Here is a 112,790-nt window from a genome sequence, read left to right on the forward strand (position 1 = left end):
TTCCGCAACAAGCCGGGAGCGCCCCAGCTGCTGCCCATGCAGGGCGTGGGCGGTCCCGAGACCGAGCTGGGCACGTCCATTCCGCCCCAGATCTGGGCCGCCTACCAGGGCACCTCCTGAGCTCCTGAACCGCACCCACGACAGCGCGACGCCGCCGCGCCCGGCGGAGTCCGGGCCCGGCGGCGTCGCGCGTGCGGTGCCGGTCAGGCGTTGGCGACGACCGGGTAGCGCGGCTCGCCCTCGGCCATCTGCCGGAGCGCGTCCTTGCGGTCACGCTTGGAGAGCCGGTCGATGTAGAGGTAGCCGTAGAGGTGATCGGTCTCGTGCTGGAGGCAGCGCGCGAAGTAACCGGTGCCCTCGATCGCGACCGGGTTTCCCTGCGGGTCCTGGCCGCGCACCACGGCGTAGTCGGGGCGGGCCAGCGGGGCGTAGGCGCCGGGCACCGACAGGCAGCCCTCGTTGGAGTCGTCCAGGATCCGGCGCTCGGGCGGCAGCTCGTCCAGGACGGGGTTGCAGAGCACGCCGGTGTGCCGGACACCCTCGTCGTCCGGGCAGTCGTACACGAAGACCTTCAGGTCCACGCCGATCTGGTTCGCGGCCAGGCCCACGCCCTCGGCCGTCCGCAGGCTGGCGAACATGTCGTCGATGAGCTGTGCCAGCTCGTCACCGAACTCCGTGACGTCCTTGCACTCCTTGTGGAGCGCCGGATGGCCGACGACCGTGAGCGGCCGCGAGGTGCCGCGCTCGCGGTAGGCGGCCTCGCGCTGTGCCGCGTCCGTCGTGTCGTCGATGAACTCGTCCTCGCGCTGTTCACCGTCTCGGTCAAACACAGGCTGCTGAGCCATCTCCGCCGTACACCTTCCTGAAATCCCTGATGAGTCCCGTACAGAGTACGGGGACGCTCAGCAGACCTCTTCGAGGTCCCGCCACTCCCTGCTGTCCGGGCTGTCCGCGACCCAGCCGTCCAGCAGGCCGCGTACCAGGGCGGCGGGCGCCGCGATCCCGCACTCGCGCTCCGGGAGCCACAGCGAGCCGGAACCGGCCGTACGGTGCCCGAGCGGCCCGGGGTGGCCCGGCTCGCTGTGGTCGTGCGGATCCAGGTGCTCGCCGTCGCCCTCGTCGCTGGGCATCCGGCTCTCCGAGCACGTACGGCACAGCAGCCGCACCGACGACGACCAGTCCTCGGCGGCGAAGCCGGCGTCGGCCGCCAGCCGCTCCAGGGCGTCCCGGTCGGCCTCGGTGGCCGCCTCCAGCAGCACCACCCAGGTGGGGACGGGGGAGGGCGCCCACAGCTCGATCTCGTCGAACACCGGGTACGAGGGCCCGGCCGCGGTGATCCGCTCGCCGTTCGGGACGCCGTCGTGCAGCACCACCTCGCCCCAGCGCCGCCCGGAGGACGGCAGCGGGATGGACAGCACCTCGATCCGGGCCGGGTCCAGCCGGCGGCCCCAGACCACCTCGGCCTCGCCCTCGGGCGAGAGCCGGACGGCGGCGCTGCCCAGGGCCATCCCGGCCGGTTCGCCGGACGGCGCCCCCTCGCCGGGGACCCTGAGGCCGTACGCCTGCCAGGCCCGGCGGGCCAGCGGCCAGTCCTGGAGGGCGGTGGCGGCGATGCCGACATTCCACCAGTCGGGCGCCCCGGACTCGCGGTCCAGCAGCGCGACCGCGCGCAGCCCGGCGGCCCGTGCCTGCTCCCAGTCGTGCCGGAACTTGTGCAGCAGCGCGAGATTGAACCAGGACTCCGACAGCCACGGCTCCATATCGGCGGCGCGGGTCAGCAGTGCGCCCGCGTCGTCGTAACGGCCGTCGCCGATCAGCGTGAAAGCGCGGTCGGTCGCCTGCCGCCACGAGGCGGAGGGCCGGTGCCGTACCTTGCCGAAGATCCTCACGATTCCCGCCTGCTGTTGTTCTCGATGCCGCTGCGAAGGTGTCCCGAGCGGTGCCCGGGGCCGTCTTGGGGGCTCACTCGACAACCTGCCACAGATTGCCGCCGGGGTCAGCATGTAACTGCGCCCCTGTGCGGCTCCTTGCCCTCCGCCGCCCCCCTGAACCCCCTTGGGAGGGGCTTCCTTCGCATCCAACCATGCCCGTCTCGGCGGGCGCTCATTACCCATCGGTTCCACCATGTGAGACGGGCCGCCGCGCGCCACCCGGGGGTGCCCGGGGGCACGGCGCGGTCCGGGGCGCCCCGGACCTGCTGCTGAGCCGCTTCCCCGGCCTCGCGGTGCCGCCCGCGAGGGCCCGGGGCGACGGGTACGGCACCTGAGGGAGTGCGGCGCGGGCGCGGCCTCCCGGCGGGGTGCCGACCACCGTCCGGAGGGCGGTATTCCCGTTCCGCGTCGCGCGAACACCCGCGCTCCGCCCGCCTCCGGCCCCGCCGCACGCGCTCTCCGTCCCGTCTCACACCGTACGGCCGCCGCGCGCCAGGACGCGGGCGAGCGCCTCGACGACCCGAGGCTCGTACTCCCGCGCGGTGGCGCGCCGCAGCCGCTCCAGGGCGCGCGACGGGCCCCCGGGTCCGGCGGACTCCCCCGCCAGATCGTCGTAGGCGTTGACCGTACGGACGATGCGCGCCGTGACCGGCTGGTCCCGGAACGGGTCCGCCTGCCGTTCGACGATCACCGCGACCGCCTCCGGCACCCCGGTCTGCCGCACCACGGCGCCGCCCAGCAGCGCGATGCGGCGCTGTTCCGCGGGCGCCAGCGGCGCGGTGGCACCGGCCGGCACCGGGTCCAGGAGCGAGAGCTGCCCGATGTCGTGCATCAGGGCGGCGTATTCGAGCACGTCCAAGTCCACCGCGCCCAGGCCCAGTTCCCGCCCGACCGCCCGGCTGAGCCGGGCCACCCGGCCGGCGTGGCCCGGCCGGGTGTAGCCGGCGATCTCGGTGGCGCGGGCGAGCGAGGCGATGGTCTGGCGGTAGGTGGCCCGTACGGCGGCGTACCTGCGGAAGGCGAACTGGGTGAGCAGCAGCGGCAGACAGAACACCGGCAGCGCCCACAGCCCGGCGACAGCGGTGCCGAGCGAGATGACCACCCCGGTGGCGCAGATGGCGGAGCCGATGCCCCGCAGCGCCCGCAACTCGTCGCGCAGCAGCGGCCCGTACGGCCGGCCGGTACGGGCGTGGGTGAGCGCGGCGGCCAGCACCGCGTCGCAGAGCGCGGTGAGCGCGAGCACCGTGACCATGAAGAGCGGACAGGCGGGGCCGTCCGCCGGCCGGCCGGTCAAGGTGCCGCTGTTGTAGAGGGGTTGGAAGCAGGCGGCGGCGAAACCGGCGGTCAGGACGCGGCGTACGAGATCGTCGGCGGCCGCGCCCCGGCCGCCGGCCACCCGCGGGACGAGCCCGGCGAGGCAGGCCGCCGCGACCACCGCCACGGTCTGCGCCACCCCGTGCGTCGTCGGCCGGCCGCCGGCCGCCCCGAGCAGCGCGTACGCGAGCGCGCCGGCCGCCCCGAGCGGCGCGCTCGCCCGCTCGCCGGATCCCCGGCCGGGCGCGGCCGTCCGTACGGGCCCCCGGCGCAGCACCTCCCCCACCGCGATCAGCAGCCCGAAGGCCAGCGCGGCCCCGGGCTGCGCCAGGCCGTCGCGGAGCGTGCGGGCGAGCCCCCAGCAGACGAGCGCCGCGGCCGCCGTGTGGACACCGGCGACGACGGCGGCGCCGCGGCGGCCCGACGTACCGGGGCCGGTCCCGTGCCCCCCACCGGGGGCGTCCGCCGCCCGGCCGCCGCCACCGCGCCCACCCGGCGCCCGGCCGTCCGCGCGCCCGGCCGCCGTGCTCCGCTCCGCTTCCCGCTCACCTCGCGCACCCCGGCGGCGCGCATCCCGTACGGGCCGCCCGTCCCCCGGTGGCCACGCCCCGGCGGGCTCCCCCGGTCCGCCGCTCACCCGGCACCGTCCCGCCGGGCCCGTCCGGCGGGGCCGGGCCGCCCGCCGCGGCCCGCCGGTCCGGCCGCCGCGTGGCCCGTACGGCCCGACCGCCCGCCGGTGTCATCGCCCGGCCGGGTCCCCGTGCTCTCCGGCGCCGCCTCCGGCCGCCGAGGCGGGACGTTTCCCCTGCCGCCCGGCGCGGCGCCCGCCTGCGCCTGCGCCGCCGCGCAGACGGGCACCACGGCACCGCGCACCGCCGCGTCCCCGGCCACGCCCGCCCCGGCCTCCGCCGGCGGTACCGGGTCCGGGTGCCAGCCGTGCCGCTCCAGCGACGCGGCCAGCGCCCGGACCATCCGCGGGTCGAACTGCGCCCCGGCGCAGCTGCGCAGTTCCGCCAGCGCGGCCGCCACCGGGCGGGCCCGCCGGTAGCAGCGGGTGGAGGTCATCGCGTCGAAGGCGTCCGCCACCGCGACCACCCGGGCCAGCTCCGGGATCTGCGCTCCGGACAGGCCGTGCGGGTAGCCGCGGCCGTCCACCCGCTCGTGGTGGTGCAGGATCGCGGCGCGCGCCTCGCCGAGGAAGCCGATCCCGCGGACGATCTCGTGCCCGTACTCGGGATGCAGCTCGACGGCGCCGCGCTCCTGCGGCGTCAGCGGCCCGTCCTTGCGCAACAGCCGGGTGGGGACGCCGAGTTTGCCCACGTCGTGCAGGACGCCGGCGATGCGCAGCACCTCCAGCCGGTCCTCGGCCAGGCCCAGCTCCCGGCCGATCATCACCGAGGCGCGGCCGACCCGCTCACTGTGTCCGCGGGTGTAGCGGTCCTTGATGTCCACGGCCTGGACGAGGGCGCGGACGGTGGCCTGGTGGGCGGCGCGTTCGCGGTGGTACTGGGCGAAGACCCAGCAGGAGATGTGCATCGGCAGCAGCACCAGCAGCGCCGCGAGCGGCCCGTACGAACTGTGCCAGAGCACCGCCATCATCAGCCCGGCGAGTCCGTGGACCAGATGCGGCCCCAGAGAGCGGGGCAGCAGCCCGCGCCAGGCGGTGCGCGCCGGGTGCCGCTCGGCGGCGATCAGCACCCCGCCGTCCAGCACCGCGAGCACCGCGCTGAAGGTACCGGCGGCCGCCGCCGCGGGCAGCAGCAGGAGGGGGAACTGCGGCGCGGACAGCGGCTGGTGGCCGACGGCCCGGAAGACGTGGGCGGCCGCGCAGGTCGCCAGCGCGAGCTCGGCGGCGTGCCAGATCTTGCGGGCGGCGGCCGACCGCTCCTCGACCGGAGCGAGCAGCGCTCCCGGGACCGCCACCAGGGCGGCGAGCGGCGGGGGCAGCAGAAAGACCGCGGTCAGCAGGACGGGGAGGAACGAGCCTGCGGTGAACGGAAAATGACAGCCCGTCAGCTCACAGCGCCGGACCTGCCCGCACAGTCCGTACAGGGGGACCAGTACCAGAGCGGTGGTCCAGGGGGCTTCGGCGCCGAGCCGTATCGCGGGGGCCGCGCACAGCGCCGCGGCCAGGGCCGCGCCTGCGATGTACCCCCGCGCGGCCGCCGGAAGTTCCCGCATCGCGCCTCCTCCCCCGTGCCCACCGCTCGTCCCACGCGTCCGCATCCGTGACACGTGTGAGTTCGGTGAGAATAGAGGGGCTGAGGCGCCGGAGAAGGTACATCAGCGGATCGGGCGGGACGAATCACCTCGCCCCTCACCCCTTAGGGTGACGTGCCGCCTTATTCGGCGCGGGCGGCCTCGGGGCGTGCATCGCCCGAGTCGCCGCCGGCGCAGGGCGCGGTGGAGCCGGAGTCCGCGGCGCCCGCCGCCCGCTCCCGCTGCGCCTGTTCACGGGCGGCCTGGTCGAGCACGCCCGCCTCGGGCACCGCTTCGCCGGCCTGGATCAGTTCGATCCGGCCCATGACCTTGGAGCGCAGGTCGGAGGGGACGTCGTCATGGCCGCAGCACCGCTTGACGAGCTTCTTGACGGCCTGTTCCAGGCCGTACGTCGCCAGGCACGGCGAGCATTCGTCGATGTGCACCTGGAACTTCTCGCTCTCCCCCGCGGGCATCTCGCGGTCGAGATACTCGTAGAGGTGATCAAGGACCTCTGAACAGTCTTTGTCGTGCGGGTCTCCGCAGCTCATGATCCCGAGCCTTTCCGGTCGTGCGACCCCGACGCCTGCGCGGCCTGCGCGTTCGCAGCCCCCGCACCGGCCGGGACCAGCCCGCGCTCACGGGCGTAGTCCTCCAGCATGCCGCGCAGTTGGCGCCGGCCGCGGTGCAGACGGGACATCACCGTGCCGATAGGTGTCCCCATGATGTCCGCGATCTCCTTGTACGCAAAGCCCTCGACATCCGCGAGATAGACCGCGATACGGAACTCTTCGGGAATCGCCTGGAGCGCGGCCTTCACATCCGAGTCGGGCAGATGGTCGAGCGCCTGCGACTCGGCGGAGCGCAGACCCGTCGACATGTGCGACTCGGCGCGCGCCAGCTGCCAGTCCTCGATCTCCTCGGCGGCACTGCGCTGCGGCTCGCGCTGCTTCTTGCGGTAGGAGTTGATGAACGTGTTCGTGAGGATGCGGTAGAGCCACGCCTTGAGGTTCGTGCCCTCCCGGAACTGGTGGAAGGACGCGTACGCCTTCGCGTACGTCTCCTGCACCAGGTCCTCCGCGTCGGCCGGATTGCGCGTCATGCGCAGCGCGGCGGAGTACATCTGGTCCAGGAAGGTGAGCGCGTCCCGCTCGAAGCGCGCGTTGCGCTCGGCGTCGCTCTCCTTCCGGCTCGCATGACTCTCCTCAGCCGTGCCGTCGGTCCCTGCGTCGGTCCCAGTGACCGGACCCACCTCCTCCAACGCCGTGACGGATCCGGATGCGGATCCACTCGAATCGGAGAATAGACGACGATCTACTGCCCCCGCCGCTCCAGCCAGGGCGTGCTGCGGGACCTCCGTCGGTGACCACGGCAGGTCGGCGGCCCGTCGGGCCAGGCAAGCGGTTCCCATGCGGCGTACTCCCCATCCTCATGCTTCGCCGGACGTACTCGTTCCTACGCCTGGCACAACAGCCGGGCCCCGTGGCTCATTCCCGCTTCCGTACGGCCCGTGCGGCGCTTGCGGCCCCGGAGCCGGTGTGCCCCGCGCGGACCGTGCGGCTTGACACACCGCCTTGCGGGTTCGGCAATGGAGAGGTGATCGACAACGACTACGCACGGATGCTGTCCGATGTGGGGCCCGGCCTGCGGCGGCTGCGGCAGGAGCGGGGCGTGACGCTGGCCGCGCTCGCGGCGTCCACCGGTATCTCGGTGAGCACGCTCTCGCGGCTGGAGTCGGGCGGCCGCAAGGCCACCCTGGAGCTGCTGCTGCCGCTGGCACACGCCCATCAGGTGCCGCTGGACGAGCTGGTGGGGGCCCCGGAGGTGGGCGATCCGCGGGTGCGGGCGACGCCCCGGAACCACGACGGCCTGACCGTTCTGCCACTGACCCGCCAACCGGGTGCCCTCCAGGCGTTCAAGCTCGTCATGGAGCCGGTCACCGGCCCGCCGGAACCGCGTACGCACGAGGGCTACGAGTGGCTGTACGTCCTGTCCGGGCGGCTGCGGCTGCTGGTGGCCGACCGCGATGTGGAGCTGCGGGCCGGGGAGGCCGCGGAGTTCGACACCCGGCTGCCGCACTGGTTCGGGCCCGCCGGCCGGCAGCCGGTGGAACTGATCAGCCTCTTCGGCCGCCAGGGTGAACGGATGCATGTCCGCGCCGGGCCGCGCCACCGGGCCGGCTGAGCGCCCGCCGCGCCGCGGCGGCGCCCGCCGTCAGCCGAAGAGCCCGTCCAGCCAGCCGGCCACCGCGTCGGTGAGCGTGGCCATCGACGCCGCCTCGGTGACGCCCGCCGACTTCGGCACCGCGAATCCGTGGTCGCCGTACGCCACCTCGGTGAGCTCCGTCCCCGGCGGGAACTCCCCGGGACGGCCGAACGGGTCGCGGGCGCCCTGGACGACCAGCGTCGGCACCCCGGCGCCGGTCAGCTCGTCCGCCCGCGACTTCTCCGGCCTGCCCGGCGGATGCAGCGGGAAGGCGAGCGCCAGGACGGCGTGCGCGCCCAGCTCCCGCGCCGTCCGGCACGCCACCCGGGCGCCGGCGCTGCGGCCGCCCGCGACCACCGGCAGCCCCGGCTTCGCCAGCGCGGGCCACAGCGCGGTCCATCCGGTGTCCAGGGTCTTCGGCGCGGGCGCCACCTTCTTGCCGGCCACCCGCCACGGCTGCTCGACCAGTGCGACGGTGTAGCCGCGGGCCGGCAGCGCGGCGGCCAGGGCCCGCAGGTCCCGGGCCTCGATACCGCCGCCCGCGCCGTGGCTCACCGCCAGTACGGCCCGCGGCGCCCCGGCCCGGTGCCAGGTGATCCGGGCCGCACCGGCCGGTGTCTCCACCGTCTCGGTCCCGGACGCCGCCGGGCTCGGTGTGCTGCCTGTGTTCCCTGTGCTTCCCAGGTTTCCTGTGCTTCCTGGGTTCCCTGTGCTTCCTGCGCTCATGGCTCCCATCCTGCAACCTGCCCCGTACCGCGACGTGCCGGTACGGCGGCGTGGCCCGTACCGCGTCGTGCCGTGTGCCGGTCAGAACAGCGTGCCGACCTCCGGCCCGTCCAGCTCCTTGAGCAGCTCGGGCCCGTTGTTGCGGACGTTGCTGACGTCCGTCGGGACGGGATAGGCGCGCATCAGCCCGGCCGGCGGCGGCGCCAGCAGCGCGCGCAGCTCATCGGGGTCGCTGTGCGCCGGGTCGAGCCAGGCGTCCCAGCGGTCCGGCGGCAGCACCAGCGGCATCCGGGGGTGGATCTCGGACAGCGACCGCGGGCCGGGGCCGCCGGTGGACCCGGCCAGCGGCGTGGTCTCGGCCTCGGTGGTCAGGACGGTGCAGGTCGCCCACCACGCCTGCGGGTGGTCGCCGGGCAGCGTGCGGTCCCGCCAGAACTCGTACAGTCCGGCCATCGCCATCACGGAGCCGTCGGCGGGCGTCACGAAGTACGGCTGCTTGCGGCTCCGCTTCTTCTTGCCCTGCTCCTCCAGCTGCCGTTCGGCGGCGTCGGTGACCCACTCGAAATAGCCGTCACCGGGGAGCAGACAGCGGCGGGCCGCGAACGCCTGCCGGAAGGACGGCTTCTCGTGCACCGTCTCGGACCGCGCGTTGATCATCTTCGCCGCGCCGTCGGGCGACGCCGACCACGACGGGACCAGCCCCCACTTCAGCGCCCGTAGCTGGCGCACCGGACGGCCCGGCGGAAATTCCGCGGCCGCCGCGCCCTTCAGGGGACGTTCGAGCACCGCGTGCACGTTCTTCGTCGGGGCGATGTTCCAGTCGGGTGCCAGGGTCTCCGTCGGCTCCCACCGCTGCACCCCGAAAAGTCCCACCAGGTCCTCGGGGCTGCGACTCGCTGCATACCTACCGCACATGCATGCCACACTGCCATGCCACACGAAGGGGAGACATGGACACCGACCACATCACCGACGTATGGAGCCGAGTCTTCGGGACGCAGCCCGATCCGTCGTTCTGGCTGGTGATCGTCACCGCGGTGCTGGCGCTGGCCGCCGTCGTCCCGCACACCGCCTGGCGGCTGTCGCGCAACGCCGTCACCATCGCGCACGAGGGCGGGCACGGGCTGGTCGCGCTGCTCACCGGCCGCCGCCTGGACGGCATCCGGCTCCACTCGGACACCTCCGGACTGACCGTCTCCCGTGGCAGGCCGACCGGGCCCGGGATGATACTGACCGCCGCGGCCGGCTACACCGCACCGTCCCTGCTGGGCCTGGGGGGCGCCGCGCTGCTGGCCTCGGGGCACATCACGGCGCTGCTGTGGGGCGCCACCGCGCTGCTCCTCGCGATGCTGGTCATGATCCGCAACGCCTACGGCGTGCTCACCGTCGTGCTGGCCGGGGCCGCGTTCCTCCTCGTCTCCTGGCTCACGGCACCGGACGTCCAGGCGGCGTTCGCGTACGCCGTGGTGTGGTTCCTGCTGCTGGGCGGTGTCCGGCCGCCGTTCGAGCTGACGGGCAAACGGCGGCGCGGCGGCGCGGTGGACTCCGACCCGGACCAGCTGGCCCGCCTCACGAACGTCCCGGCGGCCGTCTGGCTCGGCCTCTTCCATGTGGTGACGCTCTGCTCCCTGATAGGCGGCGGGCGCTGGCTGCTCGGCGTCTGACCGGCGGCCGGTGTCCCGAACGGCGGCGTATGCGGTCCCGTACGTCCGCGCGCCCGGTAGCCCGTACGTATCCCGTATCTCCGCGCCCCCGGTGGGCGAGCGCACTATCAGTGCCATGTTTCGTACAGGTTGCACCGCTTTTGATCAAGATCGGGCCCCTTGCCCAGCCATTAAAGTGAGGGACATGACCGAGAGCCCCGCACTTCCCGCCCTGTGGCCCGCCCCCCTCGCACCCGGGGCGGTCGACGCCACCGTCACCGTGCCCGGCTCGAAATCGGTCACCAACCGCGGCCTGGTACTGGCCGCCCTCTCCTCCGAGCCCGGCTGGCTGCGCCGCCCGCTGCGCTCGCGCGACACCCTCCTGATGGCCGAGGCGCTGCGCACGCTGGGCGTCGGCATCGAGGAGACCGCCTCCTCCAGTTCCGCGGGCGCCACGGCGCAGGGCGGCGGCGGTGAGGCGTGGCGGGTGATTCCCGCGGGGCTGCACGGCCCGGCCACCATCGACGTCGGCAACGCCGGCACGGTCATGCGCTTCCTCCCGCCGGTCGCGGCGCTCGCCGACGGCCCGGTCCGGTTCGACGGCGACCCGCGGTCCTACGAGCGTCCGCTGGGCGGCGTCATCGACGCGCTGCGCGCCCTCGGGGCCCGGATCGACGACGACAGCCGCGGCGCGCTCCCCCTGACGGTGCACGGCGGCGGCGCTCTGGACGGCGGCCCGGTCGAGATCGACGCCTCCTCGTCCTCGCAGTTCGTCAGCGCCCTGCTGCTGTCCGCGCCGCGCTTCAACCAGGGCGTCGAGGTACGGCACACCGGTTCCGCGCTGCCGTCCCTGCCGCACATCCGGATGACCGTCGACATGCTGCGCAGCGTCGGCGCCCAGGTGGACGCCCCGGAGTCCGGCGGCGAGCCGAACGTCTGGCGGGTCACCCCCGGCGCGCTGCTGGGCCGCGATCTGGTCGTGGAGCCGGACCTCTCCAACGCCCAGCCGTTCCTGGCCGCGGCGCTGGTCACCGGCGGCCGGGTCACCATTCCCGACTGGCCCGCGCACACCACGCAGCCCGGCGACGCGCTGCGCGAGATCTTCACCACCATGGGCGGTTCCTGCGAGCTGACCGAGGACGGCCTGACCTTCACCGGCACCGGCCGGATCCACGGCATCGACGTCGACCTGAGCGAGGTCGGCGAGCTGACCCCGGGCATCGCCGCCGTCGCCGCCCTCGCGGACTCCCCCTCCACGCTGCGCGGCGTCGCCCATCTGCGGCTGCACGAGACCGACCGGCTGGCCGCGCTCACCAAGGAGCTGGGCGAGCTCGGCGGCGATGTCACCGAGACCGCGGACGGCCTGCACATCCGGCCGCGCCCGCTGCACGGCGGGATCTTCCACACCTACGACGACCACCGGCTGGCCACCGCCGCCGCGGTCATCGGCCTCGCCGTCCCCGGCGTGCAGGTGGAGAACGTCGCGACCACCGCCAAGACCCTGCCCGACTTCCCCGCGATGTGGACGGACATGCTCGATCCGGCCCCCGCCCGGAGCGTCTGAGAGTTACCGCCGCCATGCGCCGCTACGGCAAGAACCCCGACGAGGACGACATCCGTGTCCGCCCCAACCCCAAGGGCAACCGTCCCCGCACCTCCATCCGCCCCAAGCACGAGAACGCCGTCGAGGGCCTGGTCCTGACCGTCGACCGGGGCCGTCTGACCTGCCTGATCGAGGGCCGTACGGTCACCGCGATGAAGGCCCGCGAGCTGGGCCGCAAGAGCGCGGTGGTCGGCGACCGGGTCTCCGTGGTCGGCGATCTGACCGGCGCCAAGGACACCCTCGCGCGGATCATCCGGGTCGAGCCGCGCACCTCCACCCTGCGCCGTACGGCCGATGACGACGACCCCTTCGAGCGGGTCGTGGTCGCCAACGCCGACCAGCTCGCGATCGTCACCGCGCTCGCCGACCCCGAACCGCGCCCCCGCCTCATCGACCGCTGCCTGGTCGCCGCCTATGACGCGGGTCTCGAACCGCTGCTGGTGCTGACCAAGTCCGATCTGGCCCCCGCCGGCCCGCTGCTGGACTCCTACGGTGCGCTGGGCGTCCCGTACGTGGTCACCAACCGCGACGAACTGGCCGACGGCGGCGCCGCCGAGCGGGTCAGGGCCCATCTGACGGGCCGTATGACGGCCTTCGTCGGCCACTCCGGCGTCGGAAAGACGACCCTGGTCAACGCCCTGGTCCCGGACCGCAACCGGGCGACCGGCCACGTCAACGCGGTCACCGGCCGCGGCCGGCACACCACCACCTCCGCGCTGGCGCTCCCGCTGCCCGGCGACTCCGGCTGGGTCATCGACACCCCGGGCGTCCGGTCCTTCGGACTGCACCACGTCGATCCGTCGCGGGTCGTGCTCGCCTTCCCCGATCTGCTGCCGGGCACCGAGGGCTGCCCGCGCGCCTGTAGCCACGACGAACCGGACTGCGCGCTGGACCAGTGGGTGGCCGACGGTCACGCCGACCCGGCCCGCCTCTACTCACTGCGCCGTCTGCTCGCCACCCGGGAACGGCGCGAGGGCGACTGATCGCCGAAGTCTGCTGCCGTCCGTCCGAGGTAAATGCATAATCACACCAAGGCTGGCGAAGCAGTCACCGAGCTGACGGAGGCAATGGGACATGGCGTGGCTGCTGGTCGTGGTGGCGGGGATCCTGGAGACCGGCTTCGCGGTCTGTCTCAAGCTGTCCCACGGCTTCACCCGCCTGTGGCCGACCGTCGCCTTCGCGTCCTTCGCCCTCGCCAGCTTCGGCCTGCTGACGCTGGCGCTCCGGAAACTGGACGTCGGCCCGGCGTACGCGGTCTGGACCGGTATCGGCGCGGCCGGTACGGCGCTCTACGGCATGGTCTTCCTCGGCGATGTGGTCTCCACCCTCAAGATCGTCTCCATCAGCTTCGTCATCATCGGCGTCGTCGGACTCCAGCTGTCCGGATCGGCGCACTGAGCCCGCTGCGGCACCGCTGACCGGTCCGGGCCCGCGTGGCGCGGCCGGCCGTCACCGGCCCCGGCCGCCGCGGTGCGGTCCCGGCGCCCCGGCCGGCCGCCGCTGTTCGCCCGGCAGCCGGGCGAACGCACCGCGCACCAGCCGCGACACCGTCTCCGTCTCGGCCTCCCGCCGCCGCTGCGGCACCGCTCCCCCGGCGGTCTCCGCCACCCGGCCAGGGCCGGGCACCGCCTCCGGGCCGGCGGGCGGCCCCGCGAGCGCGACGGGACCCGCCGGGGCGAGCACGCACGAGAGCGTCAGCCGCGCGGCGGTCTCGCAGGCGGTGCCGAGGGCAGGCAGTTCCTCCGCGGGCCAGTCCGGCTCCAGCGCCGCCACCGCCTGCGCGCAGAATCCGCCGACCAGTTCGGCGGGGCCCGGCAGCGGTCCGTCGCCGGTGCCCGCGGCCCGCCGGGCGGGCGCGCCGGTCCGCGCGGCCCGGACGGGGGCCGGGCCCGCCGCCCCGTGCGGGGTGGGCAGCCGGTCGCTCCAGCAGCCGGTCAGGGCGGCCCGGACCAGCGGATTGGCGCGTGCGGTGCGCAGCGTCCAGGCGGCCGCGGCCGCCACCCGGCCCGCCGCGTCAGCCGACGGCCCGGTGACCGTCCGCCCCTCTCGGGCCAACGCCCGTGCGACGCCCGCCAGATAGTTGTCGGTCTCCCGGCGCACCAGGGCGCGGGCCAGCCCTTCCTTGCTGCCGAACTCGTTGTAGAGGGTCTGCCGGGAGACCCCGGCCGCGGCCGCGACCTCGGCCATCCGGATGGTGCCCCACGCCCGGGTGGTCAGCGCCGTATAGGCGGCGTCCAGCAGGGATTCACGCGCTGCGGGCATCCGTCGCCTCCTCCCCGGCCCGCCCATGTGGCCGGTGTGCGCACAGAATTGACGCGGTGCCGGGGACTGTCAAGAGCCTTCGCGGGGCGGTTCCGGGCGCGCGGGCCGGCGCGCTGTGCGTCCTGTGGCCGCCGTGCCGAACGGAGTCGTATGTGGCTCCTGCGTATAACCAGTCGATACTCTTCGCACATGCCCGACTATCACGATGATCTTCGTCTCGGCCATGTCCTCGCGGACGCCGCGGACGCCGCGACCATGGAGCGGTTCAAGGCGCTCGACCTCAAGGTCGAGACCAAGCCGGACATGACGCCGGTGAGCGAGGCGGACAAAACCGCCGAGGAGCTGATCCGTGGCCATCTCCAGCGGGCCAGGCCGCGCGATGCGGTGCTCGGCGAGGAGTTCGGGAGCGAGGGCTCCGGTCCGCGCCGCTGGATCATCGATCCGATCGACGGTACGAAGAACTACGTCCGCGGGGTGCCGGTCTGGGCCACGCTGATCGCCCTGATGGAACGCGGCGAGGGCGGCGACCGCCCGGTGGTCGGCATCGTCTCGGCGCCGGCGCTCAACCGCCGCTGGTGGGCCGCCGAGGGCCTGGGCGCCTTCACTGGCCGGAGCCTGAGCTCCGCCTCCCGGCTGCGCGTCTCGCAGGTCGGCCGCATCCAGGACGCGTCGTTCGCCTACTCCTCGCTGACCGGCTGGGAGGAGCGCGGCAAGCTGCCCAGCTTCCTCGATCTGACCCGGGACTGCTGGCGCACCCGGGGTTATGGCGACTTCTGGCCGTACATGATGATCGCCGAGGGGTCGGTGGACATCTGCGCGGAGCCGGAACTCTCGCTGTGGGACATGGCGGCCTGCGCCGTCGTCGTCCAGGAGGCCGGCGGCCGCTTCTCCGGTCTGGACGGCAAGCCGGGCCCGCACAGCGGGAACGCCGCGGCCTCCAACGGTCTGCTCCACGAGGATCTGCTGGCCTACGTCGGCGACGCCCGGCGCTGACCCCCGAAGGGGGCGGATGTCGGACGACTGTCCGGGCCCCCGCCCCCTTGTGACCACGGCACCCGCGTGTGACGATAAAACTGCCCCCGTTTGTGAACTTGTGAATTCGCTCGCAAGGCACTCACACCAAGGAGGTGGCTCCCCTCCATGCCCGTGTACGTCAAAGACGCCATGAGCACGGTCGTCCTCACCATCGGCCCCGCTCATACCCTCCGCCAGGCCGCCCAGCTGATGGCGGCCCGCCGCGTCGGCGCGGCCGTCATCCTCGACACCGACACCAGCGGTCTCGGCATCCTCACCGAGCGCGACATCCTCAACTCTCTCGGCGCCGGCGAGAACCCCGACCGGGAAACCGCCCAGACCCACACCACCCCGGACGTGGTCTTCGCCGCGCCGTACTGGACGCTGGACGACGCCGCGGACGCCATGGTGCGCGGCGGATTCCGCCATCTGATCGTGCTGGACGGGTACGAGCCGGTCGGCATCGTGTCGGTACGCGACATCATCCGCTGCCGGTCCGCCGTCACCGAGCGCGCCGGCGGCGTCTCCGCCTGACACCGGTCACGCTGGGCGGGCAGCACTCCGGGAGGCCGGGCGCACCGCACGGCCCGGCACACCGGAGGCCGGACGCACGAAGAGGCCGGAGCCCCCTGGCGTCCGGCCTCTTCGGTGGTACGGCAAGCGTCCGTCAGCCGCGCAGGGCCTGGACGGCGGCCTCCAGTCGCTTGCCGTAGTCCGTGTCCGCCTTGCGGAAGTTCTCGATCGCGCGCTGCGCGATGTCCTCACGGGAAACCTGGGAGATGGAGCCCGCCAGGTTGTTGATCAGGCGCTCCCGCTCATCCTCCGTCATCAGGCGGTAGAGGTTGCCCGCCTGCACGAAGTCGTTGTCCTCGGCGTGCGTGGGCGCCTCGTGCTCACCGGACGGGCCGGTCACCGCGACCGACTGCCACAGCGGCTGACCGGTCTCGACCGGGCCGCCGAAGCTGTTCGGCTCGTAGTTCTTCTGCCGGCCGTGGCGGCCGTCGTAGAGCGCGCCGTCCCGGCCGTAGTTGCGCGCCTCGGTGGCGTGCGGGCGGTTCACCGGCAGGTGGTCGGCGTTGATACCGACGCGGTAGCGGTGGGCGTCGGCGTACGCGAAGAGGCGGCCCTGGAGCATCTTGTCGGGGGACGGCCCGATGCCCGGCACGAAGTGGCTCGGGGAGAAGGCCGACTGCTCGACCTCGGCGAAGATGTTCTCCGGGTTGCGGTTGAGCTCCAGCTTGCCGAACTCGATCGGCGGGTAGTCGGCGTGCGGCCAGATCTTGGTCAGGTCGAACGGGTTGAAGCGGTAGGCGGCCGCCTCGGCCACGGGCATGACCTGCACCTGCACGGTCCAGGTCGGGAAGTCGCCGCGCTCGATGGCGGTGCGCAGGTCACGCTGGTGGCTGTCGGGGTCCTCACCGGCGACCTTGTCGGCCTCGGCCTGGGTGAGGTTCTTGATGCCCTGGTCGGTCTTGAAGTGGTACCTGACCCAGAAGGCTTCGCCCGCGGCGTTGACCCACTGGAAGGTGTGCGAGCCGTAGCCGTTCATGTGGCGGAACGAGGCGGGGATACCGCGGTCACCGAACAGCCAGGTCACCTGGTGGGTGGTCTCCGGCGAGAGGCCCCAGAAGTCCCAGACGTTGTCCGCCTCCTGCGAGCCGGTGTACGGGTCGCGCTTCTGGGTGTGGATGAAGTCCGGGAACTTGATGGCGTCCTTGATGAAGAAGATCGGGGTGTTGTTGCCGACGAGGTCGTAGTTGCCCTCCTCGGTGTAGAACTTCAGCGCGAAACCACGGGGGTCGCGCACCGCGTCCGCCGCGCCGAGGCTGCCCGCGACCGTCGAGAAGCGCAGGAACGTCTCGGTCTGCTTGCCGATCTCCGACAGGAACTTCGCCCGGGTGTACTTGGTCACATCCGCGGTCACCGTGAAGGTGCCGTACGCACCGGCGCCACGGGCGTGCACGATGCGCTCCGGAATGCGCTCGCGGTTGAAGTGCGCGAGCTTCTCGATCAGCAGCTGGTCCTGGATGAGGCCGGGTCCACCGATGCCGGCCGTCTCACTGTTCTGGTTGTCCGAGACCGGAGCCCCGGACTCCGTGGTCAGCGGTCCGGTGGTGCTCTCTACCGACACGTGCGCCTCCTGAAGTCTTTACGCCTGCCCTTGGCTTACGCCGATTCCGATCCTACATTGGACAATGTCTAAGTCAAGAAGAACCCGAAACTCATACCTGATCCGGGGACAAACCGGCCGCTGCTACCCTTGCTTTATCTGACTGATAGGTGAATGGCATGAGTGACCTGCTGGAACGGCTCCGCGGACGTGGCTGGCGGCTGACCGCGCAGCGGCGCGTCGTCGCCGAGGTCCTCGACGGGGACCACGTCCACTACACCGCCGACGAAGTGCACGCCCGCGCCACCGACCGCCTCCCGGAGATCTCCCGCGCCACCGTCTACAACACCCTCGGCGAGCTGGTCTCGCTCGGTGAGGTACTGGAGGTGAGCACCGACGGCCGCGCGAAGCGCTACGACCCGAACGCCCACCACGACCACCAGCACCTCATCTGCTCGCGGTGCGGCACGATCCGGGACGTCCATATCCAGAGCGACCCGCTCTCCGCCCTGCCCGAGCCCGAGCGCTACGGCTTCCAGGTCTCCGAGGTCACCGTGACCTACCGGGGCATCTGCCCCAGCTGCGCCACTCCCTGACCCTGCCGACGGCCCCTGTCCGGACCGCTCCGGCCACCCGCCACCCCGTAGGACACCGAGTCGGCGGCGGAACATGACGAAGGCCCGGATCCTCTGAGGAATCCGGGCCTTCGTTATGAGTAGCGGGGACAGGATTTGAACCTGCGACCTCTGGGTTATGAGCCCAGCGAGCTACCGAGCTGCTCCACCCCGCGTCGTTGTCTCTTTACTCTAACCCGGGGCCGACCAGCAGAGCAAATCCCTGCCGCGGCTCCGGGGCCGGGCCCTCGGACCCGGCCCCGGAGCACTACGCGCTGAGCTCCTCCTGGAGCGCCGCACGCAGCCGTGCCGCACGCTCTGCCACCTCCGGCGGCCCCAGCTCCACCGCCCGCGCGCACCAGCTCTGCGCCTCCGCGAGCGCGCCCCGGCGGGCGGCGAGCAGCGCCAGCCGCAGCGCCGCACGGCCGTGCCCGCCCTCGGCTGCGCGCTGCCACCACAGGGCGGCCTCGGGCAGGCTCCCCTCGCGGGCCAGCAGCAGCCCGAGGTTGAAGGCACCGTTCTGGCTGCCGGCCTCGGCCGCCGCGCGGTACCAGGTCGCGGCCTCGACCACATCGCCCCGAGCCGCCGCGAACATGCCAACCCGGACCTGAGCGCGCCGGTGTCCCTGCCGCGCGGCCCGCTCGTACCACTGCGTGCTCTCGGCGTCCGGTGTCCGCACACCGCCGGCCCGCCCGGCGCCGTCCGCCTCCGCGGACCTGCGGTCCAGGAGGTCGGCGAGCCGGAAGGCCGCCTCGGCGCTGCCGCCGCCGGCCGCACAGCGCAGATTCCGCTCCGCGTCCTGTGCGTCACCCTCGCGCAGCTGCACGATGGCGACCTGCAACGCCGCCTCGGTGTGCCCGGCCGCCGCCGCCCGCTCGTACCAGGTGTGCGCCATCCGCCCCTCGCCTCGTCCGGCGAACAGGATGCCGAGGTTGAAGGCGGCGTCCACGCTGCCCGCCTCGGCGGCCTTGGAGAACCACGGCTCGGCCCCGGAGGCGTCGCCGCGCTGCAACAGCAGGATGGCGAGCGCGTTGGCGGCCTCGCGGTGCCCGGCGTACGCGGCCCGGCGGTACCACTGTTCGCCGCGTCCGGCCCGGCGCTGCGCGGCACAGAGCAGCCCGAGGTTGTAGGCGCCGTTGACATCACCGGCATCGAGCGCGGCGCGGTACCAGCGCTCGGCGGTCTGGAGTTCGCCGCGGTCGGCGTGCAGCGCGCCCAGCGCGTTGGCGGCGTTGCCGTCGCCGTCCTGGGCCGCGCGCCGCCACCACTCCGCGGCGCTCTCCTCGTCGCCGGCGTCGCGCAGCAGGAAGCCCAGCGCGCAGGCGGCCCGCGCCTCGCCGTCCTTGGCGGCGGACAGGTACCAGCGGCCCGCCTCCTGGATGTCGCCGCGGTCCTCCAGCAGCGCGCCCAGCTGCAACGCGGCCCGCCGGTGGCCGCGCGCGGCGGCCTGGCGGTACCACTGCTCGGCCTCGGTCTGCCGCGTCAGCTCGCCGTACGCGGGCACCGTCCGGCGGTCCGTGTCACGGCCTTCCTCGATGAGCCGGGCCAGGCGGTACGCGGCCTCGCGGTGGCCGCGCTCGGCGGCCGTCCGGAACCAGCGCTCGGCGCCGGTGTCGCCACGGTGCTCCAACAGGTCGGCGAGGGCGTAGGCGCCCAGGCAGTGACCGGATTCCGCGGACTGGCTCAGCCAGTACTCGGCGGCCGGCTCGTCGCCGCGCTCGCGGTGGTGCCGGCCGAGGGCGTGCGCCGCGGCGGCGGATCCCGCGACGGCCGCGGTGCGCCACCAGCCGGCCGCCTCGTCCGTCTGGCCCCGCTGGTGCAGCAGGACGCCGAGATTGTTCGCGGCGGCGCGGTCCCCGGCGGCGGTGGCGGAACGCAGATGCGGCTCGGCGCCGTCCAGATCACCGCGCCGCAACAGCAGCGCGCCGAGCACGCTCATGGCTCCGGTGTCGCCCGCTTCGGCGGCCCGGCGGTGTCCCGTTTCGGTCACCGCGTCCGACGCTTCGGCGGCCTCCGCCGCCTCCATCGCGTCCATCGCCAGCTCGGATTCGCGCCCCTCGTCGGGCGCATGTACAAACCGGTCTGTCTCCAACAACCTTGCCTTGTCCCCCATAAGAGCCATCGTCGCACCACCCGTAACCCGCGTACACCTGGTATACCGCAGCCAGTGAGGTCACTTCAGCGGTTTGTCGACTTCCCGATACGACGACTTGTCAAACTCAAGCACACAGCTTTCCCACATCGGCGGTACGACCCGGCCGTATTTGGCAGGAAATCGCACGCATGACGAAGGCCCGGATCCTCTGAGGAATCCGGGCCTTCGTCGTGAGTAGCGGGGACAGGATTTGAACCTGCGACCTCTGGGTTATGAGCCCAGCGAGCTACCGAGCTGCTCCACCCCGCGTCGTTGTGTACTCAAGGTATCACGGCACCGAGGTGGCCCCTGACCACCTGCTGCCGGGCGGCCGCCGGGACGAACCCGGCGGCCGCTCGGCCTGCTGCGCCGTGCCGGGCCGGCTAGCCGCCCGACGTGCCGCCCTTCTGGGACGCCTTCGCGGCCCGGTCCAGCGCCGCCTTGAGCTTCTTCTGGGCCTCGCCGTAACCGGCCCAGTCGCCCGAGGTACGGGCCTTCTCGCCCTCTTCGTACGCCTTCTCGGCGTCGCCGAGAGCCTGCTGCACCGTCTGGCCGGCCGGCGGCGGCTGGGTCTTCTCGCCACCGCCCGGCGGCTTCTCCGTGCCGGTGCTCGGTGCCTTCTTGCCGAAGACGACGTCCAGCGCGTCCTTGAGGGTGTTCTCCAGGACGGGCTTGTTGTCGCCGTAGCTGACCAGCACCTTCTTCAGCAGCGGGTAGTTGGTGTTGGCGCCGCGCAGATAGACCGGTTCGACGTACAGGAGTCCGCCGTCCAGTGGCACGGTCAGCAGGTTGCCGTACTCGATCTCCGAGTCGCCGAGTTTCTTGAGGATGTTGAGCTCATTGGCGATGCTGGGATCGGAGTTGAACTTCGACTGCACCAGCTGTGGACCGGGCACGGGTGTCTGCGAGGGCAGTTTCAGGATTCTGATCTTGCCGTAGTCGCTGCTGGTCGCGTTGGCGTCGACGGCCATGAAGGCGCCGAGGTTGTCGCGTTTGTTGGGCGTGAAGGTCGTCGTCAGCGAGAAGGACTGGTCCTTCTGGTCCGGCATCTTCATGCTCAGGTAGTACGGCGGTACGGCGTTGCCCGACTTGGTCGTCGGGTCGTTCGGGATCTGCCAGCGCTCGGAGCCCGTGTAGAAGGTGCCCGGGTCCGTGACGTGGTAGGTGGTCAGCAGCTGGCGCTGCACCTTGAAGAGGTCCTGCGGGTACCGCAGGTGCTCCATCAGCGCCGGGCTGATGGCCTCCCGCTTCTCGACCGTGCCCGGGAAGGACTTCATCCAGGTCTTGAGGACCGGGTCCTTCGTGTCCCACTGGTAGAGCTTGACCGAGCCGTCGTAGGCGTCGACCGTCGCCTTGACGGAGTTGCGGATGTAGTTGACCTGGTTCTGCTGGGCCATCACGGCCCGCTGGCCGTTGGTGAGCGAATCGGCCGTGGTGTCCCCGAGCGTGGTGCGCGAGGCATACGGATAGCCGTTGCTCGTGGTGTAGGCGTCCACGATCCACTGGATGCGGCCGTCGACGACCGCCGGGTAGGCGTCACCGTCGATGGTCAGCCAGGGGGCGACGGACTCGACGCGCTCCTTGGGCGTGCGGTTGTACAGGATCCGCGAGCCGTCGCCGATCGCGCCGGAGTAGAGGATCTGCGGCTCCCCGAACGCCACCGCGTACGCGGCACGGTTGATCGGGTTGGCGAGATCCACCCCGCTCTTGCCCTGGTAGCTGTAGCTCTTCTCGCCGCTGTCGTCGGAGTAGTCCAGTTCCTTCTGCGGACCGCCGACGATGGAGTACTGCGTGGTCTTCTCGCCGTAGTACACCCGCTGCTCGTACGTGCCGAGCTGCCCCTTGGCCGGCAGGTCCGACTCGGTGTAGTCCGGGCCGCCGTCGTCGGCTGTCTCGGTGCCCTTCGCGGCCACCGCGCCGTAGCCGTGGGTGTACTTGAAGTGGTCGTTGATCCAGTTGCGCTCGGGGATACCGGCGATGTTCAGCTCGCGCAGACCGATGACGGTGTCCTGCTCGACGCCGTTCTTGTCCTTGTACCGGTCGACGTCGAGGGTGGAGGGGAACTGGTAGTACCCGCGCACCTGCTGCTGTTGCTGGAAGGCCGGCGAGACCACGTTCGGGTCGAGCAGCCGGATGCTGGCCGTGGTGTCGGCGTCGTCCCGCAGCCGCTGACTGTCCGCGTCGGTCTTGGGCTTGTAGTCGCCCTTGTACGGCGTGACATCGGAGTCCTGGATGTCGTACGCGTCCCGGGTCGCCTTGATGTTCTGCTTGATGTACGGCGCTTCCTTGGCCTGCTCGTTCGGCTGGACCTGGAACTTCTGCACGATCGCCGGGTACAGACCGCCGATGAGGACCGCGGAGAGCACCATCAGGCCGAAGCCGATCACCGGCAGCTGCCAGGTGCGGCGCCAGAGGGTGGCGAAGAAGAGCACCGCGCAGATCGCCGCGATGAAGAACAGGATCGTCTTCGCCGGGAGGTAGGCGTTGGCGTCCACATAGCGCAGCCCGGTCCAGTTGTCGGCCGACTTCAGGCCGCTGGACTTGACCGCGAGGCCGTACCGGTCGAGCCAGTACGCGATCGCCTTGAGCGAGACGAAGATGCCCAGCAGCACCGACAGGTGGCCGGTCGCGGCGGCGGTCGCCCGGGAGCCCGGACTCGTCAGCCGCAGTCCGCCGTAGAGGTAGTGCGTCAGCGCCGCGGCGACCAGACACAGCACCGCGCAGGCGAAACCGAAGCTCAGCAGGAAGCGGTACCAGGGCAGGTCGAAGGCGTAGAACGAGACGTCCTTGCCGAACTGCGGGTCCTTCTGGCCGAACGGCACGCCGTTGATCCACTGGAGCCAGGTGCGCCACTCACCGGAGGCGGAGGCCCCGGCGATCAGACCTATCACCGCGGTGACCGCGATCAGCGCCCACTTCTTGAACGGGGCGATGCCCATCCGGTAGCGGTCCAGGCTCTGCTGCTCCATGGACATCGCGCTGAGCGGCGGCCGCAGCCGGTGCGCCAGCCAGATGTTCACGCCGACGGCCACGGCCATCAGCACACCGAAGAAGGCGAAGAGTCCGATCTTGGTCCACAGGGTGGTGGTGAAGACCGAGGAGTAGTCGACCGAGCGGTACCAGAGCCAGTCGGTCCAGAACCCGGAGAACATCACAAAGAGCATGGCCAGCACCGCCAGCACGCCCAGTGTCATGAGCAGGGTCCGGACCCGCCGGGATGGCCGGCCGACCCTGATCCGTGGCCCGGTAGGGCCTCCGCCGCGGTCCGGCATCTGGAAAGCCAAGGTGCGCACCTCAGAAGTTCGCTGTCGTGTGGAGCAGGCCCGGCGATAGTAGGACCCACTGATGCAACTTACGATGGCTTTACTCGGTTCCCGATTTCCGGGGTCCACAAGGCACGATGTTGAACATGACCAACCTCCCCGTTGACGGCACCCCCCTCGCCGCCGGTCCGCTGACCCGTGCCGTACTCGAAATCGACGAGTACAGCGCCGGGCTCGGCTGGGATCAGCCCGCCCGCCTGTTCGCCCTCGTCGACACCGCCAAACTGCGTGTCCAGGAGCCCTCGCTCGCCGCCCAGCTCGGCATCGACGACGCCACCACCGCTTCTCTGACCCCCGTGGAGCAGGACGAGATCCCCACCGGGGCCCCGCTCGACGAATTCCTCGCCACCATCGCCTGGCCCGACGCCGTCGCCGGCTGCGCGCTGACCGTGGAGCGGCTGATGCTGCCGCCGTCCGCCGAGGACTCCGTGCCCGAGGGCATGGACGACGCCCAGCTCGCCAAGTGGGTCGCCAAGCATCCGGACCGCCAGGAGGTGCGGATGACGGTGGCCGTGCTGCGGGACGGCTCCCGCGAATCGGCGCTGCGGCTGCGCGAGAAGGACTCCACGTCCGAGGTGCTCACCGGCTCGGCGCTGGTGCCCGGCCTCGCGGACGCGCTGGCCGCGACCTTCGAATCCTGACCCCGCGGGCCGGGCCCCGTCGGCCCGGCCACGGCCGGAGCCCGCTACCGGCCTGCCGTGCTACAGCTCGGCAGGCCGGCCGTGTCGTCCGTGCGGATCTTCTCCAGCGCCTTGATCGCGTCGCCGATGGTGTTGACCTTGACGAGCGTCAGACCGGCCGGGGTGTCCTTGGCGGCGGTCGCGCAGTTGTCCTTCGGCGTCAGGAAGAACTCCGCGCCCTTGTCCCGGGCCCCGATCGTCTTCATCGAGATGCCGCCGATCGGGCCGACCTTGCCCTTGTCGTCGATCGTCCCCGTACCGGCCACGAACTTGCCGCCGGTCAGGTTTCCGCCCGGGGTGAGTTTGTCGACAATGCCGAGCGCGAACATCAGCCCGGCGCTGGGGCCGCCGACATCGGCGAGCTTGACGTCGATGGTGAACGGGAAGATGTGGTCGACCCGGGCCTGGATGCCCACGATGGCCCGGCCGTCCTCCGCCTTCGCCGTGGTCAGGGTGACCTGCTTCTCGCCGGTCTCGGGCCGCTGGCCCTTCTTCTCCGCGGCGGCCGCCACCTTGGCGGGGATGATCGTGAAGACGGTCTGCTCACCCGGTTTCCGCTGGGTGACGAACTTGGCGACGTCGGCGGTCTCCTTGACCTCCTTGCCGTCCACCGCCTTGATCACATCGCCCGCGTGCAGCCGCCCGTCGGCCGGTTTGTCCTTGACGACGGAGCCGACGACGGTCTGGGCGGCGACCGGGATGTGCAGCTGGTCGAGCGCGGCTACCTTGGCGCTCTCCTGCGACTGGCTGAACTCCTCGGCGTTCTCCTGGTCGGCCTGCTCCGCCGTCTGACCCTCGGGGTAGAGCGTCTTGTGCGGCACCACGGCGCTGTCGCGGTCCAGCCAGCCGTAGAGCGCCTGGAAGAGGTTCATGCTGTAGTCGGGGGCGGTGACACGGACCGTGGTCATGTTGAGGTGACCACTCGTCGGATAGGTCTTGCGCCCGGAGATCTGGAGCACCGGCTCACCCTCGTGATCACCGAGAGTGTTCACCGTCGGGCCCGGAGACATCTCGGCATACGGCACGGGGATCGACACCCCGACGCAGAGCAGCACGATCAGCATCAGGAACGAGGCAAGCAGCGTCACGGTGCGGCGGGGCATGGAACGACAGTACGGGACGGGTATGACAACCCGCCCGCGGGGCCGTCCGTACGGGGACCCCCCTGCGCACGTGGGAATCCGGCCGCGTACGCGTACCCGCCCGGGGGCGTCAGACCGTGTCGGAGGCCGGGTCCGGGGCGGGCGGTTCCTTTTCCATCGCGGCGCGGAACCGGGCGTACCCCGCGAGTTCCGCGACATCCCCGGACTTGCGGTTGCGCGTGACCCAGGTGCTCCACAGGGTGGCAGCCAGCGCGGCGAGAACCGGAATCAGCAGCCAGAGGAGCGCACCCATGGCGACCTCCCAACCCCTTGCACGACCGCAATCGACCAATAAGCAGATTTAACCATCCGACAGGTCCACGCTCATGCCGTCGGACGGGTTACGCAACCGGAGCGCATGGCACCGGTTCGGCACCGATTCGGCTCCGCTACCGGCCGCGACGGCCCCGGACGACACACAGACACCGGCACGCGCCTCGTCTTCCTGAAGACGGCGCCACTTACCAACCATCCCACCCGTCGCCCGTACCGGGAAGACGGCGCTACGCGCCGACCCACCCGCCCGTCACCCGACCACCGCCCCCAGAAGAACGGCGCTACGCGCCGACCCATTCTTCTGCACCGTCGGAGAACGTCTGGTGCTTCCAGATCGGTGCCTCGCGTTTGAGGTCGTCGATCAGCTTGCGGCAGGCTTCGAACGCCTCGGCGCGGTGCGGGCAGGAGACCGCGACGACGACGGCGAGATCGCCGATGGCCAGGTCTCCCACCCGGTGGACGGCGGCCAGCGCGCGGACGGGGAAGTCGGCGACGGTCTTCTCGGCGACGCGGCGCATCTCCGCCTCGGCGGTCGGGTGCGCGGAGTAGCCCAGGGCGTCGACGTCGGCGCCGCCGTCGTGTGAGCGGACCGTGCCGACGAACAATGCCGTGCCGCCCGCCGCGGGGTCCTGGACGGCCGCGAAGACCTCGTCCAGGGACAGCGGGGTGTCGCGGATCGCGAGCAGCCGGATCGGATCCGCCGCACCCTGCTCGCCTGGGTGGAAGTGGACGGGGACCGGAGGGGCGTGCGTGCCAGACATACCCCCATCGTGCCGTACCCGGGACGCGAGGGGGAACGGCCGCACCCCGGGCGTACGGGTCGCCGCGTGGCGGCTCGCACGGCCGGCCGGTCCGGGTCAGATGCGGCGGCGGGCCTTGCGGGCGCGCCGGACCAGGGCAGCGGTGCCCAGCAGGGCGACGGTGGCCCCGGCCGCACCGGCCGCGGTGGCGTCCTTGCGACCCAGCCGGCGGCCGGCGACGGTGTGCCGGCCCGCGACCTCCGCCAGCAGTTCGGCGAGGACCTCTTCGTTCGTCCACCGGGGCCGCCAGCCCGCCTCGTGGAGCCGGCTGCCGCTGACGACCCAGGGGTGCATCGTGTAGGCGAGGTCCCCGGCGGGGGACGGTGTCAGGCCGATGCGGTGCAGCCGGGCGGCGGCGCCCAAGGCGACCGAGGACGGCAGCTCCATACGTCTGATGCCCGAGAGCTCCTCGACCTCCTCCTGCTCCAGCCAGCCGTCGCAGCCCACCGCGAGCTCGCCCTCGACCTTCTCCAGGGCGGCGTATTCCAGGGCGCTGACCAGGTCCTCGACATGGCAGAACTGCCAGGCGGGGCGGGATCCGGCGACGACCAGGAGGCGGGGTGACTCGAAGTAGCGGGTCAGGGCGGTGTCCGTGCCGCCCACCAGGACGGTGGGGCGCAGGACGGTGACGTTCAGGCCGGGGTGTGCGCGGGGGGCGCGGTGCGCCAGGTGTTCGATCTCCAGGAGGTCGCCGACACCGGTGGCGTCGGCGGTGGCGCGCAGTTCGGCGTCCTCGGCCAGCGGCACGTCGTTGTCGGGCAGTGCCCCGTAGACCATGGCGGAGGTGCAGAGCACGACCCGGTGGACGCCGGCCGCCGCGGCGGCGGTGAGGACCGTCTGGGTGCCGCGCACGTTGTAGGCGGTGCGGGCGGTGTCGTCGGTCTCCAGGTCGAGGTCGAGCGCGAGGTGGACGACGACGTCCACGCCGCGCAGTTTGTCGGCGATGGCGGGATCCCGTACGTCCAGGACGTGCCAGTGCGCCTCGGCCTCGTCGCCGCGCCGCTCGTCGATGGCCACCACCCGCTTGACCTCGTCGGATGCGACGAGGGCACGGGTGAGCAGCGCGCCGACTCCGGATGCGGCTCCGGTGACGGCGACGACGGGCCGGCGCCGTGACCGGTCCGTGGTGCCGTCTGTCTGCTCGGTCTTGGCCGCGGTGTTTCGCGCAGCGCGAACGGTCGGATCTGGGGAACTCACCGGGCGTCTCCAGCGGTTGTCTTCAGTACGCACGTGTGTTGACACGTACGTACCAGGTGGCGTCCATCCTGCCGCAGGCATCGGGACAGCGAAGCACCGAGCCCCGGGGCGGTCCGGGTGTCTACGCTGGAGGTGATGTCGGGCAGTCGCCGTCGGCCCGAGCCGGCGGCCTTACGAGCCGAGGAAACCCGTGAGTGACACCCCGTTTGGATTCGGCCTTCCGCCGGAGGAGCCGGAGGACGGCGACAACGGCAAGAAGAAGGGCGGCCAGGGAGGTAGCCAGGGCCCCGCGGACCCCTTCGGGTTCGGCGGCGGGAGCGGCGGCGCGGACAATCCGTTCGCGGCGCTCTTCGGCGGCATGGGCGGCCCCGGTGGCCAGATGAACCCTGGCGACCTGGGCGCCGCCTTCCAGAAGCTCGGCCAGATGCTCTCGTACGAGGGCGGCCCGGTGAACTGGGACATGGCCAAGGACATTGCGCGGCAGACCGTCGCGCAGGGCGCCGAGGACGGCAGCAAGGACGCGAGCCTGTCGCCCGGTGAGCGCACCGCGGTCGAGGAGGCCGTGCGACTGGCGGACCTGTGGCTGGACGGTGTGACGTCGCTGCCGTCGGGGTCCGGCTCGGTGGTGGCGTGGAGCCGCGCCGAGTGGGTCGAGGAGACCCTGCCGGTCTGGCAGGACCTGGTGAATCCGCTCGCCGAGCGTGTCGGGGCGGCCATGGGCGATGTGCTGCCGGGCGAGATGCAGGCCATGGCGGGCCCGCTGCTCGGCATGATGCGCTCCATGGGCGGCGCGATGTTCGGCACGCAGATCGGCCAGGCGCTGGGCGTCCTGGCGAGCGAGGTCGTCGGCTCGACGGACGTCGGGCTGCCGCTGGGTCCGGCCGGCAAGGCCGCACTGCTGCCCGGGAACATCGCGTCCTTCGGGGCGGGCCTGGGCGTACCGGACGAGGAGGTGCGGCTGTATCTGGCGCTGCGCGAGGCCGCCCACCAGCGGCTCTTCGCCCATGTGCCGTGGCTGCGCTCCCATCTGTTCGGTGCCGTCGAGGGCTATGCGCGCGGTATCAAGGTCGATACGAGCAAGCTGGAGGATGTGGTCGGCCAGCTCGATCCGCAGCATCCCGAGGAGTTGCAGAACGCCCTTCAGCAGGGCATGTTCCAGCCCGAGGACACGCCGGAGCAGAAGGCGGCGCTGGCCCGTCTGGAGACCGCGCTGGCGCTCGTCGAGGGCTGGGTGGACGCAGTGGTGCACGCCGCCGCCAAGCCGCATCTGCCGGCGGCGGACGCGCTGCGGGAGACGCTGCGGCGGCGCCGGGCGAGCGGTGGCCCGGCCGAGCAGACGTTCTCGACGCTGATCGGTCTCCAGCTGCGTCCGCGGCGGCTGCGGGACGCCTCGCGGCTGTGGGCCTCCTTGGCCGACGCGCGGGGCATGGAGGGTCGCGACGCCCTGTGGGAGCACCCGGACATGCTGCCGACGGCGGCCGATCTGGACGACCCGGACGGCTTTGTGCACCACGAGCAGCTGGACTTCTCCGAGCTGGACAAGATGCTGGGCGAGGCCGCGAGCGGCGGCAAGCCGGATCTGACCAAGCCTGCGGGTTCCGCGGAGACCGATGGCCCGAAGGCGGCGCCCGCGAAGGACGCGCCGGCCGGCGGGTCCGAGGCGGCCGGCGGTGCGGCGGACGGCGCCGACGGCCCGGACGCTCCCGGCGAGGGCAAGGGCGACGGCGGCGCATGAGTCTGCGCGAGGACGCGGCGCGGGTGCTCAAGGAGTGGCCCGCGCCGTCGCCGGAACAGGAGCAGCTCCGGCTGTCCTATCTGGACCATCTCGCCGACCACCGGGACGCCATGTGGCGGCGCTGCGCGGACGGTCACCTCACGGCGAGCGCGGTGGTGATCGACCCGGCCCGCGGCCGGGTTCTGCTCACCTTGCACCGCAAGCTGAAGATGTGGCTCCAGATGGGCGGCCACTGTGAGCCGGGGGACGCCACACTGGCGGACGCGGCGCTGCGGGAGGCGTGCGAGGAGTCCGGGATCACCCGTGGGCTGACGCTGCTGCCCGGCGGGCCGGTGCGGCTGGACCGCCATCAGACGCCGTGCGCCTGGCATCTGGATGTGCAGTACGCGGCGCTGGCGCCCGCGGACGCGGTGGCCGCGATCAGCGACGAGTCGCTGGACCTGCGGTGGTTCGCGTACGACGAGGTGGCCGGCGTCGCCGATACGTCGGTGGTACGCCTGGTGGACCGTACCCGGGCGCTCCTTCAGCGGTCTGTTTGAGCGGTCTGCGCCCGCGCGGCTCCCGGGAGGCGCGCGGGCGGCTGCGTCGCAGGGCCCGTCCGCGGCAGCGGTGCCGCGGGGACGCGACGGATCCGGTGTGCCGGGGCCGTCATTCGGTGCGTGCGGCGGGCAGCTGCGGCAGCCGGTCGGCCGCGACGACTCCTTCGAGATAGCCGCGGGCCCGTTCCGTGCGCGGGTACGCCTCCAGCAGCTGCCAGAACTGCGGGCCGTGGCCGGGGACGAGGAGATGCGCGAGCTCGTGCAGCAGAACGTAGTCGATGACGTACTCGGGCATGCCCTGGAGACGGTGCGAGAGGCGGATGCTGCCCTCGGCGGGGGTGCACGATCCCCAGCGGGTGTTCTGGTTGGTGACCCAGCGCACCGTCGCGGGGCGGGCCCGGCCGTCCAGGAACTGGCCGGACAGCCGCTCGGCCCGTTCGGCCAGCTCGCTGTCGCCCAGCATGCGCTTGCTCTCCTGGGCGGCGAGCCGGTCCAGCATGACCGTCACCCAACGCTGCTCCTCGGCCTCGGACATACGGGCCGGAATCAGGACAACGGTGCGGTCGCCCTCGCGGTACGCGGAAACCGTTCTGCGCCGCCGTGAGCTACGGCGCACCTCGACCGCGCTCGTCCCTGACCCGCGGGCCTCCGGGCTCGGGACAGCCCGGCGTGTCGTGTCTGCGGCGCGGCGCAGGGGGGTCTCCCCGGCGCCGCGGGGGGAAGGGTCGGCGGGCACGCGCCCGACGTTACCTGCTGGCACTGCGGGAAGTCCTGCCCCGTCGACGGTTCGTGCCCTAAACACTCCATGACGGGGACGACTTATACGACTAACACCCATCGCCTGTGGACAACTTTCTCCGCCGGTCCGGCACTCGGCGCATGCTGAGATCCGTTCGACGGAGGAGACGGCGAAGGACGGGGGCGGATGTCATGCATCCGATGCTCAAGACCGCGCTGCGGCGCGGCTGGCGGGACAGGGAAACGGTGCGGTTCGGGGTGGCTCCGGCCCATGCGGTGGTGGTCGGACCGGTCGACACGGCGACCGGCAGTTTCCTCGGGATGATCGACGGCACCCGCAGCATGAGCCGGCTGGCCGCGGACGCCGCGGCGCTCGGCCTGCCCGCCGGGCATGCGCGGGGTGTGGTGGACCGGCTCGGCGCGGCCGGACTGCTGGACGCGCCGACCGCGGGCGGCCCGGCGGCCGAGGCCGTACGGGCGGACGGCCCGGCGTTCGAGCGGCTCCGGCCCGATCTGGCCTCGCTGTCGGTACAGCATCCGGAGGCCGCGGGCGCCCTGGGCCGGATAGGGGCACGCCGCGCGGTCCGCGTCCGGGTGCGCGGGACGGGACGGGTGGGGGCCTCGGTCGCGGCCCTGCTGTCGGCCGCGGGGATCGGCCGGGTGGACGTGCTGGACGGCGGGACGGTCGAACCGTGGGACGTCGTGCCGGGCGGGCTGCCCGTCGAGCGGGTCGGCGAGCGGCGCGACGCCTCCGCGCGGCAGTTGGTCCACCGCGCTTCCCCCTGGACGCGCAGACCGCGCCCGGTCGGCCCGGTGAGCGATGCCGGCGAACCAGGGCTCTCGCTCGTGGTGCTCACACCGCGCGACGGCCTCGGCGCCTATGCCCCCGATCCCGTGCTGTCCGAGCCGCTGCTGACTGCCGGCATCCCGCATCTGTACGCCGGTGTGGTCGAGGGCACGGGCGTGGTGGGACCGCTGGTGCTGCCCGGCAGCTCGGCCTGCGCCCGCTGCGACGAACTGCGGCGTACGGACGCGGAACCGGCCTGGCCGCGGCTGCTCGCGCAGTGGCGGTCGGGGCGCGGCTCCCCCGCGGTGCCGGCCTGCGATGCCGCGTTGGCCACGATGGTCGCGGGGCTCACCGCCGTCCAGGCTCTGGCGTTCCTGGACGGCGAACTGCCGCCCTGTACGGGGGCGCGGATGGAGCTGGCGCTGCCGTGTGCGAGCCTGCGGACAGTGCCGGTGACACCGCATCCGGAGTGCGGCTGCGGTGCGGCGGATTCCGATGCCGCGACTGCCTCGGATCCTCGGCCGCGACACGCCACAATGACGGAGGAACCCCGGCAGGGGGCAGTGTGAGTTGGAGGGGCGCATGTCTGGACTTCCGCGCGAGACGGTCACCCGCACCGCCGGGTCGGCCGCGCTGCCACCGGGGTTCGCCGGCCGTGCCCTTCAACGGCGCGCCGCGGCAGGGTTTTTCACGGGGTCCGGCGGGCCGGGCGGCGCCGGCCGCCGCGGTGCTGTGCCCCCGCTCCGCGCACACGGCGCTTCCGGCGCACTGGGAACCATGGAGGAGCGCGCACATGTCTGATCTGCCGCGTAAGGCAGTGGTCCGCACGGCCAAACTGGCCGCTCTTCCTCTGGGATTCGCCGGACGCACGGCGCTCGGGCTCGGGAAACGCATCGGCGGACGTTCGGCGGAGATCATCGCCAGCGAGTTGCAGCAGCGCACCGCGGAACAGCTCTTCGCGACTCTGGGGCAGCTCAAGGGCGGCGCGATGAAGTTCGGGCAGGCGCTGTCCGTCTTCGAGTCGGCGCTGCCCGAGGAGATCGCCGGGCCGTACCGCGCCGCGCTGACCAAGCTTCAGGAGGCGGCGCCGCCGATGCCGACGAGCACGGTGCACTCCGTGCTGGCGGTGCGCCTCGGCGAGGACTGGCGGGAGCTGTTCGAGGAGTTCGAGGACAAGCCGTCGGCGGCGGCCTCGATCGGGCAGGTGCACCGGGCGGTGTGGCACGACGGCCGTGCGGTGGCCGTCAAGGTGCAGTATCCGGGGGCCGGGAAGGCGCTGCTGTCCGACCTGGCACAGCTGAGCCGGTTCGCACGGCTGCTGGGGCCGCTGATCCCGGGCATGGACGTCAAACCGCTGATCTCCGAGTTGCGCGACCGGGTCTCGGAGGAGCTGGACTACGCCCTGGAGGCGGAGGCCCAGCAGGCGCACGCCGAGGAGTTCGCCGACGATCCTGATGTGCTGGTGCCGGCCGTGGTGCATCAGGGCGATCAGGTGCTGGTGACCGAGTGGATGGACGGGGTGCCGCTGTCCGAGGTGATCGCGAACGGCACCGAGGAGCAGCGGAACCGCGCCGGGCAGCTGTTGGCGCGGTTCCTCTTCTCCGGTCCCGCCCGGACGGGCCTGCTGCACGCCGATCCGCATCCGGGCAACTTCCGGCTGCTGACCGGCCATGCCCCGGACGGGCCCGCGCAGGAGTGGCGGCTGGGTGTGCTGGACTTCGGCACGGTCGACCGGCTGCCCGACGGGCTGCCGCCGACGATCGGCACATCGCTGCGGATGGCCTTGGCCGGCGAGGCGGACGCGGTCTACCGGCACCTGTGCGAGGAGGGCTTCGTCAAGGAGTCCATAGCGCTGGAACCGGACGCGGTGCTGGACTATCTGCTGCCGATCATCGAGCCCGCGGAGGTGGAGGAGTTCACCTTCACCCGGGGCTGGATGCGTCATCAGGCGACCCGGATCGGCGACCCGCGCTCCCCCGCACACCAGTTGGGCAAACAGCTCAATCTGCCGCCCTCGTATCTCCTGATACATCGTGTGACGTTGAGCACCATCGGGGTGCTGTGCCAGTTGGGGGCGACGGTGCGGCTGCGCGATGAGCTGACGGCGTGGATGCCGGGCTTCGTCGCCGAGGAGACGGCGGCACCGGAGGCCGTCGGGGACCTCTGCGAGGAGAGCACGGCCTGAGGGAGCCTGGCCGGCCCGAGCCGCTCGGGCCGGACGTGTTCCCCGGGCCGCCCGGCCGGGGCCGGACGAAGGGGGTGCGACCGCCGGGTCGGCGGGTGTGCCGCCTCGCCACCGGTTCGCGTCCGGACGGCCCTCGACTGCCGGGGCTCTCCCGCGCCGTCGTCGCAGGCAGAGCGGCGGCCGCCGCTCTCGACGGAGCAGGTCCAGGTCTGCTGCATGCCCTCGAAGACCGTGCCACAGGCGGGTGCGCACCGTGCTCTCGGCGATCGAGCCCGCCTGTTCCTACGTCTTCCGATCCGCCGTCCGGCGGTATCCCCGCCCGCCTGTGAATCGGGGTGCACCACACCACGGGGCCGCTCTGTCGGACGGCCCCGTGGTGGGCGGCTTCGGTGTGCCGCGTTACTGCATCACCGCTATGGCCAGCGCGCGGCGGGCGCGGAGCGACGCGCGTTCGGCGCGGCGCTGCATACGCCGCGCGGCGGCGAGCCGGTGTGCTCTGCGTTCCGATTCTGCTTCTTGAAGGCGTTCGTGCATATGCGCACGCGCCAGGTCTTCTGGCATGAGTTGCATTTCGAGGTTCCTGTTCTGGCGCGACTCGAGCGCGCCGGAGTTCGCGGGGGCGGGTGTACCGGTGAAAGAGGGGTTCATCGTGGGGTCCTGCTTCTTGGGATCCCGTGTGACGGGACGGTCGATCGTTCCTGCGCCGGGGGTGTTCATGCCGCGACCGGGTTCTTGCGCGGACGGCCACGCGGACGCTTGCGCGGTACGACGACGCCCTGGACGAAGAGCTCGCCACCCCAGACACCCCACGGCTCGCGGCGGTCCTTGGCCCCGGCGAGGCATGCCTCACGGACGGGACAGGTCTGGCACAGCGCCTTGGCGTACTCGACGTCGGCCGGGGACTCGGCGAAGAAGACCTCGGGGTCGTAGGTACGGCACGGGACAGCGGAGCCGAGACGGTCGATCTCGTTGTCGAGCTCGGTGAGGGGCAGCAAGGAGTTCTCCTGAGGAGTGGGCGGAGGGATCAGGTCGGTCACTACGGACGGGGCGTGCGTCTGGAGTTGCACTGTGGTGTGTTCCTCGTCTGTTCGGCCCGGCTGGTGGCCGGACGCTTGGGCAAAACAAAAGGGCCGCGGATCCCGGTGTGGGTTCCGCGGCCCTGGAAGGTGCCGACCTGATCATGCCGATCAGGCTGGATCTCTCCAGGGTTCGAGGCCGCGGGTGGCCCACATTGCGTGCTTCGTCTGGTACTGCTTCCGGGATTCGGCGCCATTGGCCGCTGCACGGGCAAAGGCATTCGCTTCTGCCGCCACTGCTGCTACCGCAGGTGCCTCGCTCGGTCGCGCGCTGCGCTCGTTGATCGCCAGGACGGCGAACGGCTCGGGACGCACGACCCCGGTACCGGACAGGCGGCCGGAGCCGGACAGACCGGTGTCAAGGAGGGAAGAGCCGAGAGTGCACGTGGCGACGACCGAGAGATCGGTCAATTTGTTGGTCTCGATAATGCTGATCACTTGGCTCGCCTCCTCTCGGCGTCTCGGTGGACCGGGAATCCCGTTCCAGACTTGTTCAAGTACAGCACGGATCGATCGGAACTCGGAAGGTCCGTCGTCTCCGTGCTCCCGCAGGCTATGGGGATGTACTCCGCACGCGCAAACTATTTTTCCGACGAGTTTTCCGCGGCGTCTTCGGAGCCGTCCTGCCGTGCCCCCGCGGGCTCCTCACCGGCGCAGAGTGCCAGGACATCGGTGCCGTACCGGTCGAGCTTACGGCGGCCCACGCCCGAGATGCCCGCGAGCTCCGACGCGGTCGTCGGCACCGTCTCGGCGATGGCCATCAGGGTCTTGTCGGTGAAGACACAGAACGCCGGCTGGCTCAGCCGGCCGGCCTGCTCGGCCCGCCAGTCCCGCAGCCGCTCGTAGAGCCCTTCGTCGAGGTCCGAGGGGCAGTCCTCGCAGCGCATCAGCTTCATCTCGCCCGCGTCCGTCAGCGTCTTGCCGCAGACCCGGCAGCGGGCCGGGCCGCGGCGCTTGCGGCGGCCCGCGCCCACGGCCTCGCCGCCGCGCTCGACACCGCCCGCCGCCGCGCCCGGGAGGCGGCGGGCGGCCGATACCCCGGAGCCGGGCCGCAGGCCGCTGAGGAAGCGGCTGGCGCGGCGGGAGGCCCGGCCGCCGGGCGAGCGCGCCAGCGACCAGGACAGGCCCAGATGCAGGCGTGCGCGGGTGACGCCGACGTAGAGGAGCCGGCGCTCCTCCTCGATCTGCTCGTCGGTCTTGGCGTAGGTGATCGGCATCATGCCTTCGGTGAGACCGACCAGGAAGACGGCGTCCCACTCCAGGCCCTTGGCGGCGTGCAGTGAGGCGAGCGTCACACCATCGACCGTGGGGGCGTGCTGGGCGTTGGCGCGCTCGTCCAGCTCGGCGACGAGGTCGGCGAGAGTGGCCTCCGGGCGGGCCTTGGCGAAGTCCTCGGCGAGCCGCACCAAGGCCGCCAGGGACTCCCAGCGGTCCCGGACGGAGCCGGAGCCGGCCGGCGGCTCGCCGGTCCAGCCCATGTCGCTCAGCACCGCCCGCACCTCGGAGGGCAGGTCGACGGCGTCGTCGAGCAGGGCGTCGTTGGCGCCGAAACGGGCGGCGCCGCGCAGCTTGATGCCGGCCTCGCGCACCTCGGGCCGCTCGAAGAACCGCTCGGCGCCGCGCAGCTGGTAGGGGACGCCGACGTCGGCCAGCGCCTGTTCGTAGACCTCGGACTGGGCATTGATGCGGAAGAGGACGGCGATCTCGCTGGCGGGGACGCCGGAGGCGATGAGGTCGCGAATGCGGCGGGCGGTGCCCTCGGCCTCGGCGGGCTCGTCGGCGTACTCGACGTACGCGGGCTCGGCGCCGGCCTCGCGCTGCGAGATCAGCTCCAGGCGGTGCTCGGCGGCGCGTCCCCTGGCCTGGGCGAGCAAGCCGTTGGCGAGGTGGACCACCTGGGGGGTGGAGCGGTAGTCGCGGACCAGCTTGACGACGGTCGCGTTCGGATGGCGGGTGCGGAAGTTGAGCAGGTGGTCGGGGGTGGCACCGGTGAAGCTGTAGATCGTCTGGCTGGCGTCGCCGACCACGCACAGGCTGTCGCGGTCCCCCAGCCACAGCTCCAGCAGCCGCTGCTGGAGCGGGCTGACGTCCTGGTACTCGTCGACGACGAAGTGCTGGTACTGCGCGCGGACCTGCTCGGCGATGTCGTGCCGGTCCTGGAGCACACCGACGGTCAGCAGCAGCACGTCCTCGAAGTCGATGGCGCCGCGGTCGCGCTTGAGCTGTTCGTAGGTGCTGTAGATCTGCCCGATCTCGGCCGGGTCGCGGGGCGCCTCGCGGCCGGCCTTGACGATCGCGGCCGGGTAGTCGGCGGGCACGGTCTGGGTGACCTTGGACCATTCGATCTCGCCGGTGACATCGCGCAGCTCGTTGCGGTCCAGCCGGATACGGCAGCGGGCGGCGGCCTCGGCGACGAGCTGGATCTTGCGCTCCAGCAGGCGCGGGACGTCACCGCCGACGGCCTTGGGCCAGAAGAACTGGAGCTGACGCAGCGCCGCGGAGTGGAAGGTCCTCGCCTGCACACCGCCCGCGCCGAGCAGGCGCAGCCGGCCGCGCATCTCGCCGGCCGCGCGGGCGGTGAAGGTGACGGCGAGCACACTGGAGGGCTGGAGAATCCCGGCGCGCACGCCGTACGCGATCCGGTGCGTGATCGCGCGGGTCTTGCCCGTGCCGGCACCGGCCAGCACACACACCGGACCGCGCAGCGCCGTGGCGACCTCGCGCTGCTCGGGGTCGAGCCCGTCGAGCACCGCGTCGGCCCCCTCCGGCGTCGCCGGAAACTGGGTCGCCGTGGAGAGCTGCGGGAAAAGAGTGGAGTCCGATGCTGCTGTCACCCCGCCATGCTGCCAGGTCCACCGAGACGCCCGGGAAAGTTGTCCACAGCGTCCGGATGCCGGTCGTACTTATCCCGCCCTCTGTGGAGGAGCCCCGGCCCGCGGCCGACGCGCACTGCTTTGCTGTGTCCAGGCGGTCAGGATCGCCGGATCCGGCAGCCGGAGCCGAGCGGACGGGAATCCGGGTTGGGCGGCCGGGGGCTGATGGGAAAGGGGGCAGCTGGGATGGCATGGCACAGGCTGAGGCCGGGGCCGATGGGCTCGGGGGACGCCGGAGCTGGCGGGCGCGGGCGGGTGCGACTCGGGCCCGTAGAGGCGGCCCGCACGGCTGGGGCCGACGGTGCCGGTGCCGGTGCCGGTGCCGGTAGGAAGGTGGCGGCGGTGGCACGGACACGGCCGGGGTGGGGGCATTCGGTGCGGTGGTTTGGGCAGAGCGGCTCGGGTCCAGTGGCTCGGGCGGCCCGGCCCGGGTGACATAGCTCATGTCAGCGGGGGGCGTGGGGGTGGGCGGGGGCGGGGGGGGGAGGGACCCCCGAAGAGGAGGCAGGCGGACCAGCCCCCACCCCAAGGAGACCCCACACGGCGCGGGAAGCCACGGCAAGGCCGGAAGGCCCCAAGGCCGGAGAAGTCAGATGCTCGGGTAGGGCCGGACGCCGGGGAAGGCCGCAGCAGGCCCAGGAGGGCAGAAGGCTCAACACGGCCCAGGAAGGCGGAAGGCCCGTACGGGAACGCCCAAGCGGAACGCCCGTGCGGGAAGACCCATGCGGAGGGCCCGTGCGGGAACGCCTAGGCGGAGGGCCCATGCGGAAGGTCCTCGCGGGAAGGCCCACGCAGAAGGCCCGTACAGCAGGCGCTCGCGGAAGGCCCGTGCGGAAGCCCAGCCACAGCCCGGGAGAGCGGAAGGCCCATCACCGTCAGGAAGGCCGGCGCGAGGCAAAGTGGGTCCCGGGCGGCGCCGAGGTGCGGGAATGGTCCGGGAAAGCGTGGGAATGGTCCGGGCTCGGCGAACGTTCTTTCCCATGCCGCCATGTCGGGTGCGGCGTCCGAGAGCCCTGGTCAGCCGGGTCCGATCGGGGCGTCGGGCGCAACGTCGGCGGTTTCGAACCGAGACTTATCGAAGGAGCACGGAACGCATGGCGGGCACTGTGACGATGTACAGCACCACCTGGTGCGGTTACTGCCGTCGGCTGAAGGGCCAGATGGAACGCGAAGGCATCCCGTACACGGAGATCAACATCGAGCATGACGAGGAGTCCGCGGTGTTCGTGGAGAAGGCGAACGGCGGGAATCAGACCGTCCCGACGCTGCTCTTCCCCGACGGCTCGACGCTGACCAATCCGTCCCTGGCGCAGGTCCGGCAGAAGTTCGCGGTCTGAGTGCCCCTGGGCTGAGCCTTGCCGTGCGGCCGTCGGCCGGATCCGGAGGACGGATCCGGCCGACGGCCGCGTGCGTTGCGGGCTCGTGCGCCCGGCACCCACAGCCGCCCGGCCCTCGGCCCCCCACGGTCACCCAACGCCCGACGCCTGCCGCCTGCCCCTACCGCCCTACGGCTTCGGCAGCGGCTTGCCGTACCAGAGCTCGATGAGCCGGGCCGCGATCGAGATGCCGTACGGCGGCAGTACCTCGCCGGATTCGAAGGCGGCACGCAGGTCCTCGCGGGAGAACCAGCGGGCCTCTTCGATCTCCTCGCCGTCCACGTGGACCTCGGCGGATGTGGCGCGCGCCATGAAGCCCAGCATCAGGCTGGACGGGAAGGGCCACGGCTGGCTGGCGACGTACTCGACGTCGCCGACGACCACGCCCGCCTCCTCGAAGACCTCGCGGGCCACCGACTGCTCGACGGACTCCCCCGGCTCGACGAAGCCCGCGAGGGTGGAGAAGCGGCCCTCGGGCCAGTGGACCTGCCGGCCCAGGAGCGCGCGGTCCTGTTCGTCGGTGACCAGCATGATCACGGCCGGGTCGGTCCGCGGGTAGTGTTCGGCGCCGCATGCCTGGCAGCGGCGGATGTGGCCGGCCGCCGCGATGACCGTGCGCTCTCCGCAGCGTGAGCAGAAGCGGTGCAGCCGCTGCCAGTTCTCCAGCGCGACGGCGTGGACGAGCAGACCGGCGTCGCGGGGCGCCAGCAGCAGGCCCGCCTCGCGCAGGCCCGCCGGGCGCGCGGACTGGTCCATGCGGCCGGGCAGCGAGTCCTTCTGGAGGGCGAAGTAACTGATGCCCTCCTCGTCCGTGCCGAGGTAGTAGCGGTGCGCCTCGGTCATCGGCGCCTCGAAGGACGGCGTCATGATCAGTTCGGTGCGCCCGTCCGGGGTGTCGTCGATCAGCGCCTGGCCGCCGGACACCACGAAGACGCGCGTCGTCGGGTGGCTCCAGGCCGCCGCGAGCCATGCCTCGTCGAGGCGGTGGTGGGCGGAGCGGTCGATTCCGCTCGGTGCGCTGAAGGTGAGCGGCCGGTCGGTGCTGTGGGCGGTCCAGATGGTCACTGCTGCTTCCAACTCCCCCTATGACGTGGGTGATTGCTGCGTACGGGCGTGAGAGTTCCGGCGGTACGAGCGCGGGTCAAGCGACGTGCCAGTTCTCCGCCAGGTCGCCCCACAGGTGGGCGGCGGTCTCGACGCCCTTCATCAGCAGGTCCAGCTCGACCTTTTCGTTCGGTGCGTGCCAGCCGTCCGACGGGACGGAGATGCCGAGGAAGAGCACCGGGACGCCCAGTACGTCCTGGAGGTCGGCGGCGGGTCCGGAGCCGCCTTCGCGGGTGAAGCGGATCTGCTGGCCGAAGGCTCTGCCCATGGCGCGTACGACGGACTGGAGCGCGGGGTGGTCGAGCGGGGTGAGGCAGGGGCGGGTGGCGCCCCAGAAGGTGATCTCGTGGCGGATGCCGGCCGGGAGCCGGGCCGCGACCCAGTCGCGTACGGATTTCTGGACGGTGTCGGTGTCCTGGCCCGCTACCAGGCGGAAGGAGAGTTTGAGCTGGGCGGTGGACGGCACGATGGTCTTGCCGCCGGGGCCCTGGTAGCCGCCGCCGATGCCGTTGACCTCGGCGGTAGGACGGGCCCAGAGGCGTTCCAGGGTGGTGCTGCCGGCTTCGCCGAGGGTGGCGTGCGAGTGTGCGGTGCGCAGCCACGCGGCCTCGTCGAAGGGCAGTTCGGCGAAGAGTTCGCGCTCGCGGTCGGTGAGCTCGATGACGCCGTCGTAGAAGCCGGGGATGGTGACGCGGCGGTCGGTGTCGTGCAGTGCGGCGGCCAGCCGGGCGGCTTCGGTGGCGGGGTTGGGGACCGCGCCGCCGAAGGAGCCGGAGTGGATGTCCTGGTCGGGGCCGTAGAGGTCGATCTGGCAGTCCGTGAGGCCGCGCATGCCGGTGCAGACCGTCGGGGTGTCCTCGGACCACATGCCGGTGTCGGAGACGATGACGGTGTCGCAGGCGAGGCGGTCGGCGTGCCGGGTGATCAGGGCGGGGAAGTTCGGTGAGCCGGACTCCTCCTCGCCCTCGATGAGCAGTTTGAGGTTGACCGCGGGGGCGGTGCGGCCGGTCGCGGCGAGGTGTGCGCGGACGCCCAGGGTGTGGAAGAACACCTGGCCCTTGTCGTCGGCGGCGCCGCGGGCGTAGAGCTTGCCGTCCACGGTCTGTGGTGCGAAGGGGTCGGTGTGCCAGCCGTCCTCGCGGGCGGCGGGCTGCACGTCGTGGTGGCCGTAGACCAGCACGGTGGGCGCGGACGGGTCGCCGGAGGGCCATTCGGCGAAGACCGCGGGCAGGCCGTCGGTCTCCCAGATCTCGGCGGTCGGGAAGCCCGTCGCGGTGAGCTTCGCGGCGAGCCATTCTGCGCTGCGGCGCACGTCGGCGGAGTGGTCCGGGTCGGCCGATACGGAGGGGATGCGCAGCCAGTCGGCGAGGTCTTCGAGGAAGGTGTCGCGGTGGCTGGTGATGTACGCGCGGACGGCGCTGTCCGGGGTGGTGCTCATACGGCCGAGCCTATCGGGCCGTCGGTGGGTGTCCCATCGGCGGTCTCGCCGAGCAGGATGCGCTCCAGTCCGGCGCGGCCCGGCAGCCGGGTGGGCCTGACCACTTCGCCGCTGCGGACGTACAGGAAGGCGGCGCCGACGGCCGATGGCGGCAGGCCGTGGCGTTCGGCCCAGGCGAGGCGGTAGATGGCGAGCTGGAGCGGGTCGGCGGTGCCGGTCCGGCCGGTTTTCCAGTCGATGATCTCGAAGTGGTCGCCGTCGGGGCCGTGGTCCTGGTAGACGGCGTCGATCCGGCCGCGGATGGTCCGGCCGGCGAGGGTGAGCTGGAACGGGGCTTCGACGCGGTGGGGGGTGCGGTGGGCGTACGGGGTGCGGGCGAATGCTTCCTTGAGGGCTTCCAGGTCGTGCTCGTCCTGGATGTCGGGGTGCCGGCCGGGTTCGGCGCCGGGGAGGTCGTCGGGGCCGAGCAGCGGCAGGGGGAGTTCTTCGTGGCGGGATTCGACCCAGGCGTGGAAGCGGGTGCCGAGGCGGGCGGCGTGCTGTGGGGGGCGTGGCATGGGGCGGGCGAGTTCGCGGGCGAGGCCGTCCGGGTCGGCGGCGAGGCGGAGCAGTTGGGTGGCGGTGAGCGAGGACGGGAGCGGGACGTCGCGGACGGTGGCGCGGGCCCGGCGCAGTTCGGCGGCGAGTGCGTCCAGGTCGCGGTCCCAGGACCCTACGGTGCGGCGTTCCTCGGGGAGGAGGGTGTGGGGGGTGGTGCCGGCGGGCTCGGTGGGGGTGGCTTCGGGGTCGTCGGCGGGTTCCGGGAACGGCTCGTCGTAGGGGTCGGTGTACGGGTCGGTGTACGGGTTGCCGGCGGGCTCGGTGTACGGCTCGTCGTACGGATCCGGTTCGTCGTACGGATGTGGTCCGTCGTGGGGGTACGGCTCGGCGTCCGGCGGACCGGGGTGCGGTTCTTCGCCGTACGGGGTTTCCGGGTCCGCCGCGTATATCGCCTCCGGGTCCCGGTCGTACGCCGTCTCCGGGTCCTCGTCCGGCGGTGGGGGCCATTCCGGGTCGTGGGCGGGCGGCGGGGCGGCGGCTGCGGGGGGCCGGGTGGCGTCCGTGGCGTCGGCGGGGTCCGGGGCTGTGGTGCCGTTGCGCGGCCGGGGTACGGCCGGGTGCTGCGGGGTCTCCTGGCGGGCCAGGTGCGCGCGGACCGTGGCGGCCGCGGTGCGGCGGCGGGCGGTGGCGGTGGGGTCCAGGGGGAGCGGCCAGGTCTGTGCTTCGGTGTCCTGGTGGCGGGCGGGGTTCTCCGCGCCGTCCTCGGGGGCGTCCGCCCAGACCTCGATCTCGCCGTGTCCCGCCTCACAGTGTGCGCGCAGCGCCTCCAGGAAGGCGGACGGGCCGCGCGGCCGCTTCTGGTCGGGGCCCCACCAGTGGCCGGAGCCGAGGAGCAGGGAGCGGGGGCGGGTGAAGGTGACGTAGCCCAGGCGGAGTTCCTCGGTCTGCTGGTGGTGTTTCATCGCCTCCTTGAAGGATTTCAGGCCGCGGCTGTCCCACTCCGTGACGTCCGGGAGGGTGGCGGCGTCGCCGCGCAGGGTATGCGGCAGGACCTTGGGCTGGGTGATCCAGGACTCGCGGGCCTGTTCGCTGGGGAACTGCTTGCCGACCAGGCCGGGCACCGCGACGACGTCCCACTCCAGGCCCTTGGACTTGTGCGCGGTCAGTACCTTGACGGTGTTGTCGCCGCCCGGGAGTGAGCTGTCGAGGCCCTTTTCGTACCGGACGGCGGTGCGCAGGAAGCCGAGGAAGGCCAGCAGGGTGGGCTCGCCGTCCAGGGCGGCACCGCCCTGTTTGGCGGCGAAGCCGGCGGCGGTGTCGAGGAAGGCGGAGAGCGTCTCGCGGCGGCGGGCCGCCAGGGCGTGCGGTGAGGCGGAGAGTTCGACCTCCAGGCCGGTGGTGGCCAGTACGCGGTGCAGTACGTCCATCAGCGGGTCGCTCAGTGAGCGCCGCAGGTCGCGCAGTTCCTCGGCGAGGGCGGCGAAACGGGACCGGGCCTCGGGGGAGAACGGCAGGCCGTCGTCGGGGGCGTCGGTCTCCAGGAAGGTGTCGAGGGCGTCGGCGAGGGAGATGGTCTCGGCCGGGTCGGTGCCTTCGACGGCTTCGGCGAGCCGCTGTTCCGGGTCCTGGGAGGGGCCGCCGTGGTGGACGAGGGCGCGGGCGCGGCGGCCGAGGAGTGCCAGGTCGCGGGGGCCGATCCGCCAGCGGGGGCCGATCAGCAGGCGGACCAGGGAGGCGTTGGCGGTCGGGTCCTGGAGGACTTCGCAGACGGCGACGAGGTCGGCGATCTCGGGCAGGTGGAGCAGTCCGGAGAGGCCGACGACCTCGACGGGGATGTCCCGTGCGACGAGCTCGCCCTGGATGCGGGCGAAGTCGCCGGCGGTGCGGCAGAGGACGGCGATCTCGCCGGGTGGGGTGCCGGTACGGACGAGGTGGGCGAGGGAGTCGGCGAGCCAGGTGAGTTCCTCGGCGTGGGTGGGCAGCAGGGCGCAGCGCACGGTGCCGTCGCGTTCGGCGCCGGGGGCGGGGCGCAGTGCCTCGACGCCGGCGTGCATCCGGCGCAGTGGTGCGGCGAGGTGGTTGGCGAGGTCGAGCAGCCGGCCGCCGCTGCGGCGGTTCTCGCTGAGTGCGAAGCGGCGGGCGGGGGTGCCGTCGGCGAAGGGGAAGTGGTCGGGGAAGTCGTCGAGGTTGGCGACGGAGGCGCCGCGCCAGCCGTAGATGGCCTGGCAGGGGTCGCCGACGGCGGTGACGGCGTGTCCGGTGCCGGTGCCGAAGAGGCCGGAGAGCAGCAGTCGTTGGGCGACGGAGGTGTCCTGGTACTCGTCGAGGAGGACGACGCGGAATTCGTCGCGCAGGATGCGGCCGACTTCGGGGCGGGTGGTGGCGAGGGTCGCGGAGAGGGCGATCTGGTCGCCGAAGTCGAGCAGATCGCGGTGGCGTTTGGCGGTGCGGTAGGAGGTGACGAGGTCGAGCAGGTCGAGGCGGCCGCGTGCGGTTTCGGGGACTTTGCGCAGGTCGGCGTTGGTGAGTGCGGTGCCGTCGAGGGTGCTGAGCAGTTCCTGGTCGTGGGCGCGGAGCAGGGCGGGCGCCACGAGGTGTTCGGCGAGCTCGCCGTCGAGGGCGAGGAGGTCTTCGACGAGGGCGGGCAGCGATTTGGTGAGTGCCGGGTAGGGGCCGGGGGCGGTGCGCAGTACCCGGGCGGCGAGCTGGAAGCGGGTGGCGTCGGCGAGCAGCCGGGCGCTGGGTTCCAGGCCGATGCGCAGGCCGTGGTCCTTCAGGAGCTGGCCGGCGAAGGCGTGGTAGGTGGAGATCCGGGGTTCGCCGGGGGGCTGCTCGGGGGTGTGGTGGTCCTCGGGGGGTGTGCCGGGGTCGGTGACGCCGGCGGCCAGCAGTGCCGTGCGGACCCGTTCGGCGAGTTCGCCGGCCGCCTTGTTGGTGAAGGTCAGGCCGAGGACCTGTTCGGGGGCGACCTGGCCGGTGCCGACCAGCCACACCACGCGGGCGGCCATCACCGTCGTCTTGCCCGATCCGGCTCCGGCCACGATGACCTGCGGGGCGGGCGGGGCGGTGATGCACGCCGTCTGCTCCGGGGTGAACGGGATGCCGAGCAGCTCTTTGAGCTGTTCGGGGTCGGTGATTCGAGCTGGCACATCCAAAACCGTAACGGGCGGCACTGACAATCGCGGTCCCGCCGGATCGCGTGCGTTCTCGCGGGGGGGGGCGGCACGGACCGCCTCGCTCCGCCCCGCGTCGGTCCGCCGGGGGCTCCTGGGACTCCAGCGGCTCCGGGGGCTCCGGGGGCTCCGACGGCTCCGGGGACTCACTCCACGATGTGCCGGCCCTCCGGCTGGGCGCTGCACGAGGCGCGGAAGGCGCAGTGTGTGCAGTGGGTGCCGGTGGTGGGCGTGAACCGTTCCTCCAGGACGCGGCCGGCCGCGGTGGCGAGTAGGTCGCCGATCCAGTCGCCGCCCGGTTCCGCCGGAGTGCCGGCCGCGTCCAGTGGCTGCTGGGTCTGGACGGTGGGCAGTGCGTCGCCGCCCTCCTTGCGGGGCGCGCCCAGGCGCAGGTGCACCAGTTCGGCGCCGCCCGCCTCCGGTGTGTGTCCTTCGAAGGCGTCGTCGACGGCGCCCTCGCGCACGGCGAGCTGGTAGACGGCGAGCTGGGAGTGGCGGGCGACCTCGGGCCCGGTGGGCTTCTGTTTGCCGGTCTTGAAGTCGACGACGTAGGCGCGGCCCTGTGCGTCCCGCTCGACGCGGTCCATGCTGCCGCGGATCCGGACCTCGTACGCGCCGGCTTCGAGGGTGACATCGAAGCCGTGCTCGGTGGCGACGGTGTCCCGGCCGTGGGTCTCGCGCTCCATGACGTGCCAGCGCAGGAAGCGTTCCAGGGCGGCGCGCGCGTTGTCCTTCTCCTGACGGGATTTCCAGGGGGCGTCGAAGGCCAGCCCGTCCCATACGGAGTCCAGCCGCCGCATCAGGGCGGCCAGATCGGCGGGGGTGCGGCCGGCGGCGACCTCGTCGGCGAGGACGTGCACCACGTTGCCGAATCCCTGGGCGGCGGTGGCCGGGGCGTCCGCCTTGACCTCGCGTCCCAGGAACCACTGGAGGGCGCAGGTGTTCGCCAGCTGGTCCAGGGCGCTGCCGGAGAGGGCCACGGGCCGGTCGCGGTCGCGCAGCGGGACGGTGCTGTGGGTCGGTTCGTGCAGGCCCCACCAGCGGTCCGGGTGTGCGGCGGGTACCAGGGGGTGGCCGTCGTCGTCGCGCAGCGCCGCCAGTTTGGCCAGCCGCCGGGCGGCGGCCTCGCGCAGCGCGGGGGTGGCGGCCGGGTCGACGGTCGTGGCCCGCAGCTCGGCGACGAGCGCGGCGACGGACAGCGGGCGGCGGGGGCGGGCGGTGACGTCCTGCGGGGCGGTGCCCAGTTCGGCCAGGAAGCGGGACGGCTGGTCACCGTCGTCGGCGGCGGCCTGCACCGCGGTGACCACCAGGCGTTCGCGGGCGCGGGTCGCGGCCACGTAGAACAGCCGCCGTTCCTCGGCGAGCAGGGCGCCCGGTGGCAGCGGCTCGGCCAGGCCGTCGCGGCCGATGCGGTCCGCCTCCAGGAGCGAGCCGCGGCGGCGCAGGTCGGGCCAGAGGCCCTCCTGGACCCCGGCGACCACCACGAGGTGCCATTCCAGGCCCTTGGCGCGGTGCGCGGTCATCAGGCGTACGGCGTCGGGGCGGACGGCGCGGCGGGTCAGCGTGTCCGCGGCGATGTCCTGGGAGTCCAGGTCCGCCAGGAAGTTGAGCGCGCCGCGGCCGCCGGTGCGCTTCTCGGCGCGGGCCGCGGTCTCGAAGAGGGCGACGACGGCGTCCAGGTCGCGGTCGGCGTTGCGGCCCGCGGCGCCGCCGCGCCGGGCCGCCCGTTCCAGCCGCTGCGGCCAGGGGGTGCCGTTCCACAGCTCCCACAGCGCCTGTTCGGCGGTGCCGCCGCCGGCCAGCAGTTCGTGCGCCTTGCGCAGCAGCAGGCCCAGCCGCTGGGCGCCGCGGGCGTACGCGGGATCGTGCGCCACCAGGCGCTGCGGTTCGGCGAGTGCCCGCGCGATCAGCTCGTCGGAGGGGCGGGGCAGCGGCTGTCCGGCGGCCCGCTCCTCCTCGCGCAGTGCGCGGCCGAGCCGCCGCAGGTCGGCGGAGTCCATCCCGCCCAGCGGTGAGGTCAGCAGCTCCATGGCGGCCTCGGCGCCGATCCAGTCGGGGGTGAGGGGGGCGGGAGCGGCGGCGGACGGCCCGGGGGACGGGGGCGCGGTGTCGGTTCCGGCCGCCGGCTCGGCGGCCTCGATGGTTTCAGGGGCCTCGGTGGCCTCGGTGGCTTCAGCGGTCCCGGCGGCACCGGCGGCTTCCGCCGCGGCAGTGGTCCCGGCGGCCTCGTCGGCCGTGCCGCCCCCGGTGGCCGTCAGCGCCTCGGCGGCTTCCGTGCTCCCGGTGGCCCCGGCTTCCCCACGGTCCTCGACGACGTCAACGACGTCAGCGGCTTCCGAGGCTTCCGAGGCTTCCGAGGCTTCCGAGGCTTCCGAGGCTTCCGAGGCCACAACGACCTCGCGGGCCCCGCTCGCCTCCCCGGCCTCCGCTCCCCCGGCTCCCGCCGGGATATCCCCCGCCGTACCCGTCGTACCCGTCGCCCCCGCCGTACCCGTCGTCCGCAGCGCCGCTCCCGCCGCCGCTCGGAGTGCCGTCAGGAGTGGCGCGACCGCCGGTTCGTGGCGCAGTGGCAGGTCGTCGCCGTCGATGTCGAGGGGTACCCCGGCGGAGGTGAGCGCACGGCGCACGGCGGGGATCGAGCGCCCTCCGGCGCGTACCAGGACGGCCATCTCGCGCCATGGCACACCGTCCTCCAGATGCGCGCGCCGCAGGATGTCCGCGATGTTGTCCAGTTCGGCGCCCGGTGCCGGGTACGTGTACACCTCGACCCGGCCACCGTCCCGTACGGGCGCCGGTTCGCGGTGGGCGCGTACCTTCTGCGCGGGCAGGCGGGTGAGCGGCATCCGGCGGGCCAGCAGCCGGGTGGCCGCCAGCAGGGCGGCGCCCGAGCGCCTGGAGGTGCCCAGTACCGCCACCGGGGCGGGGCTGCCGTCGCCGCGCGGGAACGTCTGCGGGAAGTCGAGGATGCCGTTGACGTCGGCGCCGCGGAAGGCGTAGATCGACTGGTCGGGATCGCCGAAGGCGACGAGGGTGCGGCCGGGCGTCCCGGGGGCACCCGGCGCTCCGTGGTGCCCGGCGAGCGCGCGCAGCAGCCGTACCTGGGCGGCGTCCGCGTCCTGGTACTCGTCGACGTAGACCGCGTCGTAGGTGCGGGCCAGTCCGGCGGCGATGTCGGTGCGCTCGGCGAGCAGTACCGCACGGTGGACCAGCTCGGCGTAGTCCAGTACGCCCTGGGCGTCCAGGACGTCCAGGTACTCGGCGAGGAAGGCGGCCGCGGCCTGCCAGTCGGGCCGTCCGGTGCGCCGGGCGAAGGCGTCGAGGGCGTCCGGGCCCAGGCCCAGTTCGCGGCTGCGGGCGAGTACCGCGCGGACCTCGTCGGCGAAGCCGCGGGTGGTCAGGCAGGCCCGGAGTTCGTCCGGCCAGGCCACCTGGGCGCGGCCGGCGCCCGCCAGTTCCGCCTGTCCTTCGAGGAGCTCGCGGACGACGAGGTCCTGCTCGGGGCCGGACAGCAGCCGCAGCGGTTCGGCGAAGAGTTCGGCGTCCTGGTGGGCGCGGAGCAGCGCGTAGCAGAAGGAGTGGAAGGTGGTCGCCTGCGGGACGGTGCTGCCGCCGAGGCGGGCGGCCAGCCGGTCGCGGAGTTCGACGGCGGCCTTGCGGCTGAAGGTGAGGACGAGGATCCGCTCGGGGTCGCCGCCGGTCCGCACCCGCCGCGCCACCGACTCCACGAGCGTCGTCGTCTTTCCGGTCCCCGGCCCGGCGAGCACCAGCAGCGGGCCGTGCCGGTGGTCAACCACACTCTGCTGGGCTGCGTCCAGGAGAGGAGGAGTCACCGGTCCCGGCGGGGTGCGGACCAGCCGGTACGCGCCGGGGGCGGCCCGCCGCGCCGCCCGGTGCGGCTGCGTCGGCGGGATGGCCGAGAAGGAGGAACTCACGTGGGTCGCCGGTCCTGGTGGAGGTGCTGTTCGTGGTGCTGCGCGTACTGATCGTGATGCGGTGCGTACTTGTCGTGGTGCGGTGCGTGGTGCCGCGTCGGGCGGGCGGTACGGCGGTGCGGGCCGTGGTGCCGCGCCGCGCGCCGGAGGCCGGGGCGACGGCGGCGGCAGTCCTCGACGGTACGCCAGGTGGCACCGGCACCGCAGCGCGTCCCACCACCGGACGGGCGGGCGTGGCCGGCCGCCCGGCGCCGGCGGGGGTACGGCCGCCCGCCCGGACCGTGGTGCGGCCCGCCGTGCGGTCAGCCGCGCCCGGGGCGGTGCGCGGCCTGGCCGCCACCGGCCGCACTGCCGTCATGGCTGCCGGCCTCGCCGCCGTCCCAGCGGGCCCGCCGCATGTCGAGCCGCGGTATGTGGCCCTCGGCGGCCCGCGACGCGTCGCGCAGCGGGGTGCCCTCGTCCCGGTAGTGCGCCAGTGCGCGCAGTTCGCTGCCGGGCAGCAGGGTGCCGTCCGCGCGCACCACCCGCCACCAGGGCACCGCGCCGCCGTAGAGCGCCATCACCCGCCCCACCTGCCGGGGGCCGCCCGTCGCCGCGGGCCCGTCGGCCGGTGCCTGGCCGGCGAGCCACTCCGCGACATCGCCGTAGGTCATGACCCGGCCGGGCGGGATCAGCTCGGCCACGCCGAGCACCCGCTCCGCGTAGTCGGGCAGTGTGACGTCGGCCGCGGCGGCCCCGGCGCCGCCGTCCCGGTCTTCCGCCGTGTGTCCGTTCCCACTCATTCGGCCCATCCTGCCGCACCCCACCGACAACGGGCCGCCGGCGGCCGGTCCCGCGGCCCCGGCGCGGCGGGCGGAGGTATGCGGGAGACCGTGCGCGGTGGTGATCGTTCCGCTTCCCGGGCCCCCGAAATGCACCCTGATGCCCCCCTCCGCCGCTCGGCCGTGCCACCATCTTCCGGACGGTGACTGGTGATACGAGATCAAGAAGAGACGGCCGAGCAGCAGGGTGCGGCGCCTCCACGGGAGGCGGGCACCCCTGACGTGCTGGCCGTCGACGCCGCCCCGGAACCGACCGCGCGCACCGAGCGGCCGCGACGGCGGCGGGCGGCGCACCAGGGGACGCACCATCGGAGGCCGGCCACGGCCTCCGCTACCGAAAAGGCGAGCACGATCGAGAAGGCCGAACGACCCGAGGCGCCCAAGAGGCCGGCGGAACCCGCGGAGCCCGAGCCGGGTGAGCGGCGGCAGGAGGAGCCGGAGTCCGAGCCCGCCGGACGGCGGCCCGCGGCGGGCGGTGCCCGGGAGGCCGCCGCCACGGCGGGCACCGGTGCCGGGGAGGCCGACGGGGCCGCCCCCGCGCGACGGACCGGTTCGCACCGTGCGGCGGACGGCTGCGCGGACGGCGCGTTCCCCGTCGAGGGGGTATCGGGTGACGAGCCCCTGCTGCCCGCCCGGGTGCACCGCCCGTCCGATCTGCTGCGGCTGCTGCTCGGCATCGCCGGGATCGCGCTGGTCCTGGCGCTGGCCAACTTCGCGCACGGCACCACCCAGGGGCTGAAGAACGACATCGGCTACGGCGCCGGGCAGGCGCCCCCGCTGCTGATCAACTTCGCGGGGCTGGCGTCCAGCGTCGCGGTGCTGGTCGTGCCGGTGGCCTTCGCCGTCGAGCGGCTGATCAAACGGGACGGGCTGCGCATCGCGGACGGTGTGCTCGCCGCCGTACTCGCCCACGGGGTGTCCCTGGCCACCGATCTGTGGGTCGCCCAGGCCGCCCCCGACTCCATCCGGGAGGCGCTCACCCAGCCGCTGGGGAACGGCGCGCTGACCGCACCGGTGCACAGCTATCTGGCGCCCGTCATCGCCTATATGACGGCGGTGGGCATGTCCCGGCGGCCGCGCTGGCGGGTCGCGATGTGGTTCGTGCTGCTGCTGGACGCGTTCGCGGTGCTCGTCGGGCGCTACACCACCCCGTTCGCGATCGCCACGACCGTGCTGATCGGCTGGACCGTCGCCTTCGGCACTCTCTACGCGGTCGGCTCCCCCAACGTCCGCCCCACCGGCCAGAATCTCCTGGCGGGGCTGCGCCGGGTCGGTTTCCGGCCGGTCGGCGCGATGCGCGCCGAGGACCTCACCAGCCCCGACCACCCCGAGGCCGACCGCGGTCGCCGCTACCTCGTCTCCCTGGAGGACGGCCCGCCCATCGACGTCACCGTCGTCGACCGCGAACAGCAGGCGCAGGGCTTCTTCTACCGGGTCTGGCGCCGCCTGTCGCTGCGCGGTATCAACCAGCGCCGCAGTCTACTGTCGCTGCGCCAGGCGCTGGAGCAGGAGGCGCTGCTGGCGTACGCGGCCATCGCGGCCGGGGCCAGTGCCCCGAAGCTGATCGCCACGTCCGAGCTCGGCCCCGACGCGGTGATGCTGGTCTACGAGCACGTCAGCGGCCGCACCCTGGACTCGCTGCCCGACGAGGAGATCACCGACGAGCTGATGCACAGCGCCTGGCGGCAGGTGAAGGCGCTCCAGTCGCGCCGGATCGCGCACCGCCGGCTGGTCGGTGACGCCCTGCTGGTGGACAGTGACGGCGGCGTCGTGCTGACCGATCTGAGCGGCGGTGAGATCGCGGCCGGGGACATGGTGCTGCGGATGGATGTCGCCCAGCTGCTGACGACCTGCGGGCTGCGGGTCGGCGCCGAGCGCGCGGTCGCCGCGGCCGTGGCGGTGCTGGGTCCGGACGCGGTCGCCGACAGTCTCCCGATGCTCCAGCCGATCGCGCTGAGCCGGACGACCCGGGCGACGCTGCGCCATCTGGCCCGCGAGCGCTCCAAACGGGAGCGGGAGGCGGTGCTGGCGGCGGCGGAGGCCGCCAAGGGGGCGCGGGAGGCGGCGCAGACCCAGGCCGCGACGAAGGACCGCAAGACGCTGCGGGCCGAGCGGAATGCCGAGAAGAGCGCCGAGAAGCGGGCGCTGGACGAGGCGTCGGAGGGTGCCCGTGAGGAGGATCTGCTCTCCCAGATCCGTCAGCAGGTGCTGCTGATCCGGCCGACGGCGGTGATTCAGCCGGCCCGTATCGAGCGGCTCAGTCCGCGCATCCTGCTCAGCTGGATCGCCGGTGCCTTCGCCGCGTATCTGCTGCTCTCCCAGCTCACCCACTTCGACCTCGGCAATGTGATCAGCGAGGCCCAGTGGGTCTGGGTGGCGGCCGCGATGTTCTTCTCGGCGCTCACCTACATCGCGGCGGCGATGAGTCTGCTGGGGTTCGTCACCGAGAAGGTGTCGTTCGTGCGGACGGTGCTGGCGCAGATCGCGGGCAACTTCGTGAAGCTGGTGGCGCCCGCGGCGATCGGCGGGGTGGCGCTCAACACCCGGTTCCTGCAACGCGCCGGGGTGCGGCCGGGTCTCGCGGTGGCGAGCGTCGGCGCGTCCCAGCTGTTCGGTCTGGGCAGCCACATCCTGCTGCTGCTGACCTTCGGCTATCTGACCGGGACCGAGCGCACTCCGCAGCTGTCGCCGTCCCGTACGGTCATCGCCGGTCTGCTGACGGTGGCCGTACTCGTGCTGGTCGTCACGGCGGTACCGGCGCTGCGCAAGTTCGTCTCGACGCGGGTGCGGTCGCTGTTCGCGGGGGTGGTCCCCCGGATGCTGGACATCCTCCAGCGGCCGCGGAAGCTGATCACCGGTATCGGCGGGATGCTCTTCCTGACGGCGGCGAACGTGCTGTGCCTGGACGCGTCGATCCGGGCGTTCGGCGGCGGCGACACGCTCAGCTACGCGAGCATCGCGGTCGCCTTCCTCGCGGGCAACGCGCTGGGGTCGGCCGCGCCCACCCCGGGCGGTGTGGGCGCCGTGGAGGGTGCCCTGATCGGTGCGCTGACGTTCGCGGGGCTCGCCAGCGACACCGCGTTCCCGGCGGTGCTGCTGTTCCGGCTGATGGTCTTCTGGCTGCCGGTGCTGCCGGGCTGGCTGGCCTTCACGTATCTGACCCGCAAGGGCGAGATCTGAGGCACCGGGCGGCCTGGCGCCCGGCGAACCCGGCAGACGGCGAAGGCGCCGGTCCGCGCAGTGCGGACCGGCGCCTTTCCCGTGCGCGGGCGGCGCTCCCGTACGGGCCGGGGCGCGCTCTCCCTTACGGGCCGGGGCTCAGTAGACGGGCTTCTCCGGCTCGACGGTGTGGACCCAGCTGATGACGCCGCCGCCGACGTGCACCGCGTCGGCGAAGCCCGCGGACTTCAGCACGGCGAGGACCTCGGCGGAGCGCACGCCGGTCTTGCAGTGCAGGACGATCTTCCGGTCCTGCGGGAGGTCCTGGAGGGCGGTGCCCATCAGGAACTCGTTCTTCGGGATCAGCTTGGCGCCGGGGATGGAGACGATCTCGTACTCGTTCGGCTCGCGGACGTCGATGATCTCGATCTTCTCGTCGGCGTCGATCCACTCCTTGAGCTGCCGGGGAGTGATCGTCGAGCCCAGCGCCGCTTCCTGGGCCTCCTCGGAGACGACGCCGCAGAAGGCTTCGTAGTCGATGAGTTCGGTGACGGTCGGGTGCTCGCCGCAGACCGCGCAGTCGGGGTCCTTGCGGACCTTGACCTGGCGGTAGGTCATCTCCAGCGCGTCGTAGATCATCAGGCGGCCGACCAGCGGGTCGCCGATACCGGCGAGCAGCTTGATCGCCTCATTGACCTGGATGGAGCCGATGGAGGCGCAGAGCACACCCAGGACGCCGCCCTCGGCGCAGGAGGGCACCATGCCGGGCGGCGGGGGCTCCGGGTAGAGGCAGCGGTAGCAGGGTCCGTGCTCGCTCCAGAACACCGACGCCTGGCCGTCGAAGCGGTAGATCGAACCCCAGACGTACGGCTTGCCCAGCAGCACGCAGGCGTCGTTGACCAGATAGCGGGTGGCGAAGTTGTCCGTGCCGTCCACGATCAGGTCGTACTGGGCGAAGATCTCCATGACGTTCGTGGAGTCCAGGCGGCCTTCGTGCAGGTTGACCGTGACGTACGGGTTGATGCCCAGCACCGTGTCCTTGGCGGACGCGGCCTTGGAGCGGCCGATGTCCGCCTGACTGTGGATGACCTGGCGCTGGAGGTTCGACTCGTCGACCTCGTCGAACTCCACGATGCCCAGGGTGCCGACGCCCGCCGCCGCGAGATACATCAGCGCGGGCGAACCCAGGCCGCCGGCGCCGACGCACAGCACCTTGGCGTTCTTCAGCCGCTTCTGCCCGTCCATCCCGACGTCCGGGATGATCAGGTGGCGGGAGTACCTGCGGACCTCGTCGACGGTGAGCTCAGCAGCTGGCTCGACCAAGGGTGGCAGCGACACAGAAGACCTCAACAAGGGGGTTGGTCGATCTCAGTACAGTTGTTCCTGCGGTAACACTGCCACGCCCTTCTTCATTCCGAGACACCCGTTCCGATGTGCGAGACGGAATCGTCCCAGTAACCGGGCAGCGACTCCCCGGCGTCGCCGTGACGGTCCCGGCGGCAGGTGCGGTGGGCGGTGTCCGCGCCCTCCCGGCGAGCGGTCCGCGGTGCCTCGTGCGGAGGCGCCCGCGGCACTCGTGGACGGGCCGGCGAAGCCGCTCCGGTGAGGGTGCGGCGGTCCACCCGGGCGTGGTTGACCAGCGGATACCGGGGGCGGCAGCCGGCGTGGGGGACGAGCCGGCCGGCGGCTGCGGGCTGGCCGGGGTGCGGGTGGGCACCGCGGCGCGGGACCGGCCGGACGCCGTCGCGGCGGGCCCGCGGAGCGGTGACGGTCACCCGGGTTCCGGACAGTGGTGTCCGGTCCGTGGGACCGCGGTCCGTCCCCCGGCCGGGGTGGTCAGATGCGGCATGCGGCTTCCATCCAGATATCGGCGAGGGACTCCTCCAGGCCGATCCGCGGGCGCCAGCCGAGGCGGTCGCGCGCGGTGCGCACATCCGCCTGCTGCCAGGTGCCGCAGCCGTCCGGGTAGGGGTAGGTGGTGGGCTGGGTGCCCATCGGGTGGTCGCCGGACGGGCCGGGGATGACCAACCGGGCGGGCGGGGAGTCGAGTTCGTGCAGCGAGCCGCCGAAGCCGGCGACCCGGGCGAGCACGGAGGCGGCCTCGCGCAGCCGTACGGCGCGGCCGGTGCCGATGTTGACGACGCCCTGGGCGGCGGAGAGCGAGGCGGCGTGCACGGCGCGCGCCACGTCCCGCACGTCGACGAAGTCGCGCTGTACGCCGAGCCCGCCGAGCTTGAGTTCACTGTCGCCGGACTGCATGGCGCGGCGCATCGCCTCGGCGAGCCGGCCGAGCGGTGAGCCGGCCGGGGTGCCGGGGCCGACCGGTGAGAAGACCCGCAGCACGACGGCGTCGAGGCCGGAGCCCAGGACGAGTTCGGTGGCGGCGAGTTTGCTCACACCGTACGGGCCGCCGGGGCGCGGCACCGCGTCCTCGGCGGTGGAGGAGCCGGGCTGCGAGGGGCCGTACTCCGACGCGCAGCCCAGGTGCACCAGGCGGGCGCCGCAGCCGCTGCGGCGCAGCGATTCGCAGATGGTGGCGACCGCGACGGTGTTGTGCCGGGTCAGCTCGCGGGCGCCGCCGCGGGTGGCGCCCGCGCAGTTGATGACGACGCCGGGGTGGACGGCGTCGAGGAAGCGGGTGAGCGCACCGGGGCTGCCGGTGGCCAGGTCGAAGCGGACGTCGGCGTCGTCGCCCCGTCCGAGGGCGGTGAGCTGGACGGCGGGGTCGGCGAGCAGGCGGTCGGCGACATAGCGGCCGAGGTAGCCGTTCGCGCCGATGAGCAGCGCCCTCATCGTGTGACCCCCCGGTCCCCGTGGTGGGTGATGCGGTGGACGTTCATGTCTCGTGCTCCTAAGGCGGATCGGTGGGAGTGCGTCGGCTCCGGTCGCGGCTGCGGCGTCCGCCCGGGAGGCGGGGGCCGTGTGGGGGGTGGGGGCCGCGGCGAAGAGGTCGGAGGGGCGGGAGCGGGGTGCCGCTTGGGAGGTGTGGGGTGGGCATGCCCGGGTGGGGGTGCCGGGCGGGGTCGCTGACCGAGGTGGGGGCCGGGGGGTATCCGGAGGGTCACGGCCGGTCCGCCTCCGCGATGACGGAGGACGTGGGCGAGGGCGCGCGGGCGCCGGTGAGCGCGCGCGGTCCGGGGATCCAGGGACGGCCGGGGCCGCCGGGGCTGCCGGTGCGGCTCGGGAGGCCGGGGCCGGCGGTCACGGCTGTCCCGGGCCGCGTACGACCGGGACAGCCGGGGCTGCCGGGGCGGTGGGTACGGGGACGGGCGCCGACGCAGGGCGTCGCACCGGTTCGGCGGCCACCGGGGCGGTCCCCGCGGTGTCCACCGCCATGTGCCACGTCGGCCATACCGGTCACCACCGCCACGCCCACCACGCCCATCGCGCACATCACGTCCACCGCGCTCGTCATCAGCGTCACCACCGTCATGTCCGTCTCCTTCGCCGTGCCCGCCCCGCCGCGCCGTTTCGCCCCACGCGCCGCCCGCCCCCGCCGGCACCACCCGCCGGGGCGCCCGGTCGCGCGGAACGGCACCGCCGGCGGCGGTGCGGGACGGAGCAGAGCGGCGCCGGGCAGATGCCACGAAATGCCGTGCCCGTCCGCCCGGCGGTACGCGGGACCACGGAGCGCAGGACGGCGGCGCGTACCGCGGCCGCGAACCGTGCGGCGGTGCGCCGGGCGGCGGTGAACAGGGCGCGCGACCGGGGCGCGGCGACCGGCCGGGCCCGGCGCTCCGGGATGCCGGGCCGCGTGGGCCTCCGCGTACCCGGGTGCGGGGCGGCGCGCGTGAAGGGGTGCCCGCGTGGCCGCGGTCCGTACGCGGTGACCGGGAACGGAGTGCCGAAGAAGCGTTTGGCCGACGGTGCGGGGAGGGCGGCGCCGGTCAGGGGGCGGCGCGCGAAGCCGGCCTTGGGCTTCCGGTCCGTGAGCCCGCGCGTGAGCCGGTCGCACCCTCCGCGCGCCGCACCCGCCGCAGCGGGCCGGTCAGCCTTGCCGAACAAGCCGATCCGCACGTCCGCACCCCCGTTCTCCCTCTCGGCGTCCCCGGCGCGGCGGCTCGCCGTCACCGGTAGAAAGAAGCTACGCAGAGGGGCCGGTGGCGCGATGGACGGTTGTCCGTCGCACCACCGGAAGGGGTGAACGCTCGTAACTTTTCACCCCGGAGGACGTTTCAACGCGCTATGTGGCGGACAGAGAGGGTCGTCGTGTCTCCTGGGCGGCGGCACGCAGTGCCCGCCGGTCCGCCGCGACCCGCGGATCCAGTACGGGCACGGCCGCCAGCAGCCCCTGGGTGTAGGGGTGCCGCGGGTGGTCGTACACGGTGTCGACCGGCCCCTCCTCCACGATGCGGCCCGCCCGCATCACCGCGACGCGGTCGCTGACCGCCCGTACGACGGCGAGGTCGTGCGCGATGAAGACCAAGGAGAGGCCCAGCTCCCGCCGGAGTTCGCCGAGCAGCGCGATCACCTGCGCCTGGGTGGTCACGTCCAGCGCGGAGACCGGTTCGTCGCAGATCAGCAGCCGGGGCGACGGGGCGAGCGCGCGGGCGATGCCGACCCGTTGCCGCTGGCCGCCGCTGAATTCGTGCGGATAGCGGTGGTACCAGTCCGGGTCCAGCCCGACCCGCTCCAGCAGTTCCCGTGCGCGGCGCCGGATTCCCGCGTCGTCCAGCTCACCGGCGGCGCGCAGCGGGTCGGCCACCGACTCGCCGATGGTGCGCCGCGGGTTGAGCGAGGAGACCGGGTCCTGGAAGACCATCTGCAACTCGCTGCGCAGGGGCCGCAGTTCGCGCTCTCCGAGGCGGCCGATGTCGCGGCCCCGGTAGCGCAGCGTGCCGGCGGTGGGGTCCAGGAGGCGTACCAGCATCCGGCCGACGGTCGTCTTGCCGCTGCCCGATTCGCCGACCAGGCCGACGGTCTCCCCGGCGCGTACGGTCAGCGAGACGTCCTGGACGGCGGTGGTCCGTCTCCCGCGCCGCCCGAACTCCCGGCGCAGGCCGGTGGCTTCGAGCAGCACCTCGCCGGGGGCGGGGCCTGAGACGGGGCGGGACGGGACCGCCGGCGCGGTGCGCGGCGCCGGGGGCGCGGCCGGCGCCCCCGCTCCGCCGCGTACCGCGTCGATCCGTGGCACCGCCGCCAGCAGATCCTTGGTGTAGGGCGCGCGCGGGGCGCCCAGCACCTCGCCGACCGGGCCGTGTTCGACGGCGCGGCCGGCCCGCATCACCAGGACGTCGTCCACGCCGCCGGCCACCACGCCGAGGTCGTGGGTGACCAGGATCAGTCCCATGCCCGTCTCGGCCCGCAGGTCGTGCAGCAGGTCGAGGATCTGGGCCTGGACCGTCACGTCCAGCGCGGTGGTCGGCTCGTCGGCGATCATCAGCCGCGGTGCGCAGGCCAGCGCCATCGCGATCAGTGCGCGCTGCCGCATCCCGCCGCTGAACTCGTGCGGCCGGGCGCGGGCGCGGCGGGCCGCGTCCGCGATGCCGACCCGGTCGAGCGCGGCGACGGCGCGGGCACGGGCGGTGCGCCGCGAGGCGTCCGGCCGGTGCACCCGGTAGACCTCGGCGATCTGGTCGCCGACGGCGTAGTACGGGTCCAGGGAGGACAGCGGGTCCTGGAAGATCATCGCGGCGGTCCCGCCGCGCAGCCCGCGCAGCCGCGGCTCCGGGGCGGTGAGCACGTCCAGGCCGTCGACGCGGACGGTGCCCTCGACCCGCGCGCCGGTGCCCCGGTGCAGGTCCAGCAGGGCAGCGGCGACGGTGGACTTGCCCGAGCCGGACTCCCCCACGATGCCCAGCGCGCGGCCGGGGGCGAGCGTGAAGGAGAGCCCGTCGACGGCCCGTACCCCGGTCTGCGGTGTGCCCGGGGCGTCGCCGGCCGGGAAGGTGACGGTGAGGTCGCGGACCTCGGCCAGTGCGGCGGTCATGTGAGGGCCACCCTTCGGTCGGCGAGTGCGTACAGGACGTCGGCGACGGCGTTGGCGAGGACGACGGCCGCGCCGACGCCGAGCACCGCCGCGACGACGACCGGCAGGTCCACCGTCCGCACCGACTGGACCAGCAGCTGGCCGAGGCCGGGCAGGCCGAAGAGGGTCTCGGTGAGCATCGCGCCGCCGAACATCGTGCCGAGGTCGACGGCGTTGAGCGCGATGACCGGCGGCAGCGCGCCGCGCAGTGCGTGCCGGCCGATGACCGACCGTTCCCGGACGCCGTACGCGCGGAAGGTGCGGATATGGTCCTCGGCCAGTGTCTCCAGGGTCGAGGAGCGGGTCAGCCGGGCGTACTTGGCGGATTCCAGCAGGGCCAGCGTGGTCCAGGGCAGGAGCAGGTTCCAGGCCCACTGTTCGGGGTCCTGGGACAGCGGTACGTAGGTCGGGAACGGCAGCCATTGCAGGGCGGCGCAGAAGATCATCAGCAGCAGCAGTCCGGTGATGAAGACCGGGGTGGCGGTGCCGGCGAGGGTGAGTACGGTCAGCACCCGTTCGGTGATGCCGCCGCGGCGCAGTGCGGAGAGCAGTCCGGTGCCGACGCCGAGCAGCAGCCACAGCACCATCGCGCCGAGCGCGAGGGAGGCGGTGACCGGCAGCCGGGCGGCGAGCAGTTCGGTGACCGGCTGGTCGTTGCGGTACGAGAGCCCGAAGCAGGGTGCCTGGCAGTGCAGTACGCCGGTTCCGGTGGAGTAGTCGCGGCCCGCCACGATGCCCTGGAGGAAGTGCAGGTACTGCGTCGGCAGGGGTTCGCCGAGGTTGAGCTGCTCGCGCACCTGGCGGATCTGTTCGGCGTTGCAGCGCGGTCCGCAGGCGAGGGTGGCGGGGTCGCCGGGGGCGACGTAGAAGAGGAGGTAGACGAGGACGGAGAGCAGGAAGAGGACGATGAGCGCGCCGCCCCCTCTGCGCAGGACGTAGCCGGTCATACGGCGGCCTCCCGGGTCGGCTGTTCCGGTCCGTCGGGCGGCGTCGGCGTGTCCGCCGCTGCCGTCGTGGCCGCCGTCGTGGCGGCCGTGCGCCGCGCGCCCCGGGAGCCGCCGCGGGTGCCGACCCGCAGCCGGGAGCGTTCGCGCGGATCGAGGGCGGTGCGGATCGCGTCCCCCAGCACGGTGAACGCCAGGACGGTCACGAAGAGGCAGCCGGCGGGGAGCAGGACGTACAGGGGGTCGGCCCGGAACCAGGTGGTGGCGGTGGACAGCATCTGGCCCCAGGACGAGGTGGGCGGTGTGACGCCGATGCCCAGGAACGACAGCGACGCCTCGACGACGATGTTGGACGGCACCAGGATCGCCGCGTAGGTGATCACCGGTGCGGCCAGTGCGGGCAGCAGTTCGCGCCGCGCGACCCGCCAGGGCGTGGCGCCGCCCAGCCGGGCCGCCGCCACATGGTCCAGTTTCTTCAGCGACAGCGTCTGGGCCCGCACGATCCGTGCGACGCCGCCCCAGTTGAGCAGTCCGATGACGAGGACCAGCAGCAGCGGGCGGGGGAAGCCGGCCGGTACGACGGCGGTCAGCGCGACGGCGAAGACCAGCATCGGCAGCGCCACCAGGACATCGGTGAGGCGGCTCAGGACGGTGTCGGCGAACCGGCTGCCGAAGCCGGCCGCCAGGCCCACCGTGACCCCGATCAGTACCTGGACGACGGTCGCGCCGAGGGCCACCAGCAGGGAGACCCGGGCCCCGTACAGCAGCCGGGCGAACAGGTCGCGGCCGGTGCCCGGTTCGACGCCCAGCCAGTGGTCGCCGCTGATCCCGCCGTACGGGCCGGCCGGCACGCCGCCGCGCGCCGAGTCGACGAGGTCGTCGTGGTAGGTGGTGGGGTCCTGGCCGGCCAGCGCGGACAGCAGGGGCGCACCGAGGGCCAGCAGGGCGAGCACCACCAGGACGGCGGCGGCCACGACGGCCGATGGGCGGGCCCGCAGCCGCCGCACCACCCCGGATTTCTGATATTCCGTCATCTGCGGTGTGCCCGGCCCTACTTGACCGAGACCTGGGAGATGTCGAGCACACCGTCCCAGTCGCTGATCACGATGTTCTTGACGTCCTTGCCGTAGAGCCGCTTGTAGACGGGGTGGAACAGCGGGACGGAGAGGGCCTGTGCGCCGATCTTCTTGTCCAGCGCGCCCCACCGCCGGGCGGCCGCGTCCAGGTCGGTCAGCTTGTTGATCTCGTCGATCTCCTGGTTGACCGCCTTGTCGTCGAGCTGCGCGTGGTTGAAGTTGTACGCGTCCTTGACGATCTGCCGGCCGTCGTAGACCGGTGCGAGGAACGGGCCGCCGGACGGCCAGTCGGCGCCCCAGCCGGCGATGAAGAGCCCCGGTTCGTCCTTGAGGCTGTGGATCTTGTTCTTGTAGTCGTTGTCCTCCAGGCCCGCCAGCTTGACGGTGATACCGGCCTTCTTGAGCGCCTCCTGGACAGCGGTGGCGACCTCCGGGCTGGTGGCGAAGTTCTTGGCGGTGGAATGGGTGAGGGTGAGGGTCAGCCCGTCCTCGTGGCCCGCCTCCTTCAGCAATTCCTTTGCCTTGTCCGGATTTCCGGTGCGGCCGGCCGGGAAGGGGTCGTCGGGCGTGTAGCCGAAGGATTTCTGGTTCGGCAGGAAGGTGGTGGCGGGCTCGGCGAGGGAGGAACCGCCGGCCGCGTTCACCACGCTCTGCCGGTTGATCGCGTAGGAGATCGCCTGCCGCACCTTCGGATCGTCGAAGGGCTTCACCTTCGGGTTGAAGGCGAGGTAATTGGTGTAGCCGAAGCGGCCGGTGCCGACCCGCTTCTGGAGTTCCTTGTCGCCCACGATCTGGGCGAGTTCGGCGGGTCCGAGGTTGGTGTCGGCGGTGACGGCGGCGGCGTCCGCGCCCGCTCCGGTGGAGAGCCGCTGGTTGATGACGGCCGGGTCTAGGCCGGAGGTCACCTCGATGGTGTCCGGATAGGCGTGCCGCTGCTTGTCCGTGCCCTCCGACCAGTGTTCGTTGCGCGCCAGCAGAATGCGCTCGCCGTCACCGGTGTTCTTGACGACTTTGTAAGGGCCCGAGGAGATGGGGTGTTCCTCGTATTTCGTGCCGGTGTCCTTGTTCCGCGGCACCGGCGCGAACTGCGTCTGTGTCGCCAGCAGCGGGAATTCCCCTTCGGGCTTCTTCAGATGGAAGACGAGGGTTTTCTCGTCCGGCGTCCCGATCGATTTCAGGCCGTCCTTGGACTTGTCCTTGTAGGGCCCCTGGTAGTGCTCGCCGCCGACCAGCCAGTCCCGCAGGTACGGGGCGCCGCCGGAGAGTTCGGCGGCGAAGGACCGCTCGATGCCGTATTTGATGTCGGCGCTGGTGATCGGCGAGCCGTCCTCGAACTTCAGGCCGTCCTTGAGGGTGTATGTCCACACGGTGGCGTTCTCGCTGGGCCGCCCAGTGTCGGTGGCGAGGTCCGGTACGGCCTTGGTGCCGGCCGCGCCGTTCTCGCGGTTGCGGGTGGTCAGCGTGCGGAAGACCAGCGTCGGTACCTTGCCGCCGCCCGAGGTGTACAGGCGCGCGGGGTCGAAGTTGGTCTGCGGTTCGGAGTTCAGGACGGTCAGCGTGCCGCCCTTCTTCGGCGCGTCCCCCGCGCCGCCCTGGGCTCCGCCGTCCTTGGGTCCGCAGGCGACGGCGCCGACGGCCAGCGCGGCGGTCGTGGCGGCCGCGGCGACGCGGCGCGCGGTGGCGGACGGCTGACGGGGGTGGGCGGGCTCGGCCATGGCGGTGTTCGCCTTTCGCAGCGGGGGGCACCCGCAAAAGGCGGCAGGGAGGCGCGACGGTGCGCGAGGCCGCCCCTGCGGACGCGTGGAGAGGTGCCTTACGCGGTGACGCGGGGGAAATGTCCCGGCCCGGGGACGCGATCGGCGCCGTGCCGTGCCACTCGCACGGCCGGGGCGCGTCTTCGGGGAACCGGGGTGGGGCCTCAGCGACAGTCGATGTCGGCCACGGACTGCACGGACACGCCGATCAGCGCCAGCTCGATGGCGGCGTGTGCGGAGACGTGACGGTGCGGCATGCGCAGAACACTGAACGAATATTCGGTCCCTGGCAAAGGTGTCTCGCGATGAGAGACACCTTGTCTCATCTCCGGTGGGTCACCGCTCGGTGGGGTACGGCCAGGAGTTGGGCCGGCAGGTCACGCCGTTCGTCGTCAGGAACTTCGTCTGCTGCATCATCACGGGAGCGAGCGCGCCCTCCTTGGTGCAGCCCTCGTGGTTGTGTCCGAGCCGGTGGCCGACCTCGTGGTTGATCAGCATCTGGCGGTAGGCGTGCAGCTCGTCGCGGCGGTAGGTCGTCGCGCCCTCCGCCCACCGGTACGCGTTGATCATGACGCGCTCGGTCGCCGCGGAATCGCAGGAGACGTTCTCCTCGGACGTGTCGAGCCCCGATTTGGCGCACCACACCGCGGTCGTCCCCGGGCTCGCCAGCGTGATCACGAAGTCGGCGTGGCCGGAGCCCACCCGCTGGAAGGTCCGGCGCCCGCCGTGTGCCCAACTCCGGTCGTCATTGAGGGTTTTGTGCACCGCGTCGGCGAACAGCGCGCCGTCCAGCGGCAGTCCGTCCTCGATGTCGACGCGATAGCGCAGCACCTGCCCGCGGCCGGGCGCCTTGGCGTCGCCGCCGGCCGGTTTGAACGTGCCACGGCCCGTCATGTTCTCGGCCAGCGGGAAGAGTTGGGCCATCTTCTCGTCGTACGTGGCGGGTTCCGCGTCCTTCGTCGGCCGGGCCTGTGACCGGCTGGCCTGGCCGTCGGTCCCGTCCACCCGGCCCTGCCCGCTGCTCGCCTGCGCCGCACCGCCGTCCGCGTGCTGGTCGGCGACCTGTCCGGCGACGACCACCGCTAGCACCGTCGTCACTGCCGCGGCCGCCACACCGGTGAGCGTCCGGCCCTTGGTGCCTTTCCGGCCGCCGGCGTCCGCCCCGGCGAGCAGTCCCGCCGCGTCCGCAGCGTCCGCCGCGTCCGTCACCGGCAGCCCACCGCCCGGCGCGTCGCCGCCACTGCCGCGGTCGGCGCCGGGGTCGGGGTCGCGGTCGTCGGCGAACGCCTCCACGTACTCACGACGCGGCCCCGGCACCCGACCGGACCCGGACCCGGACAGCGGGTCCTCGCCCGCCTCCGCCGTCGGCGAACTCCCGTCCGCCAAGGGCCCGTCGACCCGGTCCGTGAGGGCCCCGGCGGGACTCGGGCCGGCGCCGACTCCGAAGCCTTTCGCGCCCACGGAGCCCGGCACGCCCGGCGTACCGGGCCGGCCGCCGTACCCGCCGCCCGCCGGTTCGGGCGTGCGCGGGCGGGGCACGGCCGGCACGCCGTGCGCCGGCGTCGCCGGGGACGCGCCCCAGCCGCCGCCCGCCTCCCGCTGTTCGGGGTGGCCGCCGCGGACCGCGGTGCGCGGCGGGGGCGCCGTCACCCGCGGCCCGTCCGGCGTACCGTCGCCCGCCGGACCGCCGCGCCGTCGGCGCCCGGACCCGGGGGCGGGCCCCCCGCCGCCCGGCACGCCGTCACCGGGCCCGCCGGAAAGACCGGCCGTCCCGGGAGTCGGTGCTGCGCTCTCCGGCCGGCCTCGGCGGCTATGGCGTCCCACTGGGCCTGTCAGCTCCCGTCCGCGTCAGCGGATTCATCGTCGTCGAGCAGCTCGCGGAAGGCCCGCGCCACCGCCTCCGGATACTCCATCATCGCCACATGCCCCGCCTCCGGCAGCGTCAGCAGCCGCGAACCGCGGAACGCCGCGGCCGCCCGCCGTGCCATCCGGTAGGAGACCAGGCGGTCGCGTCCACCGTAGACGAGAAGGGTCGGCGCCAGCACCCGCTCCGCCTGACGCCACAGTCCGTGCTGTCCGCCGAGCGTGTACGCGTTCACCAGTCCGCGCGCGGAACGCCCGAACGCCTCCCAGGCATAAGGGAGTTCGAGCCGTTGCGCATATTCGTCGACGGCCGCGCCGAGCCCTTCGGGGGTGACCCGGCGGGGGTCGCCGTAGCAGAGCGCCAGCACCTCGCGGGCGCGCCGCTCGGGCGTCCAGTCCCGGGTCAGCCGGCCGAAGAGCCGCATGGCGCCCGGGACCGCGAGCAGCGCCGTCGGCACCGCCGTCAGCTGCGGCGGCAGTTCGGGCAGCGCGGGCGAGATCAGCGTCAGGGTGCGGACGAGGTCCGGGCGCACCGCCGCCACCCGGGTCGCCGCGGCGCCGCCCATCGAGTTGCCGAGCAGGTGCACCGGGCCGCGGCCGGCCGCGTCGAGGTGGCGGATGACCGCGCGGGCCTGCGCGGAGACGGAGTAGTTGCCGTCGTCCGGCGGCGGTGCGGCGCCGAAGCCGGGCAGGTCGAGCGCCTCGCCTGCCACCCGGTCGGCGAGCAGCGGCATCAGGGCGGACCAGTTCTGCGAGGAGCCGCCGAGGCCGTGGACGTACAGCGCGGGCGCGCGGTCCGGCGCTGCGCCGTCCGGTGCGGACGGGGTGCCGGGTGTCCGCACGGCCAGCGTCAGGCCCGGCAGGGTCACGGATCGCACCGTCTCCCCCGCACCCGCCCGGGGGCCGGGGCCGGCTGGCGGCACGGGGAGGGAGGCGGCCCGGGTGTCCGGCGACTCGGTCGAAGACATGACGTCGATGTTACGAGATGATCACGCCGTCGATCATGTGTTCGCCGTCACACACCGTATCGCGCGGCCGCAGCCGTTCTCCTAGGCTCGTAGTCAAGGGCAGCCGCCCCGGCCCCCGCTTCCGGCCGGCCACCCGCCGGCCGGGCCGGAGTGCGAGAGAGAGCGTGCGCGCGCGAGAACGCGAGAAACGCGAGAAAGGGAGCCACCATGCCCGTCGACCCGAGCGACCCGGACACCTTCGGCGAGGACGACGCCAACGACGCGACGGAGTTCGACGTGGAGGCCCCGGAAGCGGACGCCGCGGAACAGCACGCGGACCTCTCTCCGCGTCGTGACGACGCGCTGACCGGCACCGATCCGGACTCCGCGAACGAAGCGGACCGCGCGGAGCAGTCCCGCGTCGTGGAGCTCAACGAAGACGAATACCGATGACCTGGCCCGTTATGTCGGCTTCCCACAGCGATCCCGGGGAGATTTTCTCGCCTGGGACCACGCACAGCCGGGTTACCCAAAAGTACGATGGCGGGCGCGGCGCCCCGTCTTGCGGGCGCCGCGTACGGAACCACTTCTGGGAGGCAGCGTGAGCGCCATCGAGCAGACCGAGGCGGCACGCCCGCGAGGCACACGTCTGCCACGCCGAGCCCGGCGCAACCAGCTTCTGGGCGCCGCCCAGGAAGTGTTCGTCGCGCAGGGTTACCACGCGGCCGCGATGGACGACATCGCCGAGCGGGCGGGCGTCAGCAAGCCGGTGCTCTACCAGCACTTCCCGGGCAAGCTGGAGCTCTACCTCGCGCTGCTGGACCAGCACTGCGAGTCCCTGCTGCACTCGGTGCGCACCGCGCTGGCGTCGACGACCGAGAACAAGCTGCGGGTCGCGGCGACGATGGACGCCTACTTCGCGTACGTCGAGGACCCGGGCGGCGCCTTCCGGCTGGTTTTCGAGTCGGATCTCACCAACGAGCCGGCTGTCCGCGAGCGGGTGGACAAGGTGTCGCTGGAGTGCGCCGAGGCGATCAGCGCGGTGATCGCCGAGGACACCGGCCTGTCGCGGGACGAGTCGATGCTGCTGGCCGTGGGGCTGGGCGGGGTCTCCCAGGTCGTCGCGCGCTACTGGCTCTCCTCGGAGAGCGAGGTACCCCGCGAGACCGCGGTGCAGCTGCTGACCTCACTCGCCTGGAAGGGCATCGCCGGTTTCCCGCTGCACGGCACCGACGCCCACTGACCCGCACCGCCCGTACGGGGCGCCGACGGCGGCGCCGGGCGCACCCGGCGCGGCGTGTGTTCGCTGCTGGCGTTCTCCGCGGCGTCCTGTCCGTCCCCGTACCGGGCTAATGTGTGCTGCGTACGGCGCGGATGGCCGCGCACCCAACTGACCGTCGGAGGGACATAAGCCGTGGAGGTCAAGATCGGCGTGCAGCACGCGCCCCGCGAGATCGTTCTGGAGAGCGCACAGTCTGCTGAAGAGGTCGAGCGCGCGGTGGCTGACGCACTCGGCGGCAAGTCGCAGCTGCTGAGCCTGGTGGACGACCACGGTCGCAAGGTTCTGGTCCCGGCGGACCGGCTGGCCTATGTGGAGATCGGCGAGCAGGCCGTCCGCAAGGTCGGATTCGGCGCGCTCTGAGCGGGTGAGCAGGGGGCGCCGCACACGGCGCCCGCGAAAGCACGACACGGACGGCGGCCCGGAGAGAAGCTCTCTCCGGGCCGCCGTTCGCGCACGTCGGGGCCGTCCGGACCCGTCGCCGCCGTCCGCGTCTTCGCGTCCGCGGCGGGCCTGGCAGGCCATCCATGGTGAGAGGGTTGCTGACGGTGTCCCCTGGGTACGACCGCCTACGACCGGCTCGCTCGTCCGGCCGGCCTTGTGACGCGGGAGGGAACACCATGGTCTGGGAAGCGCTCGGCGCCGTGATCGTCGGATTCGTCATCGCCCTGGCCGCCGTGCGCTGGCTCGCCGACCGCTTCCCCGTGCGCACCCTGACGCTGGCCACCGGCCCGGTCGCCGCGCTCTTCGGGGCGCTGGTGACCCGCTCGATCCTGGGTCCCGCCCACAGCGTCCCGGTCCTGTTCGCCGCCCTGGCCATGGGCGTGGCGCTGCTGTCGGTGCTGATCCGTCCGCCGCACAGCCGGCTGCGCCGGTCCGCGACGGCCTGACGCGCGTCCGGACCGGCCGTACGGGACACCGGGCGGGCCGCCCGGACACCGGAGCGGGCGGGGCGTGACCCCGGGCCGCCGGACGTCCGGCGGCCCGCCGCTCCCGGTCGTTACGCCGCCAGCCCCAGCGCCGCCATCCGCTTGGTGTGCGCCTCGGTGATACGCGAGAACATCCGCCCGACCTCGGCCAGATCGAAGCCGTCGGCCACCCCGCCGACCAGCATCGTGGAGAGCGCGTCGCGGTCCGCGACCACCCGCTGCGCCTGCGAGAGCGCCTCGCCCATCAGCCGGCGCGCCCACAGCGCGAGCCGCCCGCCGACCCGGGGCTCGGCGTCGATCGCCGCGCGGACCTTCTCCACGGCGAAGGTGGCGTGCCCGGTGTCGTCCAGCACCGTCAGCACCAGACCGCGGGTGTCGGAGTCCAGCCGGGCCGCGACCTCGCGGTAGAAGTCACTGGCGATCGAGTCGCCGACATACGCCTTGACCAGGCCCTCCAGCCAGTCCGACGGCGCGGTCTGGCGGTGGAACTCGTCCAGCGCGGCGGCGAACGGCTCCATCGCCTCGTTCGGCTCCGCCTCGATCTGCGCGAGCCGGTCCCGCAGCCGCTCGAAGTGGTGGAATTCGGCCGAGGCCATCTTGGCCAGTTCGGCCTTGTCGTCCATCGTCGGCGCGAGCTTGGCGTCCTCCGCCAGGCGCTCGAAGGCGGACAGCTCGCCGTACGCGAGCGCGCCGAGCAGATCGATCACGGCGGCCCGGTACTGCGGATCGACGGATGCCCGCGCCCAGTCCTGGGCGGCGATCCCGGTGTGTTCTTGCACGTCAGCAGCGGCGTTGTCAGGCGTCTCCATGACCGGCACAATAGCCCGCCCGGCGGCCGGGGGAAGGCCGCGGCCACCGCCCCCGCCGCCCCGGCGCGAACGGCTCCCGGGCGCCGCACTCCGGCGGTGCACCGCACCGCGGCGGATCCCCGCCCCGTCTGCCGCACGTCCCGCTCGCTCATACAAGCCTTCGGGTGCCGCGGCGCATCCGGGGTACAGTGGTATGGACCCGCCGAGTATCGGTGGGTCGATCCACGAATGCGGATGCCCGGTCGGTGGCCCGATCGGCTCCTCAAACCGACCGCCCTCCCCCGCGGCGCGTACGAGACGTACGCACAGCAGGAGGGACACCGCTCGCGGCAGGAGTGCCTGAGCGATGGCAGTGGTCCCGCGCCATCCGGCCCGTATCGGGCCGGTTCCTGTACGAACCCGTACGACGGTGCGGTACGACCCCCTTCGCCGCCTCATGCCGCGTCTCACAGAAGAGGCAAGATTCTGTCTACGTTCCGAGAGCTCGGGATTTTCCCCGAGACCGCCGAGGCCCTTGAGGCCGTCGGCATCACGTCCCCCTTTCCCATCCAGGAGATGACCCTCCCCGTCGCGCTGTCCGGCAGTGACGTCATCGGCCAGGCCAAGACCGGCACCGGCAAGACCCTGGGCTTCGGCCTGCCGCTCCTGGAGCGCGTCACGGTCCCCGCGGACGTCGAGGCGGGCCGCGCGAAGCCCGCACAGCTGACCGAGGCGCCGCAGGCCCTCGTGGTCGTGCCGACCCGTGAGCTGTGCCAGCAGGTCACCAACGACCTGCTCACCGCGGGCAAGGTCCGCAACGTCCGGGTGCTCGCCATCTACGGCGGCCGCGCGTACGAACCGCAGGTCGAGGCGCTCAAGAAGGGCGTCGACGTCGTCGTCGGCACCCCCGGCCGGCTGCTGGACCTGGCAGGCCAGAAGAAGCTCAACCTCTCCGAGGTCAAGAGCCTGGTCCTGGACGAGGCCGACGAGATGCTCGACCTGGGCTTCCTGCCCGACGTCGAGCGGATCATCCAGCTGCTGCCCGCCAAGCGGCAGACGATGCTGTTCTCCGCGACCATGCCCGGCCAGGTCATCTCGCTGGCCCGCCGCTACATGTCGCAGCCCACGCACATCCGCGCCGCCGCGCCGGACGACGTCGGCCAGACCGTCGCCAACACCACCCAGCACATCTTCCGCGCGCACTCCATGGACAAGCCGGAGCTGGTCGCCCGCCTCCTCCAGGCCGAGGGCCGCGGTCTCGCGATGGTCTTCTGCCGGACGAAGCGGACCGCCGCCGACATCGCCGACCAGCTCGCCCAGCGCGGGTTCGCGTCCGGCGCGGTCCACGGTGACCTCGGCCAGGGCGCCCGCGAGCAGGCGCTGCGAGCCTTCCGCAACGGCAAGGTCGACGTGCTGGTCTGCACCGATGTCGCCGCCCGCGGTATCGACGTCGAGGGCGTGACGCACGTCATCAACTACCAGTCGCCCGAGGACGAGAAGACCTACCTGCACCGCATCGGCCGGACGGGCCGCGCGGGCGCCAAGGGCACCGCCGTCACGCTCGTCGACTGGGACGACATCCCGCGCTGGAAGCTGATCAACAAGGCGCTGGACCTGCCGTTCGACGAGCCGGAGGAGACGTACTCCACCTCCCCGCACCTCTACGAGCTGCTCAACATCCCGGCGGGCACCAAGGGCATACTGCCGCGTGCCGAGCGCACCCGGGCCGGACTGGCCGCCGAAGAGGTCGAGGACCTCGGCGAGACCGGCGGCCGGGGACGCGGTCCGCGCAAGGCCGCGGCCGTGGTGGCGGAGCGCCCCGAGCGCACCCGTACGCCGCGGCAGCGCCGGCGCACCCGTGGCGGTACGCCGCTGACGGACGCCGAGGCGACGGCCACCGACGCGAAGACCGCCGAGCCGAAGGCCGCCGGTGCGCCGGACACCGCCGAGGGCACCGACGGACCGCGCCAGCCGCGGCGCCGGCGGCGTACCCGTGGCGCGGCCCAGGGTGGTGCGGCCCCGGCCGCGGCGCCCGAGGCGGTGGAAGCCGTGGAGACGGTGACCGACGCGGCTGCGGTCGCGGTCGCGCCGGCCGCCGAGGACGCGGCAGCACCCGCCGCCAAGCCGCGCCGGCGCCGTACCCGTACCGCCCGGTCCGAGACCGTCGCCGAGGCCGCCGCTGACGCGGTCGGCACGGCCGAGGGCACCGCCGTCGCCGCCGAGGCCGCGGCCGTCACGGAGCCGGCCGAGGCGCCCGCCAAGCCGCGCCGGCGCACCCGGAGCACGGCGAAGGCCACCGCGGAGGGCGCGGCGGCGGAGGCCGTCGAGTCCGCCGTACCGGCCGACGAGGCGCCCGCCAAGCCGAAGCGCACCCGCAAGACCGCCGCCACCAAGGCCGCCGCGGAGACCGCGGTGGACACCGTCGAGGGCACCGAGGCGGCTGCCGTCGAGGCTCCCGTCAAGCCGAAGCGGACCCGCAAGACCGCCGCTGCCAAGGCCGCCGTGGAGGCCGTGGAGACGGCCGAGGGCGCCGAGGCGGCGCCGGCCAAGCCGAAGCGCACCCGCAAGGCCGCCGCGAAGCCGGTGGCGGACGCGGCCGCCGCCGAGGACGCCCCGGTCAAGCCCAAGCGGACCCGTAAGGCCGCCGCTGCCAAGCCGGCCGCGGCGGAGGCGGCGGTCCCGGAGGCCGCCGCCGAGGCCAAGCCGGTCCGGCGCCGCAGCCGCGCCAAGGCCGCCACGGCCGAGGTGACGCCCGAGAGCTGACCCCTGGTGGTTCAAGCACGGCCCGGCCCCCGCATCGTGCGGGGGCCGGGCCGTTTGCCGTGGGGCCGGTGGGGGCGGGCCGATCATGGCGGCAACCAGCACCGATAGCCTCGGTCCATGAGCAGGCCGCCCACTCTCACGCTGCCCCCGTGCGCCCGCGCGTACTCCCTCACCACCGAGCGCGGTGCGTTTGCCGTGCACGATGCCCGGCCCGTCGGTGTGCCGGTCGGCACCGCCCTGCTGGTGCCCGGCTTCACCGGGAGCAAGGAGGACTTCATCGCCCTTCTCGCACCGCTCGCCGCGGCCGGGTTCCGGGCGGTCGCGGTGGACGGGCGCGGACAGCACGACTCCCCCGGGCCGCGCGACGAATCGGCGTACGCCCAGGGCGAGTTGGCCCGCGATGTACTGGCCCAGGCCGCGGCGCTGACGGCGTCCGGCGGCGGGCCGGTACATCTCCTGGGGCATTCGCTGGGCGGTCTGGTCACCCGGGCCGCCGTGCTGCTCGACCCGGCGCCGTTCCGTTCCCTGACCGTGCTCAGTTCCGGGCCGGCCGCCATCGACGCGGCCCAGCGGGCCCGGGTACGGACGCTGATCGAGGCGCTCGGCAGACTGGACATGGAGTCGGTCTGGCGGGTGATGCGCGCACTGGATCCGCCGGAGGCGGCGGACGGGGCGACGCCGCCGGAGATCGGCGCGTTCCTGCACCGAAGGTGGCTGAACACCGTCCCCGAGCAGCTGATCGCGACCGGGCGGCAGATGACCGAGGAACCCGACCGGATCGCGGAACTGGCGGCCGTACCGCTGCCCAAGCATGTCGTCTCCGGGGCCGTCGACTACGCCTGGCCGGTGCCGCTGATGGACGCGATGGCCGAGCGGCTGGCCGCACGGCGCACGGTCATCGCGGACGCCGCGCACTCCCCCAACACCGAACGCCCTAAGGAGACCGCCGCGGCGCTGAGCGGCTTCTGGCGCGGCCTGCGGTAGGCGGGCGGGGGGATCCGGGCCGGTCCGGGGCGGGGCACCTGGGCCGAGTGGCCCCGTGGCGGCGGCTCCGCCAGGACAGTTCGGCCCCGCTCGGTGAGTATCGACAGGGGGCCGGGCCCGGCCCCGGCCCGGCCCGCTTCCCGGTGACGCGCAAAGGATTCAGGACCATGACGGAGAACCCGCAGCAGGCGGCGGACGGCATCGCCCTCACCCGCACCCTCGACGCACGCCGTGACCTGGTGTTCCAGGCGTGGACGACACCCTCGCACTTCGGCCACTGGTTCGGCGGGGAGCTGGATGTGCCCGTCGACCGGATGACGATGGACGTCCGGCCGGGCGGCGTCTGGAGCCTGGTGATGCGGACGCCGGACGGCGGCGAGATGCCGTTCTCCGGCGTCTACCGCGAGGTCGCCGCGCCCGAGCGGCTGGTGCTCACGCTCAAGGACGACACCGCGCCGGGCGAGGTGGCGGGCGAGACGGTACGGGTCACCTTCACCGATCTCGGGGGCCGTACGGAGATGGCCTTCCACCAGGGTGGCGGCAATCTCACCGCGGAGCAGTACCAGCAGGCGAAGGCGGGCTGGGAGAGTTTCTTCGACCGGCTCGCGGAGCTGCTCGCCAGGGCCTGATACCGCCGGGGTCCGGACCGGCCCTGTGGCGGTCCGGCCGCCGGGCCCGGACGGTCGGGCGACGGTTCGGCCGCCGGGGCCCGCGCCGCGTTCCGTCTCCGGTCCGCATGTGCGGGCGGTGCCTGAGGGCTGTCCCGTCCTACCTGGTGGATCAGCGCGCGGCGTCGGATGCGGTGCATCGCACGGCGGAGGAGCGTCCGCATACCGGGTGTATGTGGACGTTCCGACAACGCGGCGAGGTGCCGTAGCTGTCGTCGCGCGCCCGCCAGGTAGGACGGGACAGCCCTTAGTACTGCCCCTGTACGCGCTCCCAGAAGCCGTCCCGCAACGCCCGGCGCAGGTCCGCGCGGCCGCGCAGCGAGTGGCGCAGCAGCGCCTCCGCGGCGGTCAGCAGTTCCTGGTCGACGGTGCCGGGCAGATACGGGTGGCCGGGCAGCAGCTCGGCGACCCAGCCGCGGCCGCGCTCGGCCAGCCACTGGGCGGCGACCCGCGCGCCCACGAAGCGCACCTCCTCGCGGGAGGGCGCCGGGCCCTCGGCCGCCGCCGGGTCGCCGAACTCGGCGCCGGCCCGCCGGGAGACGTACGGCTTGCAGAAGTCCAGGTCGAAGGTGCGCTGGCTGTCGACCTCCCACAGCAGCGGCTCGGCCTGGTTGCGCCCGCCCGCGGCCTCGATGCCCCACAGGTGCACCCGCGCGCCGTACCCCTGGGCCGCCTCCACCGCGGAGACCAGGTCCTCGTCACCGCCGATGAGTACCGCGTCGCTGATCGCGCGGTGCCGGGCCAGCGACTCCAGGTCCGTGCGGATCAGGGAGTCGACGCCCTTCTGCTGGTTGTTGGCGTTCAGATTGCCGAGTCTGACCTTGACGTCCGGCAGCTCGGCGATCCGCTGCTGTTCCTGGGTGTGGATGCGGCGGCGCGCGCCGTCGTACCAGTAGACGCGGAGCAGCCGGCTGTCCGGGAAGATCGTTCGCGCCTTGTCGATGAAGGCTTCGATGATGCCCTCGGCGTCCAGGTCGAACGCCTTGCGGTCCTCCGTGCCGGTGACCAGGCGGCCCGCCGCGGCGTACACATAGCCGGCGTCCACGAAGGCCGCGTGGGTGGACGGGGTGGTGGCGACCTCCGCGAGCACTCGGGTGAGCAGCTCGTTGGTGCGCTCGATGCCGGCGACCAGCGCGGCGAGATCTGTGGGGCCCGTGGGCTCGACGTCGTTCATACCGGCTCCATTGTCCGGGCGGTGGCTCCGCGGGGACAACCGCGCCCGCCGCCCGCCGCCCGCCACGGCAAATATTTAGGCCATCAAAACTTTTCCTTAGCGTAGGGAATGATTGCACGGAGCATCTCGTTGTACCCCTTGGGAACGCCCGGCAGCGCGGCCGGGCCCGCCCCCGCCAAAGAGTTCTCCGCAGGAGGATCAGACGAAGGGAGAAGCCTTATGCGCTTCGAGATCATGCGCCTGGACGACGCCGACGGCACCGCCGTGGACAGCACCGTCGTGGACGCCGCCTCCGTCAACCGGATCGTGCAGCAGGCCGCAGCCGTCGGCCAGCGCATCTACATCCGCCCCGCCGACACCGCCGCCCGTTAACACCCACACCGCCGCCCGACGAGCCGCCAGGCCATGAGGAGAAGTGCCCCCGTACGAACACGTCGTACGGGGGCACTTCGCGGTTCCGGGCCGGGTCAGGACCCCTGGATCACCTGCGTGACACCGTTGATGATCTGCTGTACCGCCAGCGCGGAGAGCAGCATGCCCGCCAGCCGCGTCACCAGCACCACCCCGCCGTCCTTGATCACGCGGATGATCAGCAGCGAGAACCGCATCACCAGGTAGAGCACCACATGGATCGCGACGATCGCCGACCAGACCGACAGCTGCGCGGTGAAGCCGTGCGCGTGCTGCACCGCCAGGATCACCGACACGATCGCGCCCGGACCGGCCAGCAGGGGCATGCCGAGCGGCACCAGCGCCACGTTGACGTCCTTGGTCTGGGTGGGCTCCTCGGACTTCCCCGTCAGCAGGTCCAGCGCGATCAGCAGGAGCAGCAGACCGCCCGCGATCATCAGCGCCGGTGTCGTGATGTGCAGCCGCCCCAGGATCTGGGTGCCGAAGACGCCGAAGACGGCGATGACGCAGAAGGCGACGACCGCCGCCTGCCAGGCCATCCGGCGTTGCACCTTGGCCGGGCGGCCCGAGGTCAGGGCCAGGAAGATCGGGGTGATCCCGGGGGGATCCATGATCACAAATAGCGTGACAAAGAGGGTACTGAAGACAGCGACGTCAAACACGGTGATGGCCTTGCGCGAGGTGGTACGAGGGACACGAGAGACCCGGGGTCTCAAGCTGGACGGGTACCGCGGACGGCGTCCCGTAGGGGAAGGAAGTCAGCAGGGAAAAGGGCCGGAGGGAAGGAAGAGGGGGAGGGCGCGCGGTGTACGGGGCGGGGTCAGCGCGCGGGGCGGCAGTCGCACCGGACGGCGGAGGTGATCCGGTCGCGCGGGGCGACGGTCCGCGGCACGCCGCTCATCGCCGGCCGCCCGGAGGCCCGTCGGCGCGCGGCAGGGCCGCCGCGGCGGCCCGCCGGAGCCCGGTGCGGGGTCAGCCGCCCGCGCCGGGCACGGGGAAGGCGCCGGTCGCGCGGCGCACGATCTCGCCGTAGATCTCGGGGTCGGTGGTGTACTCGCCGAGCCGGCAGGTCTTGCGGCTGCCGTGGTAGTCGCTGGAGCCGGTGGGCAGCAGCCCGAGGTCGCCGGCCAGCCCGCGCAGCCGGGCGCGGGTCGGTCCGTCGTGGTCCATGTGGTCGACCTCGATGCCGTCGAGGCCGGCCGCGGCCAGTTCGGCGATCGCGCTCTCCGGTACGACGCTGCCGCGCTTGACGGCCAGCGGATGCGCGAAGACGGTGACCCCGCCCGCGGCCTTGACCAGCCGGATCGCGTCGAAGGGGTCGAGTTCGTGCTTGCCCACGTAGGCCCGGCCGTCGTTGGCGAGCCACTGCGGGGTGAAGGCGTCGGAGACGGACGGTACGACGCCCAGTTCGACGAGGGCGCTGGCGACATGCGGCCGTCCGACGGCGCCGTCCCCGGCGATCCGCGCCACCTGCTCCCAGGTGACCGGCACCCCGAGGTCGCGCAGCTTGCCGACCATGGCGCGGGCCCGCGGCACCCGGTCGTCCCGGACGAGCTCCCGCTCGCGGGCGAACTCCGGCTCCCGGGGGTCGAAGAGGTAGGCGAGCAGATGCAGGCTCACCCCCTCGATCCGGCAGGAGAGTTCGGCGCCGGTGACCAGCGTCAGCCCGGCGGGCAGCGCGGCACGCGCCTCGGCATGGCCGCCGACGGTGTCGTGGTCGGTCAGCGCGACGACGTCGAGACCGCAGGCCGCGGCGTTGCGTACCAGTTCGGCGGGGGTGTCCGTACCGTCGGACGCGGTGGAGTGGGTGTGCAGATCGATGCGCACGACGCGGACTCCAGACTGCTGCGGGACGGACGGGGAACGGGCGCACGGGGCACCTGAGGGGACTCCAGCAGGATACCGGCCGCCGCACCCGCCCCGGCCGGACGGCCGACCCGGGCAGCCGCCCGCGGGGGTGCTGTCTAGTTCAGGATGCGCGGCGAGAGTGCCCCGCACGGCAGCAGGTCCACCTCGGCGCCCGCCTCACGCAGGTCGGTGAGGACCAGTTCGTCGTACATCAGCAGCCCCGACTCCTCCGGCCAGGCGATCGCCCACAGCCACAGCCCGCGCGCCTCGCCCGCGAAGACCGCGCGGTCCGCGGGGGCGCCCTCGACATGCCACATCGGGGTCGGGCGGCCGGCGGCCAGCACCTTGGCGTGCGGCGGCTTGTCCATGCGCAGGCAGGAGCCGGGGTCGGGGCCGTCGATACCGGCGTAGCGGGCGCCGAGTCCGACGCCCAGTTCCTCGGCGATCAGCAGGAGTTCACCGGGACCGCCGAGCGGTCCGGGGCCCGAACAGGCCACCGCGGTCGCCCGGCCGCCGCTGCGGTCGTCGCCCGCGCAGGCCACACCCGTGAACAGCCAGCCGACCGGCAGCGGCCAGGGCATCCACACGGGGACCTGGGCGCGGTGCACGACGACACCGAGCGCCTCGACGCTCGGTGGGACGACCGGCTGGAGCGGGTGCACGGTGCCGTGCACGGCGCACTGCCAGGAGTCGGAGAAGAGACCGGGCGCCCGCACCCGGCCACCGCACTTCGGGCAACTGGGTTCGCCCCTCATAACGTCCCACGGTCCTCCTGGGCCGCCGCCGCGTCAAGGACGATCACCCGTCCGGTGTGCCCGGAATCACGCCCCAGCGGCGGCCCGTGGGGCGGCTCCCGCACCCCCCGGAGGTAGTTGTAGCTTGCATTCTTTAGATCGCCTAACTTATTGTGTGTAAACGACAACGATTCGCGGAGGTCAGGGACCCGCCGCGACCGGGGAATACGGAGAGGGGATGCGCGGCATGCGGAGCAGCGGCCACGGCGACGGCGCCGAAGACGATCCATTCGAGGGGGGCGGGGCATCGATCCTGCGCCAGCCGAAGGCCGTATGGGCCACGGCCGGCGCCTCGGTCGTGGCCTTCATGGGCATCGGCCTCGTCGACCCGATCCTCCCCTCGATCGCCAAGGGCCTGCACGCCTCGAACAGTCAGGTCTCCCTCCTCTTCACCTCCTACTTCCTGATCACCGCCGTCGCGATGCTGGTCACCGGCTTCGTCTCCAGCCGCATCGGCAGCCGCAAGACCCTGCTGGCCGGTCTGGCACTCGTGGTGGTGTTCGCGGCGCTCTCCGGTATGTCGGGGTCCGTCGGGCAGCTGGTCGGCTTCCGGGCCGGCTGGGGACTGGGCAACGCGCTCTTCGTCTCCACCTCGCTCGCCGTGATCGTGGGCGCGGCCAGTCCCGGCGGGCCCACGCGCGGCGGTGCGGCCGGGGGCAGGAGCCGGGCGGGCGGCAGCGCGGTGGCGATCCTGCTCTACGAGTCCGCGCTCGGCCTGGGCATGGCCTGCGGACCGCTGCTCGGCGCGGTCCTCGGCGACATGAAGTGGCGCTACCCGTTCTTCGGCACCGCCGTCCTGATGGCCGTCGGCTTCCTCGCCATCACGGCCTTCCTCAAGGAGCAGCCGAAGCCGGCCCGTAAGACCTCGCTGCTGGATCCGGTCAAGGCGCTCGGCCACGGCGGACTGGCCTCCGCCGCCGCCTCCGCGTTCTTCTACAACTACGCGTTCTTCACGGTGCTGGCCTTCACCCCGTTCGTGCTGAACATGTCGCCGTACCGGTCGGGCGGTGTCTTCTTCGCCTGGGGTGTGCTGCTCGCGGTGTTCTCGGTGATCGTCGCGCCCCGGCTACAGCACCGCTTCGGGTCGCTGAAGGTCCTGGGCGGCTCGCTGGTACTGCTCGCCGTCGACCTGGTCGTCCTCGGCTACGGCAACCACGCCACCGCCATCGTCTGCACGATCGTCTCCGGCGCCCTCATCGGCCTGAACAACACCGTCTACACGGAGCTGGCACTGGGCGTCTCGGACGCGCCGCGGCCGGTGGCCAGCGCGGGCTACAACTTCGTGCGGTGGTTCGCCGCGGCGGCCGCGCCGTTCCTCGCGCCGAAGATCGAGGAGTGGACCGATATCCACATCCCGTTCGTGGTCGCGGCCGTCGCGGCGGTGATCGGCGCCGTCATCGTCGCCGTCCGCCGCCGGGCGCTGACCCTGGAGGCCGAGGAACTGGCACCGCGGCACGCCACGGAGGACGGCGTCACGGTCTTCGCCAACTGAACACCCGGCGCCCGCCCGGCCGTCGCGTCCCGCCCGCTCCCGCGGCGGGCGGGCGGCCGGGCGGTCACGACGGTCGCCGGGGCCCCCGCCGCGCCCTGACGTTCAGTCGTCGAGCGGCACGCCCTTGCGCAGCGGATCGCGCAGGTCCGTTCCATTGCGCAGCCACCGCTCCTCCAGCGCCTCGGCGCCGTGCACCCGTTTCCAGGCGGCCTCGTTGGGCGTCATCGGCAGCAGCGGCAGGAAACGGACCGGCTCCAGCGGCTCGTCGAGCGCCAGATCCTCGACGAGACCGCCGGGCGCGGCGACCAGCACCGAGGTGAAGGCCGCCCCCGGCCAGAGCGGTTCGCCCACGTCCAGCGACGCCCCCGGTGCCACGACCACTCCCTCGACCTGCGGGGACGCGGCGAGCACGGCGAGCGGCCGGAGCACCTTGCCGGTGTCGACGCGGCCGCCCCGTACGGACAGCACCAGTTCGGCGCGCGGGCCGCGCAGCGGATCCGCCAGGACGGCGGTGGGGTCGGCCATGGGGTGGGCGGACATCCCGAGCGTGGCGTAACGGATGACCTCGTCGTCCACGAAGCGGAGCACCTCGATACGGTCGGTCCCGAGGAACGTGACGGCGGCGCGCGCGTCCGGTTCGCCCAGGGTCGTACGCAACCGGGCTTCGACCAGCTCAAGAACGTCAGACATGCCGCGAGCATAGGGCGCGTATCGAACGGGCAAAGCGGCGCCTCAGCGCTCCGGACGGCTGATAGCCTTGCCGTCTGGTAAGGGAGTGACGTCGTCCCCCAGCGGGGACCGGCCGGAGGAGGTGGGGCTGCGGTGGATCCAAGTCGACCTTGCAGTACCGATAGTTCTCCTGTCATCCCCTTCGCACAGCACCTCTGCTGAACCGAGGGCTTCCGTACCCAGTCGCTCAGCGGCGAAACCCGTGAAGTGCCTTTGCGCCGGATGTAGATGACGGAAGAGCGCCTTCGACTCTTTGTTCCGTGTTTTCTGCGAACTGCCGTCAGCACCACCGCACGGAGCGCCGCCCGCTTTGCGGACGTACGGCCGACGACGCCGCGTACGTCCACGTTCCGGGCAGCGCTGCGCCCCACGCTGACGGCCGGCCAGTGAAGGAGCCTGCCTTGTCGGTGATCCGCGACCTGCGCGCCGCCGTCCGCCCGTCCCGGCGCCGCGACGACGCCCCGTACGGCTGCGAGAAGCCCGTCCCGGTCTGCCCGAACAGCGCGATCGTCGACTGCGGTGTCTACCGCGAGGGCCGCCGGGTGAGCCGGCATCTCAGCCCGGCCGAGGCGATGGCGAGCGTCCGGGCCGACGGCGGTTTCGCCTGGATCGGGCTGCACGAGCCGTCCGAGGCCGAATTCGCCGGGATCGCCCAGGAGTTCGGGCTGCATCCGCTCGCCGTCGAGGACGCCGTGCACGCCCATCAGCGGCCCAAGCTGGAGCGGTACGACGACACCCTCTTCACGGTCTTCAAGACCGTCCACTACGTCGAGCACGCCGAACTGACCGCGACCAGCGAGGTCGTGGAGACCGGTGAGGTGATGTGCTTCACCGGCCGGAACTTCATCGTGACCGTGCGGCACGGCGGCCAGGGTTCCCTGCGCGCCCTGCGGCACCGCCTCCAGGACGACCCCGAGCTGCTGGCCAAGGGGCCCTCCGCCGTGCTGCACGCCATCGCCGACCAGGTGGTCGACGGCTATATCGCGGTGGCCGGCGCGGTCCAGGACGATATCGACGAGGTGGAGATCGACGTCTTCAGCTCGGGCTCCGACGGCCGGGGCTCCGCGAAGGGCGGCGACGCCGGGCGGATCTACCAACTCAAGCGTGAGGTACTGGAGTTCAAGCGTGCCGTGTCGCCGCTGCTGCGGCCGATGCAGCTGCTGAGCGAGCGTCCGATGCGGCTGGTGGACGCCGACATCCAGAAGTACTTCCGGGACGTGGCCGACCACCTGGCGCGCGTCAACGAACAGGTGCTGTCCTTCGACGACCTGCTCAACTCCATCCTCCAGGCCAACCTCGCGCAGGCGACCGTCGCGCAGAACGAGGACATGCGCAAGATCACGTCCTGGGCGGCGATCTTCGCCGTGCCGACGATGATCGCCGGGATCTACGGTATGAACTTCAAGTTCATGCCGGAGCTGGAGTGGAAGTACGGCTATCCGGCGGTGCTGCTGGTCACGGTCGCCATCTGCTGCGGTATACACCGCGGTTTCAAGCGCAACGGCTGGCTCTGACGCGACCGGCGGACGGGACCGGCGCGGAGCCGTCCGCACGGGCCGTCCGCACGGGCCCGACGTCCCGGGGCGGCCGGTCCGCCGCCCATTAGGCTGAGCCGTATGACGGAGACGGTGTCACAGGCGTTGCAGGACCGAGCGCTCATCGAGGAGGCCACCAAGAAGTCCGGCCTCATCTGGGTGCGGGGCGCGACGGGCCCGGCGCGGGCGCTGTGGCACCTCTGGCAGGACGGCGCGGTGGTGCTGGTCGGGGACGGCGCGGGCGAGCAGCCGCTGGCGGATCTGGGGCTCGCCGACGGCACGGCCGCCACGGTCACCGTACGGAGCAAGGACAAGGGCGGCCGGCTGGTGGCCTGGCGGGCGCGGGTCGTGGAGCTGGCGCCGGACGGTGCGGCGTGGCGGGCCGCGGTGGACGAGCTGAAGGGCAAGCGGCTCAACGCCCCGGACACGGAGACGCTCACGGAGCGCTGGGCGCGCGAGTGCCGGGTGCTGCGGCTGGAGCCCGTCGGACCGGCCGGGCAGCGGCCGGGCGCCATGCCCCAGGACTCGCACGCCGCGCCACCGCTGCCGTCGCCGGCCCTCACCCGCCGCCCCGTCCCGGCCGCGCTGCCGAAGCTGCTGCGCCGGGGCCGCAAGGGCTGAGGGGCCGCCCCGGCGGCCCGTTGCCGGGCCGGGTCAGCCGCTGCCGGCGATCTGCTTGCCGTAGTCGACGATCTGGTCCTGGGCCGGGGGCTGGAGATCGACGGGCTTGTCCCAGTCGCCGAGGCGGACCTCGCCCGCACCGCCCGCGCGCCGCAGCCGCAGCGGGTACGGCTCGCCCTCCAGGGACACGTCCAGGCTGCCGCCGCCCGCGCCGCCGGTGAGGCGGATGGTGCGGACGCCGTCGAGGGTGCCGCGGTCGCCGGTCGCCGGTGTGCCGTGCGGCCCGAGCAGACTGGCCAGCAGCATCTTCTTGTCCGTGAAGCCGCTGAAGCGCTTGTAGACCGGGTCCGTGGCGGGCACCTTGACGTATTTGCCGCCGAGTTTGGCGGCGGCGGTGCCGCCCGGCGGGGTGGCTTTCTCGCTCTTCTCGCCGGCCCAGAAGTCGGCGTCCGCCTTCAGATAGAGCGCCGCGCCGATCCGCAGCAGCTGGAACGCGGAGTCCTTGGTGGTCAGTTCGCCCCGGGCACCGTCCTTCGCCAGCCGCATGTCGAGCTGGTAGGTGCGGTCCTGGCTGACGACCTTGCCGGAGAGCCGGACCGTACCGGCCTGTTCGGCCGCCGCCCGCGCCTTGGACTCGATCGTCGCGGCCGGCAGTTTGCCCACGCCGTTGGTGCCCGCGTCCGGATCGTCCCCGGCGCAGCCCGCCAGCGCCGCGGCCAGCGCCGCGCACACCGCCCCCGCGAGCGCCGCCCGTCCCGTGCGACGGGAGCCGGTCAGGGGTCGGGGGCCCGTCCCCGAGGGGATTGCAGTCACGTCGGTTCTGCCTCCTGATGCGGATGACCTGGACAGCGGTACGGAGCGTACCCGGGCGGTGCGCGCTTTTCCGCGTCGCGCGTGGCGGCCACCGTACGGCCTCGCTCATCGGGGCGGAGCCGGGCCGGGCGCGTTAGCCTGAACCCGGATCGAGGCCCCATTCCGGGTAAATCGGGAAAAAGGGAGGCACTCTGTATGGCGGTGGCGACTCCCCGGGTCTTCGTCTCCCATCTCTCCGGCGTCGCCGTCTTCGACCCGAACGGCGACCAGGTCGGCCGGGTCCGCGACCTGGTCGCGATGTTGCGGGCCGGCCGGGGCGAGGGCGGCGCGCGGGCGGTGGGCGACCGGCCGCCGCGGCTGCTCGGGCTGGTCGTCGAGGTGGCCGGCCGGCGCCGGATCTTCCTGCCCATGACCCGGGTGACCGGTGTGGAGTCCGGCCAGGTCATCACCACCGGCGTGCTCAACATGCGGCGCTTCGAGCAGCGCGCGTCCGAGACCCTGGTCTTCGGCGAACTGCTCGACCGGCGGGTCCGGCTGATCGAGACCGGTGAGGAGGTCACCGTCCTCGACATCGGCATCACCCAGCTGCCGGCCCGCCGCGACTGGGAGATCGACAAGGTCTTCGTCCGCAAGGGCGGGAAAGGCGCGCTGCGCGACAGGTTTCTGCGCCGCGAGGCGCCTGCCGCGCAGGGTGGCGGCGGGCGGCGGACGGGCGAGGCGCTGACGGTGGAGTGGTCCGCGGTGACCGGATTCTCGCTGGAGGAGCACGGGCAGGGCGCGGAGAGCCTGCTGGCCACCTTCGAGCAGCTGCGCCCGGCCGATCTCGCGGGGGTACTGCACCACCTCTCCCCCAAACGGCGCGCCGAGGTCGCCGCGGCGCTCGCCGACGACCGGCTCGCCGACGTCCTGGAGGAGCTGCCGGACGACGACCAGGTCGAGATCATCGGCAAGCTCCAGGACGAGCGGGCCGCCGACGTCCTGGAGGCGATGGACCCGGACGACGCCGCCGATCTGCTCGCGGAGCTGCCGGAGGAGGCGAAGGAGCGGCTGCTGACCCTGATGCGGCCGGCGGAGGCCGCGGACATGCGGCGGCTGATGTCGTACGAGGAGCGCACGGCGGGCGGTCTGATGACGACCGAGCCGGTCGTGCTGCGGCCGGACGCGACCGTGGCGGACGCGCTGGCGCGGGTCCGGGACCCGGACCTCTCCGCCGCGCTGGCCGCCCAGGTCTACGTCTGCCGGCCGCCGGACCAGACCCCGACCGGCACGTTCCTGGGCCTGGTGCACTTCCAGCGGCTGCTGCGCGACCCGCCGTTCACCCTCGTCAGTTCGCTCGTCGACGCCGATCTGCCGGCCCTGGGGCCGGACACCGCGCTGACCGAGGTGGCCAGCTATCTGGCGACGTACAACATGGTCGCGGCGCCCGTCGTCGACGAGAGCGGATCGCTGCTGGGCGCGGTCACCGTCGACGATGTGCTGGACCATCTGCTGCCGGAGGACTGGCGGGAGACCGAGATGCACGGCGCGGCGGCGGCCGGCCGGGCCCCGCACTTCGAGGAGGGCTGACATGGGCGCCGGGGAGCGGACGGGCGGCCCCGAGCGGTCCCGGGCCCAGGGCGCCTCCGCGGTGCGGCGTGGCGGCCCGGAGCGGCCGCGGGTGCGCCTGGACCAGCCGCGGGTACCGCGCCGTACCTTCCTGCCCGAGTACGACCCGGAGGCGTTCGGGCGGCTGTCGGAGAAGATCGCCCGCTTCCTGGGGACCGGCCGGTTCATCGTCTGGATGACGGTCATCGTGATCGTGTGGATCGGCTGGAACGTGACCGTGCCGGGCCGGCTGCGGTTCGACGAGTACCCGTTCATCTTCCTGACGCTGGCGCTCTCGCTCCAGGCGTCGTACGCGGCGCCGCTGATCCTGCTGGCGCAGAACCGGCAGGCCGACCGCGACCGGGTCACCCACGAGCAGGACCGCAAGCAGAACGAGCGCTCCATCGCCGACACCGAGTACCTGACCCGGGAGATCGCGGCGCTGCGGCTGGGCCTGGGCGAGGTCGCCACCCGCGACTGGATCCGCTCCGAGCTCGAAGATCTGCTGAGGGATCTGGAACTGCGTCGGATGATCGACGCGGAGAGTGATGAACGCGACCGGTGAGAGTCCTTTCCGGAGGCCCCCACCGGCGCCGTACCATCAGGGCATGGCTACCGAATCACCCACAGGCCCCGCGCCGGCCGAGGAAGCGGTACGCGCCGCCCTCGCGACGGTGAACGACCCCGAGATCCACCGGCCCATCACCGACTTGGGGATGGTCAAATCGGTGGAGATCGCGGCGGACGGGGCGGTCGCGGTGACGGTCTATCTGACCGTTTCCGGATGCCCGATGCGGGAGACCATCACCGCCGGCGTGCGCACGGCCGTGGAGCGCGTCGCGGGCGTCACGGGCGTCACCGTCGAGCTGGAGGTGATGAGCGACGAGCAGCGGCGCGAGCTGGCGACGTCGCTGCGCGGCGGCACCGCCGAGCGCGAGGTGCCGTTCGCCCGGCCCGGTTCGCTGACCCGGGTCTACGCCGTCGCCTCCGGCAAGGGCGGCGTCGGCAAGTCGTCGGTCACGGTCAACCTCGCGGCGGCGATGGCGGCGGACGGTCTGAAGGTCGGCGTGGTGGACGCCGACATCTACGGCCACTCGGTGCCGCGCATGCTGGGCGCGGACGGCAAGCCCACCCAGGTCGAGAACATGATCATGCCGCCGTCGGCGCACGGCGTGAAGGTCATCTCCATCGGCATGTTCACCCCCGGCAACGCGCCCGTCGTCTGGCGCGGCCCGATGCTGCACCGCGCGCTCCAGCAGTTCCTGGCCGACGTCTACTGGGGCGACCTCGACGTCCTCCTCCTCGACCTGCCCCCGGGCACCGGCGATATCGCGATCTCGGTGGCCCAGCTGGTGCCGAACGCCGAGATCCTGGTGGTCACCACCCCGCAGCAGGCGGCCGCCGAGGTCGCCGAGCGGGCCGGTTCGATCGCCGTGCAGACCCACCAGAAGATCGTCGGCGTGGTGGAGAACATGGCCGGGCTGCCCTGCCCGCACTGCGACGAGATGGTCCATGTCTTCGGCACCGGCGGCGGCGAGCGGGTCGCCGAGGGGCTGACGAAGACGACCGGCACCCAGGTGCCGGTGCTCGGCTCGATCCCGATCGACGTCCGGCTGCGCGAGGGCGGCGACGAGGGCAAGCCGGTCGTGCTGAGCGATCCCGACTCCCCCGCCGGTTCGGCGATCCGCACCATCGCGGACAAGCTGAGCGGCCGCGCGCGCGGTCTGTCGGGCATGTCGCTGGGGATCACCCCGCGCAACAAGTTCTGAACGCCGGGGGCCGGGCGGCCGGCTCCCGTACGACGCGGAGGGGCGGGACCGGGGTACCGGTCCCGCCCCTCGTCCGTGCCCCGCCGCCGTTCAGCCCTCGTACGCCGCCAGGTCCTTGACTATCGAGAAGGCCAGGCCGTAGGCGCTCATCCCGCGCCCGTACGCGCCGATGTGCACGCCCTCGGGGTCCCCGTCCGCCGAGCCGGCCAGCACCCAGCCGTACTCGGACTCGCGGTAGCGGAACGCCGTCGGAGCGCCGTCCACCGGCAGTATCAGCTCGCTCCAGCCCTCGCCGTCGAGTTCGTCGGCCAGCTCCCAGGCGATCATCGTCTGCTGGTCGAGCCAGTCCTGACGCAGCGACCGGTCCATCTGGGAGGGCCAGGTGTGCGCGAGCAGCCCGGCCCCGGCGAGCCAGGCGGCCGTCGAGACCGAGGTGGCCTCCAGAAAGCCGGTGTCGTCCGTGCTGGGCCGTACGGGGCGGCTGGCGACCGTCACCACGACCGCGAACCGGTGGGTCTCCTTGGCGGTCTCCACCCGTATGGTGGGCTCCTCGCCATGGCCGGTGGCGCCGTGTTCGACGGTGCCGTCCGCGGCCGCGCCGACCCGCATCAGCCAGCGCGGCCCGGTGTACGCCTCATCGAGGCCGTACCACGGGAACGCGGCCAGCAGATAGCCGTCGACCTTCCGGCCGTCGTCGGCGGGCGCCGTTTCCGACTCTGCCCGACTCGTCGTCTCCATCTGCGCGGAGCCTCCTTGTTGCCCTGCGTCGTGGGCGGCCCGCCCCCCTCGGGCGACCTCACCCCGGACACCGGGAGCATAGCCATAGGGGTCGGCGCAGCCGGGCAACCGGCGGGATATCAGGTGGCGTCGGAGTCGAACGGCGGACGCTCGCCGGGCGCCAGGCCGCCGGTCTTCTTGACCAGGTCGGGGCCACCGGAGGCGGCCGGGGGCTCCTTCGACAGATTCAGGCGGGAGCCGCTCCCGGAGGCGGCGGACGAGACCGGCGCGGCCGGGTCGGACGGTGCGCTCTCCCGGCCGTGCACGACGTCCGTGAGCTCGGACATCTCCTGCTTGAAGTCGAATCCGTTACGGATCTCCTGGAGCTCCTTGAGGCCGTACTCGTCCTTCTCCAGGACGTGCTTGCGGACGAAGTTCTTGGGCTTGAGGTCCTCGAACTCGAAGTCCTTGAAGTCCGGCCCCAGCTCGCTGCGGATGTCCTCCTTGGCGCTGTCGGAGAACGCCCGCACCTTGCGGATGAAGCTCGTCACGTCCTGGATGACCTTGGGGAGCTTGTCCGGGCCGAAGATGAGCACCGCAAGGACGATGATCGCCACCAGTTCGAGGGGTCCTATGTCGAAGAACACCTTGCAGCTCCTTGGGGTATCACGGCCTTCGGTGGCCTTCCGGGCCAGGCCGGCTATCACGGTACCTGGCCCGGTGCGTCGGGCGGGAGTCACCCGCGCCAACACCGTGCAAACGATCAGCCGGTGGCGGACGAGCCAAGGGTGAGTTCGACGGTCTGTTCCTTGCCCCCGCGCTGGAGGGTCAGGGTCAGCGTGTCGCCCGGCCGGTGGCTGCGGACCTTGACGATCAGCTCCTCACCGCTGTGCACCGGCGCGCCGTCCACCTTGGTGATCACATCGCCCGCCCGGATCCCGGCCTTCGCGCCCGGACCGCCGGGGGTGACCGGCGGCGTGTCGTCCGTGCTCTGCGGGCCGACCCGCGCGCCGTCACCGTCGTACTCCATCTCCAGCGTGACGCCGATGACCGGATGCGTCGCCCGGCCGGTGTTGATCAGCTCCTCGGCCACCCGCTTGGCCTGGTTGATCGGTATGGCGAAGCCCAGGCCGATGCTGCCGCCCTGGCCCCCGCGGCTGCCATCGTCCAGACCGCCGCCGGTGTCGGCCGCGCGGATCGCGCTGTTGATGCCGATCACCCGCGCCTTGGCGTCCACCAGCGGGCCGCCGGAGTTGCCCGGATTGATGGGCGCGTCCGTCTGCAACGCGTCCACGTACGACACCTCGCCGCCGTCGCCCTTCTCACCGCCCGCGGTGATCGGGCGCTGCTTGGCGCTGATGATGCCGGCGGTGACGGTGTTGGCGAGGTCGTACGGCGCGCCGATCGCCACGACCGGGTCGCCGACCCGCACCGAGTCGGAGTTGCCGAGGGCGAGCGGGCGCAGTCCGGTGACGCCCTGGACCTGGACGACGGCGAGGTCGTAGCCGCCGTCCTTGCCGATGACCTTGGCCTTGGCGGTCTGGCCGTCGCTGAACGTCACCGATATCCGGCCGTCGGTGCCGGCCGGTTCGACGACGTGGTTGTTGGTGAGGATGTGCCCCTGCCGGTCGAGGACGAAGCCGGTGCCCGTGCCCTGTTCCGCGTTGCCGCGTACGTGGATGGTCACCACGCTCGGCAGCGCGGTCTGCGCGATCCCGGCGACGCTCTCGGGGTTGCGGCCCCCCTGCTCCCCGCCGGCCTGCGGGAGCTTGATGTCGTGGAAACCGCCGTTGCGCTCGACGTAGGCGCCGATACCGCCGCCGACGCCGCCCGCGAGCAGCGCCAGCGCCAGCGCGCCGACCGCCAGCGGTCCCCGCCGACCACGCCGGACGGCCGGCGGCGGCATACCCGGACCGCCGTGCAACGGCACGCTCCAGGGGTCGTACTGCTGCCAGGCGTCGCGCGGGGGGAGGGGCGCGGTGCCGGGTCCGGGGGCGTTCCCGTGGGCGTGCCCGGACAGGGGGACGGGTCCGGGGCCGTGGTCGAGTGCCGGTCCGTGCGGATGTCCTGCTGCCTGACCGTGGGCGTACGGGTGCCCGTAGCCGGACGTGCCGGACTGCGGCTGCGGCTGCGGCTGCGGCTGCGGCTGCGGCTGCGGCTGCGTGGCGAACGGGCCGGTGGCTGGGTGGTGGACGGGAGCCGGCTGGGGCTGGTGTGGTGACTGGGGCTGGGTCTGGGTCTGGGGCTGGGGCTGGGACTGCTCGGGCGGCAGGGGGTGGCCGCCACCGGTCCGCTCCCGCTCGACCGCCGCCCGCGCCCCGGCGGACCGGGGCCCGCCGTCACCGGGCCGCGGCACGAACCCGCCGTCGGGCACCCGCTCCGACCCCCCGACCGCCCCCGCCATGGCCTCCTGGCCGGTGGGCGGTGCGGCGGTGGGCGCCGATACCGCGGTGGGCGTTACGACGGTGGGCAGTACGGCAGTGGTCTGGTCGGGTGCGGACTTCCGCAGGTCCGGCCGGTGTGGTTCGGGCTGGTGCGGTTCGGGCTGGTGAGCTCCCGACTGGTGCGGTTCCGGCTGCGGGGAGCCGGAGCCGTCGGCCGGGCGGGGCCGCTCCACGCTGGCCGCCCCGGCCGGGTACGCGTCGGCCGCCCCGGCCGGGTGGCGGGGGTCGTCGACGGGCGCGGACTTCCGCAGGTCCGGCCGGTGTGGTTCGGGCTGGTGCGGTTCGGGCTGGTGCGATTCGAGCTGGTGAGCTCCCGACTGGTGCGGTTCCGGCTGCGGGGGGCCGGAGCCGTCGGCCGGGCGGGGCCGCTCCACGCTGGCCGCCCCGACCGAGTACGCATCAGCCGTCCCGGCCTGGTGGCGGGGGTCGTCGACGGGCTCGGACTTCCGCAGGTCCGGCCGGTGTGGTTCGGGCTGGTGCGGTTCGGGCTGGTGTGCTCCCGACTGGTGCGGTTCCGGCTGCGGGGAGCCGGAACCGTCGGCCGGGCGGAGCCGCTCCACACTGGCCGCCCCGGCCGGGTACGCCTCGGCCGCTCCGGCCTGGTGGCGGGGGTCGTCGACGGGCGCGGCCGGTGAACGGCCGTCGCCCGCCGTCCCGGGGGCGGCCATCGGCTGTGCGGGCGGTACGGATATCCCGGCGCCGCCCGGGTGGGGCGCGCCGGGCATCGGGGCCTGCGGCGGCAGGGCGCCCGGTGCGGCCGGGGCCGGCGCGCCGTACGCGGGCAGCGGCCCGGCGGGCGGCGGCGGTACGGCGCCCCGGGCTGCGGGCAGCACCGGACGCTGCACCGGCGGCGCGGGTGCCCACGGCCCGGGACCGCCGTACGGAGGCGTGCCGTACGGGTCCTCCGGATGGAGCGGCCGCTGCCGGGGTGCCGTGCCGTCTGCCTCGGCCGCGGCGGCCGCGCCCACCGGCATCTCGGCCCGGGTTTCGCCCACCGTCTCGTCCCGCGCACCGGCGGGCGCCTGGCCGGGCGTCACCGTCGACCCGGCGGGAGTACGGGCATCGTCGGTCGACGACACGGCGGGAGGTACCGCACGGCCGGCCGTCGGCATGGCGGGAGAAACAGCATGGTCAGCCGTCGGCACGGTGGGAGGAAGGGCACCGTCAGCCGTCGGCGCCCCGGCCCGCGTCTCCGTCGGCGGCTCGGTCGGCACCGTCGGCGCGGCGGCCGTGCCGGGCGCACCGGCGGCGGGCGGCCGGGCGCCCGCGCCAGGTATGTCCTGGGTACCGGCACTCTCCGCGCTGCCCGTGCCGTCCGGCCGCTCCGCTGTACCGGCGCCCCGGTCCACCGGCGCCGGGCCGGCTGCCGGGGTGTCGGCGGGGGGAAGCGGGGTGTGCGGCCCCGCCTCGGCGGACGGTTCTGTGCCCGGGGTGCGTCCCGGGCGGCTCCACCACTTCAGCTTCGGCCCGGCGGCCCTACCGTCGTCCATGCTCTCCCCACTTCGCCCGCCTCAGACGGGCCACCGCCACCTCGCGGCCCGCGCCCCGGCAGGGGTGCGCCGCCCGACAGCGATTCAACCAGTTCCGGGCGGGGGCGCGCAGGGCCCGGTCAGTGCTGGGCGGGGGTCTCGCCGGAGGTGGTGGGGGTCGCGGAGGTGATCAGCGGCCGCAGGGGCTCCAGGGGCGGGTGCGGGCGCGGGGCGTCGCGGAGGAGGTTCCGGATGGCCTCGGCGGCGGCCGGTGTGAGGTGGTACGGCGTCGCCGTGGCGGCGGCCACTGTCGACGGCGACAGCCCGAACCGGCCGGCCGGATCGAGGGCCGGTACGGAGCGCGGCGGGGTGGCCGTGACAGGACCGGACAGGCCCATCGGGCTGGGGGCCGGAGCCGCGGTCGGGGCACCGGCCGACGGCCGGGGCCAGGAGTTCCCGACCGCGAGGAAGTCGTCGCCGCGCACCGGCGAACCGTCCCCCTCCGGGGAAGCGCTGAGCGGGGTGGCGGCCGTGCCGGTGCCTTCCACCCGTCCGCTGGGCGATTCGACGGCCGCCTCCAGCGGGAGGGCACCGCCGAGCGCGAACGCCGCGAGCGAGACCGCGCCGGCCGCCGCGAAGGCGAACCGGCGCCGCTGCGGTGCGGGCCGCTCGGCCTGGTGGACGCGGAAGCCGCGCGCGCGGGGCTGTGGCGGGACACCGCCCATCGTGTGCCGGCCGGTCCCGGAGGGGACATAGCCGAACGAGCCGCCGCCGGAGACGAAGTCGCCGGGGCCGAGCCCGCCGCTGCCGAGCCGGCTGCCGGGGCCGTTCGCATCGCCGCCGGGCAGCTGCTGGAGGCGCGCCAGCAGCCCTTCGGAGGGGCCGGGGGGCGCCATCTCGGCGAAGACACTCTTCAGCCGGCGCTGGGCATCGGCCTCCGCCTTGCACTTTCCGCACGTCGCGAGATGCGCGAGCACCCGCTCGCGCGCGTCATGGCCCAACTCGCCGTCGACCAGGGCCGCGAGGCGGTCGCCGAGATGCTGCTCGGCGGGGGACGGACCGCCTGTACCGCTCACGCGATTCCGACCTCCCCCGTAGACACCACGGCCAGCGCCCGCTGCTGCTCGCGCTCTTCGGCGCGCGCCGCCGGGGAGCGGTGCTTGAGCGCCTTGCGCAGGTGGGAGCGGCCGCGGTGGATCCGGCTGCGGACCGTGCCGAGCTTGACGCCCAGGGTCGCGGCGATCTCTTCGTACGACAGGCCCTCGATGTCGCAGAGGACCACGGCGGCGCGGAACTCGGGCGCGAGGGTGTCCAGCGCCTGCTGGACATCGGCGTCGAAGTGGGTGTCGTTGAAGTGCTGCTGGGGAGAGGGCTCGCGGCTGGGGAGCCGCTCGGCCGCGTCGTCACCGAGCGCGTCGAAGCGGATGCGCTGCCGGCGGCGGACCATGTCCAGGAAGAGGTTGGTCGTGATGCGGTGCAGCCAGCCCTCGAAGGTGCCCGGGGTGTACGTCGACAGCGAGCGGAAGACGCGGACGAACACTTCCTGCGTGAGATCCTCGGCGTCGTGCTGATTGCCGGTGAGGCGGTAGGCGAGGCGGTAGACCCGTGCACTGTGGGTGCTGACGATCTCCTCCCAGCTGGGCGGAGTCCACGCCTGGGGATCCGCGTCTGTGGCGAAGGTCGCAGTGGGCGCGGAGTCGGCGGCGGTGGCCCCGCCCCGGCCCTTGAGGCTCTGGGGACGGATACGGTCAGCGGTGTTGGTCACGGATTTCGGCTCGGCGAACGACCTTCGCAAGCGCCTCGGCACCCTTGGGTCACCCGCCGCAGCCGCACCTCCCCTGGTGGCTCTGGTGGTGTCCAGTAGAGCCCCTACCATATCCACCTCGCCCGTTAGCTCCGGATAAGCAGATTTGACCTTCATTTGGTCCTGCTTCTGGCGTTGTACCGCGCGTCGCTCGGTCTTCATCAGCACATCCCCCCTGCCCTCTGTGAACGCCCGGTCCCATCTGCGGGTTCCCGCACACAGCGGATACAGTCACGGTTGCGTCAACTACGGGGACAGGAGAAGGCCATTACCGGCAACCGGCAGACGAGCTTGGCTTTTGCCGAGGCGTACGGCGCCGGGACCATCGACGGCACCGCCGACGCCGCGTTGCGCTGGTCCCGTGACCGCGCGCGGGAGGCGGGCATCCGTACGGTGTCGACCGGCACCGGCGCGGCCCTGCGCCTGCTCGCCGCCACCGCGGACGCCAAAGCGGTCGCCGAGATCGGCACCGGCACGGGCGTGTCGGGCATCTACCTCCTGCACGGCATGCGCCCGGACGGTGTGCTGACCACCGTCGATCTCGAACCGGAGCGGCAGACCTTCGCCAAGCAGGCGTTCCGCGCGGCGGGCTTCGCCGGCAACCGCGCGCGCTTCATCCCGGGCCGCGCCCTGGACGTACTGCCCCGTCTCGCGGACGGCGGTTACGACCTCGTCTTCTGCGACGGCGATCTGACGGAATGCCTGGACTATCTGGCCGAATCGCTGCGGCTGCTGCGCCCCGGCGGGCTGGTCTGCTTCGAGGGCGTCTTCGCGGACGGCCGTACGGTCGACGCCGCGGAGCAGCCCACCGAGGTGCTCCGGCTGCGCGAACTGCTGCGGGCCGTCCGGGAGAGCACGGCGCTGGTGCCGTCGCTGCTGCCGGTCGGCGACGGGCTGCTCTGCGCGGTCAAGCGCGGCTGACCCCCCGCCCCGTCCCGCCTGGTCCCACCCCGCCCAGCGCCGTCCCTCCGTACCCCGCGCCGTCCCGTCGGTGCCCCGCCGGATGCGCCGGGACAACGAAGCGGCTCCGGCACACGGCGCGCAGTGTCTGCGCGCCGCCTGCCGGAGCCGGGGTATTCGGCTGGGAGTACCAGGGGTCAGCCCCCGGGGAACCGCAGCGGTTGTTCCGCCCTTGTCAGACGGTGACCTTTTCCAGGGCCTCGCCCAGGGCCTTGGCCTCGTCGGGTGTCAGCTCGACGACGAGTCGCCCGCCGCCCTCGAGCGGAACACGCATGACGATGCCCCGCCCCTCCTTGGTCACCTCGAGCGGGCCGTCGCCCGTCCGCGGCTTCATGGCCGCCATGCTCGTTCCCCTTCCTGAAACCAGCTCATCGCAGCCGACAACCCACGTGTCACCGGCATCGAACACATTGCTTCCAAGCCATTATCCCGCATCGAACGACCCGATGACCAACATCGGACAGCATCCCTTCGGCAACGCGCTCTCTCAAAACCACTCAATTCGGGGAGCGGGCTGCGATACTGCGCCACTCTCCGCCGCCCGGCCCGCCCTCATTCTTTGACGTACGTCACATGCCGGTGGCCGGTGATCTCCGGCATTCTGAGCGCTGACTGACGCTGCCGCGCAGTCCGATCCGCTACGGAGAGGACCCTCACCATGGCCGACACCGTGCTCTACGACCTGACCGACGGGCTGGCGACGATCACGCTCAACCGCCCCGACGCGATGAACGCGCTGAACATCGAGGCGAAAGTCGCGCTCCGGGACACCCTCCGGGAGGCCGCCGCCGACCCCGCCGTACGCGCCGTGCTGCTGACCGCCACGGGGCGCGCCTTCTGCGTCGGACAGGACCTCAAGGAGCACATCGGGCTGCTGGCCGCGGACCGGGCGAGCGGTGCGGGCAGCACGATGACCACCGTGCGCGAGCACTACAACCCCATCGTCACGGCGCTGGCGGAGATGCCCAAGCCCGTGGTCGCGGGTGTCAACGGCGTCGCGGCGGGCGCCGGCGCGGGCTTCGCGCTGGCCGCCGACTACCGCGTCGTCGCCGACTCCGCGTCCTTCAACACCTCCTTCGCGGGTGTCGCGCTGACCGCCGACTCCGGGATGTCCTGGACGCTGCCGCGGCTGATCGGACACGGCCGGGCCGCCGATCTGCTGCTCTTCCCGCGCACCGTCGGCGCCCAGGAGGCGTACGAGCTGGGCATCGCCAACAAGGTCGTCCCGGCGGACGAGTTGGCCGACGCGGCCGCGGCCGTCGCCCGCCGGCTGGCCCAGGGCCCGACCGCCGCCTACGCCGCACTCAAGGAGTCGCTCGCCTACGGCGCCGGGCACTCGCTCGCCGAGACCCTCGGCAAGGAGGATGAGCTCCAGGTGCGGGCCGGGGCCTCGGAGGACCACCGGATCGCGGTGGAGGCGTTCGTGAAGAAGGAGAAGCCGGTCTTCCTGGGACGCTGAACGGCGGCGCCGGGCGGGGCCCCGGGCGGCCCGGTCAGCTGGCCGCGGCGCCCGGGACCCCGCCCTGTCCGGCCCCGTCCCGTCTGGCGGCGGCCTCCGCGGCCGCGCGGACATGACAGCCCGCCAGGTGGTCGTTGACCAGGCCGCATGCCTGCATCATGGCGTACGCCGTCGTCGGGCCGACGAAGCGGAAGCCGCGCTTCTTGAGGTCCTTGGCGAGCGCCGTGGACTCCGGGGTGACCGGTTGCACATCGTCGCGGCTGCGCGGCGCCGGGCGGGCGGCCCGGTCGGGGGCGTAGGACCAGATGAGCTCGTCCAGCTCGCCGGGGGCCAGCGCGGCGGCGACCCGGGCGTTGTTGATCGTCGCGGCGATCTTGGCGCGGTTGCGGATGATGCCGGGGTCGGCGAGCAGCCGGTCGGCGTCCGCGTCCGTGAACCGCGCCACCGCCGGAATCCGGAAGTCTGCGAACGCGGTGCGGAAGCCCGGCCGGCGGCGCAGGATCGTGATCCAGGAGAGCCCGGACTGGAACGCCTCCAGGCTCATCCGCTCGAAGAGCGCGTCGTCGCCGTGGACCGGCAGGCCCCATTCGGTGTCGTGGTAGGCGCGGTAGTCCGCCATCTGCTCCGACTCCATCCCCCACGGACAGCGCGGGATGCCGTCGGGGGCCGTCACTACGTCGCTCATGCCCGCTCCTCGCCTTCGGGGGTGCCCGGGGCCTCCGGGGCTTTCGGGGTCTTCGGGGCGACCGGTTCTTCGGAGGTTCCCGGGGCTTCCGGGGCCTCCGGGGTTCTCGGGAGCCCCGCGGTGCCGAGGCCGGGCCGGTGGTCCTGGGCCGGCCCCGGGCCGCCCATGGCCGCGGCGTGCGCGCCGGCCAGGGCCGCCTCCAGCTCAGCGATCCGCGCGTCCCGCTCGGCCAGCTCGGCGCCGAGGCGGTCCAGTACGTCGTCGACCTCGGACATCCGGTAGCCGCGGACGCTCACCGGGATGCGGACGGCATCCACATCGGCGCGGGCGACCGGGCGGTCGTCGGGCAGCGGGTCGTGGAGCCGGTCCGGCTCGGCGTCCCGCAGCCCACCGCCGTCATCGCCGCCGAGGACGACGAGCGTGACCGCGGCCACGACCACGACCATCGCGATCAGCAAGAACCAGAACACGACCAACTCCCCGGGCTATGTCTCTGTACCGATCGTGCCATGCGGGTGTGACAGTTAGGGTCGCTGGCGGACCACGGAGAAGGAGTCAAGGAATGCTGCGGCTGGGGAATCGCGAGTTCGGTGCGCACGAACAGGTGATCATGGCGATCGTCAACAGGACCCCCGACTCCTTCTACGACCAGGGCGCCACGTTCCGCGACGAGCCCGCGCTCGCCCGCGTCGAGCAGGCGGTGGCCGACGGCGCCGCGATCATCGACATCGGCGGGGTCAAGGCCGGTCCCGGCGAGGAGGTGAGTGCGCAGGAGGAGGCGCGCCGCACGGTCGGGTTCGTCGCCGAGGTGCGCCGGCGCCACCCCGATGTGGTGATCAGCGTCGACACCTGGCGGCACGATGTCGGCGAGGCGGTCTGCGAGGCCGGCGCCGATCTGCTCAACGATGCCTGGGGCGGCGTCGACCCCCGGCTGGCGGAGGTCGCGGCGCGGTACGGCGCCGGTCTGGTGTGCACGCACGCGGGTGGCGCCCAGCCGCGTACCCGCCCGCACCGGGTGACGTACGAGGACGTGATGGCGGACATCCTCCGGGTGACGCGCGGACTGGCCGAGCGGGCCGTGGAGTTGGGCGTCCGGCGCGACGCGATCATGATCGACCCGGGGCACGACTTCGGGAAGAACACCCGGCACAGCCTGGAGGCGACCCGCCGGCTCGGCGAGATGGCGGACACCGGCTGGCCGGTGCTGGTCTCGCTGTCCAACAAGGACTTCGTCGGCGAGACACTCGACCGGCCGGTCAAGGAGCGGGTCCTCGGCACCCTCGCCACCACCGCCGTGTCGGCCTGGCTGGGTGCGCGGGTCTACCGGGTCCACGAGGTGGCCGAGACCCGGCAGGTGCTGGACATGGTGGCCTCGATCGCCGGCCACCGGCCCCCGGCGGTCGCCCGCCGGGGACTGGTCTGAGGTTCCGTGTCCGGGCCGGTGGTCAGGTCCGGTCCGGGCCCATCCCGGCTTCCTTGGTCACCAGCGCGACGGCCTCCGCCACATCGTCGGTGAGGTGGAAGAGGTCCAGATCGTGCAGGGACGCCTTGCCCCCGGCGATGAGGGTGTCGCGCAGCCAGTCGATCAGCCCGCTCCAGTAGGCCGTGCCGAACAGCACGATCGGGAAGCGGGTGACCTTGCCGGTCTGGACGAGGGTGAGCGCCTCGAAGAGCTCGTCCAGGGTGCCGAGCCCGCCGGGCAGCACGACGAACCCGCGCGCGTACTTCACGAAGCAGGTCTTGCGGACGAAGAAGTACCGGAAGTCGACGCCGAGGTTCACATAGGCGTTGAGGCCCTGCTCGAAGGGCAGCTCGATGCCGAGGCCGACGGAGACGCCGCCGGCCTCGCTGGCGCCCTTGTTGGCGGCCTCCATGGCGCCGGGACCGCCGCCGGTGATCACCGCGAACCCGGCCTCCACCAGTGCCTTTCCGATCCGCACCCCGGCGTCGTACTCCTCGGAGTCCGGTGCCGTGCGCGCGGAGCCGAAGACGCTGATGGCCGGGCCCAGCTCGGTGAGCGCGCCGAACCCCTCCACGAACTCCGCCTGGATGCGCAGCACTCGCCAGGGGTCGGTGTGCAGCCACTCGGAGGGACCTTGCCAGTCCAGCAGCCGCTGGTCCGTGGTACCGGTCTGCACCTGGTCGCGACGGCGGAGTACGGGACCCAGCCGCTGCTCCTCCGGGGCCGGCACTCCCTCGGGGTTGGCCATGACGTGCTCCCTCCACTGAACAGAACCTTGCCTGCTCAGCCTAGGTGCACCGGCGCGCGGCGCAGCAGGATTCGCGGGGCGGGCGGGCGGCCGGCGGGCGGTCAGTCCGTCAGCCAGGCGCGCAGCCGCTCCTCACAGTGCAGGATGCGGTCGGTCTGCACCCGTTCGTCCTTTTTGTGGGCGAGCAGGGGGTTGCCGGGGCCGTAGTTGACGGCCGGGACGCCGAGGGCGCTGAAGCGGGAGACGTCCGTCCAGCCGAACTTGGGGTGCGCGCTGCCGCCGACGGACTCCATGAACGCCTTGGCCGCCGGGTGGGAGAGGCCGGGCAGCGCGCCCGGGGAGTGGTCGTCGACGATGAACTCGTCCACCGGGCAGCCGGCGAAGACCTCGCGGACGTGGGCGAGGGCCTCCTCGGGGCTGCGGTCCGGCGCGTAGCGGAAGTTGACGGTGACCGTGCAGGCGTCCGGGATGACGTTGTTGGCGACGCCGGCCTCGACGCGTACGGCGTTGAGGCCCTCGCGGTATTCGAGACCGTCGATCACCCGGCGGCGCGGTTCGTACGCGGCGAGCGCGCCCAGGATGGGGGCGGCGGCGTGCACGGCGTTGGCGCCCATCCAGCTGCGCGCGGAGTGGGCGCGCTCCCCGGTGGTGCGCAGCAGGACCCGCAGGGTGCCCTGGCAGCCGCCCTCCACCTGGCCGTCGGAGGGCTCCAGGAGGACGGCGAAATCACCGGCGAGCCAGTCGGGGTGGGCGTCCGCCACCTTGCCGAGGCCGTTGAGGTGGGCGGCGACCTCTTCGTTGTCGTAGAAGACGAAGGTGAGGTCGCGGTTGGGGGCGGGGACGGTGGCGGCCGTCCGCAGCTGGACGGCGATCCCGGACTTCATGTCGCAGGTGCCGCAGCCCCACAGGACGCCGTGCTCGTCGAGCCGGGAGGGCACATTGCCGGCGATCGGCACGGTGTCGAGGTGCCCGGCGAGCACCACCCGCTCCGCGCGGCCCAGATGCGTACGGGCCACGATGTTGTTGCCGTACCGGTCGACGGTCAGGTGGTCCAGCGCGCGCAGCGCGTGCTCCACGGCGTCGGCGAGGTCCTTCTCGTGCCCGCTCTCGGAGGGGAAGTCGACGAGCTGTGCGGTGAGCTCGGCGGCGTCGCGCGTGAGGTCGAGGGCGGGGTGGCGTGCGGGGCGGTCCATGGGGCCGACCCTACCGCCGGCCTCCAGTACGGTGGGCTGCGTGTCTGCCCAGCCCTCTGCCCCCACGCGCCGTACCCGCCTCTGGCGAACCGCCGCGGCCTTCGTCGTGCTGCTCGGACTGGCCGGCTATCTGCTGGTGCAGTACCTGACCGGCGGCCCCGGGGCGCCGCGTTGCACGGTGCGCGCCGAGGGCGAGGCCGAGGCGTACGAGCTCTCCCCCGAGCAGGCCGCGAACGCCGCGACGATCTCGGCGGTGGCGTCCTCGCGCGGGCTCCCGGAGCGGGCGGTGACGATCGCGCTGGCGACCGCGATGCAGGAGTCGGGGCTGCGCAACATCCACTTCGGCGACCGGGATTCGGTCGGCCTCTTCCAGCAGCGGCCGTCCCAGGACTGGGGCACCGTGGATCAGATCATGGACCCGGTCTATTCGGCCGGGGAGTTCTACACGCATCTGGCGAAGGTGCCCGGTTACTCCCGGCTGCCGCTGACCGTCGCGGCGCAGAAGGTGCAGCGCAGCGGCTATCCGCAGGCGTACGCGAAGCACGAGGCGAATGCCACACAGCTGAGCGGGGCGCTCACCGGCCGCGATCCGGGGGCGATGACGTGCACCGGGAACCAGCCGGCGGACGGGAAGGCGCCCGGTGTCGCGAAGGTGCGGGAGAAGCTGGTGCGCGAGTTCGGCCCGGAGGTGCTGCCGCGGACGGGCCGCGCGGGCGGTCGGGCCGCGGGCGGCGGGCAGAGTCTGACGGTGCCGGTGCAGCAGTCCGGGGCCGGGGCCACCGGCGATGCGGCGCGGCGCGGCTGGGAGCTGGCGACCTGGGCGCTGGCGCACTCCGACGAACTCCACATCGAACAGATCTCTTACGCCGGCCGGACGTGGACGGCGGCCGATGCGGCAAAGGGCTGGCAGGGGCAGGACGGCACGGCCGCGGCCCCGGGTCAGACCGCGGGTGACGTCCGTATCACCGCCGCGCAATAGTGCGCCGTATCCCCTGAAAGAGTCACCGGCGCCAATTCCTTTTCCCGGTACGGCAGTTCGGCAGAACGCGGCCACCGGGTTCCGCAATTCCCTTGTTCGCGAAGCACCGTGACGTTTTCTGCGGTCATCATTCCGCGTACATATTTCGCGCCTTTATCCAGTGCCGATTATGTGACGCGTTACCAATTCTTTACCGGAGTTCACCGCAACCTTCGGGGACCTGACGCGGTAGTCAGGGCGTCCGCCCGGCGGACGTGGCACATCTGTCAGAAGTACGCGTCCCTCTCCGTAAAAGGAGCACCATGTCCCTCCCCGTTACGCGTCGGATCGCCCGAGCCGCCCTGCTCATCGCAGCGAGCGCGGCTCCCGTGGCCGCGGTGGCCGGTACCGCGAGCGCCGCGGACCTGCCCAAGGCACCCGACCTGGGCGGACTGACCACCCTGGACTCCGCGGGCACCAGCGAGAACCTCGACCACACCGCCAAGGACGGCATCGGCGTGGTGAACACCGCCGGCCACAAGGCCGCGGAGACGCTCGCCCCGGCGCTCATCGAGACCGGTGGCGCGGTGATCCAGCAGGCCGCCCCGACCACGCAGAAGGCCGCCGACGCCGCGGAGGGCCTGGTCCGCAGGACCGCCAAGAAGGGCATCTCGACCGACACCCTGGTCGCCGACGCGGCCAAGGGCCTGCTCGGCGGCCTGCCGCTCGGCCAGACCGCGCTGAAGGGACTGCCGGTCAACGGCCTGCTCGGCGGCTGAGCGGGCCGTTGACCGGTCGGCCACCGTACGACGCGCAGGGGCCCGGGGAGAGCGAACTCCCCGGGCCCCTGCGCGTCGTCCGCGCCCGCGCGCTCAGCGGTTCACGGCGCCAGGCGGCGCACCGCGGCGGCCACCCGCTCATCGGTGGCGGTGAAGGCGATCCGGACGAACCGCTCCCCCGCCGTACCGTAGAAATCGCCCGGGGCGACGAGGATGCCACGCTTGGCGAGATCGCCGACGGTGTCCCAGCAGGGCTCGTCGCGGGTCGCCCAGAGGTAGAGCGACGCCTCGCTGTGCTCGATGCGGAACCCGGCGGCCTCGAAGGCGGCGCGCAGCGCGGTGCGGCGGCGGGCGTAGCGTTCGCGCTGCTCCGCGACGTGGGCGGTATCGCCCAGCGCCGCGATCATGGCGGCCTGGACGGGGGCGGCGACCATCATCCCGCTGTGCTTGCGGATCTGGAGCAGCTCGCCCAGGACGGCGGCGTCGCCGGCCAGGAACGCGGCACGGTAGCCCGCGAGGTTGGAGCGCTTGGAGAGCGAGTGGACCGCGACGATGCCGTCGAGGGAACCGCCGCAGACGTCCGGGTGCAGCACCGAGACCGGGTCGGCGTCCCAGCCCAGTTCGAGGTAGCACTCGTCGCTGACCACCAGCACACCGTGCTCCCGGGCCCAGGCGACGGTACGGCGCAGCTCGCCGGCGCTCAGCACCCGGCCGGTGGGGTTGGACGGCGAGTTGAGCCACAGCAGCTTCAGCCCGGCGGGGTCGAGCGCGGTCGGGTCGTCGTAGACCACCGGTTCGGCACCGGCCAGCCGCGCGCCGACCTCGTACGTCGGGTAGGCCAGGCGCGGGTAGGCGACCCGGTCGCCGGCGCCCAGGCCCAGCTGGGTCGGCAGCCAGGCCACCAGCTCCTTGGAGCCGACGATCGGCAGCACGTTGGTGTGCGCCAGGCCACGGGCGCCCAGCCGGCCGGCGGCCCAGCCGGTCAGCGCGTCGCGCAGCGCGGGGGTCCCCCACACCGTCGGGTAGCCGGGGCTGTCGGCCGCGTCGGTCAGGGCCTGCCGGACCACCGCGGGCACGGAGTCGACCGGGGTGCCGACGGACAGATCGACGATGCCGTCGGCGTGCGCGGCGGCGGCGGTCTTGTACGGCTCCAGCCGGTCCCAGGGGAAGACGGGCAGGCGGCCGCGGAGCGACTGGGGGGCGGCGGACGGGCGGGCGGAGGCTGCCACGGTGCTCTCTTTCTCGGCGAGGGGGGCGGTCGGATGCGTCGGCACGAAACACCTCGGTCCCGTACGGCAGTGAGGCCGTACGGGACCGGGCGGCGCCGTGCGACCGCTGACGACCAGGAGACGGGAGGGTGCGGGCGGGCGCCCTCGTCCCCGGGCCGTTACTGGTTCTGCGGCGGCAGCGCTGCGATGAAGGGGTGGTCGCGCTCGATCAGGCCGAGCTTGCTGGCACCACCGGGCGAGCCGAGCTCGTCGAAGAACTCGACGTTCGCCTTGTAGTAGTCCTTCCACTCATCCGGGGTGTCGTCCTCGTAGAAGATCGCCTCGACCGGACAGACCGGCTCACAGGCACCGCAGTCGACACATTCGTCCGGGTGGATGTACAAGGATCGGGAGCCCTCGTAGATGCAGTCGACGGGGCACTCCTCGATGCATGCCTTGTCCTTGACGTCGACACAAGGCTGCGCGATGACGTAGGTCACGCTGTCGTTCCTCCTCGGTAGGGCCGGCGGACCGATTGTCAGTACCGCCGCAGGGCGCGCGGGAGCGCGGCGTCGTCGATGCCCACCACCTAGTATCTCCGTTCCCGGGCACGAGACGTACTAGAGGGGCGGATAGAGCTGTGGAATTCCTGGCCGGCGGTCGCGCAGAGGTCCGCATTACCCCCTCTGACGTGGGCAAAAGGGTATCTGTCCGGCGCCGGACCGGCGGCGGGGCAGGGGAGCCGGCGTTCACGGATGTGGTCGGGGTTCTCACATCCTGGGCCGAGGGTGTGCTGAGCATCACACGTCGCAGCGGTGAGGCCGTCCGGATCGAGGATGCGTCACTGGTCGCCGCCAAGGTCGTCCCGGCGCAGCCGGCCCGCCGGAAGGGTCCGGCGGCCGGTACCCGCGAGCTCCAGGAGATCGCCGCCCGCGGCTGGCCCGCCCTTGAGACGGAGCGTCTCGGGGACTGGACGCTGCGGGCCTCCGGCGGTTTCACCCGGCGGGCCAACTCCGTACTGCCTCTCGGCGACCCCGGCCGCCCGCTGGACGCGGCGCTGGAGCGGGTCACCGCGTGGTACGGCGCGCGCGGGCTGCCCCCGGCCATCATGGTCACCACCGGCCGGGCGGACACCGACGAGCGGCTGGCGGCGGAGCTGGCGGAGCGTGGCTGGGCGGCCGAGGGGCACACCCTGGTCAAGATCTCGGCGCTGGCGCCGCTCGCCGACACCGGCGCGGACACCTCACGCGTCGCCCTCGCCCGGGAACCGGACGCGCGCTGGTGCGGCCTGTACAACCGGACCGGTGCGCCCACACCGCAGGCGCTGAAGGTGCTGACCGGCGGGCCGTCGGTGTGGTTCGCGACGGTGCCGGACGAGACCGGCGGCGCGGCGGCGGTCGGACGTCTGGTGGTCGACGGCCGGTGGGCCGGGTTCGCCGCCGTGGAGGTGGCCCCGGGGCAGCGCCGCCGCGGGCTGGCCACCCTGGTGACGGCGGCGCTCGCCGAACGGGCCCTGCACGAGGGCGCCTCGGCCGCCCATCTCCAGGTCGAGGCGGACAACGACGGCGCCCGCGCGCTCTACGACCGGCTCGGTTTCACCGACCACCACGGCTATCACTACCGGCGCGCCCTGCCGGGCGACGCCCGCTGAACGGATATCTCCCGTATGCCACAGAACCCCGGACCTGACAGCCCGGACGACCGTGACGAACCGGATAACCCGAGCAACCCGGATGGCATGGACACCCCGGACGACCAGGACGGCATGACCACCCCCGACGGCACGGACGGCTCGGACGGCATGGACGGCATGGACGGCATGGACGCTGTCCGCGCCGCGCGACGGCGGCGGTTCGCCGAGGCCGCCCGCGAGGAGCGGCCCGATCTCGCGCTGCTGTGCCTGCTGATCGCCGCCGAGGCTGATCCGGCGCTGGACGAGGCGGGCATCGACGCCGCGCAGATCGAGCTGGACCGGCTGGCCGGCCTGCTGCCGTACGCGCCCGCCCGACGCCCCACCGCCCCGGCGGACGGCGCCCCGGCGGACGGCGCCCCGGCGGACGGCGCCCCCGCCGTCTGGGCGCGTAACCTCGCCGACCTGCTCGGCACCAGGTGCGGCTTCGGCGGCTCGGCCGCCGACTACCGGCGGCTGGAGTCGTCGCTGCTGCACGACGTACTGCGCCGCCGCCGGGGCCTGCCGATCCTGCTGTCGGTGGTGTGGACGGAGGTCGCCCGGCGGGCCGGTGCGCCGGTGTACGGGGTGGCGCTGCCGGGCCATTTCGTCGTCGGGTTCGGCGATCCGTACGGCCGGCATGTGCTGGCCGATCCGTTCGCGGGCGGCCGGCTGCTCACCGACGAGGACGCGGCGCGGCTGGTCGCGGACGCGACGGGGACGGAGGCTGGCCCGGGGCTGACCGAACGGATGCTCACGCCCGCCGGACCGCTGGAGACCGTACAGCGGATCCTCAACAACATCCGGGCCTGGGCACAGGTGCGGCCGGAGCAGAGCGCGGTACAGCTGTGGGCGGTCGAGTTGTCGCTGCTGCTGCCCAGCCATCCGGCGCAGCTGCGCCATGAACACGCCCAGCTGCTCGTCCAGCGCGGCGAGTTCACCGCGGGAGCGGCCGAACTGGAGGAGTACGCGAGGGTGGTGGCGGAGGTCGATCCGGCCGCCGCGGCCGCGGTCCGACGTCAGGCCGCCGCGGCCCGCGCCATGCTCAACTGACCCTCGGGCGGGCCGGGACACGGGACTGCGGCCCGCCTCGGGGCGGGTCGGCAGGGGGTCGTCGGAGCTCATGAGCACGCGCCCAGCTGCTCCTCCCCCGCCGTGAGTTCACCGGGCGGGGCGATCGGACCGGAGAAATACGCGCAGGTGGCGGAGGAGATCGACCCGGCCGCCGCAGCCGCGGTCCGACTCAGGCCGCCGCGGCCCGCGCCGTGCTCAACCGACCCTCGGACCGTCCCGGAACACCGGGCCGCGATCCACCTCGGGAGGGGCCGACAGGCGGTCGGCGGCGCTGTCGTCGGTCCGGCTCGCGGTGTGCGGGGCGCGGCGTACGACGAGCAGGGTGGCGTCGTCCTTGAGCCGACCGCCCGTGAAGTCCTCCAGGTCGGCGCGGAGCGTGGTCACCAGCTCGGCGGGGTCCAGCCGGGTCCAGCCGGCCAGCCGTTCGCGCAGCGGGTAGAACTCACCGTGCGCGCCGCGTGCCTCGGTGACGCCGTCGGTGCACATCACGATCCAGTCGTCGGGCCGCGGCCGGACCGGCACGCTGCGGCGCGGATCGTCACCGACCAGCGCGCCGAGGCCGAGCGGCAGCGCGCCCTCCCCGTCGGTCCGCTCGTGCACCACGCCGTCGCGGACCAGGTAGTAGGGAATGTGGCCGCAGGACAGCACCCGGGCCGGCCCGTCGTCGCGCACCTCCAGAAGCAGCGCGGTGACGAAGCGCTCGTCGGCACCCCGCTCGGCCGAGCGGGTGTTGTAGCGGGTCAGCGCCTGCTCCATGCGCTCGGCGACGGACTCCAGGGACTCCTGGTGGTGGGCCGCCTCACGGAAGGAGGCGAGCACCTCGTGGCCGGCCCCGATCGCGGGCATGCCCTTGCCCTGGACGTCGCCGATCATCAGGCGCTGCCCGTACGGGGTCTCGACCGCCTCGTAGATGTCGCCGCCGACCCGGGCGCCCTCCTGGGCGGAGACGTAGAAGCCGAACGCCTCCAGGGGACCCGCGGTCAGCGGCAGCTCGCGCAGCATGGCCCGCTGGACGGCGTCGGCGACCATGCTGGTACGGGCGTAGAGGGCCTCGCGCTGGAGCCGGGTGCGGCACAGTACCGCCGCGAAGACGCCCACCAGGACCGCGCCGAACACCCCGACGATCTTGCTGGCGGTCGCCCAGTCGGGGACCGTGAAGATGTTGATGTAGGAGAGACAGACGATGTAGACGCCCGCGACGGCGAGGGTCCAGCGGTAGGTGCAGCGCAGCGCGGCGACCAGCGGGGCGATGCCCAGGAAGAGCGCCACATGCACTTCGGGACGGGTCGCCGCGTCCATGACCGTGACGGCCAGGATCGCGAGGATCAGCAGCACGGCGGCGAGGCGGCCGCGGTGCGGAGCTCGGTTGGCAGGCATCACACCTCCCAGCCTGCGGGACACCGCCCGGCCGCGCACAGGGACGAAGGTCCTGGTGGGGGACGGTTGGGGCGCCGCCGAATTCTGATGGTGCGGGTGGCGCAAGGGGGGGCGGGGCACCGGGGTACGGGCGCTGGGGGCCGGAGCCGCTTGAGGGGGCGGGGCGCGGTGGCCGTGGCGGCCGACCGGCTACAGCCAGCCCTTGTCGCGGGCGGCTCGGACCGCCTCGGCGCGGTTGCGGGCGCCGGTCTTCTGGATGGCGGTGGAGAGGTAGTTGCGGACCGTGCCCTGGGACAGATGGAGCACGTCGGCGATCTCGGCGTTGGTGGAACCGTCGCCGGCCGCCCCCAGCACCTCGCGCTCGCGGTCGGTGAGCGGGCTGGCCCCGTCGGCGAGCGCGGCCGCCGCCAGGACGGGATCGATGACCCGCTCACCGCGCAGCACCCGCCGTACGGCGTCCGCGAGCCGGGCCGCGGGGGCGTCCTTGACCAGGAAGGCGTCGGCGCCCGCCTCCATGGCGCGGCGCAGATAGCCGGGGCGCCCGAAAGTGGTGAGGATGACGACCTTCATCCCGGGGAACTCGTCGCGCAGCACGGCCGCCGCGTCCAGCCCGCTCATACCGGGCATCTCGATGTCCAGCAGCGCGACGTCCACGGCCTGGGCACGGGCCGCCGCGAGCACCTCGTCACCACGCGCCGCCTGTGCGACGACCTCCAGATCGGGCTCCAGGCCCAGCAGCGCGGCCAGCGCCTCCCGGACCATCGACTGGTCCTCGGCGAGAAGGAGCCGGATACCTGGCACGGGCCGCTCGCCGTCGGAGTCACTCATGCGCCCAGCCTAGCCATCGAGGCCCGGCGGCCGGCCCCCGAGGGAGGCTCCAGAACTGGAAGCCCCCGCCGCGGGCGGCCCCGTCGTACGCGGCCCCGGCACGGGTGGCCCCTGCGCGGGCAGCTTCGTCGCGGGCGGCCCCTGCGCGGGCAGCCTCGTCGCGGGCGGCCCCGTCGTACCGGCCTTCCCGCCTCGGGGTCGTTCCCGCCTCGGGCGGCCGTATCCGTTTCGGGTCAACGGCCGGCCGACGGGCGGGCGTCCAGCGCGGGAGCGATACGGGAGCGACGCGGGAGTGGCGCGGGAGTGGCGCGGGAGTGGCGCGGGAGTGGCGCGGGAGTGGCGCGGGAGCGATGCGGGACCGGCACGGAGCCGGCGCAGGACCGGCACGGGAGCAATGCGGGAGTGGCGCGGGAGCGATACGGGACCGGCACGGAGCCGGCGCAGGACCGGGGCGGGACCGGCACGGGAGCAATGCGGGACCGACTCGGAGCCGGCGCAGGACCGACGCGAGACCGGCACGAAACCGTGTCCGCCGCACGCTCGCGGCATGCGGCGCCCGGCCTGCGACGCCCGGATACGGCGCCCGGCGCGGGGCGGACAACTCCCGTGCCCGCGCCCGCTCCGCGCCACCTCGCGCGGTTCACGGCGTCCCCGCCGAGCGGCTAGCGTCGGTCGCATGGCCGACTCAGAACACCGGGAAGCGGTAGCGGTAGCGGAACCGAGGCTGCGCGCGTGGGGCTGGGTGTTCGGCGCCCGGGAGATCGACGACACCGATACCGGACCGCCCGTCTACACCGACTTCGAAAAGGACTGGGACGGTCAACTGGGCCTGATCCGGGCGTGGGTGACGAAGCGCGGCTACCAGCTCAGCGGCCACGAGATCTGGTCGATCCGCCGACCCGCCAACGCCCTCGCGGCCTTCCTGGCTGAGCAGCGCATTCCCGTGCTGGTCATCCCCGGCCGGGCCATCCGGGACCGGATGCGCACCACGTGGGAGTGCTGGCCGCAGGTGGTCACGGACGTGACGGCGGCCGGGGTCCGGATCGAGATCGCCGAGCACGACGGATCCTGACCGGTGGCCAAGGGCTGTCCCGTCATACCTGGTGGATGAGCGTGCGGCATACCTGGTGGATCAGCTCGCGGCGTCAGATGCGGTGCATCGCAAGACGGCGGAGCGTCCGCCTACTGGATGTAGGTGGACGTTCCGACAACGCGGCGAGATGCCGTAGCTGTCGTCGCGCGCCCGCCAGGTATGACGGGACAGCCCTCAGGACTCTCGCCCGGTCTTCCAGGGCGCGCCGTCACGGTGGCAGCGTTCGCCCAGGGAACGGGTCCCGCAGGGTCCGGTGGGGATCGCACGGCAGAGGTCGGGTCCCGCAGGGTCCGGTGCGGCGCACCACACGGCGGGGGGCGGGTCCCACAGTGTCCGACGGCGCACCACACGACAGAGGCCGAGTCCCGCAGCGTCCGATGCGGCGCACCGCACGGCGGAGCGTCGCCCCGATATCAGGTGCACCGAGGTGACCCCGGCAACGCCGCGTGGGGCACCTCCCAGTGGTAGCCGGAAGGTACGGCGTGCCGGATGCCACAGGGCGGGCGTCCCGGGACAGCACACCTAGGCCGGGTCGTCGGGCGACGCGGATGCGGCGGGGGCGGCGGGAGCCGGGGTGGCGGTGGTCAGCGGGACGTAGGCGCGGAGGGCGAAGCCCCCGCCGCGCGTGGCGGAGCCGGTCTCCAGGCGGCCGTCGGCCAGCAGCAGGCGCTCGCGCAGACCGGCGAGGCCGTTGCCGTCGTGCTGGAGGCGGGGCGGGCCCGCGCCGTCGTCGAGTACCGACAGGCAGAGCCAGCGGCGCTCGTCGGCCGCCCACTCCTCGCTGAGCAGCAGCTCGCAGCGGCGCGCACCGCTGTGCCGTACGACGTTGGTGACGGCCTCGCGCAGCGCCCAGGCCAGCGCGCCCTCCGCCTCGCCCGCGAGACCGTGGCGCCCGCGCTCCAGGGCGGGGTCGACCGCGGCCGTCACCCCGGCGGCGTGCAGCGCGGCCCGTGCCCCGGCGAGCTCGACGGCGAGCCGAGGTCTTCGGTAGCCCGTGACGGCCTCCCGGACGTCCACCAGCGCCTGCCTGCTGACCCGTTCGATGTCGGCGACCTGCCGGGCGGCGTCCGCCGGCCGGTCGGGCAGCATCCGCCCCGCCAGTTCGCTCTTGAGCGTGATCAGCGAGAGGGAGTGCCCGAGGAGGTCGTGCAGATCGCGGGCCATCCGCAGGCGCTCCTCGTTGGCGGCGAGGCGGGCGACCTCCTCTCGGGCGGCGCGCAGCTCCTTGGTCGTGGCGATCAGATACTGCATGCCGGCCATCGCGTAGCCGATGCCCAGCGACGGCAGGACGAAGGCGAAGAGGTAGTAACTGCCGGCCTCCGGGTACCACATGCCGACGATGAGCAGCAGGAGGGCGCAGACCGGGATCGTCCACCTGGACTGCCGCCAGGGCAGCACCACGCCGCAGGCCACGGACGTGAAGATGAACAGCACCAGCCAGCTCGGCCCGAGGACCGCGGCGAGCACACAGGCCAGCACCGCCAGCACGGCCAGCAGGATGCGCTTCCCCAGGAGGGACAGGGTCCGCCACATGTGCCGGAACACCAGGGTGAAGTACGTCGCGACGAAAAGGCCGGCGCCCAGGACGCCCAGCACGCGGTCGGCGGTGGAATGGCGGTCGGCGAAGAGCTCCGTCACCGGGCCGGTGAAGTAGATCAGCCAGACGCCGATCCACACGATCTTGCTGATGGACTGCCGCCGGTTGAGGGGGGCCTGCCCGATCCGCACCGGGTTGACGTCCTCCGGCACGCTCTCCGCCCGCACCCGCGTCACGCCTTCCGGGTGTCCTTGCGGTACAGCCAGGCCGCGCCGCCGGCGAAGATCAGCAGATAGCCGACCAGGATGGCCATGTCCTTGGCATGCGGTGCGGCGCCGGTCTCGACGGCGGCGCCGAGGGCCGCGTACGCATGGGTCGGGAGCCATTCCGAGATGTTCTGCACCCACTGCGGCAGGAGCGTCATCGGCATCCACAGGCCGCCGAGGAAGGCCAGGGCGAAGAAGAGCAGCATCGAGATCGGGCGGACCGCGTCGCCGGTGGCGAGGTAGCCGATGGCGACGCCGAGGGCGGCGAAGACGAAGCTGCCGAGCCAGGTGCCGGCGGCGATGGCGATCCACTGCCAGGCTTCCAGCCGGACGCCCTTGACCGCCGCGGCGACGATCATGACCAGCAGGATCGAGGGCAGGCTGACGGTCGCCGCGGAGGCTATCTTGGCGGCGACATAGCCGCGGCCGGGCAGGGCGGTCAGCCGCAGCTGACGTACCCAGCCGCTCTCGCGCTCCTTGGCGATGCGCTCGCTGTTGCCCAGCATGACGGCCGTCATGGCACCGAATGCTGCCATGGAGACCATGTAGTAGAGGGGCATGTTCAGCTTCATGCCCGGCAGCGGCTTGTTGTCGGCACCGCCGGCGATGAGCAGGTACAGCGCCGCCGGATAGATCACCGAGAAGAACAGGAACCTCTTGTTCCGCAGGGCGCGGACGATCTCCAGTTTGATCAGCGTGGTCATCGTGCCGCCTCCTCGGCGGTGGCGGGGGTCGCGTCGGACGCCGTGGTGAGGGCGATGAACGCCTGTTCCAGGCCGAGGCCGGAGACTTCCAGGTTGTGCGGGTAGAGGTCGAGGCCGTAGAGGGCGTGCACGGTCGCGTCGGCGTCCTGGGACTGGATGCGGACCGTGCGGCCGGCGATCTCCAGAGCGGTCAGGCACGGCAGGCCGTGCAGCGCGGTGCGGTCGATCGGCTCGTCGAGGTCGAAGGTGACCCGGCGGGCACCCGCCCTGGCCTTGATCTCCGCCGCGGTGCCGTCGGCCAGCACCCGGCCGCGGTGCAGCACGATCACGCGGTCGGCGATCTCGTCGGCCTCTTCGAGGTAGTGGGTGGCGAACAGGACCGTACGGCCCTGCTGGACCTGCTCCCGCATCGTGCCCCAGAACGTCTGGCGGGCCGAGACGTCCATACCGGTGGTCGGCTCGTCCAGCACGATCAGGTCGTTGGCCCCGGCGGTGGCGAGGGCGAAGCGCACCCGCTGCTCCTGGCCACCGGAGAGCTTGCCGATCAGCCGGTCGCCGATCTCGGTGATGCCGGCGGTGGCCAGGATCTGGTCGACGGGGTAGCCGCGCGGGTGCAGATCGCTGGCGAGCCGGACCAGTTCCCGGACCTTGACGCCCTCCATCAGGCCGCCGCTCTGAAGCATCGCGCCGACCTTGCCCTGCACGATGGCCTGCTGCGGCGTCATCCCGAACAGGGTCAGGGTGCCGGAGTCGGGGTTGCGCAGGCCGAGGAGGAGATCGAGGGTGGAGGACTTGCCCGCGCCGTTCGGGCCGAGCAGGGCCACGGTCTCGCCCGGATGCAGCTCCAGATTCAGGTCGGCTACCGCGTGCACCGCACCGTAGCTCTTGCTGACCTGCTGGAAGCTGACCACGGGGGCCGGGCCCGCGCGGTGCCCGGCGGTGGCTGTGGTGGTGGCTGTGGTCGTCATGTTCTTCATCATCACGGACCGGCGGACCGCGCGGCAGTGTCGGGTGTATGGACTGTGCCATGACAGATGTCATGGGTGAGGCCCCCTAGGGGATTCCCTGAGGGAATCGCCCGCGGGGGCCTCCACCTGCGGTTTCGTGCGGTCGGTGGCCGGTCGTGCGGTCAGTCGCCGTTCGTGGCGATGGTCTGGATCCGCTCGGCGGGGGTGGTGCCGAGCAGCGCCTTGCCGACCGCGCCCGCCACGTCCTCGACGCTCACCGGCTTCTTGGAGCCGTCGCCCCTGGCGACCAGGACACCGCTGAAGGTGTCGCCGTAGAGCTGCTTGAGGGCCGGCCGGTCGTAGTACGGCACGAGCTCGCCGTTGACCACCTTGAAGGACAGGAACTTCGGGATGGACTTCTGCGGGCTGAAGGAGACCGCGTGCGCGGCGTCCGTACGGACCGTCACCAGGCCCGACATCGCGGGCTCCGCGAACTGCTTCAGCACCCGGTCCACCGTGGCCTTGTCGACCTTCGGCTGCTGGGTGACGGCGGCCAGCGCCACCGGGGCGTCGGTACCGCCGGTGACGCGCTGGCGGTACGCCTCGGCGACCTTGTCCTTGGACGCCGCGACATCGATGGACTTGTACGGCGCGCCGTAGTGCGGCACCGCCTTGCCGTTCTCGAAGGTGATCCCGCCGTCCTTGGCGTCGCCGGCCGGTCCCGCCGCGTTCCGCAGCGCGATCTCCAGCTTCTCGTCGTCGACGATCATCGCGGGCTTGGCCGTGCGGGTACCGCCGAACAGCGAGCCGATGACGGAGACCGGGTTGTAGTCCCGGCCGGCCGCGTCGCGGACCGTCGTCTGCGCGTCGACGTCCAGACCGGCCTTGGCCGGGTCGAGGGTCTGCGGCTTGCCGTCGACGGTGAGCTTGAGCGGCTGGGTACGGCGGTCCTTGAGGGCCCCCTCCAGCGTCTTGACGGCGTCGTCCTTGGTGCTGCCGCCGATGTCCACGCCGAGCGCGGTGGTGCCGTTGGGCACGTCGCCGTGGTCGAGCAGCAGGCCCGCGCCGTACGCGAAACCGGCCAGGACCACGATGCCGACGCCCAGAAGGACGATCTTGCTGCGGCCCTTCTTGGGCGGGTTGATCGGCTCGGGGATCTTGGGGAGCGGGGCCGGGGCCGGGCTCTCGGCGCCGGCCGGCGGGAAGGGTGCGGGGGACGGCGGACCGTCGTCCGCGGAGATCGCCGGGATGCCGCTGACCAGGGTGTCGCCGGACAGCCGGTCCCGGGAGCCGCCGCTGCCGCCCTGCGCCGCACCGGCCTTGGTGCCGCCCTTGGGGCCGGACTTCGGGCCGCTCTTCAGGCCGCCGGGCGCCGTACCGTTCACGCCGCCCGGGGCACCGCCCACCATGCCGCCGAGGCCGCCGCCGGGACCCGTCGGCGCGGGCGCCTGCGGGGTGAGCAGCGCGGTGTCGTCGCCCACCGGGGCGGCGCCGCCCATGGCGGTGCCGCTGAGGCCGAGCGAGAGACCGGGCGGGGTGCCGCCGGACGCGGGGCCGGCCGTCGGGCCGCTCGGACCGGCGCCCGCGGGGGCGCCGAAGGGGCTGTCGAAGGGGCTGAGGTCGGGCGCGGGCCCGGTGGGGCCGTCGAACGGCGAGCCGCCACCGAGCGGGGCCGCGCCGTCGAACGGCGAGCCGCCGGCCTGGGGTGCTCCCCCGTCGAACGGCGAGCCGGCACCCGGCGGGCCCTGGCCGTCCGAGAAGTACGGCAGGTCGGGGCGGGGCGGGGGCGTCGCGCCGGACGGGCCGCGCGGCGGCGTCGGGCCGGTCGCGCTGAGCGGGGTCGGGGCCGGGTGGGCCCCGGTCGTCGACGACTGGCCGGCCGGCCCGGTCTGCGGCTTGCGCGGCGCGAACCAGTCGCTGGTCTTCTCGGCCGGACCGGCCGGACCGGCCGCGGGGGCCGCAGGGGCCTCGTCGGCCGGCGCTTCGGGGCGCGGGGTACTGGCGGTACGTTCCGCCTTCCGCTCGGT

The 112,790-nt window shown here is 73.1% G+C and carries 100 protein-coding genes and 2 tRNA genes (2 of these 102 only partly in view); 38 read left to right on the forward strand and 64 right to left on the reverse strand.

What is annotated here, in order from left to right:
• Positions 1-120: the 3' portion of a transglycosylase domain-containing protein gene (locus ACLJWH_RS09110; RefSeq protein WP_411141086.1), read on the forward strand. The gene continues 1,818 nt to the left of window position 1, outside the view; only the last 120 of its 1,938 coding nucleotides appear in the window; its start codon lies off the left edge, out of view; the stop codon is at positions 118-120.
• Between the two features lie 83 nt (positions 121-203).
• Here ACLJWH_RS09110 and def read toward each other — a convergent pair whose 3' ends face one another.
• From def to ACLJWH_RS09140, 6 genes are all read right to left on the reverse strand, one after another.
• Positions 204-845: a peptide deformylase gene (def, locus tag ACLJWH_RS09115; RefSeq protein ID WP_411141087.1), complete on the reverse strand. Its 642-nt coding sequence runs from the start codon at positions 843-845 to the stop codon at positions 204-206.
• Positions 846-902: 57 nt separating this feature from the next.
• Entirely contained in the window at positions 903-1,889 is a 987-nt protein-coding gene (locus ACLJWH_RS09120; protein WP_411141088.1) for a tetratricopeptide repeat protein, read from the reverse strand.
• 511 nt (positions 1,890-2,400) lie between these two features.
• A complete protein-coding gene (locus tag ACLJWH_RS09125; protein ID WP_411141360.1) occupies positions 2,401-3,576 on the reverse strand; it encodes an HD-GYP domain-containing protein in 1,176 nt (391 codons plus the stop codon).
• 302 nt (positions 3,577-3,878) lie between these two features.
• Entirely contained in the window at positions 3,879-5,426 is a 1,548-nt protein-coding gene (locus tag ACLJWH_RS09130; RefSeq protein WP_411141089.1) for an HD-GYP domain-containing protein, read from the reverse strand.
• 161 nt (positions 5,427-5,587) lie between these two features.
• Positions 5,588-5,995 carry a mycothiol system anti-sigma-R factor gene (rsrA, locus tag ACLJWH_RS09135; RefSeq protein WP_411141090.1) on the reverse strand — a complete coding sequence of 136 codons (408 nt, stop codon included), beginning with the start codon at positions 5,993-5,995 and terminating at the stop codon, positions 5,588-5,590.
• Positions 5,992-6,696 carry a sigma-70 family RNA polymerase sigma factor gene (locus ACLJWH_RS09140; RefSeq protein ID WP_411141091.1) on the reverse strand — a complete coding sequence of 235 codons (705 nt, stop codon included), beginning with the start codon at positions 6,694-6,696 and terminating at the stop codon, positions 5,992-5,994. Before ACLJWH_RS09140 ends, rsrA begins: the two co-directional genes overlap by 4 nt.
• 368 nt (positions 6,697-7,064) lie before the next feature.
• Between ACLJWH_RS09140 and ACLJWH_RS09145 the strand changes: the two genes are divergently transcribed.
• A complete protein-coding gene (locus tag ACLJWH_RS09145; RefSeq protein WP_411141361.1) occupies positions 7,065-7,628 on the forward strand; it encodes a helix-turn-helix domain-containing protein in 564 nt (187 codons plus the stop codon).
• 30 nt (positions 7,629-7,658) lie between these two features.
• On the opposite strand, the gene ACLJWH_RS09150 is transcribed toward ACLJWH_RS09145, so the two are convergent.
• Both ACLJWH_RS09150 and ACLJWH_RS09155 read right to left on the reverse strand, forming a co-directional pair.
• On the reverse strand, positions 7,659-8,273 hold the full coding sequence (locus tag ACLJWH_RS09150) for an alpha/beta family hydrolase (protein ID WP_411141092.1): 615 nt from the start codon (positions 8,271-8,273) through the stop codon (positions 7,659-7,661).
• A gap of 183 nt (positions 8,274-8,456) precedes the next feature.
• Complete coding sequence (locus ACLJWH_RS09155) at positions 8,457-9,290, reverse strand: SOS response-associated peptidase (protein ID WP_411141093.1); 834 nt, start codon at positions 9,288-9,290, stop codon at positions 8,457-8,459.
• A 35-nt stretch (positions 9,291-9,325) separates the two neighbouring features.
• On the opposite strand from ACLJWH_RS09155, the gene ACLJWH_RS09160 reads away from it, so the two are divergent.
• From ACLJWH_RS09160 to ACLJWH_RS09175, 4 genes are all read left to right on the forward strand, one after another.
• Positions 9,326-10,039 carry a M50 family metallopeptidase gene (locus tag ACLJWH_RS09160; protein WP_411141094.1) on the forward strand — a complete coding sequence of 238 codons (714 nt, stop codon included), beginning with the start codon at positions 9,326-9,328 and terminating at the stop codon, positions 10,037-10,039.
• Between the two features lie 184 nt (positions 10,040-10,223).
• The gene (gene aroA / locus ACLJWH_RS09165) at positions 10,224-11,582 is read left to right on the forward strand and encodes a 3-phosphoshikimate 1-carboxyvinyltransferase (protein ID WP_411141095.1); all 1,359 of its coding nucleotides are present in this window, start codon (positions 10,224-10,226) and stop codon (positions 11,580-11,582) included.
• A 14-nt stretch (positions 11,583-11,596) separates the two neighbouring features.
• On the forward strand, positions 11,597-12,604 hold the full coding sequence (rsgA, locus tag ACLJWH_RS09170; RefSeq protein WP_411141096.1) for a ribosome small subunit-dependent GTPase A: 1,008 nt from the start codon (positions 11,597-11,599) through the stop codon (positions 12,602-12,604).
• 91 nt (positions 12,605-12,695) lie between these two features.
• A complete protein-coding gene (locus tag ACLJWH_RS09175; RefSeq protein WP_411141097.1) occupies positions 12,696-13,019 on the forward strand; it encodes a DMT family transporter in 324 nt (107 codons plus the stop codon).
• Between the two features lie 51 nt (positions 13,020-13,070).
• Here the strand turns inward: ACLJWH_RS09175 and ACLJWH_RS09180 are convergent, their stop codons facing one another.
• The gene (locus tag ACLJWH_RS09180) at positions 13,071-13,883 is read right to left on the reverse strand and encodes a TetR/AcrR family transcriptional regulator (protein WP_411141098.1); all 813 of its coding nucleotides are present in this window, start codon (positions 13,881-13,883) and stop codon (positions 13,071-13,073) included.
• A gap of 189 nt (positions 13,884-14,072) precedes the next feature.
• On the opposite strand from ACLJWH_RS09180, the gene hisN reads away from it, so the two are divergent.
• Positions 14,073-14,876, forward strand: a complete 804-nt coding sequence (gene hisN, locus ACLJWH_RS09185) for a histidinol-phosphatase (RefSeq protein ID WP_411141099.1) — start codon at positions 14,073-14,075, stop codon at positions 14,874-14,876.
• Between the two features lie 153 nt (positions 14,877-15,029).
• Positions 15,030-15,431 carry a cyclic nucleotide-binding/CBS domain-containing protein gene (locus tag ACLJWH_RS09190; protein WP_411141362.1) on the forward strand — a complete coding sequence of 134 codons (402 nt, stop codon included), beginning with the start codon at positions 15,030-15,032 and terminating at the stop codon, positions 15,429-15,431.
• Between the two features lie 133 nt (positions 15,432-15,564).
• Here ACLJWH_RS09190 and ACLJWH_RS09195 read toward each other — a convergent pair whose 3' ends face one another.
• Positions 15,565-17,028 (reverse strand): catalase, encoded by a 1,464-nt coding sequence (locus tag ACLJWH_RS09195; RefSeq protein WP_411141100.1) that lies wholly within the window; start codon positions 17,026-17,028, stop codon positions 15,565-15,567.
• 158 nt (positions 17,029-17,186) lie between these two features.
• On the opposite strand from ACLJWH_RS09195, the gene ACLJWH_RS09200 reads away from it, so the two are divergent.
• Positions 17,187-17,603, forward strand: a complete 417-nt coding sequence (locus ACLJWH_RS09200; RefSeq protein ID WP_052860715.1) for a Fur family transcriptional regulator — start codon at positions 17,187-17,189, stop codon at positions 17,601-17,603.
• A 120-nt stretch (positions 17,604-17,723) separates the two neighbouring features.
• Here ACLJWH_RS09200 and ACLJWH_RS09205 read toward each other — a convergent pair.
• From ACLJWH_RS09205 to ACLJWH_RS09220, 4 genes are all read right to left on the reverse strand, one after another.
• Positions 17,724-17,797, reverse strand: a tRNA-Met gene (locus ACLJWH_RS09205).
• A 92-nt stretch (positions 17,798-17,889) separates the two neighbouring features.
• Positions 17,890-19,743 carry a tetratricopeptide repeat protein gene (locus ACLJWH_RS09210; RefSeq protein WP_411141101.1) on the reverse strand — a complete coding sequence of 618 codons (1,854 nt, stop codon included), beginning with the start codon at positions 19,741-19,743 and terminating at the stop codon, positions 17,890-17,892.
• A 208-nt stretch (positions 19,744-19,951) separates the two neighbouring features.
• A tRNA-Met gene (locus ACLJWH_RS09215) sits at positions 19,952-20,025 on the reverse strand.
• A 113-nt stretch (positions 20,026-20,138) separates the two neighbouring features.
• Positions 20,139-23,027 (reverse strand): UPF0182 family protein, encoded by a 2,889-nt coding sequence (locus tag ACLJWH_RS09220; RefSeq protein WP_411141363.1) that lies wholly within the window; start codon positions 23,025-23,027, stop codon positions 20,139-20,141.
• A 137-nt stretch (positions 23,028-23,164) separates the two neighbouring features.
• Between ACLJWH_RS09220 and ACLJWH_RS09225 the strand changes: the two genes are divergently transcribed.
• Positions 23,165-23,719 carry a PPA1309 family protein gene (locus ACLJWH_RS09225; RefSeq protein ID WP_411141102.1) on the forward strand — a complete coding sequence of 185 codons (555 nt, stop codon included), beginning with the start codon at positions 23,165-23,167 and terminating at the stop codon, positions 23,717-23,719.
• A gap of 44 nt (positions 23,720-23,763) precedes the next feature.
• Here the strand turns inward: ACLJWH_RS09225 and ACLJWH_RS09230 are convergent, their stop codons facing one another.
• The 4 genes from ACLJWH_RS09230 to ACLJWH_RS09245 all read right to left on the reverse strand — a co-directional run bounded on the left by ACLJWH_RS09230 (position 23,764) and on the right by ACLJWH_RS09245 (position 27,173).
• A complete protein-coding gene (locus ACLJWH_RS09230; RefSeq protein WP_411141103.1) occupies positions 23,764-24,861 on the reverse strand; it encodes a PDZ domain-containing protein in 1,098 nt (365 codons plus the stop codon).
• A 109-nt stretch (positions 24,862-24,970) separates the two neighbouring features.
• The gene (locus tag ACLJWH_RS09235; RefSeq protein WP_411141104.1) at positions 24,971-25,153 is read right to left on the reverse strand and encodes a hypothetical protein; all 183 of its coding nucleotides are present in this window, start codon (positions 25,151-25,153) and stop codon (positions 24,971-24,973) included.
• A 304-nt stretch (positions 25,154-25,457) separates the two neighbouring features.
• The gene (locus ACLJWH_RS09240; protein ID WP_411141105.1) at positions 25,458-25,937 is read right to left on the reverse strand and encodes a molybdenum cofactor biosynthesis protein MoaE; all 480 of its coding nucleotides are present in this window, start codon (positions 25,935-25,937) and stop codon (positions 25,458-25,460) included.
• A 96-nt stretch (positions 25,938-26,033) separates the two neighbouring features.
• The gene (locus ACLJWH_RS09245; RefSeq protein WP_052860708.1) at positions 26,034-27,173 is read right to left on the reverse strand and encodes an SDR family oxidoreductase; all 1,140 of its coding nucleotides are present in this window, start codon (positions 27,171-27,173) and stop codon (positions 26,034-26,036) included.
• A 190-nt stretch (positions 27,174-27,363) separates the two neighbouring features.
• Here ACLJWH_RS09245 and ACLJWH_RS09250 point away from each other — a divergent pair, with 190 nt between their 5' ends.
• Together ACLJWH_RS09250 and ACLJWH_RS09255 are read left to right on the forward strand one after the other, a co-directional pair.
• The gene (locus ACLJWH_RS09250; RefSeq protein WP_411141106.1) at positions 27,364-28,908 is read left to right on the forward strand and encodes a zinc-dependent metalloprotease; all 1,545 of its coding nucleotides are present in this window, start codon (positions 27,364-27,366) and stop codon (positions 28,906-28,908) included.
• Positions 28,905-29,447 carry an NUDIX hydrolase gene (locus ACLJWH_RS09255; RefSeq protein ID WP_411141107.1) on the forward strand — a complete coding sequence of 181 codons (543 nt, stop codon included), beginning with the start codon at positions 28,905-28,907 and terminating at the stop codon, positions 29,445-29,447. Before ACLJWH_RS09250 ends, ACLJWH_RS09255 begins: the two co-directional genes overlap by 4 nt.
• Positions 29,448-29,556: 109 nt before the next feature.
• Here the strand turns inward: ACLJWH_RS09255 and ACLJWH_RS09260 are convergent, their stop codons facing one another.
• Complete coding sequence (locus ACLJWH_RS09260) at positions 29,557-30,183, reverse strand: M48 family metallopeptidase (protein WP_411141108.1); 627 nt, start codon at positions 30,181-30,183, stop codon at positions 29,557-29,559.
• A 203-nt stretch (positions 30,184-30,386) separates the two neighbouring features.
• On the opposite strand from ACLJWH_RS09260, the gene ACLJWH_RS09265 reads away from it, so the two are divergent.
• Positions 30,387-31,541: a TOMM precursor leader peptide-binding protein gene (locus ACLJWH_RS09265; RefSeq protein WP_411141364.1), complete on the forward strand. Its 1,155-nt coding sequence runs from the start codon at positions 30,387-30,389 to the stop codon at positions 31,539-31,541.
• A gap of 224 nt (positions 31,542-31,765) precedes the next feature.
• A complete protein-coding gene (locus ACLJWH_RS09270; protein WP_411141109.1) occupies positions 31,766-33,157 on the forward strand; it encodes an ABC1 kinase family protein in 1,392 nt (463 codons plus the stop codon).
• Between the two features lie 399 nt (positions 33,158-33,556).
• On the opposite strand, the gene ACLJWH_RS09275 is transcribed toward ACLJWH_RS09270, so the two are convergent.
• From ACLJWH_RS09275 to ACLJWH_RS09290, 4 genes are all read right to left on the reverse strand, one after another.
• The gene (locus tag ACLJWH_RS09275) at positions 33,557-33,874 is read right to left on the reverse strand and encodes a hypothetical protein (RefSeq protein ID WP_411141110.1); all 318 of its coding nucleotides are present in this window, start codon (positions 33,872-33,874) and stop codon (positions 33,557-33,559) included.
• Complete coding sequence (locus tag ACLJWH_RS09280) at positions 33,871-34,224, reverse strand: WhiB family transcriptional regulator (RefSeq protein WP_411141111.1); 354 nt, start codon at positions 34,222-34,224, stop codon at positions 33,871-33,873. Before ACLJWH_RS09280 ends, ACLJWH_RS09275 begins: the two co-directional genes overlap by 4 nt.
• Positions 34,225-34,344: 120 nt before the next feature.
• On the reverse strand, positions 34,345-34,671 hold the full coding sequence (locus tag ACLJWH_RS09285; RefSeq protein ID WP_411141112.1) for a hypothetical protein: 327 nt from the start codon (positions 34,669-34,671) through the stop codon (positions 34,345-34,347).
• Positions 34,672-34,814: 143 nt separating this feature from the next.
• Positions 34,815-37,067: an ATP-dependent DNA helicase UvrD2 gene (locus tag ACLJWH_RS09290; RefSeq protein ID WP_411141113.1), complete on the reverse strand. Its 2,253-nt coding sequence runs from the start codon at positions 37,065-37,067 to the stop codon at positions 34,815-34,817.
• Between the two features lie 1,133 nt (positions 37,068-38,200).
• On the opposite strand from ACLJWH_RS09290, the gene ACLJWH_RS09295 reads away from it, so the two are divergent.
• The gene (locus ACLJWH_RS09295; RefSeq protein WP_411141114.1) at positions 38,201-38,443 is read left to right on the forward strand and encodes a mycoredoxin; all 243 of its coding nucleotides are present in this window, start codon (positions 38,201-38,203) and stop codon (positions 38,441-38,443) included.
• A 168-nt stretch (positions 38,444-38,611) separates the two neighbouring features.
• Here the strand turns inward: ACLJWH_RS09295 and nudC are convergent, their stop codons facing one another.
• The 5 genes from nudC to ACLJWH_RS09320 form a co-directional block, all read right to left on the reverse strand.
• Positions 38,612-39,547, reverse strand: coding sequence for an NAD(+) diphosphatase (gene nudC / locus ACLJWH_RS09300; RefSeq protein WP_411141115.1), 936 nt, complete (start codon positions 39,545-39,547; stop codon positions 38,612-38,614).
• Positions 39,548-39,623: 76 nt separating this feature from the next.
• Entirely contained in the window at positions 39,624-41,024 is a 1,401-nt protein-coding gene (locus tag ACLJWH_RS09305) for a dipeptidase (RefSeq protein WP_411141116.1), read from the reverse strand.
• The gene (locus ACLJWH_RS09310) at positions 41,021-44,713 is read right to left on the reverse strand and encodes a UvrD-helicase domain-containing protein (RefSeq protein WP_411141117.1); all 3,693 of its coding nucleotides are present in this window, start codon (positions 44,711-44,713) and stop codon (positions 41,021-41,023) included. The genes ACLJWH_RS09305 and ACLJWH_RS09310 overlap by 4 nt, the downstream gene beginning before the upstream one ends.
• A gap of 170 nt (positions 44,714-44,883) precedes the next feature.
• Entirely contained in the window at positions 44,884-48,669 is a 3,786-nt protein-coding gene (locus ACLJWH_RS09315; RefSeq protein ID WP_411141118.1) for an ATP-dependent helicase, read from the reverse strand.
• A 302-nt stretch (positions 48,670-48,971) separates the two neighbouring features.
• Positions 48,972-49,451 (reverse strand): MGMT family protein, encoded by a 480-nt coding sequence (locus tag ACLJWH_RS09320; RefSeq protein WP_411141119.1) that lies wholly within the window; start codon positions 49,449-49,451, stop codon positions 48,972-48,974.
• Between the two features lie 189 nt (positions 49,452-49,640).
• Here ACLJWH_RS09320 and ACLJWH_RS09325 point away from each other — a divergent pair, with 189 nt between their 5' ends.
• A complete protein-coding gene (locus ACLJWH_RS09325; protein ID WP_411141120.1) occupies positions 49,641-52,670 on the forward strand; it encodes a lysylphosphatidylglycerol synthase domain-containing protein in 3,030 nt (1,009 codons plus the stop codon).
• A 138-nt stretch (positions 52,671-52,808) separates the two neighbouring features.
• Here the strand turns inward: ACLJWH_RS09325 and moeZ are convergent, their stop codons facing one another.
• From moeZ to ACLJWH_RS09380, 11 genes are all read right to left on the reverse strand, one after another.
• Positions 52,809-53,987, reverse strand: a complete 1,179-nt coding sequence (moeZ, locus tag ACLJWH_RS09330) for an adenylyltransferase/sulfurtransferase MoeZ (RefSeq protein WP_411141121.1) — start codon at positions 53,985-53,987, stop codon at positions 52,809-52,811.
• A gap of 71 nt (positions 53,988-54,058) precedes the next feature.
• The gene (locus ACLJWH_RS09335) at positions 54,059-54,424 is read right to left on the reverse strand and encodes a hypothetical protein (protein ID WP_411141122.1); all 366 of its coding nucleotides are present in this window, start codon (positions 54,422-54,424) and stop codon (positions 54,059-54,061) included.
• A 61-nt stretch (positions 54,425-54,485) separates the two neighbouring features.
• On the reverse strand, positions 54,486-55,442 hold the full coding sequence (locus ACLJWH_RS09340) for an NAD-dependent epimerase/dehydratase family protein (protein ID WP_094791688.1): 957 nt from the start codon (positions 55,440-55,442) through the stop codon (positions 54,486-54,488).
• Positions 55,443-55,710: 268 nt separating this feature from the next.
• Positions 55,711-56,082, reverse strand: coding sequence for a hypothetical protein (locus ACLJWH_RS09345; RefSeq protein WP_411141123.1), 372 nt, complete (start codon positions 56,080-56,082; stop codon positions 55,711-55,713).
• Positions 56,083-56,832: 750 nt separating this feature from the next.
• A complete protein-coding gene (locus tag ACLJWH_RS09350) occupies positions 56,833-58,578 on the reverse strand; it encodes a dipeptide ABC transporter ATP-binding protein (protein WP_411141124.1) in 1,746 nt (581 codons plus the stop codon).
• Positions 58,575-59,564, reverse strand: a complete 990-nt coding sequence (locus ACLJWH_RS09355; RefSeq protein WP_411141125.1) for an ABC transporter permease — start codon at positions 59,562-59,564, stop codon at positions 58,575-58,577. The genes ACLJWH_RS09350 and ACLJWH_RS09355 overlap by 4 nt, the downstream gene beginning before the upstream one ends.
• Entirely contained in the window at positions 59,561-60,595 is a 1,035-nt protein-coding gene (locus tag ACLJWH_RS09360; protein WP_411141126.1) for an ABC transporter permease, read from the reverse strand. Before ACLJWH_RS09360 ends, ACLJWH_RS09355 begins: the two co-directional genes overlap by 4 nt.
• A 17-nt stretch (positions 60,596-60,612) precedes the next feature.
• Positions 60,613-62,352 carry an ABC transporter substrate-binding protein gene (locus ACLJWH_RS09365; RefSeq protein WP_411141127.1) on the reverse strand — a complete coding sequence of 580 codons (1,740 nt, stop codon included), beginning with the start codon at positions 62,350-62,352 and terminating at the stop codon, positions 60,613-60,615.
• Positions 62,353-62,555: 203 nt separating this feature from the next.
• Positions 62,556-62,648 carry an Ms4533A family Cys-rich leader peptide gene (locus ACLJWH_RS09370; protein WP_318279621.1) on the reverse strand — a complete coding sequence of 31 codons (93 nt, stop codon included), beginning with the start codon at positions 62,646-62,648 and terminating at the stop codon, positions 62,556-62,558.
• A gap of 79 nt (positions 62,649-62,727) precedes the next feature.
• On the reverse strand, positions 62,728-64,041 hold the full coding sequence (locus tag ACLJWH_RS09375; protein ID WP_411141128.1) for a DUF3152 domain-containing protein: 1,314 nt from the start codon (positions 64,039-64,041) through the stop codon (positions 62,728-62,730).
• A 182-nt stretch (positions 64,042-64,223) separates the two neighbouring features.
• On the reverse strand, positions 64,224-65,222 hold the full coding sequence (locus tag ACLJWH_RS09380; RefSeq protein WP_411141129.1) for an alpha/beta fold hydrolase: 999 nt from the start codon (positions 65,220-65,222) through the stop codon (positions 64,224-64,226).
• A gap of 207 nt (positions 65,223-65,429) precedes the next feature.
• On the opposite strand from ACLJWH_RS09380, the gene ACLJWH_RS09385 reads away from it, so the two are divergent.
• The 4 genes from ACLJWH_RS09385 to ACLJWH_RS09400 all read left to right on the forward strand — a co-directional run bounded on the left by ACLJWH_RS09385 (position 65,430) and on the right by ACLJWH_RS09400 (position 67,370).
• Positions 65,430-65,654: a hypothetical protein gene (locus tag ACLJWH_RS09385; RefSeq protein WP_411141130.1), complete on the forward strand. Its 225-nt coding sequence runs from the start codon at positions 65,430-65,432 to the stop codon at positions 65,652-65,654.
• 148 nt (positions 65,655-65,802) lie between these two features.
• Positions 65,803-66,444 carry a TetR/AcrR family transcriptional regulator gene (locus tag ACLJWH_RS09390; protein ID WP_052861186.1) on the forward strand — a complete coding sequence of 214 codons (642 nt, stop codon included), beginning with the start codon at positions 65,803-65,805 and terminating at the stop codon, positions 66,442-66,444.
• 171 nt (positions 66,445-66,615) lie between these two features.
• On the forward strand, positions 66,616-66,843 hold the full coding sequence (locus ACLJWH_RS09395) for a DUF3107 domain-containing protein (protein ID WP_052861187.1): 228 nt from the start codon (positions 66,616-66,618) through the stop codon (positions 66,841-66,843).
• Between the two features lie 257 nt (positions 66,844-67,100).
• Positions 67,101-67,370, forward strand: a complete 270-nt coding sequence (locus ACLJWH_RS09400; RefSeq protein ID WP_411141131.1) for a hypothetical protein — start codon at positions 67,101-67,103, stop codon at positions 67,368-67,370.
• A 110-nt stretch (positions 67,371-67,480) separates the two neighbouring features.
• Here the strand turns inward: ACLJWH_RS09400 and ACLJWH_RS09405 are convergent, their stop codons facing one another.
• Positions 67,481-68,218, reverse strand: a complete 738-nt coding sequence (locus ACLJWH_RS09405; RefSeq protein ID WP_411141132.1) for a ferritin-like fold-containing protein — start codon at positions 68,216-68,218, stop codon at positions 67,481-67,483.
• 555 nt (positions 68,219-68,773) lie between these two features.
• Between ACLJWH_RS09405 and ACLJWH_RS09410 the strand changes: the two genes are divergently transcribed.
• From ACLJWH_RS09410 to ACLJWH_RS09420, 3 genes are all read left to right on the forward strand, one after another.
• Positions 68,774-70,960 carry a DEAD/DEAH box helicase gene (locus ACLJWH_RS09410; RefSeq protein ID WP_411141133.1) on the forward strand — a complete coding sequence of 729 codons (2,187 nt, stop codon included), beginning with the start codon at positions 68,774-68,776 and terminating at the stop codon, positions 70,958-70,960.
• A gap of 117 nt (positions 70,961-71,077) precedes the next feature.
• The gene (locus tag ACLJWH_RS09415) at positions 71,078-71,944 is read left to right on the forward strand and encodes an alpha/beta fold hydrolase (protein WP_411141134.1); all 867 of its coding nucleotides are present in this window, start codon (positions 71,078-71,080) and stop codon (positions 71,942-71,944) included.
• A gap of 167 nt (positions 71,945-72,111) precedes the next feature.
• On the forward strand, positions 72,112-72,573 hold the full coding sequence (locus tag ACLJWH_RS09420) for an SRPBCC family protein (protein WP_411141135.1): 462 nt from the start codon (positions 72,112-72,114) through the stop codon (positions 72,571-72,573).
• A gap of 286 nt (positions 72,574-72,859) precedes the next feature.
• On the opposite strand, the gene ACLJWH_RS09425 is transcribed toward ACLJWH_RS09420, so the two are convergent.
• A complete protein-coding gene (locus ACLJWH_RS09425; RefSeq protein WP_411141136.1) occupies positions 72,860-73,786 on the reverse strand; it encodes an NYN domain-containing protein in 927 nt (308 codons plus the stop codon).
• A gap of 219 nt (positions 73,787-74,005) precedes the next feature.
• Here ACLJWH_RS09425 and ACLJWH_RS09430 point away from each other — a divergent pair, with 219 nt between their 5' ends.
• Positions 74,006-74,158, forward strand: a complete 153-nt coding sequence (locus ACLJWH_RS09430) for a hypothetical protein (protein WP_094791680.1) — start codon at positions 74,006-74,008, stop codon at positions 74,156-74,158.
• A 95-nt stretch (positions 74,159-74,253) separates the two neighbouring features.
• Here the strand turns inward: ACLJWH_RS09430 and ACLJWH_RS09435 are convergent, their stop codons facing one another.
• From ACLJWH_RS09435 to ACLJWH_RS09445, 3 genes are all read right to left on the reverse strand, one after another.
• Positions 74,254-74,859 (reverse strand): MarC family protein, encoded by a 606-nt coding sequence (locus ACLJWH_RS09435; RefSeq protein WP_411141137.1) that lies wholly within the window; start codon positions 74,857-74,859, stop codon positions 74,254-74,256.
• 310 nt (positions 74,860-75,169) lie between these two features.
• Positions 75,170-76,024: a PHP domain-containing protein gene (locus tag ACLJWH_RS09440; protein ID WP_411141138.1), complete on the reverse strand. Its 855-nt coding sequence runs from the start codon at positions 76,022-76,024 to the stop codon at positions 75,170-75,172.
• 137 nt (positions 76,025-76,161) lie between these two features.
• On the reverse strand, positions 76,162-76,800 hold the full coding sequence (locus tag ACLJWH_RS09445; protein WP_052861196.1) for a DUF6758 family protein: 639 nt from the start codon (positions 76,798-76,800) through the stop codon (positions 76,162-76,164).
• A gap of 226 nt (positions 76,801-77,026) precedes the next feature.
• Here ACLJWH_RS09445 and ACLJWH_RS09450 point away from each other — a divergent pair, with 226 nt between their 5' ends.
• Positions 77,027-78,331: an MFS transporter gene (locus tag ACLJWH_RS09450; RefSeq protein WP_411141365.1), complete on the forward strand. Its 1,305-nt coding sequence runs from the start codon at positions 77,027-77,029 to the stop codon at positions 78,329-78,331.
• Between the two features lie 102 nt (positions 78,332-78,433).
• Here the strand turns inward: ACLJWH_RS09450 and ACLJWH_RS09455 are convergent, their stop codons facing one another.
• The gene (locus tag ACLJWH_RS09455) at positions 78,434-79,021 is read right to left on the reverse strand and encodes a suppressor of fused domain protein (RefSeq protein WP_411141139.1); all 588 of its coding nucleotides are present in this window, start codon (positions 79,019-79,021) and stop codon (positions 78,434-78,436) included.
• 440 nt (positions 79,022-79,461) lie between these two features.
• Here ACLJWH_RS09455 and ACLJWH_RS09460 point away from each other — a divergent pair, with 440 nt between their 5' ends.
• Both ACLJWH_RS09460 and ACLJWH_RS09465 read left to right on the forward strand, forming a co-directional pair.
• Positions 79,462-80,574, forward strand: coding sequence for a magnesium and cobalt transport protein CorA (locus ACLJWH_RS09460; protein WP_411141140.1), 1,113 nt, complete (start codon positions 79,462-79,464; stop codon positions 80,572-80,574).
• Positions 80,575-80,676: 102 nt separating this feature from the next.
• A complete protein-coding gene (locus ACLJWH_RS09465; protein ID WP_411141141.1) occupies positions 80,677-81,216 on the forward strand; it encodes a hypothetical protein in 540 nt (179 codons plus the stop codon).
• A 33-nt stretch (positions 81,217-81,249) separates the two neighbouring features.
• Here ACLJWH_RS09465 and ACLJWH_RS09470 read toward each other — a convergent pair whose 3' ends face one another.
• Positions 81,250-82,029: a hypothetical protein gene (locus ACLJWH_RS09470; RefSeq protein ID WP_411141142.1), complete on the reverse strand. Its 780-nt coding sequence runs from the start codon at positions 82,027-82,029 to the stop codon at positions 81,250-81,252.
• A 195-nt stretch (positions 82,030-82,224) separates the two neighbouring features.
• Here ACLJWH_RS09470 and ACLJWH_RS09475 point away from each other — a divergent pair, with 195 nt between their 5' ends.
• Genes ACLJWH_RS09475 through ACLJWH_RS09485 form a run of 3 tightly spaced genes read left to right on the forward strand, consistent with a single transcriptional unit; the run spans position 82,225 to position 85,382 of the window.
• Positions 82,225-83,595: a magnesium transporter MgtE N-terminal domain-containing protein gene (locus tag ACLJWH_RS09475; RefSeq protein ID WP_411141143.1), complete on the forward strand. Its 1,371-nt coding sequence runs from the start codon at positions 82,225-82,227 to the stop codon at positions 83,593-83,595.
• Position 83,596: 1 nt separating this feature from the next.
• Positions 83,597-84,178: a DUF1003 domain-containing protein gene (locus ACLJWH_RS09480; RefSeq protein ID WP_411141144.1), complete on the forward strand. Its 582-nt coding sequence runs from the start codon at positions 83,597-83,599 to the stop codon at positions 84,176-84,178.
• 43 nt (positions 84,179-84,221) lie between these two features.
• Positions 84,222-85,382 (forward strand): Mrp/NBP35 family ATP-binding protein, encoded by a 1,161-nt coding sequence (locus tag ACLJWH_RS09485; protein WP_411141145.1) that lies wholly within the window; start codon positions 84,222-84,224, stop codon positions 85,380-85,382.
• A 90-nt stretch (positions 85,383-85,472) separates the two neighbouring features.
• Here ACLJWH_RS09485 and ACLJWH_RS09490 read toward each other — a convergent pair whose 3' ends face one another.
• The 5 genes from ACLJWH_RS09490 to sigE form a co-directional block, all read right to left on the reverse strand.
• A complete protein-coding gene (locus ACLJWH_RS09490; RefSeq protein ID WP_411141146.1) occupies positions 85,473-86,120 on the reverse strand; it encodes a hypothetical protein in 648 nt (215 codons plus the stop codon).
• A 119-nt stretch (positions 86,121-86,239) separates the two neighbouring features.
• Positions 86,240-86,746 (reverse strand): sec-independent translocase, encoded by a 507-nt coding sequence (locus tag ACLJWH_RS09495; protein ID WP_411141147.1) that lies wholly within the window; start codon positions 86,744-86,746, stop codon positions 86,240-86,242.
• A gap of 116 nt (positions 86,747-86,862) precedes the next feature.
• Complete coding sequence (locus tag ACLJWH_RS09500; RefSeq protein WP_411141148.1) at positions 86,863-89,622, reverse strand: trypsin-like peptidase domain-containing protein; 2,760 nt, start codon at positions 89,620-89,622, stop codon at positions 86,863-86,865.
• 530 nt (positions 89,623-90,152) lie between these two features.
• Complete coding sequence (locus tag ACLJWH_RS09505; protein ID WP_411141149.1) at positions 90,153-91,088, reverse strand: zf-HC2 domain-containing protein; 936 nt, start codon at positions 91,086-91,088, stop codon at positions 90,153-90,155.
• Positions 91,085-91,777 (reverse strand): RNA polymerase sigma factor SigE, encoded by a 693-nt coding sequence (gene sigE / locus ACLJWH_RS09510; protein ID WP_411141150.1) that lies wholly within the window; start codon positions 91,775-91,777, stop codon positions 91,085-91,087. Before sigE ends, ACLJWH_RS09505 begins: the two co-directional genes overlap by 4 nt.
• Before the next feature lie 276 nt (positions 91,778-92,053).
• Between sigE and ACLJWH_RS09515 the strand changes: the two genes are divergently transcribed.
• A complete protein-coding gene (locus tag ACLJWH_RS09515; protein ID WP_411141151.1) occupies positions 92,054-92,737 on the forward strand; it encodes an O-methyltransferase in 684 nt (227 codons plus the stop codon).
• A 214-nt stretch (positions 92,738-92,951) separates the two neighbouring features.
• Here the strand turns inward: ACLJWH_RS09515 and ACLJWH_RS09520 are convergent, their stop codons facing one another.
• Positions 92,952-93,119, reverse strand: coding sequence for a DUF3117 domain-containing protein (locus ACLJWH_RS09520; RefSeq protein ID WP_003985072.1), 168 nt, complete (start codon positions 93,117-93,119; stop codon positions 92,952-92,954).
• Positions 93,120-93,434: 315 nt separating this feature from the next.
• On the opposite strand from ACLJWH_RS09520, the gene ACLJWH_RS09525 reads away from it, so the two are divergent.
• Positions 93,435-94,235, forward strand: a complete 801-nt coding sequence (locus ACLJWH_RS09525; protein ID WP_411141152.1) for an enoyl-CoA hydratase-related protein — start codon at positions 93,435-93,437, stop codon at positions 94,233-94,235.
• 34 nt (positions 94,236-94,269) lie between these two features.
• Here ACLJWH_RS09525 and ACLJWH_RS09530 read toward each other — a convergent pair whose 3' ends face one another.
• Both ACLJWH_RS09530 and ACLJWH_RS09535 read right to left on the reverse strand, forming a co-directional pair.
• The gene (locus tag ACLJWH_RS09530) at positions 94,270-94,920 is read right to left on the reverse strand and encodes a DNA-3-methyladenine glycosylase I (protein WP_411141153.1); all 651 of its coding nucleotides are present in this window, start codon (positions 94,918-94,920) and stop codon (positions 94,270-94,272) included.
• Entirely contained in the window at positions 94,917-95,390 is a 474-nt protein-coding gene (locus ACLJWH_RS09535; RefSeq protein WP_411141154.1) for a DivIVA domain-containing protein, read from the reverse strand. The genes ACLJWH_RS09530 and ACLJWH_RS09535 overlap by 4 nt, the downstream gene beginning before the upstream one ends.
• 92 nt (positions 95,391-95,482) lie before the next feature.
• Here ACLJWH_RS09535 and folP point away from each other — a divergent pair, with 92 nt between their 5' ends.
• Positions 95,483-96,343 carry a dihydropteroate synthase gene (folP, locus tag ACLJWH_RS09540; protein WP_411141155.1) on the forward strand — a complete coding sequence of 287 codons (861 nt, stop codon included), beginning with the start codon at positions 95,483-95,485 and terminating at the stop codon, positions 96,341-96,343.
• Positions 96,344-96,365: 22 nt separating this feature from the next.
• Here the strand turns inward: folP and ACLJWH_RS09545 are convergent, their stop codons facing one another.
• Positions 96,366-97,130: a TIGR00730 family Rossman fold protein gene (locus ACLJWH_RS09545; RefSeq protein WP_411141156.1), complete on the reverse strand. Its 765-nt coding sequence runs from the start codon at positions 97,128-97,130 to the stop codon at positions 96,366-96,368.
• A gap of 101 nt (positions 97,131-97,231) precedes the next feature.
• The gene (dapE, locus tag ACLJWH_RS09550; protein ID WP_411141157.1) at positions 97,232-98,323 is read right to left on the reverse strand and encodes a succinyl-diaminopimelate desuccinylase; all 1,092 of its coding nucleotides are present in this window, start codon (positions 98,321-98,323) and stop codon (positions 97,232-97,234) included.
• Positions 98,324-98,363: 40 nt separating this feature from the next.
• Here dapE and ACLJWH_RS09555 point away from each other — a divergent pair, with 40 nt between their 5' ends.
• The gene (locus tag ACLJWH_RS09555; protein ID WP_411141158.1) at positions 98,364-99,302 is read left to right on the forward strand and encodes a heavy metal transporter; all 939 of its coding nucleotides are present in this window, start codon (positions 98,364-98,366) and stop codon (positions 99,300-99,302) included.
• 302 nt (positions 99,303-99,604) lie between these two features.
• Positions 99,605-100,060, forward strand: coding sequence for an ATP-binding protein (locus tag ACLJWH_RS09560; RefSeq protein ID WP_411141159.1), 456 nt, complete (start codon positions 99,605-99,607; stop codon positions 100,058-100,060).
• A 101-nt stretch (positions 100,061-100,161) separates the two neighbouring features.
• Here ACLJWH_RS09560 and dapC read toward each other — a convergent pair whose 3' ends face one another.
• Positions 100,162-101,289 (reverse strand): succinyldiaminopimelate transaminase, encoded by a 1,128-nt coding sequence (dapC, locus tag ACLJWH_RS09565; RefSeq protein ID WP_411141160.1) that lies wholly within the window; start codon positions 101,287-101,289, stop codon positions 100,162-100,164.
• Positions 101,290-101,447: 158 nt separating this feature from the next.
• On the reverse strand, positions 101,448-101,768 hold the full coding sequence (gene fdxA, locus ACLJWH_RS09570) for a ferredoxin (protein ID WP_004950253.1): 321 nt from the start codon (positions 101,766-101,768) through the stop codon (positions 101,448-101,450).
• A 140-nt stretch (positions 101,769-101,908) separates the two neighbouring features.
• On the opposite strand from fdxA, the gene ACLJWH_RS09575 reads away from it, so the two are divergent.
• Positions 101,909-102,919, forward strand: coding sequence for a GNAT family N-acetyltransferase (locus tag ACLJWH_RS09575; protein ID WP_411141161.1), 1,011 nt, complete (start codon positions 101,909-101,911; stop codon positions 102,917-102,919).
• A 159-nt stretch (positions 102,920-103,078) separates the two neighbouring features.
• The gene (locus ACLJWH_RS09580; protein ID WP_411141366.1) at positions 103,079-103,990 is read left to right on the forward strand and encodes a transglutaminase-like domain-containing protein; all 912 of its coding nucleotides are present in this window, start codon (positions 103,079-103,081) and stop codon (positions 103,988-103,990) included.
• Between the two features lie 216 nt (positions 103,991-104,206).
• On the opposite strand, the gene ACLJWH_RS09585 is transcribed toward ACLJWH_RS09580, so the two are convergent.
• Entirely contained in the window at positions 104,207-105,388 is a 1,182-nt protein-coding gene (locus ACLJWH_RS09585) for a PP2C family protein-serine/threonine phosphatase (protein WP_411141162.1), read from the reverse strand.
• 189 nt (positions 105,389-105,577) lie between these two features.
• Positions 105,578-106,216, reverse strand: coding sequence for a response regulator (locus tag ACLJWH_RS09590; protein WP_411141163.1), 639 nt, complete (start codon positions 106,214-106,216; stop codon positions 105,578-105,580).
• A gap of 676 nt (positions 106,217-106,892) precedes the next feature.
• On the opposite strand from ACLJWH_RS09590, the gene ACLJWH_RS09595 reads away from it, so the two are divergent.
• The gene (locus ACLJWH_RS09595) at positions 106,893-107,288 is read left to right on the forward strand and encodes a hypothetical protein (protein ID WP_411141164.1); all 396 of its coding nucleotides are present in this window, start codon (positions 106,893-106,895) and stop codon (positions 107,286-107,288) included.
• A 543-nt stretch (positions 107,289-107,831) separates the two neighbouring features.
• On the opposite strand, the gene ACLJWH_RS09600 is transcribed toward ACLJWH_RS09595, so the two are convergent.
• The 4 genes from ACLJWH_RS09600 to ACLJWH_RS09615 form a co-directional block, all read right to left on the reverse strand.
• Positions 107,832-109,082, reverse strand: coding sequence for a sensor histidine kinase (locus tag ACLJWH_RS09600; protein WP_411141165.1), 1,251 nt, complete (start codon positions 109,080-109,082; stop codon positions 107,832-107,834).
• A complete protein-coding gene (locus ACLJWH_RS09605; protein WP_411141166.1) occupies positions 109,079-109,816 on the reverse strand; it encodes an ABC transporter permease in 738 nt (245 codons plus the stop codon). The genes ACLJWH_RS09600 and ACLJWH_RS09605 overlap by 4 nt, the downstream gene beginning before the upstream one ends.
• A complete protein-coding gene (locus tag ACLJWH_RS09610; protein ID WP_411141167.1) occupies positions 109,813-110,784 on the reverse strand; it encodes an ABC transporter ATP-binding protein in 972 nt (323 codons plus the stop codon). The genes ACLJWH_RS09605 and ACLJWH_RS09610 overlap by 4 nt, the downstream gene beginning before the upstream one ends.
• Before the next feature lie 161 nt (positions 110,785-110,945).
• Positions 110,946-112,790, reverse strand: the 3' portion of a protein-coding gene (locus ACLJWH_RS09615) for a hypothetical protein (RefSeq protein WP_411141168.1). 66 nt of this gene lie beyond the right edge of the window; 1,845 of the gene's 1,911 nt are visible here — the last part of the coding sequence; its start codon lies beyond the right edge, outside the window — the gene reads right to left on this strand; it ends in the stop codon at positions 110,946-110,948.

Source organism: Streptomyces sp. x-80, from assembly GCF_046549095.1.
In the GTDB taxonomy this organism is placed as follows: domain Bacteria; phylum Actinomycetota; class Actinomycetes; order Streptomycetales; family Streptomycetaceae; genus Streptomyces; species Streptomyces celluloflavus.

Bases quoted from the DNA above. Each gene is read 5' to 3' on its own strand.
- ACLJWH_RS09385 (WP_411141130.1), top strand. From the start codon at position 65,430: ATGCCCGTCGACCCGAGCGACCCGGACACCTTCGGCGAGGACGACGCC.
- ACLJWH_RS09610 (WP_411141167.1), bottom strand. From the start codon at position 110,784: ATGACGACCACAGCCACCACCACAGCCACCGCCGGGCACCGCGCGGGC.
- ACLJWH_RS09235 (WP_411141104.1), bottom strand. From the start codon at position 25,153: ATGGGTGCGCTCCTCTGGCTGCTGATTCCGGTTCTCGCCGCGCTGGCT.
- ACLJWH_RS09130 (WP_411141089.1), bottom strand. From the start codon at position 5,426: ATGCGGGAACTTCCGGCGGCCGCGCGGGGGTACATCGCAGGCGCGGCC.
- ACLJWH_RS09225 (WP_411141102.1), top strand. From the start codon at position 23,165: ATGACCAACCTCCCCGTTGACGGCACCCCCCTCGCCGCCGGTCCGCTG.
- ACLJWH_RS09350 (WP_411141124.1), bottom strand. From the start codon at position 58,578: ATGACCGCCGCACTGGCCGAGGTCCGCGACCTCACCGTCACCTTCCCG.
- ACLJWH_RS09560 (WP_411141159.1), top strand. From the start codon at position 99,605: ATGTCCCTCCCCGTTACGCGTCGGATCGCCCGAGCCGCCCTGCTCATC.
- ACLJWH_RS09415 (WP_411141134.1), top strand. From the start codon at position 71,078: ATGAGCAGGCCGCCCACTCTCACGCTGCCCCCGTGCGCCCGCGCGTAC.
- ACLJWH_RS09475 (WP_411141143.1), top strand. From the start codon at position 82,225: ATGGCGGTGGCGACTCCCCGGGTCTTCGTCTCCCATCTCTCCGGCGTC.
- ACLJWH_RS09305 (WP_411141116.1), bottom strand. From the start codon at position 41,024: ATGAGCACCACCCCGGACAGCGCCGTCCGCGCGTACATCACCAGCCAC.
- ACLJWH_RS09590 (WP_411141163.1), bottom strand. From the start codon at position 106,216: ATGAGTGACTCCGACGGCGAGCGGCCCGTGCCAGGTATCCGGCTCCTT.
- ACLJWH_RS09465 (WP_411141141.1), top strand. From the start codon at position 80,677: ATGACGGAGACGGTGTCACAGGCGTTGCAGGACCGAGCGCTCATCGAG.
- ACLJWH_RS09450 (WP_411141365.1), top strand. From the start codon at position 77,027: ATGCGGAGCAGCGGCCACGGCGACGGCGCCGAAGACGATCCATTCGAG.
- ACLJWH_RS09175 (WP_411141097.1), top strand. From the start codon at position 12,696: ATGGCGTGGCTGCTGGTCGTGGTGGCGGGGATCCTGGAGACCGGCTTC.
- ACLJWH_RS09275 (WP_411141110.1), bottom strand. From the start codon at position 33,874: ATGAACACCCCCGGCGCAGGAACGATCGACCGTCCCGTCACACGGGAT.
- ACLJWH_RS09445 (WP_052861196.1), bottom strand. From the start codon at position 76,800: ATGAGGGGCGAACCCAGTTGCCCGAAGTGCGGTGGCCGGGTGCGGGCG.
- ACLJWH_RS09240 (WP_411141105.1), bottom strand. From the start codon at position 25,937: ATGTCTGGCACGCACGCCCCTCCGGTCCCCGTCCACTTCCACCCAGGC.
- ACLJWH_RS09595 (WP_411141164.1), top strand. From the start codon at position 106,893: ATGGCCGACTCAGAACACCGGGAAGCGGTAGCGGTAGCGGAACCGAGG.
- ACLJWH_RS09455 (WP_411141139.1), bottom strand. From the start codon at position 79,021: ATGTCTGACGTTCTTGAGCTGGTCGAAGCCCGGTTGCGTACGACCCTG.
- dapE (WP_411141157.1), bottom strand. From the start codon at position 98,323: ATGGACCGCCCCGCACGCCACCCCGCCCTCGACCTCACGCGCGACGCC.
- ACLJWH_RS09410 (WP_411141133.1), top strand. From the start codon at position 68,774: ATGACCCTCCCCGTCGCGCTGTCCGGCAGTGACGTCATCGGCCAGGCC.
- ACLJWH_RS09425 (WP_411141136.1), bottom strand. From the start codon at position 73,786: ATGAACGACGTCGAGCCCACGGGCCCCACAGATCTCGCCGCGCTGGTC.
- ACLJWH_RS09200 (WP_052860715.1), top strand. From the start codon at position 17,187: ATGAGTGACCTGCTGGAACGGCTCCGCGGACGTGGCTGGCGGCTGACC.
- aroA (WP_411141095.1), top strand. From the start codon at position 10,224: ATGACCGAGAGCCCCGCACTTCCCGCCCTGTGGCCCGCCCCCCTCGCA.
- ACLJWH_RS09210 (WP_411141101.1), bottom strand. From the start codon at position 19,743: ATGGCTCTTATGGGGGACAAGGCAAGGTTGTTGGAGACAGACCGGTTT.
- ACLJWH_RS09295 (WP_411141114.1), top strand. From the start codon at position 38,201: ATGGCGGGCACTGTGACGATGTACAGCACCACCTGGTGCGGTTACTGC.
- ACLJWH_RS09365 (WP_411141127.1), bottom strand. From the start codon at position 62,352: ATGGCCGAGCCCGCCCACCCCCGTCAGCCGTCCGCCACCGCGCGCCGC.
- ACLJWH_RS09530 (WP_411141153.1), bottom strand. From the start codon at position 94,920: ATGAGCGACGTAGTGACGGCCCCCGACGGCATCCCGCGCTGTCCGTGG.
- ACLJWH_RS09220 (WP_411141363.1), bottom strand. From the start codon at position 23,027: ATGCCGGACCGCGGCGGAGGCCCTACCGGGCCACGGATCAGGGTCGGC.
- hisN (WP_411141099.1), top strand. From the start codon at position 14,073: ATGCCCGACTATCACGATGATCTTCGTCTCGGCCATGTCCTCGCGGAC.
- ACLJWH_RS09230 (WP_411141103.1), bottom strand. From the start codon at position 24,861: ATGCCCCGCCGCACCGTGACGCTGCTTGCCTCGTTCCTGATGCTGATC.
- ACLJWH_RS09255 (WP_411141107.1), top strand. From the start codon at position 28,905: ATGAGTCTGCGCGAGGACGCGGCGCGGGTGCTCAAGGAGTGGCCCGCG.
- ACLJWH_RS09360 (WP_411141126.1), bottom strand. From the start codon at position 60,595: ATGACGGAATATCAGAAATCCGGGGTGGTGCGGCGGCTGCGGGCCCGC.
- ACLJWH_RS09380 (WP_411141129.1), bottom strand. From the start codon at position 65,222: ATGTCTTCGACCGAGTCGCCGGACACCCGGGCCGCCTCCCTCCCCGTG.
- ACLJWH_RS09545 (WP_411141156.1), bottom strand. From the start codon at position 97,130: ATGGCCAACCCCGAGGGAGTGCCGGCCCCGGAGGAGCAGCGGCTGGGT.
- ACLJWH_RS09430 (WP_094791680.1), top strand. From the start codon at position 74,006: ATGCGCTTCGAGATCATGCGCCTGGACGACGCCGACGGCACCGCCGTG.
- ACLJWH_RS09370 (WP_318279621.1), bottom strand. From the start codon at position 62,648: ATGCCGCACCGTCACGTCTCCGCACACGCCGCCATCGAGCTGGCGCTG.
- ACLJWH_RS09265 (WP_411141364.1), top strand. From the start codon at position 30,387: ATGCTCAAGACCGCGCTGCGGCGCGGCTGGCGGGACAGGGAAACGGTG.
- ACLJWH_RS09400 (WP_411141131.1), top strand. From the start codon at position 67,101: ATGGTCTGGGAAGCGCTCGGCGCCGTGATCGTCGGATTCGTCATCGCC.
- ACLJWH_RS09605 (WP_411141166.1), bottom strand. From the start codon at position 109,816: ATGACCACGCTGATCAAACTGGAGATCGTCCGCGCCCTGCGGAACAAG.
- ACLJWH_RS09320 (WP_411141119.1), bottom strand. From the start codon at position 49,451: ATGAGTGGGAACGGACACACGGCGGAAGACCGGGACGGCGGCGCCGGG.
- ACLJWH_RS09340 (WP_094791688.1), bottom strand. From the start codon at position 55,442: ATGAGGGCGCTGCTCATCGGCGCGAACGGCTACCTCGGCCGCTATGTC.
- rsgA (WP_411141096.1), top strand. From the start codon at position 11,597: ATGCGCCGCTACGGCAAGAACCCCGACGAGGACGACATCCGTGTCCGC.
- ACLJWH_RS09485 (WP_411141145.1), top strand. From the start codon at position 84,222: ATGGCTACCGAATCACCCACAGGCCCCGCGCCGGCCGAGGAAGCGGTA.
- ACLJWH_RS09585 (WP_411141162.1), bottom strand. From the start codon at position 105,388: ATGCCTGCCAACCGAGCTCCGCACCGCGGCCGCCTCGCCGCCGTGCTG.
- def (WP_411141087.1), bottom strand. From the start codon at position 845: ATGGCTCAGCAGCCTGTGTTTGACCGAGACGGTGAACAGCGCGAGGAC.
- rsrA (WP_411141090.1), bottom strand. From the start codon at position 5,995: ATGAGCTGCGGAGACCCGCACGACAAAGACTGTTCAGAGGTCCTTGAT.
- folP (WP_411141155.1), top strand. From the start codon at position 95,483: ATGCTGCGGCTGGGGAATCGCGAGTTCGGTGCGCACGAACAGGTGATC.
- ACLJWH_RS09270 (WP_411141109.1), top strand. From the start codon at position 31,766: ATGTCTGATCTGCCGCGTAAGGCAGTGGTCCGCACGGCCAAACTGGCC.
- ACLJWH_RS09405 (WP_411141132.1), bottom strand. From the start codon at position 68,218: ATGGAGACGCCTGACAACGCCGCTGCTGACGTGCAAGAACACACCGGG.
- ACLJWH_RS09520 (WP_003985072.1), bottom strand. From the start codon at position 93,119: ATGGCGGCCATGAAGCCGCGGACGGGCGACGGCCCGCTCGAGGTGACC.
- ACLJWH_RS09180 (WP_411141098.1), bottom strand. From the start codon at position 13,883: ATGCCCGCAGCGCGTGAATCCCTGCTGGACGCCGCCTATACGGCGCTG.
- ACLJWH_RS09420 (WP_411141135.1), top strand. From the start codon at position 72,112: ATGACGGAGAACCCGCAGCAGGCGGCGGACGGCATCGCCCTCACCCGC.
- ACLJWH_RS09155 (WP_411141093.1), bottom strand. From the start codon at position 9,290: ATGTGCGGTAGGTATGCAGCGAGTCGCAGCCCCGAGGACCTGGTGGGA.
- ACLJWH_RS09525 (WP_411141152.1), top strand. From the start codon at position 93,435: ATGGCCGACACCGTGCTCTACGACCTGACCGACGGGCTGGCGACGATC.
- ACLJWH_RS09480 (WP_411141144.1), top strand. From the start codon at position 83,597: ATGGGCGCCGGGGAGCGGACGGGCGGCCCCGAGCGGTCCCGGGCCCAG.
- ACLJWH_RS09345 (WP_411141123.1), bottom strand. From the start codon at position 56,082: ATGACGGTGGTGACGCTGATGACGAGCGCGGTGGACGTGATGTGCGCG.
- ACLJWH_RS09580 (WP_411141366.1), top strand. From the start codon at position 103,079: ATGGACGGCATGGACGCTGTCCGCGCCGCGCGACGGCGGCGGTTCGCC.
- ACLJWH_RS09355 (WP_411141125.1), bottom strand. From the start codon at position 59,564: ATGACCGGCTACGTCCTGCGCAGAGGGGGCGGCGCGCTCATCGTCCTC.
- ACLJWH_RS09160 (WP_411141094.1), top strand. From the start codon at position 9,326: ATGGACACCGACCACATCACCGACGTATGGAGCCGAGTCTTCGGGACG.
- ACLJWH_RS09490 (WP_411141146.1), bottom strand. From the start codon at position 86,120: ATGGAGACGACGAGTCGGGCAGAGTCGGAAACGGCGCCCGCCGACGAC.
- ACLJWH_RS09145 (WP_411141361.1), top strand. From the start codon at position 7,065: ATGCTGTCCGATGTGGGGCCCGGCCTGCGGCGGCTGCGGCAGGAGCGG.